The organism is Polaribacter sp. PL03 (genome assembly GCF_033875165.1).
GTDB lineage: Bacteria > Bacteroidota > Bacteroidia > Flavobacteriales > Flavobacteriaceae > Polaribacter.
On the sequence record NZ_JAWZSV010000004.1, the window covers coordinates 403,700 to 519,042 of the forward strand.

Genomic DNA, 115,343 nt, shown 5'->3' on the forward strand with positions numbered 1-115,343 from the left:
GCTTTTAATTCAGAAGAATTTGCAGCATCTAAAATCAATTTTAAATCTTTCGATAGACTTTTTATAGAAAAATTTAATGATGATTATAGAAATTCAGCAAGAGATAATGCAGAAGTGTACGATTTAGTTTTGGCTTTTAAAGAAAAGGCAGATTATAATCCTAAGAATTTCTTATCGCCAATGAAAAAGCAAATTTACGAGTTGGTAAAATCGACACCAATAGAAAATAGTGCAAATGTTGCGCAAATAATTGGTAGAGCTTTGGTTTATGATCCATCATTAAAAAATGATGAAGATTTAATGAAGTTTAAAGACGCAACAAGCAACGATTTAAAGAAGGAATTAAAGCAAAAAATTTCTTTAAAATTAGATGCAAAAACAAATATAGATATTACATTTTTATCTAGAAACTTGGCAACTTTAAGAGAAGTAAAAACAAAAGAAGAGTTGGTTCTTCTAACAAAAGCAGTTAGAATTTCTGCAATTGGGCAAGCAGAAGTAATGAAAGCGATGAAACCTCATATGTCTGAAACAGAATTACAAGGAATTCATGAATTTGTGTACAAAAAATACGGCGCAGAATACGAAGGATATCCCTCTATAGTTGGTGCAGGAAACAACGGTTGTATTTTACATTACATAGAAAATAGTAAAACTAAAGTTGGTAACGAATTAGTTTTAATGGATTTAGGAGCAGAATACAGAGGTTATACAGCAGATGTAACACGTACAATACCTGCAAATGGTAAGTTTTCTAAAGAACAAAAAGCAATTTATAATCTTGTTTTTAAAGGACAAGAAGAAGGCATTAAAGGGTATTTAATTGGTGAAAGTATGGGGAAACCAAATCTAATTGCTAGAAAAATTGCTAATGAAGGTTTGTTTAAATTAGGAATTATTAAATCGGTAGACGAAAAACATCCTTATTTTCCTCACGGAACCTCACATCATATTGGTTTAGATGTTCACGATCCAGGAAATTATGGTAATTTTGAAGAAAATATGGTAGTTACTATGGAACCAGGAATTTATATTCCAGAAGGTAGTAATTGTGATAAGAAATGGTGGGGAATAGGAGTTAGAATAGAAGACGATATTTTAGTTACAAAAAACGGACCCGTAAATTTATCTGCAGAAGCACCAAGAACAGTTGAAGAAATAGAAAAAATGATGGCAAAGAAATCTGTTTTAAACGATTTTGTATTGCCAGATTTAGATAAATAAATGAACAAAACAGCAATAATTTTAGGAGCTACAGGTGTAACAGGTAATTTACTTTTAGAGAAGTTAATTGCAGATACTACCTATAGTAAAGTTATACTTTTTTCTAGAAGTTCTGTAAATAATTCGTCTAGTAAAATAGAAGAACATTTAGTAGATTTATTAGAATTGTCTAATTACAAAGATGCTTTTATTGCCGACGAGGTTTTTTGTTGCATTGGTACAACAGCTTCCAAAACAAAAGACAAAGCACTTTACAAATCTATAGATTATGGTATTCCTGTAAATGCTGCAAAATTAGCCAAACAAAACAACATTAATACCTTTATAGTAATGTCTTCTATGGGTGCAGATGCTTCTAGTACTGTATTTTATAATAGAACAAAAGGCGAAATGGAACGTGATGTTTTAAAACAGAAAATTACCAATACTTTTATTTTAAGACCTTCTTTAATAGGAGGAGAAAGAAAAGAATTTAGATTAGGAGAAAAAATAGGAAAAGGAATCATGACAATTTTAAACCCTTTATTAATAGGAGGTTTAAGAAAATATAGAATGATTCATCCAGAAAAAATAGCAAGTTGCATGCAAGCACTTGCAAAAGAACATTATAATGAAGTTCTTATTAATTCAGATAAGATTTTAAGCATCGTAAACACCAAAAAATAATGACAGAAAAGCAACCCAACAACCCAATGCATGGAATAAAATTAGCTACTATTTTAGAGGAGCTTTTTAAAGAATATGGTTGGGAAGATTTAGGAGATCGTTTAAATATTAATGCGTTTAAAAATAACCCAACTTATAAATCTAGTTTAAAGTTTTTAAGAACAACACCATGGGCAAGAGAAAAAGTAGAAAGACTGTATGAAAAAACAATGCTAAAATAGTTTTTAGAAGCTATTTCCTGCTTTTCACTATATCTTTTTGTGAAAAACAAAAAGGATGTCGTTTCAATCAGGGCTAAATTTATTTGCTAGCCTTGGTTTGTAACTATTTTTATTTTGTAATTTAAGAAGAAATTATCTCAAGAACCAACTCTTTGGTTAATGGTTTTCCGTTTGCAATTTTCTTTATATTATCAAACGTAAAAACAAAATTGCAGCCAGTTTTATAAGCAGAACAACCATATGCTGTTTTTCCTTTTAAAACAGTTCCTTGTTTACATTTAGGGCAGGATATTTTATCTGAACTCTTGTCATTAGAATTTACAACTGCCGTTTTTTTAGCTTCTAATTTTAATCTAAAATTTTCATCAAATCTTATTAAGCCTTCAACAGAACCTGCATCTGTTTTAAAGCCCTTTAAGTTTGTTGTACAACCTTTATCAATCAATCGTATTAATTGATTCTCAGAAACTTTCTTTCCGTAGATTTCAAACGGAATTTTTAAATCACAATTGTTTTTATACTCAGAACATCCAAAAGCAGAAGAGCCTTTTAATATGGTTCCTTTTTTACATTTCGGACAGGTTTTTCCTAAAACATCTTTTTTAGTTGTAACTTTTTTAACCTTTTGTTTTACAGTATTTTCTGTAGCTTTCTCACTTTCAGAAGAAATTCTTTTTTTAGAGGTATTAGAACGAACTTCATAGACCAATTCGTCTACCATTTTTTTCATGTTCTTAATAAAAGTTGCTGCGTTAAATTCTCCTCTCTCAATTTCTTTTAAACGTTTTTCCCAACGTCCTGTTAACTCCGCAGACTTTAGCAACTCGTTATCAATAATATTAATTAAATCAATTCCGGTTTGTGTTGGTAAAACTAATTTCTTTTTACGCTCAATATATTTTCTTCGGAACAAAGTTTCGATAATACTTGCTCTAGTAGAAGGTCTTCCAATTCCGTTTTCTTTCATTAACTCACGTAAATTATCATCATCTACTTGCTTTCCTGCAGTTTCCATAGCACGTAATAAACTTGCTTCTGTAAAATTTCTTGGTGGTTTGGTTTCCTTTTCTAAAAACGAAGGTTCATGTGTGCCTTTTTCTCCTTTTACAAAAGAAGGCAACGTTATTTGTTCGTTTAATTCCTTTTTAATCTTGCTTTCTTCTGTTTCAAAAGCAACGCGCCAACCTTTGGTTAGAATTTCTTTACCGGTTGTTTTAAAAGGTACATCCGCAGCTTTACCAATTACTGAAGTATTAGAAACGTCAGAATCTGGATAAAAAACACCAATAAATCTACGTGTAATAATATCGTATACCTGTTGCTGATTGTATTGTAAATTTCCTTGAATTCCGGTAGGAATAATAGCGTGGTGATCTGTTACTTTTTTATCATCAAAAACACGTTTCGATTTCTTTATTTTACTACCTAAAAGCGGTTGTGTAAGTGCACTGTAATTTGTTAATTTAGATAATATTCCTGCAATTTTAGGATACACATCATTAGGTAAGAAAGTTGTATCAACTCTAGGATACGTAACTACTTTCATCTCATATAATTTCTGAACCATTTTTAATGTTTCATCCGCAGAAAAACCAAATTTATTATTACAGTATACTTGTAAGCCTGTTAAATCAAATAATTTAGGTGCATATTCTTTCCCTTTCTTTTTGGTAACAGAAACAATTTCAAAGTCAGATTCTTTAACTTTATTAGCTAAAACTTGTCCGTCTTCTTGTTTTAAAAAACGTCCATCTTCATAATTAAAAAGGGTGTTTCTATATGTTGTTTGAAGCTCCCAATAGGGTTGAGGTTTAAAGTTTTCAATTTCCACAAAACGATTTACCAACATTGCCAGCGTAGGAGTTTGCACTCTACCAACGGATAAAACTTGCTTGTAACCGCCAAATTTTACGGTGTATAATCGTGTTGCATTTAAGCCTAAAAGCCAATCTCCAATAGCTCTAGAAAATCCTGCATAATAGAGATTGTCATATTTTTCTGCAGGCTTTAAATTTTTAAAACCTTCTTTAATTGCTTCTTCTGTTAAAGAAGAAATCCATAAACGCTGAACTTCTCCTTTATAACCAGCCTGATTAATTACCCAACGCTGAATTAATTCTCCTTCTGTACCAGCATCCCCACAATTGATAACAACAGTTGCTTTGTCGAACAAAGATTTTACAATATTAAATTGTTTTCTAATTCCTGCATCTCCTGTAACTTTGGTATCAAAACGTTCTGGAAGCATTGGTAAATTATTCAAATCCCAACTTTTCCAATGCGGTTTGTAATCTTTAGGTTCTAAAAGTGTGCACAAATGGCCAAAAGTATATGTTACCGCATAACCGTTTCCTTCGTAGTAACCATCACGCTTTGTGTTGGCTCCTAGAATACTAGCTATTTCTCTTGCTACAGATGGCTTTTCGGCAATACAGACTTTCATTGATTATTTTTGTGAGGTCGAAAGTAAGAAAATAATTGATGAATTATTATTAGAATGTATCTATTCTTTTTTTAGTTATTAATTTTCCATCTCTTTCTGTCTCTGAAATTATAGTTGTCAAACTTGAAAGTCCAATTTTTCCTGATTTTTGATCTTGAATTTTTTTCAATGCTTTATGTATTGTTTTAATATTTACCATTGGAAAATAGTGACCTTTAATATCATAGAAATCAATTTGTTTAAATTCATCGAAGGAAATTATTCCGTCTTCTTCTAAACTTTCAATTTCATAAATTAATGTGTCCAAAGACATTGGACTTGGATTTCTTCTAACTTTTTTATTATCCATTTTTTAAATTTAATTTATTAAGCTGTTTTTTAGCATCTTCCCAAGAGACTTTTTTCTTTTTATTTGATTCATTAACTTCTTGTTGTATCTCATTTTTTTGAGAATCTGTTAAGTCATCCCAAGTATCATTTTTTTCTATTTTATTGCTCATTTTATAAATATAAGAAATTATTATTTTACTTCATCAAAGCCAATTGAATTCGTTTTCTAACCACATCAACTTCAAGTACTTTTACAGTAATTTGCTGTTGTAAAGTAACAATGGCATTTACATCTTTTACAAAAGTATCAGACAGATTAGAAACGTGAATTAATCCACTTTCTTTAATACCAATATCTACAAAACAACCAAAATTTGTAATATTATTTACAATTCCTGGTAATATTTGTCCGATTCTTAAATCTGAAATTGTTTTAATCGTTGCATCAAAAGAAAATACCTTCGCTTTTGCTCTTGGATCTACACCTGGTTTTTCTAATTCATTAATAATATCTTGTAGCGTTGGTAAACCAATCGTTTCAGTTATATAGTTTTTTAGTTGAATCTTTTTAATCAACTCTTTATCACCAATAAATTGAGACACCTTTTTGTTATTATCTTTCGCAATTTTATCTACCAAACCATAACTTTCTGGGTGAACACCAGAATCGTCTAGCGGATTTTCCCCATTTTTAATTCTTAAAAAACCAGCAGCTTGTTCGTACGCTTTTCCACCTAAACGAGGCACTTTTTTAATAGCAGTTCTAGAAGCGAAAGAACCATTTTCGTTTCTGTAATTCACGATATTTTCTGCCAATTTTGGTCCAATTCCAGAAACGTAACTTAATAAAGATTCACTTGCTGTATTAATATTTACACCAATAGTATTTACACAACTTTCTACCGTAATGTCTAAAGATTTTTTCAACTTCGTTTGATCAACATCGTGCTGGTATTGGCCAACTCCAATCGATTTAGCATCGATCTTTACCAATTCTGCTAAAGGATCTTGCAAACGTCTTCCAATAGAAACAGAGCCACGAACGGTAACATCAAAATTTGGAAATTCATCTCTTGCAATTTTAGATGCCGAATAAATAGACGCGCCAGCTTCACTTACTACAAAAATAGCAACAGGATTTTTAAAATCTATTTTTTTAATTAGTTGTTCTGTTTCTCTAGAAGCAGTTCCGTTTCCAATGGCAATGGCTTCAATTTTATGAGTTTCTACTAAAGAGCTAATTTTTTTAATAGCTTCTATAGATTGATTTTGTGGTGCATGCGGAAAAATAGTGTCATTATGTTCTAAATCTCCTTGTTCATTTAAGCAAACAATTTTACAACCAGATCTAAAGCCAGGATCTACTGCTAGAATTCTTTTTTCGCCCAAAGGAGCTCCTAAAAGTAACTGTTTTAGGTTTTTAGAAAATACGTTAATTGCATCTTCATCTGCTTTGTCTTTCGCAATTGACAATCTTTCATTTGATAAAGAAGGATATAATAAGCGTTTAAAAGCGTCTTTTATAGCAAGTTCTATTTGTTCTGAACATTCATTTTTAGAATTGATAATTCGGTTTTCTATTCTCTCAAGTATTCTTTCTGAATCAATTTCTATTTTAACACGAATAAAACCTTCACTTTCTGCTCTTAAAATGGCTAATAATCTGTGAGAAGGAATTCTACTTAAAGACTCGCTCCAATCAAAATAATCTTTAAATTTTTGTGCTTTCTCTTCATCAATTTTACTCTTTATAACTTTCGATGAAATTGTAGCATGTTTTTCTAATTCTCGTCTAATTGAACCACGAATATCGGTACGTTCATTTATCCATTCTGCTATAATAAAACGAGCGCCTTCTAACGCATTTTCAATAGTATCAACTTCGTTGGATGTGTATTTAGAAGCTGTATGTTCTAAATTGTTTACTCGCTGACTCATCATCATTTTTGCCAAGGGTTCTAGACCTTGTAAGCGTGCAGTTTCTGCTTTGGTTTTACGCTTCTTTTTATAAGGTAAATACAAGTCTTCCAAGGCAATTAAATCTTTAGTAGATTTAATCTTTAGAGTTAAATCATCAGTTAAAACACCTTGTTCTTCTAATGCTTTTAGAATGGCTGTTTTACGTTTTTCTAACGCTTCAAAAAGCTCTTTAAACTTTACAATATCTCCAATTTGAACTTCATCTAAATTACCTGTCATTTCCTTTCTATATCTAGATATAAAAGGAATTGTAGCATCTTCATTTAACAATGAGATGGTGTTTTCTACAGATTTAGAAGAAAGTTGTGTTTGCTGAATTATATATTGAAGTAACTGCATTTTTTTATTTGAATTTTATCTAAAAAAAGAAACCTCATAAAAATGAATTTATGAGGTTGCTAATATACTTTTTAAATTGAGTTTATTAAGAAATTACTTTCTCAAAAGCCAATCTTTTTGCGTTATAATTGGTGTAGATAATTCCGCAATATTTATAGCCAAGTTTTTTTAGTAAAGATTGCATTCCTATGTTTTCTTCATGCGTATCAATCTTTAAACTTTGTACTTTATTTTCTAATAATTGTAAATGAAATTCATGAAACATAAAAGTAGCCAACCCAAATTTTCTAAACTCTTTTTTAATGGCCATTCGATGGATTACTCCGTAATTTTTTGTTTCTTCAACCAACCAATTTCCATCAATAACTTTGTAGGTTGGTTCTGGGTTTGTGGTAAACATAGAAGTTGCAATAATTTTGTTGTCATTATTTACAACAACATAACTTTCATTTTTTAGAATATCATTTTTTACTTGTGCTGTGTTTGGATATCCGTTTTGCCATTGATCTATATTTTGAGAAGCCAAATAAGCTTTAGCGTCTTCAATAATAATCATTATCTCTGCAATATCTTCAATTTTAGAAAGTTGGAGTTTCATCAGTATCTAAAATTATATCATTTTAAAATCTAGCAATAATTCTCCGTTTACAGAACATTGTAATTGATCTCCTTTAAAAATTTCTCCTTTTCCTAAGGCAGGTGTTCCTGTAAAAATTAAATCTCCGGGTTGTAAAGTCATGTATTTTGATATAAAAACAATAATATCAGCAAAATCATTAATCATATAAGCTGTATTACTTTTTTGTTTTTCTTCTCCGTTAATTTTTAATTCGAAATCTATATCTGCTAAATTATAATTAGCAACTGGTTTAAAACTAGAAATTGGTGCAGCACCATCAAAACCTTTTGCAAAATCCCAAGGATGTTTGGTTTCTCTAGCGTCTTTTAAAAGATCTGTAGCCGTATAATCAATACCAACAGCAATTTCAGAAATATAAGAGTTTGCTTCTTCTTTAGAAATATTTTTTCCTTCTTTCCCTATTTTAACAACCAATTCTATTTCGTAAATTAATTCGTTTGTAATGCTACTTGGGTATTCCACATCACAATTAACAGCTAAACTGCTTTCTGGTTTTGAGAAAATAAACTTTTTACCTTTCTTTTTTTCTTCAATATCTTTTAAATCTGTAACGTAGTTACTACCTATTCCTAAAATTTTCATTTGTGTTGTTTTTAGTAAAATTAATTAAAAAATCCACTAAAAAAAGAAAAATAGTTTTCATTTTTAGTGGATTATATATTTTTTAAAATTTTAGTTACAATGTAACTTTTTCTTTTTTAGTTTTCTTTTTTTCTGTAAAATCTACAACTACTTGGTTGTGCAAAATATCTTGTATGGTTTGTCTTTTTCTAATTAAGTAATCTTTTCCTTTATGTACCATAACTTCTGCAGGAATATAACGTGAGTTATAGTTAGAGGCCATAGAGAAACAATATGCACCAGCATTGTGGAAGCATAAAACATCTTCTTCAGAAATTTCTGCAATTCTTCTGTTTGAAGCAAATGTATCTGTTTCACAAATATAACCTACCACAGAGTAATAGCGATCTCTACCTGTTGGATTTGAAATGTTTGTAATGTGATGATAAGAATCATACATCATTGGTCTTACTAAATGATTAAAACCAGAATCTACATGTGCAAAAACGGTAGAAGTTGTTTGTTTTACAACATTTACTTTTGCTAGAAAAGAACCTGCTTCAGAAACCAAGAATTTTCCTGGTTCGAACATTAATGTAATGTCTTTACCATATTCTACACAAAATTCATTAAATCTTTCTGATAATTGCAAACCTAATTGCTCTATATCTGTAGAAATATCTCCTTCTTTATAAGGAACTTTAAAACCACTACCAAAATCGATAAAATCGATGTTTTCGAATTGTTTAGCAACATCAAATAAAATGTCTGATGCACGTAAAAAAGTATCGATATCTAAAATATCTGAACCTGTGTGCATGTGAATTCCGTTAATATTCATTCCTGTATTTTCAACTACACGTTTAATATGTGGTACTTGGTGAATTGAAATTCCGAATTTAGAATCGATATGACCAACAGAAATTTTAGAATTTCCACCCGCCATAATATGTGGATTGATACGCACGCAAACAGGAATATTTGGGTGTTTTTGTCCGAATTGTTCTAAAATAGAAAGATTATCAATATTAATTTGAACACCCAATTTAGCAACTTCTTCAATTTCATCTAAAGAAACTCCGTTTGGTGTATAAATAATGTCGTGAGGCTCGATACCTGTAGTTAAACACAATTGTACTTCTTGATAAGAAACGGTGTCTAAACCAGAACCTAAATCTTTAAAGAACTTTAATATATTAATATTAGAAAGTGCTTTTACCGCATAATTTAACTTTAAACTTTTAACGCTACTAAAAGCATTTGTTAATCTGTTGTATTGCGATTCGATTTTATCTGTATCGTAAACATATAAAGGACTTCCGTATTTATTTGCTAACGCTGTAAGTTGTGAGTTTTCCACTTTATTTCTATTTATTTATGCGTCAAAAGTAATACAATTGTTCAGTAAATAATCAATTGTTTAAAAATATAACATATTGTTTTATTTTGTGATTTTTATACAAAAAAACGATTCTAGTTTTAACTTTTAATTATCTTTTTTATATTAGTAGCATTAAGAAGAAATCTATTAAAAAGTGATCTTAAAAACGCTTAAAAAAGTAGTTAAAATAATGTTGATAACTAATTAACGCAGCTATTTCATTTTAGCTGGTTTAATGTTATTTTAGCAAGGCTTCAAACCTAACAACAGTAAGACATTTCATGAGTCAAGAAACAAAATATACAGAAGATAATATCAGGTCTTTAGACTGGAAAGAGCATATAAGAATGCGTCCAGGAATGTACATTGGTAAATTGGGAGATGGATCTTCTGCAGATGATGGAATTTACATTCTTGTAAAAGAAGTTTTAGACAACTCTATTGACGAATACGTTATGGGAGCTGGTAAGAATATCGAAATTTCTATTCATGGAAACAAGGTAACTGTTAGAGATTACGGACGTGGAATCCCTTTAGGGAAAGTAGTTGACGTTGTTTCTAAAATGAATACTGGTGGAAAATACGACTCTAAAGCATTTAAAAAATCTGTTGGTTTAAACGGTGTTGGTACAAAGGCAGTAAACGCACTTTCATCTTTTTTTAGGGTAGAATCTTCGCGTGATGGTAAATCTGCATCTGCAGAATTTAGTCAAGGAAACCTAGAAAATGAAGATTTTTTAGAAGAAACTTCACGTAGAAAAGGAACAAAGGTTTCGTTTGTACCAGATGAAGAAATCTTTAAGAAGTACAAGTTTAGAAATGAGTATGTAGCAAAAATGTTAAAGAATTATGTGTATTTAAACCCAGGTTTAACCATAATTTTTAACGGAGAAAAGTTCTTTTCAGAAAACGGGTTGAAAGATTTATTGGAAGATAACAACAATAAAGAAGATATGTTGTACCCAATAATTCATTTAAAAGGAGATGATATAGAAGTTGCTATTACACACAGTAAAACGCAATATTCAGAAGAATACCATTCTTTTGTAAATGGGCAACATACAACACAAGGAGGTACACACCAAGCTGCATTTAGAGAAGCAATTGTAAAAACTATTAGAGAGTTTTACGGTAAGAATTTTGAAGCTTCAGATATTAGAAAATCTATTATTTCTGCCATTGCTATAAAAGTAATGGAACCAATTTTTGAAAGTCAGACTAAAACCAAGTTAGGGTCTACAGATATGGGAGGAAACTTACCAACTGTAAGAACTTATATAAATGATTTTCTAAAAACGAAATTAGATAATTACTTGCATAAAAACGCAGAGGTAGCAGACAAGCTACAGCGTAAGATAATGCAAGCAGAAAAAGAACGTAAAGAACTTTCTGGTATTAGAAAGTTAGCAAAAGATAGAGCAAAAAAATCTAGTCTACACAATAAGAAATTACGCGATTGTAGAATTCATTTGGGTGATATTAAAAAGGAAAACTATTTAGAAACTACGTTGTTTATTACAGAGGGAGATTCTGCATCTGGTTCTATTACAAAATCTAGAAACGTAAATACACAAGCCGTTTTTAGTTTAAAAGGAAAACCATTAAACTCTTACGGTTTAAGTAAGAAAATTGTGTACGAAAATGAGGAATTTAATTTATTACAAGCCGCTTTAAATATAGAAGATGGTTTAGAAGAATTAAGATATAACAACATTGTAATTGCAACTGATGCCGATGTAGATGGTATGCATATTCGTTTGTTGTTAATTACATTTTTTCTGCAGTTTTTTCCAGAATTGATAAAAGAAGGACATTTATATATTTTAGAAACGCCTTTATTTAGGGTTAGAAATAAGAAACAAACATTTTATTGTTATTCACAAGAAGAAAAACAAGAAGCTATTGGTAAACTAAGGGGAAAACCAGAGATTACTCGATTTAAAGGTTTGGGTGAGATTTCGCCAAATGAATTTGTTCATTTTATTGGAGATGATATTCGTTTAGATCCTGTAATGTTAGACAAAGAAATGTCTATAGAGCAAATGTTAGAATTCTATATGGGAAAAAATACACCAGATAGACAGAAATTTATTATCGAGAATTTAAAGGTTGAGTTAGATGACATCGAAGAAGAAATATAATATTAAATTAATTAAGAACATTTTTACTGGGTTATTTGTTTTGCTATTATTGTTTTGGCTGTTTCAAATAGATTGGAATAATGTAGCAAGTAAGACTAATTCTGGAGCTTTCTTTGGAGTTTTATCTGCTGTTTTATTTATTATTTCGATGCAAATTAAAAATAAAGAACCTAAGAACGATAATTAATATAGCTGGCAAGTAGTTTTGCGTTAGGGATTGAAGTGGCATCCTTTTTTGAATCCGATTTTTATCGAGAGAAAAAAAGATATAACGTAAAGCCCGACCTTTGGTAACGCCCAATATAAGAAACCTATTACAGTGTTTTTATTAGATGATATAAATTAATAGGTAAACGATTAAACTGTTAACGTTTAAAAATGAGTGAAGAAATAAACGACAACGAGCACGAAGAAGAATTAACAAACCTTAATGAGGAGTTGGGTTCTGAGTATGAGGCAGATTCTGCCCAAGAAGAAACCATTACCAAGGTTACAGGAATGTACAAAGAGTGGTTTTTAGATTATGCTTCGTATGTAATTTTAGAAAGAGCGGTACCATCGTTAGAAGATGGTTTAAAACCTGTGCAGCGTAGAATAATGCATTCTATGAAAGATTTAGACGATGGGCGTTACAATAAAGTAGCAAATATTGTTGGTCATACCATGCAATATCACCCTCATGGAGATGCTTCTATTGCAGATGCAATGGTGCAAATTGGGCAGAAAGAATTACTTATTGACATGCAGGGAAACTGGGGTAATATTCTTACCGGAGATAGAGCTGCAGCATCTAGATATATTGAAGCTCGTTTATCTAAGTTTGCCTTAGACGTGGTTTTTAATCCGAAAACTACAGACTGGAAAATGTCTTATGATGGTAGAAGGAAAGAACCAATAGATTTGCCTGTAAAATTTCCATTGTTACTAGCACAAGGAGCAGAAGGAATTGCAGTTGGTTTGTCAACAAAAATATTACCTCATAATTTTATAGAATTAATAGATGCTTCTATAAAATATTTAAAAGGAAGAAGCTTTAGAATTTTACCAGATTTTATAACAGGTGGAATTGCAGATTTTACCAATTATAATGATGGGAAAAGAGGAGGGAAAGTACGTGTTCGAGCAAAAATTCATCAGTTAGATAAAAAGACTTTAGTTATCGATGAAATTCCTTTTGCAACTACTACAACTTCTTTAATTGATAGTATTATAAAAGCAAATGAAAAAGGAAAGATTAAGATAAAAAAGATTGAAGATAATACAGCTGCAAATGTAGAAATATTGGTGCATTTACCACCAAATGTTTCGCCAGATAAAACAATTGATGCACTGTATGCTTTTACAAATTGTGAGAATTCTATATCACCCTTATCTTGTACAATAGAAAATAATAAACCAGTTTTTGTAGGTGTTTCTGAGATGTTGAAACATTCTACAGACTTAACAGTAGACTTATTAAAGAAAGAATTAGAAATTCAATTAAATGAGTTAGAAGAACAATGGCATTTTTCATCTTTAGAAAGAATTTTTATAGAGAATAGAATTTATCGAGATATTGAAGAGGAAGAAACATGGGAAGGAGTAATTGAAGCAATTGATAAAGGTTTACAACCGCATATAAAACATTTAAAACGTGCTATAACAGAAGAAGATATTACGCGTTTAACAGAAATTAGAATTAAGAAAATATCTAAATTCGATATTGACAAAGCCAAACAGTTTATAGAAGGCTTAGAAGATAAAATAGCAGTAGTAAAAGATCATTTAGCAAAATTAATTGAGTATGCTATCGATTATTTTAAACGTTTAAAAGAAACGTATGGTAAAGGAAAAGAACGTAAAACAGAAATAAGAATTTTTGATGACATTGTTGCCTCTAAGGTGGCAATGAATAACGCAAAACTGTATGTAAATAGAGAAGAAGGTTTTATTGGTACGTCTTTAAAAAGAGATGAGTTTGTTACCGATTGTTCTGATATAGATGATGTAATTATCTTTAGAAAAGATGGGCATATGATGGTAACAAAAGTAGATTCTAAAACTTTTGTAGGAAAAGACATTATTTACATTGCTATCTTTAAGAAAAAAGATAAAAGAACGGTTTACAACTTTATGTATAGAGATGGTGCAAAAGGTGCTTCTTATATGAAACGTTTTAATGTAACGTCTGTTACTAGAGATAAAGAGTACGATTTAGCAAACGGAAATAAAGGTTCTATTGTGCATTATTTTAGTGCCAACCTTAATGGAGAGGCAGAAGTTGTAACCATAAACTTACGCTCTGTAGGTAGTGTGAAGAAGCTGAAATGGGATATTGATTTTGCAGACTTAGCTGTAAAAGGTAGAGCCGTAAGAGGAAATACAATTACAAAATATACTATTAAAAGTGTCGATTTTAAATCTGAAGGAGTTTCTACATTAAAACCTAGAAAAATTTGGTTTGATGATACTGTTCTGCGTTTAAATGTTGATGAAAGAGGAGAATTACTAGGAGAATTTAGAGCAGAAGATAAACTTTTAATCATTACACAAAGTGGAAAAGCTAAAGCTGTAAAACCTAATTTAGCAATGCATTTTGAAGACGATATGATTGTTCTAGAAAAATGGAAACCCAATAAACCAATTTCGGCTATTTATTTTGATGGTGAAAAAGAACGTTATTATATAAAAAGATTCTTAATTGAAACAACAGATAAAGAGGAAGTTTTTATCTCTGAACATGCTAAATCTCAATTAGAAATTGTTGCTACAGATTATAGACCTGTTGCAGATATTCAATACTCTAAACGTAGTTTAGAAAATGAGGAAGTTAATTTCGAAGAATTTATTTCTATAAAAGGTATAAAAGCACAAGGAAACCAATTAACTGTAGAGAAGATAAAACAAGTTAGTTTATTAGAATCGTTACCTTTTGAAGAAGAGGTAGAAGAGGTTCTTGAAGAAGAAGAAACTGCAGTAGAAGAAGTTGTTGAAGAAAAATTGCCAATTGAAGTACCAGAAATTGTAACAAATAAACCTATTTTAGAAGAACTTTCTGCAGATGATAAAGCTAAAATTGCTTTGCAAAAATCTATCGCTCGAAAGAAAGCAGAACAGAAGAAAATTGATGATGAAAACCAGACGAAGTTGTTTTAATGGATAATTGTGTTTAATTTGATAGAGAACATTAATGAAACAAAGTAAGTCTTCTAAAACTTGGAATTTTTATAAAAAAAATAGCTGGAAATTAGGAGTTTTAATTTTATCAATTGTTATTTTTTATTTTGTTATTCATAAAATTGAATTAAAAATAAATTCCATTGAAACTTATGGGAAAATATATGAAAAAAAACGAATTGTAAGTGGAATGAGGGTTGGGCCTCTATATAAGTATAAATTTTGGTTTATATACGAGGGGAAAAAACATTTTGGAGAATCAATAAAAACTCTTGAAGGAGAAAATAATATTGGAAAAGTATTTAAAGTAATAGTTTCAATGAACGAGCCTGAAAACTATGAAATTCTTTTTGATCAAGAATTTGTCGAAAAATATATTGTAGACAAAAACGGAAATAAAAAAACTCTTTATTTTTTTAAAAAAAACTAAACACAACAACGTGTATAAATAATTAATAATTTAGTACTTAACCAAATGCAGTTGCATTTTTATTTACTTTGATTTTCCGTTTTAAAATCCTCACGCACAAAAACGCAACTTTCAATATACAAAAACGTTTTAAGCAATAGAAAAGTTTTAGAAAAAAGAAAAAAGAAAAAAGCCAAATATTAAAACTTATAATAGCTGTAATTTGTGAGGATATTTATATTACAGAGTTACTTTTTTTGGTAATCGTGTAGAATTTAACTAGGCTTTAATATAATTTTATGAAACGCAAACACATCTATTTACTTCTAACAATTCTAGGAATATGTTATACTTGGTATTACAATATTCAGTGGTTTCAAACTGTAGAAAATCCTACATTTTTAAATTTCATGAAGGATGCACAAGTAAATTTTGCAGGTAAATCTTTTGGAGCAGATTTAACCGTTGTTGTTTTAACTTTTTTTATATTTATGATTCCTGAATCACTTCGTTTAAAAATAAAATATTGGTGGGTTTTACTTCCATTAACTTTTATAATTGCGATTGCATTTACATTTCCACTTTTTCTTTATATGAGAGAAAATGCAATAGAAAAGTTAAAATTATCTTCATAAATAAAATTGACTTAATAGTAATAATTGTAATAGAATCTACCATTCTATATTACCAAATCTTTAACCAATTAAATTATAACATTTTAGGGTAACCAATTTAGAAATAGGTGTTTGTTAATTCGTTTAATTTTGGGTGAATTTCTAAGCTTCAGAAAGAAGGTATATGAGGTTTGTTTATTAGAAGAACAACACCTAAAAAAAATCTGCAAAGGTTGATTATTGTATGTGCTGGAGGTATTATTGGTATGTAAAGAGATTCATTTTTAATTGAATAAAAAGATATTAATGTTCCTGTTTTAGATACTGTAAACATTTACCCAACTGCTGCTTTTAACTTTGTCTCTTAGTTATTAGATATATCTTTTTGTTAACTTTACATTATGTTATTTTTATTAAATTCGTGTTTTTAGTGTGTAATACTTGTTAAATACATAATTATGATAAAAATAACATATTTTTAAGATAGATTTCATGTGTTTTTGTTATATATTTAACAGTAGATAACAAGTGTTTATTAGTAACAAAAATGTTGAAACTGCTTCTAAAGCTGTACCAAATTCTGTAGATGCTTCCATCTTTTTAAAACGAAAATGGTTTTATTGGTTTTGGAGCAACACATGCCTTAGTTGGTATTATGAAAGAAGTTACGATTGGGGTAGATTAAGTAAAAAGCTGTATTGTGAGTGATAAGCATTTGAGATTAGTTACAAGTGAAGTTATTTTGATTGTAGACTTACAGAGAATCTTTTACTAGTGCTTTAAATTTAAAAGTATTGGTGAAATACGATGATTTTAAGGCGAATAGTTGAAGTTTATTAACAGGAAAATTGACAATTTTAAAAGAATTATTATGTAAAAGACAAAGAGTATATTAAAGAATATTAGCAGCAATAACAATTATTTGTTCTTATATAAAATGAGTAATTCTGTTAATTAATAGTTTGTTCTTTTTTTAGAGAAAAATACTTAACTAGTTCTGTTTTGGTATTTAGAGCAAATTATTTATTTTATGTTAAAGGAAAGAAAAAGAAAAAGAAAAAAAAATAATTATTCTAAAGTAAACAAACCATATGTTTTTTCTTAGATTTATTATAGAATGTTTTATAAACCCTCATCTATGAAACTTAAATTGCTATTTATAGTTCTGTTTTATACAGGATTTATATTTTCACAATCAGAAGTTTACTATTTTAAAGATTCTAATAGTAATTTAACTTATAAGAGTATTCAGAAACAAGAATTTATACCCTTAGAAAAGGAAATTTTAGAGAAACGATCTAATGCTACCTTTTGGTTTAAAGTTCCTTCAAATGAAGTAGATTCAACCTATATTTTTCGAATAAATAGCATTAGAGCTCAAAATGCTAAAGCTTATCAAAATTTAAAAGAAGTTAATAAATTAGAACACGAGAGATATGTTTCGTTTAAATTTTCTAGAAAAGCGCCTCTCTATGTAAAAGTTAGTTCTAATTATAGTTCTTATTTTAATATTCAATTAAATAATGAAGATGCTTTTTTGTACCAAGAAAAAATACAGCTTATTATTAATGGTTTTTATTACGGTGTTGCTTTTTTAGTTATCTTTTTTAGTTTTTTTTATTACTACTTCTTTAAAGATAGGGCCTTTGTGTATTATTCACTATTACTTGCAAGTGCAACACTTAGTTTTGTGATATCAGATGGTATGTTCGATTTTTTTAATGTTGATGGTAAAAACATCGAGTTACTGATTTTAATTAACTATGCTTTTTTAGCCATTAGTTCATCTAAGTTTGCAAGCAGTTTTCTATTACTAAAGAATTATTTTCCAAAAACTAAAAAGGCTGCAGATATTGTTGTTATAAATATTATTCTGTTAGTTGTTTCATTTTTGGTATTTAGAAACAATGAGTTATATATTATATTAAATATTTTAACTTTTTCACTTTTACTCATTTATTGGTTTCTTGGAGTTTTACTTTTTAAAAAGAATATTCATACAAAACTATTCACCTTTGGTTATGTTATTTTATTATTTAGTGGAATAGATTTTTTCGTTCTAAAAAACTTTGGTGTTTCTTTATTTGAAACAAACCCAATCAATATAAAAATTGGTGGTTTTATACAGATTATTACACTTGCATTTGCTGTTTTGTTTAGAGAGAAAAACTTAAGAAAGTATAATTTTCACATGAAGAATGAAATTATAAAATTTTCTCAAGAGATAAGGCAACTTACTACAACAGAAAAAGAATTACCTGTAATAGATAGTATTGCAAATTTAAGTATTAGAGAAAGAGAGGTCTTTAATTTAGTTGTGTCTGGAAAATCGAATAAAGAAATAGCAAATGAGGTAAATATTTCTGTTAATACAGTTAAATTTCATGTGAAGAATATTTACGGTAAATTAAATATAAAAAGTAGAAAAGAAGCATTAACTATAGAAAAGACACTAAAAGACTAGGTTTTTTATACAGAACTACTCTAAAACTACCCATAAACCACCCTATAGATTTGGTGTATAAGTTCTTATTTCAACTACATTTGAGGTATTGATATATCCCCCAATTTTTTAGACATGAAGCCTTCAATATTTGTATTGAAGGCTTCATTTGTTTTACTCCATTTTCTCAAAGAAGGTAAAATTATAATTAGGTAATAGAGTAGGGTTTGTAATTTTAATAATATCCTTTAAGACTAAGTCTGGTCTTGTACCTGCTAATTCATAATAAATAACTCCGCCAGTTTTTCCTTTCTTAGTTGTTGGTGTGTAAATTTTATCATTTTTAAAAGCAGAAAATTCAGCGTATAAATTATTACTTTCTAGCAATTGTTCTTTCGTTGAAAAATAACCAGGAGCAATCCAGAATTCTGCATCTTTTCCTTTGTCAAAAACGCTTTCAAAACTTAAAGACAAACTTCCTTTTCCTTCGGAATTTTTCCATAAATAATTCAAATTAGCGTCATTTAAAAATTGAGCTACAAAACTTTCTCCTGCAGGTAAATTCCAAATATCTTTACTCATTATTGCACCAGACAAAACAGTTGGTTTTTTAGTCGATTTTAATGCGATTGCTTTAGCGTTTAAATAATTAGCTTCAATTACTTTAAAAATACTATCTGCTTGTTTTTCTTTATCAAATAAAACACCAAAAAATTTAATCCATTCTGCTCTACCTAAAGGAGTTTCTTCTAGCCAGTCTCCATTATAAATTACATTAATACCAGCTTTTTTAATAGTTGTTAGCGATTTATCTGCAGAAGAAACACTGTAGCCAACTACTAATTCTGGTTCTAGATCTAATAAAACCTCTGTATTTAAAGAATTTTCTCTACCAATTTCTCTAATTTTTCCTGCATCGATTAAAACTCTTGTCTTTTCTGAAGATACATATTTAGAATATGGAAAGCCAACAATAGAACTTTCTTCATTTAAGAGTTCTACCATAGGAATGTGAGTTGTAGAGGTAACAACAATTTTTTTAACAGGAACTTTAATAATTTCGTTTTTAGAAGATTTTTTTAGAGATGTATTCTTTAAAATTTCGAATTCAAAAATATCTTTAGAATTTTTGTAAGCAGATTTAATTACTATTTTTTTTACACCATTATCGTTAATAATGTCAAAGCCTTTTGCGTATTTAATAGTACTTTCTATCTGTGTTTTTTCAGTAACCTTTATAGCTTCCTTTTTACAAGAAGTAATCAATAAAAAAACGAAACATGTAAATTGATAAATAGATAAATTCTTCATAAAATAAATTTTGAACAAGATTACAAAACTATTCTGTAATATCAATTTTTAAACTACATTTGCTGCGATTTTGGTTTTGATGTAGAATCATTTTACATCAAATTAAAAGGGAATCTAGTTAAAATCTAGAACTGTTCCCGCAACTGTAAGCTATAAAGCTTGTAACTACTCTTTTACCACTGGCAATTTTTTGTTGGGAAGGTTTGTTACAAGACGCAAGTCAGGAGACCTGCCATTATTAATAACAATTAAAAAACTTTCGGGATAAAAGTTTATGTACTAATCTTTTTTTGTACACAAAATTTACCTGATTTATTGTAAATCAAATTTATTAAAAATGAAAAAACAATTTATTATTGTTGGTGTATTGGCATGTAGTTTTGTCAGCACAAATCTTTTTGCGCAAAAAAATGCAAATCAAAAAGAAAATGTAGAAACATTAAAAGAAGTTGTAGTTACTGCAACAAAATTTAATTTAAAAAAGGAAAATACTGGTAAGGTGATTCATGTAATTACTCAGCTAGAATTACAACAAAATGCTGGTAAAACAGTTATTGAAATCTTAAACACTGTTGCAGGTATAGACATTAAAGGTGTTAATGCAAATCCTACAGAACCAAGAAGTATTAACGTTAGAGGAGGTAGAAGTAGGCAAGTTTTAGTTTTAATAGATGGTGTTCCAGTAACAGATCAATCTGCAATAAACCAAGAATTCGATTTACGTTTATTATCTGTAAGTCAAATCGAAAGTATAGAAGTTTTAAAAGGTGCTTCTTCAACTTTATATGGTTCTGGTGCAGCAACTGCTGTAATTAGTATTACATTAAAAAAAGCCTCTGAAGACAAGATTTCTGGTTCTTTTGAAACGAGTGTTGGTACAAATAATACTGCAAATTCTTCTGAAGGTAGTTTGTCTGATACTAACCAAAATGTAACTTTAAATGGTACTTTAGGAAAACTTAACTTTTTAGGTTCTTTTAGTTTAACTGGTGTAGATGGTATGTCTTCTGCAAAAAGTAAAACAAATGCAGCTTTTGATAATGATGCTTTTTATTCTAAAAATGGATTATTAAAATTAGGATACAAAGTAAATGACAAGTTAAATATTGAAACATTTTTAAATTATGATGAATTTAATTATGATTTTGATGCAGGTGCATTTTCTGATAATGACCTAAATACTGGAAGTCAAGAGCAATTTAGAATTGGTTTTAAACCAACTTATACCTATAATAAAGGACAAGTTTATTTATTAGCTTCTGCAAATGTTGTAGAAAGAGATTTAAAACAATTTAATTCTTTTTCTGGTACTTTAGATACTTATGAGTTTGTAGGTAGAAGTGTAAATGTAGATTTGGTAAATAAGTATGAATTTTCTAATCAACTTCAATTAATTACTGGTGTAAATTATCAAATACATAGTAATAATACTGTAACACCTTTTGGAGGTATAGAAAAAGGAATCGCTAACTTTAATACGGTAGACCCATATGCAAGTTTTGTTTATGTTTCTAATTATGGTTTAAGTGTGAATGTTGGTGGACGTTTAAATATTCATAATGTTTATGGTAACCACTTTGTTTATGATGGTAACTTAGCATATTCAGTTTTAAAAAATGAAGATGTTTCTGTAAAATTATTAACATCTTACAGTACAGCGTTTATTGCACCAAGTTTATATCAATTATATGATGGTTTTTCAGGAAATATTGATTTAAATCCAGAATCTAATGAAACTTTTGAAGCTGGTTTTGATTTAGATTATAAAGATTGGGTTCAGTTTGAAGCTGTTTATTTTAATAGAAAAGAAACTGATGCAATTATTTATGATAATTCTACTTTTAAATATGGTAATGGTTCTTCTGATGCAAACGGATTTGAAGTTAGCACTAAAATAATACCAACATCATTTTTAACTGTTAATGCTTCTTTTACTTATGTAGATAGAGATCAAACAGAAGATTTTAATGATTACATCCCAGAAAACAAATTTGTAGCAGGTTTAGATATTACTCCTTTTGACAATGCATTTTTTAATTTTACTTACAGAAATGTAGGTGAAAGAACAATTTTTGATAGATATGGTTCTTTTGGAACAGCTGGAGAAGATGTTGTTTTAGAAAACTACCAAGTATTAGATTTTATGACGAATTATAAAGTATTGGGAGATACAGTAACCTTTTTTGCTACTGTAACTAATATTTTAAATGAAGATTATGATGATGTACTTGGATACTCTACAAGAGGCAGAAACTATAAAGTAGGGGTAAGATTACAATTTTAATAAGGGAGGAAAGCTTAAAGAAAGAAAAAGGCGAAAACTCCGTTTGTAGAATATTCTACAAACGGAGTTTTTTATTACAACAAACTTCTTACTTCGCTTTTAATAAAATCTATAGCAACCTCAGTTGGTGGCACAGATTTAGTATATTCCATTAATACATTTTCACGCAATTCGTTTGCAGATTTAGCTGTTTTAGCTTCTTGCTTTAACTTGTTTGTTACAGCATTTTTTGCAGCGTAAATAGCAGTCCAAGTATCTTCTGAAATATAAATTTGTTGCACTAAATTATGCTCAAATTCTTGATCTATATTTGCTATTAGTAATTGTATGTAATCATTTGTATTTGTAGATATCGGCGGAATTCTCATTAGCATTTTAACAGGGTTTATTCTGTCGCAAAACAACAATAAACGTTCGCAAGCTTGTAATTTAATAGGTAAAGCTTCTTTTCTTTTTAGCGCTAACAATTCTAATTTTTTTTCAGAATTTTTATTATTTATAAAACCATTAAACATATAATAGGCAACTAAGCCAGTTACTGCTGCAGGTAATATATAAGCGATACTTTCTAATATTTTATCTTCCATAAATTAAATAACGTGTAATAAATACGAATATAAGATTCCTATAATAATTGCCAAACCAAAACTTAACAAAGTGCCAATTAAAATATATTCAGTTAGTTTTCTGTCTTTAGAAGATGTTAAATCTCCAAATCTAAATACAGATTTAGCTGCAAGAAGAAAGCCAATTGCTTCCCAATGATTTGTAATTACAAAAATGAACACAAAAAGACGTTCTAAGATACCAATGTAGCGGCCAGCTTTAGCTAAAGAATCATCATTTTCTTTTTTACTTTCAGGATTCCATTGTGCTATAAAAACTTTTATAATAATAGCAGAAACATTAGTTATCATTACAATTGCAATTAAAAAGAGTAGTGTTTTACTTGTAAATAATTCTGCTACAGAAAAATTAAAATCAGTATAAATAAAAGTAGTAAAAGCTAAGGCTAATATGTGTAGCAATTGGTCTAATAAAAACCAATTTCTCTTTGTCTTTTTCTTTTGAAAATAAATTTTAGAAACATCAAAAATAAAATGAGAAATAATAATAATTATAAAACCTAGCCAATATTCTTGTAAATTAAACTGAAGAAAAAGTAACAATAAAAAAGCATGAATACCTAAGTGAATATATAGTTTAGGTGATTTAATTTTCTTTTCCTCTTTGTTTTTTACACCTTTTTCAGATTGAAAAACAAAATCACCTAAAATATGTGCTAATAATAATTTTAAAAATAATAACATTTTATTCGCTTATTTCTTGGTTAATTATTTTTCTAAAGCGTCTTTCTAGTTTCATTATAGGTTCTAGGCCAGCGCGTTTTTGTCTTTCGCTAACGCGACCTTGTGTAATTCCTAAAATTACTCCAATTTCCTTTTGTGTAGCGTCTTTTTTTTCTAAAGATATTTTAAAAACTTCGGCAGAATTTACAGACCAAGAATCTATAGTTAATAAAGCTAAATCGAATGCAATGTTTATTTCTTCATCAATGTTTTTCCATGGAGTTTTTATGGCTAAATTCTGTTTTTTTAAATAATTATCAAAAGCAAAACCAGAGTTTATAAAAGCTTCTCCGTTAGATTCTGTAATCTTAGAAGTATTGTATTCTTTTTTACCAATTCCAATTCCAATTCTAACATCAATATTTAAAATATATTTTAATTGAGCTTTAATTTTTAGGGCAGCATAAAAAGCTTTTTCAGCATCTTCTACTTCTAATTGAAAGCTATCTCCTCTATAAATTTGCCAGTTTTTAGGAGATTCGCCAAAAGTTTTTAAGATTTCTTTTAAAGATTCTAGCCAAGAATTGTTGTTATTCTTTCTAGAATTGATAATATCTCCAGTTAAAATACTTGTCATTGGTTCTTGTAATTTTATCAAAGATAGTATTTTTTTCTATTAAAAAGCCGTTTTTATCTGCTCTGTAGCAGATATATGTAATTATCTGTCTATAGGCAGATATTTTGGTTTATCTGTTTTTAAATGTATATTTTAATAATATTTTGTCTTATAATGGTTTTATACAATTCTTTGCAGCATTTAATTTTAATGCAAAATTTAATGGTAATAAGTTGTGAATAAAAAATAGCATTCTTCCTTTAAAAAAAGGAATAGTTTGGTTAAATTGACGCTTTAAATACTTCAAAAATATATCTCTTGAATAGTTACTTAGATTCTTTAAACGAAGCTCAAAAAGAAGCCGTTTTACAAAAAGATGGCCCAATGATTATTATTGCTGGTGCTGGTTCTGGTAAAACACGTGTTTTAACCTACAGAATTGCTCATTTAATGAAGCAAGGTGTAGACTCTTTTAATATTTTATCGCTTACGTTCACAAACAAAGCTGCCAAAGAAATGAAGGCAAGAATTGCTTCTGTTGTTGGACAAAGTGAAGCAAAAAATCTTTGGATGGGAACCTTTCACTCGGTTTTTGCACGTATTTTACGTTCAGAAGCAGATAAATTAGGTTTTCCTACAAATTTTACAATTTACGATTCGCAAGACTCTGTTCGTTTAATAAGTTCTATTATTAAAGAAATGGGCTTAGATAGAGAGCGTTATAAACCAAAACAGATTTTAGGTAGAATTTCTTCGTTTAAAAATAGCTTAATTACCGTTAAAGCATACTTTAATAATTCAGATTTACAAGAAGCAGATTTACATGCAAGTAGACCTAAGGTTGGAGACATTTATAGAGTTTATGTAGACAGGTGTTTTAAAGCTGGTGCAATGGATTTTGATGATTTGTTGTTAAGAACTAATGAGTTATTAGCACGTTTTCCAGAGACTTTAGCAAAATACCAAGATCGTTTTAGATATATAATGGTAGATGAGTATCAAGATACAAATCACTCGCAATATATTATTGTAAGAGCTTTGGCAGATAAATTTGGTAATATTTGTGTTGTTGGAGACGATTCTCAGAGTATTTATAGTTTTAGGGGAGCAAATATTCAGAATATATTAAATTTTCAGAAAGATTACCCAGATGTAAAAACCTTTAAATTAGAACAGAATTATAGATCTACAAGTAATATTGTAAATGCGGCAAATTCTGTGATAGAAAAAAACAAAACAAAGTTAGATAAAGAAGTTTGGACTTCTAATGATGCTGGAGATGCTATAAACGTAATGCGAACTATTTCTGATGGAGAAGAAGGGCGCTTTGTAGCACAATCTATTTGGGAGAATCAGATGAATCATCAATTAACTTCAGATAGTTTTTGTGTTTTATACAGAACAAATTCACAATCTAGAGCTATTGAAGATGCGTTGCGTAAAAAAGGATTAGATTATAAAATTTATGGAGGAATTTCTTTTTATCAAAGAAAAGAAATTAAAGATATTTTGTCTTATTTAAGAATTTTAATTAACCCAAATGATGAAGAAGCATTAAAAAGAATTATTAATTATCCTGCTAGAGGTATTGGTGCTACAACTATAGATAAGTTAACAATAGCTGCAAATCATTATAAAAAATCTATTTTCGATATTATAAAGTATATCGATAAAATCGATTTAAAAATAAATGCTGGCACAAAAAATAAGCTTCGTAATTTTATGAACATGATGCAAAGTTTGCAAATAGAATCGCAAACTAAAAATGCATTTGAAATTGCAGAAATTGTTGTAAAAAAGGCACAATTAATAAAAGATTTAGAAAAAGATGGAACACCAGAAGCTGTAAGTAAAGTAGAAAATGTTCAAGAACTTTTAAACGGAATTAAAGATTTTATTACAGATAAGATTGAAGAAGGTAATGATGCTTCTTTAACTACATTCTTAGAAGACGTTGCTTTAGCTACAGATTTCGATTCAGAAAAAAATGATGACAAACCAACGGTTTCTTTAATGACCATTCACCAATCTAAAGGATTAGAATATGGATATGTTTATGTTGTTGGTTTAGAAGAAAATTTATTTCCTTCAGCCATGAGTATGAATACAAGAAGTGAATTAGAGGAAGAACGTAGGTTGTTTTATGTAGCGTTAACAAGAGCAGAGAAAGTAGCATATTTAACATATGCTCAAACACGTTATAGATGGGGTAAATTAGTAGATGCAGAACCTAGTAGGTTTCTAGAAGAAATAGACGATCAGTATTTATTTTATATCACTCCAAAAACCAATAACCCAATAATAAATAACTTTTTAGATAAGAGTATTTTTGATGATGCGCCGAAAGGAATTCGTTTTCAAAAACCAATTCAGCGTAAAAAAATGGAACGTGAGGTTTCTAAAAAGAAAGAGATTATTATTCCTAAAAATCTAAAAAAGATTTCGCAAGTTTCGCCAAAAATAGATCTTTTTGCAGGTGATATTATTACAGGAAATATTGTAGAACACAATAGATTTGGTACAGGAACCGTTTTAGGTATAGAAGGTAAAGGACCAGATAAAAAAGCAGAAATTCAATTTGCAACTGCAGGAAAAAAGAAATTATTGCTGCAATTTGCTAAATTAAAAGTGATTGGTTAAAAATCATTTAAAAAACTAAAAATAAATTGTTATTTTGCAACGTTAAATAACTACAATAGAATAGCATATAATTCTTGAGCTTATCGAGAGTGCTTCAAAAATAAATAAATGACATTCGATTTAGAATATAATTCAGAAAGACCGTTAATGATAATACCAGAATACGGCAGACATATACAGAAATTAGTAGACCATTGTTTAGCTTTAGAAACTAAAGAAGAGCGTGATAAGATGGCGAAAGCTATTGTAGATGTTATGGGGAATTTACAACCTCATTTACGCGACGTTCCAGACTTTAAGCACAAACTTTGGGATCAATTATATATAATGGCAGATTTTAAATTAGATGTAGAATCGCCTTATCCACAACCAGTAAAAGAAGAATTACAAGAAAAACCACAAGGTTTAGCATATCCAAAATCTGCGTCTAGATATCGTTATTATGGTAACAATATTCAAACAATGATAGATATTGCTTTAAGTTGGGAAGATGGTGACAAGAAAGAAGCATTGGTTTTTACCATTGCAAATCACATGAAAAAATGTTATTTAAATTGGAATAAAGATACAGTAGATGATGCTGTAATTTTTAAACATTTATTCGATTTATCTGACGGGAAATTAGATTTAAGAGAAACAGAAGAGGCACTTTCTGAAAGTAAGAATTTATTGAGAAAAAGAAGTTCTCAAGGACAAAATAATTCTAAAACTACTTACAAGAAACCACAACACAGCAATCAACATAAAAATAGAAAAAGATAAGAGTCTATGGCATCATTTAAAATTGAAGGCGGTCATAAATTAAACGGAACCATTACTCCGCAAGGAGCAAAAAACGAAGTTTTACAAATACTTTGTGCAGTTCTATTAACTCCAGAAAGAGTTGTAGTGAATAATGTTCCAGATATTATTGATGTAAATAAATTAATTTTTATTCTAGGAGAATTAGGTGTAAAAGTTGAAAAATTAAGCAGAAATTCATATGCTTTTCAAGCAGATGAAATTAATTTAGAGTATTTAGAATCAGAAGATTTTAAAAGAGACGGTAGTTCTTTAAGAGGTTCTATTATGATTGTTGGTCCGCTTTTAGCAAGATTTGGAAAAGGATATATACCAAGACCAGGAGGAGATAAGATAGGGAGAAGACGATTAGATACGCATTTTGAAGGTTTTATACGATTAGGCGCAAAATTCCGTTATAATAAAGAAGAACATTTTTACGGGGTAGAAGCAGAAGAGCTTCACGGAGTAGAAATGTTGTTAGATGAAGCTTCTGTAACAGGAACAGCAAATATTTTAATGGCAGCTGTTTTAGCAACAGGAACCACAAAAATATACAACGCAGCTTGTGAACCTTATATTCAACAATTAAGTAAAATGTTGAATTCTATGGGCGCAAAAATCTCTGGAGTTGGTTCTAACTTACTAATTATAGAAGGAGTAGATTCTTTAGGAGGATGTGAACACACCGTTTTACCAGATATGATAGAGATTGGTTCTTGGATTGGTGTTGCGGTAATGACACGATCTGAATTAACCATAAAAAATGTTAGTTGGGAGAATCTAGGACAAATACCAAATGTATTTCGTAAATTAGGTATTCAATTAGAGAAAAGAGGAGATGATATTTACATCCCAGAACAAGAGTCTTATGAAATTCAGAATTATATAGATGGTTCTGTTCTAACGGTTGCAGATGCACCTTGGCCTGGTTTTACACCAGACTTATTAAGTATTGTTTTAGTAATAGCTACGCAAGCAAAAGGAACTGTTTTAATACATCAGAAAATGTTTGAAAGTAGGTTGTTCTTTGTAGATAAATTGATTGATATGGGGGCAAAAGTTATTTTGTGTGATCCTCATAGAGCTACTGTAATTGGTATGAATTTTGAAAGCTCATTAAAAGCAACAAAAATGACATCGCCAGATATTAGAGCAGGAATCTCTTTATTAATAGCTGCATTATCAGCAAAAGGAACATCAATTATCAATAATATAGAACAAATTGATAGAGGTTACGAAAACATTGAAGCTCGTTTAAAATCTATTGGAGCTAAAATAGAAAGAATTGAAAACTAAGAAAAAGGTTTACTATTAAGAGTTAAAAAATTGCAGATGAAGAAGAAGGTTTAATAATTTATTTAACCTTTTATATTATGATACGAAATTTAAGAAATGAAGAGTGGAAAGAAATTAAGTTTGATGAAAAAATTTCTGTAAAAGAGGTTTTTTTAATCTCTAATTATGGAAGAATAATTGATGATTCGAAAGAAGATAAAGTCTTAAAAAAGCAATCTTTTATTAACGGATATGAAACTATTTCTCTTAAACAAGAGGTTAATAAAAAATCTACAAGTAGATATATACATAAGTTAGTGGCTCAACATTTTTTAGAAAAAGAAAATGAAGAGCAAATCTATGTTCTACATGTAAATTATGATAAAAAAGATAATAGTTTAGAAAACTTAATTTGGGCAACCAAAAGAGAAAAAGAACTACATCAATTTAAAAACCCGGTATTTATAGAGTCTCGAAAAAATATTAAATACAATTCTAAATTAACAGAAGGAAAAGTAAAAATAATAAAAAAACAGCTTAGAAATAATAGGACAAGAATAACAATGATTGCCAAACGGTTTGGTGTCTCAGATATGCAAATTCATAGAATTAAATCTGGCGAAAACTGGAGCAAAGTTGAAATATAATGAAACAAAAAATAGTGTCAATCTGACACTATTTTTTTGTTGGCAACATTTTTGCCAATTAATGTTAGACAATTTAACGATTACAAAGAGATGAGTAAGAAAGATAATATAAAAGAAGAAGAAATAAAGAACGAGCAAGAAACGGTTCAAGTTGAAGAAAATCAAGAAGTTGAAGCGGAAGTTGTGGTAGAAGAACCAACAACAGAAGAATTGCTTCAAGCAGAAAAAGATAAGTTTTTACGTTTGTTTGCTGAGTTCGAAAACTATAAAAAAAGAACAAGTAGAGAAAGAGTAGAGTTGTTTAAAACAGCAGGACAAGAATTAATGACATCTTTACTGCCAATTATTGACGATTTCGAACGAGCGCTGACACACATTGAAGATGATAAAGAAGCTGAAGAATTAAGAAAAGGAGTTTTGTTAATTTATCAAAAATTCTACAACACTTTAGAGTTAAAAGGGTTGTCTAAGGTAGAAACAAATGCTGGTGATACTTTCGATGCAGAAATTCATGAAGCAATTACACAAATTCCTGCACCTTCAGAAGATTTAAAAGGTAAGGTTATAGATTGTGTAGAAAAAGGATACAAATTAGGGGATAAAATTATTCGTTATCCAAAAGTTGTAATCGGACAGTAAATTAGTAATACAGTATACAGTTGCAGTTCTCAGTAATTTACTGACTGCAAACTGATGACTGAGAACTGCAAACTAAATAAAATGGCAAAACAAGATTTTTACGAAATATTAGGCCTATCAAAATCTGCTACTCAAGCAGAAATTAAGAAAGGTTATAGAAAAATGGCTATTAAATATCATCCAGATAAAAACCCTGATGATACAGCTGCTGAAGAAAACTTTAAAAAAGCTGCAGAAGCTTATGAAATTTTAAGCGACGAAAACAAAAAAGCACGTTATGACCAATATGGTCATGCTGGTTTTGATGGTCCTCAAGGCGGCGGCGGCGGTTTTGGCGGCGGCGGAATGGATATGGATGACATATTTAGTCAGTTTGGTGATATTTTTGGCGGCGGAGGCGGTGGCTTTGGTGGCTTTGGCGGTGGTGGTGGCCAGCGACAAGCAAGAGTTAAAGGAAGCAATATGCGTATTCGTGTAAAACTTACTTTAGAAGAAATTGCCAAAGGTGTTGAGAAGAAAGTAAAAGTTAGAAGAAAAGTACAAGCAGATGGTGTTACGTATAAGACCTGTACTACTTGTAATGGTTCGGGGCAACAAATGCGTGTTACCAATACAATTTTAGGTAGAATGCAAACAGCTACTACTTGTGGTACTTGTTCTGGAGCAGGAGAAATTATTAATAGTAAACCAGCTGGTGCAGATGCACAAGGTTTAATTACTAATGAAGAAACTGTTTCTATAAATATTCCTGCAGGAGTTACAGAAGGTGTTCAATTAAAAGTAGGTGGAAAGGGTAATGAAGCTCCAGGTAAGAATTCAATTGCTGGAGATTTATTAGTTCTAATAGAGGAGATAGCACATGAAACTTTAAAAAGAGAAGGAACTAATATACATTATGATTTGTATATTAATTTTTCTGAGGCTGTTTTAGGAACTAGTAAAGAAGTTGATACGGTTACAGGAAAGGTTAAAATTAAAATTGATGCAGGTACACAATCTGGTAAAATTTTAAGATTAAAAGGTAAAGGTTTACCTAGTATAGAAAGATATGGTACAGGAGATTTCTTAATTCATATTAATGTGTGGACACCACAAGAATTAAATAAAGAACAAAAACAGTTTTTTGAGAAAATGTCTGATAGTGAAAACTTCACACCAGCTCCGAATAAATCGGATAAATCATTTTTTGAGAAGGTAAAAGACATGTTTTCGTAGACATATGTTAAAAAAGAAGGTGTAAAATTGAATATTATATAAAAAAAGTATTTTTGTACAAGATTTAATATATATTTGCAGTGTTGTTGATTTATCAGCAACACTTTTTCTTTTTCATAGCAATTTTTCCCACTCAATTTATTGAGTGGGTTTTTTTATAAAAAGAAATTGTAGCTTTACAAAATATTAAAAAATAAGCAGGCTTATCTTATCGTCTCATTTATTTGAGTAGGAAAGTCCGGACACCATAGAGTATCATAGCGGATAACATCCGTCCAGCGAGAGCTGAGGACAAGTGCAACAGAAAGCAAGTACAGTTCGGCTGTAGTGAAACCAGGTAAACTCTATGAGGTGCAATGCCATGTAAATTAGAGCTTGAGAGCTACTCGCTCGATTCTAAAGGGTAGGCAGATTGATTCTAAGAGCAATTTTAGAACTAGATAAATGATAAGAACCTTTTTAAAGGTACAGGATTCGGCTTATTAGCCTGCTTTTTTAATATTTTTATGAAATCTTCAAAATTATTTAGTAAAAGCCTCTTTTTACTGATTTAAATTCAGTGTTTGTCGAAATAACTTTTTTTTATTCAGAAATTTGCGCAATCTATTATTTATCTTTTAATTTTAAGATAAAAAATGTAAGTTTGTCATACTAAAATAACAAAAACTTACAGAGTATTGCTTTTAACTTTTTTACGGTTAAAAGAGATATATTAACTAAAGATTTCTTTCATGAGTATGTATAAAGACTACCTTAAGCAGATAGAAGAACGAAAAGATCAGGGACTTCATCCACAGCCAATTGATGGCGCTGAATTATTAAGCGAAATCATTGCACAAATTAAAGATTTAGATAATGAGTATAGAGAAGATTCTCTAAACTTTTTTATCTACAATGTTTTACCAGGAACAACAAGTGCTGCTGGAGTGAAAGCTAAATTTTTAAAAGAGATCATTTTAGGTGAATCAAAAGTAAAAGAAATTACAATTTCTTCTGCATTTGAGCAATTATCTCACATGAAAGGAGGTCCTTCTGTAAAGGCTTTATTAGATATCGCTTTAGGTAACGATAATGCTTTAGCACAAGAAGCTGCTAAAGTTTTAAAAACTCAAGTTTTTCTTTATGAAGCAGATACGGCTCGTTTAGAAGAGGCTTTTAATAAGGGGAATAAAATCGCTATAGATATTATTAAAAGTTATGCAAATGCAGAATTCTTTACAAAATTACCAGAAATTGATGAAGAAGTTGAAGTTGTAACTTATGTTGCAGGTGTTGGTGATATTTCTACGGATTTATTATCTCCAGGTGGTGATGCACACTCAAGATCAGATCGTGAATTACATGGTCAATGTATGTTTGAGCATAATAAAGTGATGCAAAATGAATTGCTAGCTTTAAAAAAGGCTCATCCAGATAAACGTGTAATGCTAATTGCTGAAAAAGGAACAATGGGAGTTGGTTCTTCTAGAATGTCTGGTGTAAACAACGTGGCATTATGGACAGGTGTTCCTTTTAGTAAATATGTACCATTTATTAATTTTGCACCAGTAATTGCAGGTACTAATGGTATTGCTCCAATTTTTTTAACAACAGTTGGTGTAACAGGAGGTATTGGTTTAGACCTTAAAAACTGGGTTCAACAAAAAGATGCTGAAGGAAATACAATTAGAGATGAATCTGGAGATCCAATATTAAAAGAAACATATTCTGTTGCAACAGGAACAGTACTTACTATTAATACAAAAGAGAAAAAACTATACAACGAAAAAACAGAGTTAAAAGATGTTTCTGCAGCATTTACGCCACAAAAGATGGAGTTTATGAAAGCAGGAGGTTCTTATGCTGTTGTGTTTGGTAAAAAACTACAAACGTTTGCTGCTAAAACTTTAGGAATTGAAGCTCCTCAAGTATATGCTACTTCAAAAGAAATAACTATTGAAGGACAAGGGTTAACAGCTGTAGAAAAAATATTTAATAAAAATGCAGTAGGAACTTCAGGAGCAATTTTACATGCAGGTTCTTACGTTCGTGCAGAAGTAAATATTGTAGGTTCTCAAGATACTACAGGTTTAATGACTTCTCAAGAATTAGAGATGATGGCCGCTACAGTTATTTCTCCAATTGTCGATGGAGCATACCAATCTGGTTGTCATACAGCTTCAGTTTGGGATGATAAATCGAAAGCAAACATCCCAAGATTAATGAGTTTTATGAACGACTTTGGTTTAATTACGGGTCGTGATCCTAAAGGGAAATATTTTCCAATGACAGATGTTATTCATAAAGTATTAAATGATCTTACAGTAGGAGATTGGGACATCATTATTGGTGGAGATTCTCACACACGTATGTCTAAAGGTGTTGCTTTTGGTGCAGATTCAGGAACCGTTGCCTTAGCATTAGCTACAGGTGAGGCTTCTATGCCAATTCCAGAATCAGTTAAAGTAACTTTTAAAGGGCAAATGAAATCTTATATGGATTTCCGTGATGTAGTACACGCTACGCAATCTCAAATGTTAAAGCAATTTGGTGGTGAAAACGTATTTCAAGGTCGTGTTATCGAAGTACACATTGGAACACTTACTGCAGATGAAGCATTTACATTTACAGATTGGACTGCAGAAATGAAAGCAAAAGCTTCAATCTGTATTTCTGAAGATGATACATTAGTTGAATCTTTAGAGATTGCCAAAGGTCGTATCCAAATCATGATTGATAAAGGAATGGACAATGCAGGTAAAGTTCTTAAAGGTTTAGTAGACAAAGCAGAAAATAGAATTGTAGAGCTTAAAACAGGTATTAAACCATCTTTAAGACCAGATGCAAACGCTAAATATCATGCAGAAGTTGTTATCGATTTAGATGAAATCGCAGAACCAATGATTGCAGATCCAGATGTAAATAATGACGATGTTTCTAAACGTTATACACATGATAACATTAGACCATTATCTTACTATGGCGGAACTAAAAAAGTAGATTTAGGATTCGTAGGATCTTGTATGGTTCACAAAGGAGATATGAAAATATTAGCTCAAATGTTAAAGAATGTTGAAGCTCAATATGGTAAAGTAGAGTTTAAAGCACCTTTAGTAGTTGCTCCTCCAACTTACAATATTGTAGATGAGTTAAAAGCAGAAGGAGATTGGGATGTTTTAGTAAAATATTCTGGTTTCGAATTTGATGATAGCGCACCTAAAGGAGTAGCACGTACAGGATACGAAAACATGTTGTACTTAGAGCGTCCAGGTTGTAACTTATGTATGGGTAACCAAGAAAAAGCAGCACCAGGAGATACAGTAATGGCAACATCTACACGATTATTTCAAGGAAGAGTTGTAAAAGATTCTGGAGAGAAAAAAGGAGAATCTTTATTATCTTCTACACCAGTAGTTGTATTGTCTACAATTTTAGGTAGAACACCAACTATGGCAGAATACGAAGCAGCTGTAGACGGTATTGTTTTAACTAAGTTTAAGCCATCTACAAAACAATTAGTAAGATAATTAAAGCTTATAAATTATATACAAAAAGCCTGAGTTTTTAACTCAGGCTTTTTTTTGCTCTAATAGATTAATATTAATAGACTTCATAGGTTTTTATGGTTTAATATTCGCCTTTGATAATAATCTATTTAATTTTTTTTGGAGGTTCCCACGTCAAAAAAGACGTGGTCGGGCTTTTCGTTACAATCTTTTTGTTCATACTTCTCAAAAAGGATTTTCACTTCAATCCCTAACCCAAGCTCTTCGCATTTTTAAATAATTGCTAATTACTAGCAACTATTTTCTATCAAAATTATCTATTTCACTATCAGTATTAAATCTTTTCAAAGTAGCATTCAATTATAAAACTAGTAGATATTTTTGTACCTTAGTGTACTAATAAATAATAACTAAATTATATATAAATCTTATGGCATTTGATATTAATATGATTAAAAAAGTGTATTCTAACGTTGTAGAACGTGTAGATGCAGCTCGCGAACTTACAGGAAAACCTTTAACTTTAGCAGAAAAAATACTGTATTCTCATTTATGGGACCAAACGTCTAACAAAGCATTTGTAAGAGGTAAAGACTATGTAGATTTTGCACCAGATAGAATTGCATTACAAGATGCAACTGCACAAATGGCATTATTGCAATTTATGCAAGCTGGTAAAACTAAAGTAGCAGTTCCTACAACTACGCATTGCGATCATTTAATTCAAGCCAAAAACGGAGCAAGTTCAGATTTACAATCTGCCCTAAACACAAGTAATGAAGTTTTTAATTTCTTAGAGTCTGTATCTAATAAATACGGATTAGGTTTTTGGAAACCAGGAGCAGGAATTATTCACCAAGTAGTTTTAGAAAATTATGCATTTCCAGGAGGAATGATGATTGGTACAGATTCTCACACAGTAAATGCTGGTGGTTTAGGTATGGTTGCTATTGGTGTTGGTGGTGCAGATGCTGTAGATGTTATGGCAGGTATGGCTTGGGAATTAAAGTTTCCTAAATTAATAGGTGTTAAGTTAACCGGTAAATTATCTGGTTGGACAGCACCAAAAGATGTTATTTTAAAAGTAGCAGGTATCGTTTCTGCAAAAGGTGGTACAGGTGCAATTGTAGAATACTTTGGGGAAGGAGCAACCTCTATGTCTTGTACTGGTAAAGGTACTATTTGTAATATGGGAGCAGAAATAGGAGCAACAACTTCTACTTTTGGTTATGATGCATCTATGGAACGTTATTTACGTGCCACAGACAGAAGTGATGTTGCAGATGCAGCTAATGAAGTAAAAGAGTATTTAACAGGTGATGCTGAAGTATACGCAAACCCGGAACAATATTTTGACCAAGTTATAGAAATTGATTTATCTAAATTAGGACCTTTATTAAACGGACCTTTTACACCAGATTTATCTACAGAAGTGGGTGCAGACATGACAAAAGCAGCTAATGCTAACGATTGGCCTTTAAAAGTTGAATGGGGATTAATAGGTTCTTGTACAAACTCTTCTTATGAAGATTTATCAAGAGCTTCTTCAATTGCGCAACAAGCAATTGATAAAGGATTAAAAATGAAATCTGAATTAGGAATTAATCCTGGTTCTGAAAAAGTAAGATATACTGCAGATAGAGATGGTATTATTGGGATCTTTGAAAAATTAGATGCTAAGATATTCACAAATGCTTGTGGACCGTGTATTGGTCAATGGGCGCGTTATGAAGATCCTAAAAATGCACCTAAGAATTCTATAATTCATTCTTTTAACAGAAACTTTGCAAAGCGTGCAGATGGTAACCCAAATACACATGCTTTCGTAGCATCACCAGAATTAGTTGCTGCAATTGCAATTGCAGGTCGTTTAGATTTTAATCCAATTACAGATAAATTAATCAACGAAAACGGTGAAGAAGTAATGTTAGATGAACCAACTGGTTGGGAATTACCTCCAAAAGGTTTTGAAGTAAAAGACGATGGTTTTTTAGCACCAGAAGAAGATGGAAGTCATGTAGAAATTGCCGTAAAAGAAGATTCAGAAAGATTACAATTATTAGAACCTTTTACACCGTTAGGAAATGATTTAACGGGTGTAAAATTATTAATAAAAGCTTTTGGTAAATGTACAACAGATCATATTTCTATGGCAGGACCATGGTTGCGTTACAGAGGGCATTTAGATAATATTTCTAACAACTGTTTAATTGGAGCTGTAAATGCGTATGGTAAAAAAACAAACTTTGTTAAGAATCAATTAACAGGAGAGTTTGGTGGTGTACCAGATACTGCAAGAGCTTATAAAGCTGCAGGAATTAAATCTATTGTTGTTGGAGATCACAATTACGGTGAAGGTTCTTCTAGAGAACATGCCGCTATGGAACCAAGACATTTGGGTGTTGCTGCTGTTTTAGTAAAATCCTTTGCTAGAATTCATGAAACAAACTTAAAGAAACAAGGTATGTTAGGTTTAACATTTAATAATGAAGCAGATTACGATTTAATTCAGGAAGATGATACGTTTAATTTCTTAGATTTAAATGAATTTGCACCAGATAAACCTTTAACTATAGAAGTTGTTCATGCAGATGGATCTAAAGATATCGTTATTACAAATCATACCTATAACCAAGGGCAGATTGAATGGTATAATGAAGGTTCTGCATTAAATTTAATTAAAAAAGAAAACGCTTAATATTTTAGTGTTTAAATATACAACTCTCGATGAAATTCGAGAGTTTTTTTGTTATTGTAAGAAGTATGAATACACAAGAATTTAATCAATTTTTAAAAGAAATTTCAATAGCGCCATTAGCTGTTATTGATACAACAATTCCATTAGATAAATATTTACCAATAGATATTTCTGAAAAGAACACAGATTTACAAAACTTTGATGTTTCTTCCTCTAATGAATGGGAGAAATACATTCATTTATATTTAAAAAAGAACAATAAAGAGGTTGCTTTTGGAGGTTATTTAGAAAAAAGAAATCTCTATGATAGAAGTACTTATTTTAAAAATTTATCAGAAAATGAAAAAAGAAATATTCACTTAGGTATAGATTTATGGTGTGATAAAAACACAAAAGTATTAGCTGTCTTAGATGGAGAAATACATAGTTTTAATTTTAATGAAAATTATGGAGATTATGGACCAACAATAATCTTAAAGCATATAATTAATGAGGAAACATTTTACAGTTTATATGGCCATTTATCTTTAAAGTCAATTGAAAATATTAAAATTGGAGATTCGATTTTGCAAGGTAATATTATCGGTCTTTTAGGTGATAATTCAGTAAACGGAGATTATGCTCCTCATTTACACTTTCAAATTATTAGAAATATAGAACAAAATTTTGGAGATTATCCAGGAGTTTCATCCAAAGAAAATATAGCATTTTATAAGAATAATTGTCCAGATCCTAATTTATTATTAAAAATATAGCTTTAATATTGGTTTTTTTGTAAGCTATTGCTATGTTTTTAGACTTTATAAAAGCTAATATAAAGTGCAATCTTATGAAAAATCTTTGGTTCTTTGATCATGTTAACTTATTCAATCTTCTTTGTCCTCATAAATTCAAAGATTATAAAGAGTGTCACACTTTCGATTTGTATAAAAAAAGTGATTACATTTATTTTACTGAAGATGCAGCTAATAAAGTTTTCTTAATTGAAAAAGGAAAAGTTAAAATTGGCTATTATACAGAGGAAGGGGAAGAGGTTGTAAATGCAATTTTAGCAAAAGGAGAATTATTTGGAGAAAAAGCAATTTTAGGAGAAGAAAAAAGAAATGAATTTGCCCAATCTATAGATGCTAAAACATCTATTTGCCCAATAGGTGTAGATACAATGCACGATTTAATGCGAGATAATAAAACCTTTAGCCTTAAAATTTATAAGTTTTTAGGAATAAGATTTAAGAAATTAGAAAGAAGATTACAATTAATTTTATTTAAAGATACAAGAACTCGTTTTTTAGAATTTACAAAAGAACTATGTGAAGAATATGGTTACGATTGTGAAAAAACAGGAGATAAGGTAATTGTACACCCTTATACACAAAAAGATATTGCTTCTTTAATTGGTACTTCTAGATCTAACCTAAATGTACTAATGAATGAATTAAAGGAGGAAAATATAATTAACTTTAATAGAAAAGAATTAAGAATTTTAGAAAATATTGCATAAGTGTTCGCTAGCGAACATTTAAAGATTTATAAAGAACATAGCTTTGTCATCAACATTAACAATAAATATTTAATAAGATGAAAAAAGTTTTAAATTTAGCAATGGTTTTCGCCTTGACTGCATTTTTTGTAGCATGTAGCGATACAGAAAACGAAGTAACAACAGGTAATTTAACTGTAGATTTAACAGGTTTAGAAGAATTAGGTTCAGACTTTGTTTATGAAGGTTGGTTAATTGTAAATGGTAGCCCAGTTAGTACAGGTACTTTTACAAGTGTTACTTTTCCGCAAACATATACAGTAGATATTAGTAATTTACAAACAGCAACCAAGTTTGTATTATCTATTGAACCAGCAGTAGATTCAGATCCATTACCTGCAGCAACTAAAATTTTAGCAGGAGATTTTTCAGGAAATTCAGCAAGTGTAAATTCAGATAATATTGTTGTAGATGCAAGTGGAGCTATTAAAACTTTAGATGCTTCTTGGGGAAAATATATTTTAGCAACACCAACAGATGCAGATACTACAAATGAAGCTAGCGGAGTTTGGTTTTTAGATAACACTAATTCACCAGCAGTTGCCGGTTTAGGTTTACCTACATTAACTGCAGGATGGAAATATGAAGGTTGGGTAGTTTTAGGAGGAACACCAGTAAGTACTGGTACATTTACTTCTGCTGAAGGAGCAGATGATAATGCTGCAACTTCGCCTTTTAAAGGAACAACAGGAAATGGTCCTGGTTACCCTGGTGAAGATTATTTAATGGGTTCTGCTGCAGGAGTTGATTTTCCTACAGATTTAAAAGGAGCTACAATAGTAATTTCTGTAGAGCCAAGTCCAGATAATAGTGCTGCACCGTTTACTTTAAAACCATTAGCACATATGGTTCCTGCAGACGCAATGAATCACACTGTAATTAATATGGGTGCAGGTCCATTAGCAACTTTATCTGGTACAGTAACTAGATAACTGAAATAAGATAAATCTACTATTTAATTTTGTTAATGGTTGATTAAATCGAAGGGTAATTCATTTTATATGAATTACCCTTTTCAGTTTTAAAGACATAAAAAATGCCCAAATAAAGTTTAACTTTAAAAGGGCACCAACTAACCAACCAGTTGTATTATTTTATATTAATTTTTAGTGGCATTTTATAAACTTCACCTTTTTTAACTCCTTTTATTGTAATTATTTTATAGTTTAATTTTCTTTTTATGAAAGAATTTAATTCAGAAACTTCAGATTTTACAGATAATACTACAATTTCATTTCTATTATTTACAATAAATGAAACTTCTGCAATAGTTGTTTTGTTAAATTTTAATGGAATATTTTCACCTATAAGAGCAGAAATTTCTGTTCTTAAGGTTTTTGCTTTTTTAGGTTTAGTGTCTGTTGCCGAAACAGAAAATACAGTTGATAAACTAATTGCGATTACTGCGATAATTGTTTTTAAATTCTTCATAATAGATGTGTTTTAGATTAATGTTATATGATAAAGACGGTACTAATTCAAAAACGTTTCAGCAATTATGTAGTTTAAGATTTAATTAACGTTATTTAACGAAAATTAAGAAAATAGGAGTTTTTTATAAGTTTAGAGAAATGAAGATTTAAAAACATTTAAATTAAGTGTTTTTAAGTATTTGATATACAGGTGTTAGTTTGTGTTTTACTCTTCTAAGACCTGATGAATACTATTAAGTATAATTTTGCAACCTTTCTTTAATTCATCGTCTGAGATAGTAAGTGGAGGTGTAATTCTCATTGCTCGACCTTCAAATAATAAAAAGAATAGTATCAATCCGTTTTCTAAACACTTTAAAATAATACTTGTAGCAAGTTCTGGTGTTTCTACAATTGCAGTTAACATTAAGCCTCTTCCTCTTATTTCTTTTATTGAAGAATGCTGTAAATGTTTTCTAATAATTTGTTCTTTACGCAAACTCTCTGCTAATAAATCTTCTTTTAAAATTTCTGTTACAGTAGCATTTGCTGCTGCTGCAATTACAGGGTTTCCTGCAAATGTAGAAATATGGCCTAATTTAGGATTGTCTTTTAATAACCCCATCTTTTCTAAAGAAGAAATAAATGCACCAATTGGCATTCCACCGCCTAAACCTTTACCCGTAATTATAATATCTGGTGTTACGTTATAGTTTTCGAATCCCCAGAAAGTACCAGTTCTTCCAATTCCTGTTTGAATTTCATCTAAAATTAAAAGAGCACCAACTGCTTCACATTTCTTTTTTACTTTTGATAAAAATCCGTTTATTGGTTCTATAAAACCAGCACCACCTTGTATGGTTTCTAAAATAACGGCAGCAGTTTTAGTTGTAATTTTATCTAAATCATCTTCATTATTAAAGGCTATAAATTTTGTACCAGGAATTAACGGTCTAAACGCTTGGTTTTGTCTTTCTACACCAGAAACACTCATTGCACCCATTGTATTGCCATGGTAAGAATTTTTAGCAGCAATAATTTCTGCTCTATTTGTAACTCTTTTAGCTAATTTTAAAGCACCTTCTGTTGCTTCTGTACCAGAATTTGTTATGTAAACCGAATCTAATTTTTTAGGAGAATTTTCTGCCAAAAGCTTGCATAAGTCTACTTGTGGTTTTTGAATAAACTCACCATAAACCATAACATGCGCATAAGAATCTAATTGTTTTTTTATTGCTTTTGTAACTTTTGGGTGGTTGTGACCTAAACTATTAGCAGAAACACCAGCAACAAAATCTAGATATTTTTTGCCAGAAGTATTAAAAATATAGCTTCCTTTTGCATGTGAAACTTCTATTGCAAGTGGGTGAGGAGAAGTTTGTGCTTGGTATTTAAAGAAGTCCTCTTTCATTTATTTGTTCTTAGCAGTAGTTTCTTTAGTACCTTTTTTAGGATCATTTATTAGTAAAGGTTTTACTAAATCTTTATCGCTTTTTGTAGGTTTTTTTTCTTCCTTACCTTTTTTAAAAATATCTTCTTGTGTTTTAGGTTGTTCACTTTCTCGCCAAATAAAACCTTGTAATTTTTTAGAATCTTCTGGAAATGTAGAAGGCGGATAGGTTTTACCTTCCGAGGCTTTTAAATACTTTATGGCAATAATTTGTCCGTTTTCTAAGGTAAATTCAATATTACTAGAAATTTCTTTTGTAATAGTTTCTATAATACCTGTTTCTTCGTTTCTATTATAATAAACAGACTCTGCATTTCCTTTTACTAAAAGTAAATGGAGCTTATTTTCTTTAAATTTACCAAACATATTTCTACCTTTTATTTGGTTGTATTCATTTATAGACAAAGAATCTTTAGAAACAATAAATGCATTGTTTAATACTTTTAAAGAGTCTAATTTTTCTGTTTCTACATTAGAAATTAAATGAATTGTATCACCAGTAATTTGATTACCATCAGACCATAAAACCGGATCTCTAAACATTTTTGTAATTCCACTTTGCTGATCTGTATAAATAGAATCGCATTTACCTTGTAAATCAGATTTAAAAATCTTTACATTATGGTAAGTTCTAACAATTCGTTTTTCAGGTATACCTGTAACAAGTAACGTATCTCCATGAATAAATGTAGAATCTTTGTCTACAATAGAAATTGCAACGGCTCTTTTAATTATAAAAAGGGAATCCTTTTCTTCAAAAATTTCTGCATAATTACCTCTAGTTACAAAATTCTTTACTGTGTCTATAACTTGAATATTGTTGGTCGCAGATGCAAATCCTTTTCTTTTATCATAATACAAACTATCTCCTTCTATTGTTCTTTCTTTTAAAAATAGCTTAGCATTTTTTACAAAATAAGAAATATCGGTTTTTGTATCATAAAAACCACGTTCAGAATAAATTCTGTTTTCGTTTTGTGTATTTGTTATTGTTGAAGGCCCATATAAATAGGTTAAGCCAGAGTTTGTGTAATAATCTAAATGATTAGATTCTAAGTTATGTTCTGGGTTTACAACAGTAACTTTGGTAGTTGCCGTAAATTTCTTCGTTTCTAAATAATAATTTCCATTTTTACTATTTAAAGTATTTGTTTGGTCTTTTATTGTAGCAAAACTTTGATAATATAATTTCTGATTTAACCTATCAAACTGAAGAGTATCTGTAGTTAAAGTCATTTCAGGATCTTTTAAAATTACATTTCCCCAAGACAATGCTTGTTTAGAATTAGCATCATAATCTAAATAATCGCTAGTTTGTGTAATTGTATCTCCTTGTTTTATAACTACGTTTTGTAGTGCTTTAAAAAAGTTTTCTTTTTGATAAAACAAAGCTTGTTTACAAGTAAGAACCGCGCCTTCGTGTGTCATTTTAACATTACCTAACAAAACAGTTGCTCCAGGATATTTTACCTCATCAACATATTGCTGTTCTGCAGTGTAAATCATTTTTTTAGATTGAGAAAAACCTAAAAAACTGAATAAAAGAAATATAAATATTAATGTTTTTTTCAAAAGTTACTGTTTTGTACAAAAATACTGAAAAGAATGTTGATGATTACTAAAGAAAAGTGAAATTTAATAGAATTATTCTTTCTTTTTAAGATACTTTTTATCGCTAATATGAAAATTATATCTTGTAATTTTGTGAAAAATAAAAATAATGAATTCTTTTTTTGATTTATCTGTAGAAGACATGAAATCTTACGGCTATAAGATTGTAGATTTAATTGTTAGCCATTATGACGAAGTAGAAAGTAAAAAACCTGTTTCTAGCGCAACTAGGTTAGAAATGGACGATATTTTTTTACAAGAAGCTCCTGAAAAAGGAATGCCAGCCGATAAAGTTTTAGACTTTGTAATGGATAATGTTATTCCTAATAGTAACATCTTAAGTCACCCAAAAGCATTTTCGTTTGTTCCTGGACCAAGTAATTTTATTAGCACAATGGCAGATTCTTTAGCAACCGGATTCAATATTTTTTCTGGTGGTTGGATTGTATCTCCTGCAGCTGCAGAGTTAGAAATTGTTACATTAAATTGGTTGTTAAAAATGTTTAACTTTCCTGTTACAAAAGGTGGAGGAATCTTTACAAGTGGTGGTTCTATGGCTAATTTAACAGCTTTAGCAACAGCCAGAAAAGTAAAATGTGGAGACGATTTTTCGAATGCAGTTATCTATTTATCTGATCAAGCACATTCTTCTAATATAAAAGCAATTAGAGTTTTAGGCTTTAAAAAAGAACAAGTAAAAATAATACCAACAGATATAGAATTTAAGTTTAGTATAAATAAGCTTAAAAATGAAATAGCAAAGGATAAATTAGAAGGTAAAAAACCTTTTTGTATTATAGCTTCTGCTGGTACAACAAATACAGGAACTGTAGACCCGTTAGATACATTAGCAGATATTTGTGAGAAAGAAAATCTTTGGTTTCATATAGATGGAGCTTATGGTGCAGCTGCTATTTTATCTAAAAAAGGAAGTAAAATTTTGCAAGGAATAGAACGCGCAGATTCTCTAACTGTAGACCCTCATAAATGGTTTTTTCAACCTTATGAAATTGGTTGTTTACTAGTAAAAGATGCATCTTGGTTAAGTAATACTTTTAGTGAAAAGCCAGAGTATTTAAGAGATATCGAAGGAAATGAATCTGAAATTAATTTTTACGATTATGGTATTCAATTAACAAGAAGATTTAGAGCTTTAAAATTTTATATGTCTATAAAAACATATGGTTTAGAAACCTTTAAAAAAGCCATTACATATAATATAGATTTAGCAGATAAAACAGAAGATTTACTTAGAGAAAGTAAAAATTGGGAAATAGTTTCACCTGCAACTTTGGCAATTATTAACTTTAGATACAATCCTTTAGGTTTAAATTTAACAGAAAAAGAAGTTGATACATTAAACCAAGAAATTTCATCTAGAGTTGTTGCTTCAAAAGAAGCACTTTTAGTTACTACTGTTTTACAAAACCAAATTGTTATTAGAATGTGTTTAATAAACCCTAAAACTACTTTAGATCATATTAAAGAAACTTTAAGTCAGTGTGACGTTTTTGCTAGAGAAGTTCTTTCTGATTGGAAGAAATAAGCTTACAATTCTTAACAAATATTCCTAAAAGTGCCATTGGAATTAATGCACTAACAAGTACTAAAAATTGGTAATAATTATCGAATATAGATAGTTGTTGCCAATTACAAAAACCTTTATATAAAATTATAATTTCTGAAGTAATAAAACCTATTAGGTATATTCTTATCCAGAATTTAGAGAGTTTTAGTAAGTTGAAATAACTTAAGAAAACAAACAAAGATAAACTTACCAATCCTAAAAAGGTAAGGTGTAAATAACCAATTACAAAATCTACAATTTGCGATATTAGTATAGCAAAGTAAGGAATTGAACTCATAAATTGTAATGCTATTTTAAATATAAAAAGTAGGTATACAAATTTAAGTATCATAAAAAGTAAAGGTGTTATTTTTTGTGATATTTGAGTTTTAATACTATTAATTATTTGGTGAAAACTAAACAAAGCTAAAAGTTGTAAAAGGCTTCCTATAATAGCAAAAATATAAATATATGCAGGTGGTTTTATCCAAAGAAAGGATAAGAATAAAGTGAATATAGAGCTAAAAACCATCAACTTATAAAAGGTAGAAATTACTTTTCTATTAACTTGAATTTTAGCTGTTTCTATGAAATGTAAGAATATTCCTAATAGACAGAAAATAAACCAACCATTGTATTGAAAATGTAAATAAAAATAAATGGCATTTTTATACCAATGAGAACTGTTACCTAAAGTTGTTATTATAATTCCTAAAGCCCAAGGACCAATGCTAGAAAATACCATAAAAACAAGAGATGTATTTATAAACTTGTAGGTGTAACTATTTTTTAGGCAAGTTGTGTTTTTTCTAAATAGTGCATAAAACCAATAAGTACAGATTAGAAAAAGGCTTGAAAAAATTATAGAAAATAAAGCGTAACCTGTTATAGGAAAACTCACCAACATTCCTATTATTGTAATTTGAGTACTCCAAAATATCACAGTATTCTTTTTTACAGTTTCTTTCTTTATAAAAAGATAAAATATTAAAGAAGTTAAAGCAACGTACACCCAACCTAACAGTGCTATATGCGAATGTGTATGTACAAGGTGTTTATATGTTGCGTCTACATTAACAACAGGAAAAAGACGTAAAATTATACCTAAACTCGCAGCTATTAAAAAATAGAAAAAACTAATTAGAATTTGTTTTTTTATAGATGGCATCTTATTATTTTATTTAAAATAGTACTTTTTCTCATTTTTTTTACGTGCAGATTAAGAATCTAAGTAAGTGACATATAGTTAATTTGGTTTTTATTTTTTTAGTAAAATGTTATAACTAATTATATGTAAAAATAAAGAGAAAATAACACCTTTTATGATAATTGTCATATCTCTTTTATCAAAACTACAATAAATTTGTATTAATAAAAGACTCTTTAGTCCTTTATTAAAAAAAAGATCGAATAACTTAAAATTAAAAAAATGAAACTTTTAAAAACAGTGTGTTTATTAATTTTTACAAGCTTACTGCTAACAAGTTGTAAAAGTGAAGAGAAAAAAGAATTAGCAATTGTAGATACTTCAAACATTTATATAAAAGGAACCATGGATGCAGAGTTAACCTCACCGCCATTTGTGCCAGCTCCTGTAGGAGATAGAACAGCTAAAAAGTTGTTGGTAAACATGGAAATTCTAGAAAAAGAAGGAACCATGACAGATGGTGTACAATATGTGTATTGGACATTTGGTGGTTCTGTTCCTGGTAGTTTTATAAGAACTAGAGTAGGAGATTTGGTAGAGTTTACGTTATCTAACCACCCAGATAATAAATTACCTCATAACATAGATATGCATGCTGTAACTGGTCCTGGAGGTGGAGCAACATCTTCTTTTGTAGCACCTGGTCATAAGAAAACGTTCTCTTTTAAAGCATTAAACCCAGGTTTGTACGTGTATCATTGCGCTACTGCACCTGTAGGAATGCATATTGCAAACGGAATGTATGGTTTAATTTTAGTAGAACCAGCAGGAGGTTTGCCTAAAGTAGACAAAGAATATTACATTATGCAAGGAGATTTTTATACCAAAGGAGCTACTGATGAAAAAGGGTTACAACCTTTTGATATGACAAAAGCTATAAAAGAAGATGCGGATTATGTTGTTTTTAATGGTAAAGTTGGTTCTCTAACTGGGGATAATGCAATTACTGCTAATGTGGGAGAAACGGTTCGTTTATTTGTTGGTAACGGTGGTCCTAACTTAACGTCTTCTTTTCATGTTATTGGCGAAATTTTCGATAAGGTACATGTAGAAGGTGGAGATTTAATAAATACAAATGTACAAACAACGTCAATTCCTTCTGGTGGCGCAGCAATTGTAGAATTTAAAGTAGAAGTTCCTGGAACATTTATTTTAGTAGATCACGCAATTTTTAGAGCTTTTAATAAAGGTGCTTTGGGTATGTTAAAAGTTTCTGGCGAAGAAAATAAAAAATTATATTCTGGTGTAAAACAAGAAGGAATTTATCATCCAGAAGGTGGAACAATTCAAACAATGCCAGTTAGTAATAAGAAAGAGGTTGCTATTAGTACATCAGAAAAATCTTTAGCCAAAAAAATAGCAGATGGTAAACAAGTGTATATGACAACTTGTTTTGCTTGTCATCAAGCAGAAGGACAAGGAATTCCGAATGCATTTCCTCCTTTAGCTAAATCAGATTACCTAAATGCAGATGTTAAAAGAGCTGTTGGAATAGTTCTAAACGGTAAAACAGGAGAAATTACTGTAAATGGTAAAAAATATAATAGTGTAATGACAAGACAAACGCTTACAGAAGTAGAAGTAGCAGATGTGCTTACGTATGTTTATAATTCTTGGGGAAATAACAAAACCAATGTTTCTGTAAACACTGTAAAAGAAGTGAAAAGCAGTCATTAATAATATCAATTTAAATACTATGAAAACTATTTTAAGATTGACAATTTGTTTATTCCTCCTTAATGCAACCTATACAAGTTGTCAATCTAAAATGGTACCAATTAAAGGAGGAGAATATATTCCTTTATACGGTAGAGATTCTTTAAAAGTTAAAATAGATAATTTTTTAATGGATGTATATCCGGTTACAAATAAAGAATATGTAGCTTTTATAAAGAAATACCCAAAATGGCAAAAAAGTAAAGTGATAAAATTATTTGCTGATGGAAGCTATTTACGAGCATGGAAATCGGATACTATTTTAAACGAAAATCAGAAGCAAAATTCTCCAATTACACAAGTATCTTGGTTTGCAGCTAAAGAGTATTGCGAATGTCAAGGTAAAAGATTACCAACAGTAGATGAGTGGGAATATGTAGCTATGGCAAATAAAAACATACCTGATGCTAGAAAATTAAAAGAGTACAATGCATTTATTTTAGCTTGGTATGAAAAGCCAAAATCATTTAATCAAACTATTGGTTCTACTTTTAAAAATTACTGGAATGTGTATGATTTACATGGCTTGGTTTGGGAATGGACTTCAGATTTTAATTCGGTGTTAATTTCTGGAGAATCTAGAAAAGATGTAGATACAGATAATAACCTGTTTTGTGGAAGTGCAGCTATAAATGCTACAGATTTAATGAATTATGCTGCATTTATGCGATATGCAATTAGAGGAAGTTTAAAAGCAAAATACACCATGAAAAACCTAGGTTTTAGATGTGTGAAAGATATTAAATAATAGAAAAATGAAAACATTTAAATACATATTATTGTTGGTTGTAACTGTTACATTATTAACTTCTTGTGATAAAAAAACAGTAAAAGAAAGTAGTAAAGTAACCTATCAATGTCCCATGAAATGTGAAGGCGATAAAGTATATTCAGCAGCAGGTGTTTGTCCTGTTTGTGAAATGAAATTAAGACCAACATCAAAAAAAACAGCAAAGATATTGTCTAGTTTTATTTCTGAAGAATCGATTTTTAACTTAACATCTAAATGGAATACCCAAGATGGTAAAGAGATTGAGTTAAAACAACTAAAAGGGAAAACCCTAGTAATGGTGATGATTTATACCACTTGTAAAGCTGCTTGCCCAAGGTTAACAGCAGATATGAGAAATATAGAAGAGAAGATTCCTGCAGATTTAAAAAATGAGGTGCAGTTTGTTTTGGTAAGTATAGATCCAGAAAATGACACTCCTACAAAGTTAAAAGAGTTTGCTAAAGAGAATTTTATAGACAACCAACATTGGACTTTATTACAAGGAACCGAAACTGGTGTTAGAGAGTTTGCAAATGTTTTAGCAGTTAAATACAAGCAAATTTCACCTTTAGATTTTTCTCATTCGAATATTATAAGTGTTTTTAATCCTGAAGGAGAATTAGTGCATCAACAAGAAGGTTTAGGGGTTGATAATAATGAAACAATTACAAAGATTATAGAAACAGTTAAAATACATTAAAATGAACATTACAAAAGAAAATACAGTAGCAGAAGTGGTTACTTATAATATAAAGACTGCAGATGTATTTAAAAAATACGGAATAGATTTTTGTTGTGGAGGAGGAATATCAATAGAAAAAGCGTGTAAAAAAAACAATGTTTCTTTTGAAGAAATGGAAAAAGAACTATTAGATATTAATAACCCAACTTCTAATACCTATAATTATGATGGTTGGAAACTAGAATTTTTAGTAAATCATATAGAAAATGTTCATCATGTTTACGTTAAAGAAAGTAGTCCTATCATATTACAATATGCAGCAAAAGTAGCTAAAGTTCATGGGCATCATTATAAAGAAGTTCTAGAAATTAATAAACTATTTACCGAAGTTGCAAATGAATTAGCAGCGCATCTTAAAAAAGAAGAAAACGTCTTATTTCCTTTTATTAAGCAATTAGTAAAAGCAGAGAGAGAAGGTGTAAAAGTAAATCAACCTCATTTTGGTACTGTAAACAACCCAATTGCAATGATGGAAGAGGAGCATGAAAATGCCGGTGATATTCTAAAGGAAATTAAAAAACTTTCTAATAATTATACACCACCAGAAGGCGCTTGTAATACGTTTAAAGCATTGTATGCTAAATTAGACGAGTTTGAACAAGATTTACATCAACACATCCATTTAGAGAACAATATTTTGTTTCCGAAAGCCATTATTTTAGAACAAAAAAACAAGGAATAAATTAATGTAATATTTCTCTAATATTTTTAAAGATGAGTACTATACTAATGTAGTACTCATCTTTTTTTTTAAATTTAAATAAGTGCTTTTATAGAGCTATATTCTTATTTTTTAATGACAATCGTCATGTTTTTAAGTAGTAAATAAACATAAATTGCAAGCTTAATTAAAATTAGTTAAACAATGAAAAACGCACATTCATTTCACATTCCTGTTATGGGAATTGGTTTTACAATAGACTCTCCTTTAAAAGTGGCACAATTTGGTATTGATTCTGTTATTTCTTTAGTGGATGATATTTTAGTAGAAAAAATGCGAAAAATTTACAGTGAAAAGTTTGAAATTCCTTATCAAGAAATATCAGATAAAGTAGATGATTTTAGAGCAAAGAGAATTACTTCATACTTAAATTTGTTGCATGATCAAACAGAAGAAAAATTTAATCAATTAAAAAATATAACATCAAAAAAAAGTAAGGCTTTAAAAGAGTATATGCATATGTTACCTGAATATTCTTCTTTAAAAAAGGAGTTTACAAAGCTAACAGAAGAAGGAGTAGATTTTTCTAAGATGAAAGATTGGGTTCATAAAAACTTAACAATGGGTAGTATCGATGTAAATATTATGACCAAGGTTGATAAAGGAAATTACCGCAATAAAGAATTATTACCTATAGAATATAATGATGCTCATGCAGCGTTAAGAGGTTTTTCTGAAAGTAAATTGTCTTCATCTTTAGTACTTTCTGCAGGTATGAATCCTAGATTGTATTCTTATATTAGTAATTTTTCTGACTTTTTTCCTGATGAAAAAGGATACATTAAAAAGAAGATTATTTTAAAAGTGAGTGATTATAGATCTGCTTTTATTCAAGGAAAATTTTTAGCCAAAAAAGGATTATGGGTTTCTGAGTATAGAGTAGAATCTGGGTTAAATTGTGGCGGACACGCTTTTGCTACGGATGGTTTTCTTTTAGGTCCGGTTTTAAAGGAATTTAAAGAACATAAAGAAACATTAATAAGTGAAACACAAGCATTATTAATGAATGCTTTAAAAGAAGCTAACAAAGTTTTACCAACCAATAATTTAAAATTAAAAATAACTACGCAAGGTGGCGTTGGTACAGATGAAGAGCATTCTTTTTTAATGAAAGAGTATCAATTAGATTCTGTAGGATGGGGAAGTCCGTTTTTATTGGTTCCGGAAGCAACAAGTGTTGATGATAAAACGATGGAAAAATTAGCACAAGCAAAGGAAGCTGATTTGTACTTAAGTAATACATCGCCATTAGGTGTTCCTTTTAATACACTAAAAGGAAATACAAAAGATTTAGAAAAACAACAATTTATAGATAAGGATAGACCGGGAAGTTCTTGTCCTAATAAATTTATCGCATTAAATCATGAATTTAAAGATTCTGGTTTGTGTACTGCTTCTAGAGAATATCAACATTTAAAAATAAAGGAATTAGATTCTCTAGAGTTACCTTTAGATGAAAAAAAGAAAAAACACAATCAGATCATAGAGAAATCTTGTATTTGTGTTGGTTTAAGTACTTCTACTTTAATTTTAAATAAAATGAGTACAAAGAAAACAGGAGTAGGGGTTTCTGTTTGTCCGGGACCTAATATGGCATATTATGATAAAGTAATTAGTCTTCGTGGAATTACAGATCATATTTATGGTAGAAAAAATATGATGACAAGAACCGATAGACCTAACATATTTGTTAAAGAATTATCGCTTTATATTACACATTTACAAGAAAAAGTAGCAGATGTAAAAATGAATATTGATAAAAAACAATTACGTTCTTTGTTAAAATTTAAAAAGAATTTAGAAGCCGGAATTGAGTATTATAGCGACTTGTTTTTAAACAAGAAAGCTTCTTTTGTTAATCAAAAAGAGACACTTTTAAACGCTCTTAAATTAGAGCAACAAAAACTAATATTAATTAGTGATGAAATAGAAAAAATGTAATAAATTAATTATTACGCATAAAAAAAAGCATCTTTCAAAATAATGAAAGATGCTTTTTTAATTTATATAAGATTACTAATTATCTAGTAATAGTTTGTAATCTATCCGGACCAACAGAAACAACAGATACAGGAACTCCAGTTTCTTTTTCAATAAAAGCAACATAGTCTAGTAAATTCTGTGGTAATTGATCTGCAGAAGTCATTTTTGTTAAATCTTCATCCCAACCTTTAAATTCAGAATAATTTACAGAAACATTTTCTGGTTCAATGTTGTAAGGTAGGTGAGAAATTTCTTCACCTTTATAGTTATAAGAAGTACATATTTTTAAGGTATCAAAACCAGATAAAACATCACCTTTCATCATCATTAATTGAGTAACACCATTTACATCTACAGCGTATTTTAAGGCTACTAAATCTAACCAACCACAACGTCTTGCTCTACCTGTAGTTGCACCAAATTCATGACCAATTCTAGCCATATCTTCACCATCTTTATCAAATAATTCGGTAGGAAAAGGACCAGAACCAACACGTGTTGTGTATGCTTTAAAGATTCCAAAAACTTCTCCTATTCTATTAGGTGCAACACCTAAACCTGTACAAGCACCTGCTGCTGTAGTATTAGATGAAGTTACAAAAGGATAAGTACCAAAATCAATATCTAATAAAGAACCTTGCGCTCCTTCAGCTAAAATTGTTTTTTTATCTTTTATCGCTTGGTTTAAAAACTCTTCACTATCAATAAATGCTAACGTTCTTAATTTATCGATTCCTCTAATAAATTCTGCTTCTAATTCTTTTAAATCATATTCTACTTGAACATCAAAGAATTCTAACATTTTAATATGTTTTGCTGTTAAAGCATCATATTTTTCTTTCCAGTTTTCTAATTCTAAATCTCCAACTCTCATTCCGTTTCTACCGGTTTTGTCCATATAAGTTGGGCCAATTCCTTTTAATGTAGAACCAATTTTAGCTTTTCCTTTAGAAGTTTCTGAAGCTGCATCTAATAATCTATGTGTTGGTAAGATTAAATGTGCTTTTCTAGAAATTAATAATTTAGAAGTATAATCTATTTTATGCTTGTCTAAATTTTCTAATTCTTTTTTAAAGATTACTGGGTCTATTACAACTCCATTACCAACTACGTTTAAAGCAGTTTTATGAAAAATTCCAGAAGGAATAGTATGTAAGACATGTTTGTGCCCATCAAAAATTAAAGTATGTCCAGCATTTGGGCCACCTTGAAAACGTGCAATGATATCATAGTTTTTTGTAAGTACGTCTACAATTTTACCTTTTCCTTCATCTCCCCATTGCAATCCTAGTAATAAATCTACAGCCATTATAGTTGTGTTAATTGTTGTTTGTGTTGTATTGTTAATTAAGATTTGTTCTTTTTTGTTCCGTAAAAATATAAAGAATGATTTTTAATGTCAATATCAAAAATATCTTCTATCGTTTTTTTGATAATTTGAATTCTAGGATCACAGAACTCTTTTACTTCACCAGAATCGGTAAAAATTACGTGATCATGGTTTTTATCGAAGTAACTTTTCTCATAACGAGCCATAGATTGCCCATCAAATTGATGTTTTCTTACCAAACCACAATTTAACAAAATTTCTATAGTGTTGTAAAGTGTAGCTCTACTAACTCTATAATTCTTGTTTTTCATCTTAATATAGAGAGACTCTATATCAAAATGTTCATCAGCATCATAAATTTCTTGTAGAATAGCATAACGCTCAGGTGTTTTCCTGTGCTTATTCTCTTCTAAATATGCTGTAAATACTTTTTTAACTACTTCTTGATTTTCAAGAGAATTACTCATTATCTTAAAATTTTACGAAATACAAATTTACAGTTATTTCTGAATAAATCCTCGCTTTTTGAATAGGATGTTTACAAAGTATTAACACGGTCTACTTTTTTAACGCCTTCTACTTTTTGAATGCTTTTGATTAACTTGTTTAATTGCCCACTGTTTTTAACACTTAAGCTTATTTTTCCATCGAAAATACCTTCATTTCCTGCAATATTTATACTGTTAATAAATACTCCCATATTGCTAGAAATAATTTTTGTAAGGTCGTTTATAATTCCTCTATTATCTACACCACTAATATGTAAAAACACTTTAAAGTCTTGCTGTGTAGAGTCTATCCATTTTGCTTGCATAATTCTATATGCATAGTTAGATTGTAAAGAGATTGCATTTGGGCAGTTCTTTTTATGAATTTTTATTCCTTCATTAATAGTTATAAAGCCAAAAACATTATCTCCCGGAATAGGATTACAGCATTTAGATAATTTATAATCTAACTTTTCTTCCTCTTTACCAAAAACTAAAGCATCGTATTTGCTTGTTACCTCTTCAGATTCTACAATGTTATTAGTAGAAGGTGTTCTTCTTAGCTTTGTTTTAAAGAAGTTTAAAAAAGTACTATTTCTTTGAGCAACATATGCTTTTAGATTTGTATTATCGATAGCACCATTTCCAATTCTAAAAAATAAATCGAAGCTTGTTTTAATTTTGAAGAATATAACAAGTTCATTAATTGTCTTTTCGTTAAAAGGGATTTTTAAATGGCGTAATTTTCTGGTTAAGATAGCTTTTCCTTCTTCTGCAATTTTCTTTTCTTCGTCTTTTAAAGCTGCCCTTATCTTCGTTTTTGCTCTTGCAGTAATAACAAAATCTAACCATCTTGCATTTGGCTTATTAGTAGATGTTGTAATTACTTCAATTTGATCTCCACTTTTTAAAGTATGACTTAAAGGAACCAGTTTACCGTTTACTTTTGCACCTCTACATTTTAAACCTACATCTGTATGTACTGTAAATGCAAAATCTAAAGCAGATGCATCTTTTGGCAACGATTTTAATTCACCTTTTGGTGTAAAAACATAAATTTCTTTAGAGTATAAATTCAATTTAAATTCTTCTACAAAATCTACAGCATTTAAACTTTGGTTTTCTAAAGACTCTTTTAATTTGTTCAACCAAGTTTCTAAGCCACTCTCATTAGCATCTCCTTGTTTGTATTTAAAATGAGCAGCATATCCTTTTTCTGCAATTTCATTCATTCTACTAGATCGAATTTGAACTTCAACCCACTGTGCATCTGGCCCAACTACAGTAATATGTAATGCTTCGTAACCAGTTGTTTTTGGTTGTGAAATCCAATCTCTTAATCTTGTAGGGTTTGGTTTAAAATAATCTGTTACAATTGTGTAAATTTTCCAAGCATCAAATTTATCATCATCTGAAGTAGGAGAGTAGATAATTCGAATTGCATACTTATCATACACTTCTTCGAAAGTAACATTTTGCTTTCTCATTTTTCTACGTATAGAATAAATGGATTTGAAACGTCCTTTTATTTCATAAGTAAAATTCTCTTTATCGAGTCCTTTCTTTAAAGTATCTGCAAAGGTTTCTAAATATCTTTTTTGTTCTTCTTTACTCTCTTTTATTTTAGTTACAATGTCTGTATAAACTTCTGGCTCGGTATATTTTAAACCTAAATCTTCTAACTCAGTTTTAATATTATATAAACCTAATCTATGTGCTAAAGGAGCATAGATATATAAGGTTTCTGAAGCTATTTTTACTTGTTTGTGAGCAGGCATTGCATCCATAGTTTGCATATTGTGCAATCTGTCTGCAATTTTTATTAAAATTACTCTAACATCATCATTTAATGTTAATAGCATTTTTCTAAAGTTTTCTGCTTGTATAGAAGCGTCTTGCTCTTTATTAAGACGAGAAATTTTTGTAAGTCCGTTTACTATTCTAGCAATTGTTTCTCCAAACAATTGCTCCATATCATCTAAAGTATATTCTGTGTCCTCTACAACATCGTGTAGTAAAGCTGCAGCAATAGAAGTTGCGCCTAAACCAATTTCCATTGCAACAATTTTTGCAACAGCAATTGGATGAAAAATATAAGGTTCCCCAGTTTTTCTGCGTTGTTCAGAATGTGCATCTACAGCAATTTCAAAGGCTTTCCTTATTAATTTTTTATCATCATCAGATAAAATTTCATAAGTACCTTTTAGCAAATCTTTGTATCTATTTGCAATTTCTTTATTTTCTTCTTCTATGGTTGCTGTGTATTGCATAAGTTATTTTGAAGATTTGTGTCTAAATATCTAAAGTGAATTTAGGAATAAGAATTTTAACAAACAAACATTTAAGAACCTAAATTTTTTACTCTTTGCAACAAAGTTGGATGAGAATAATGCATAAAAACATACGCAGGATGAGGCGTTAAATTGCTTAAACTATTTTTAGATAATTTTTTAAGTGAGCTTATTAATGGTTTAGAAGCAAAAGTTTCTTTGGCAAAATTATCTGCTTGATATTCAAATTTTCGAGACATATAATTCATAAATAAACCTGTTATTTCAGATATTGGCGAATATAAAATACCAAAGGCAATTAAACCAATATGAAAGCTTGGTGTAGAAACACCTAAAGCTTCCGATAATAGCGGAGAATTTATAAAAAGAGATAAAATAAATAAAGTTAAGCCTGTTAATAGGAGAGAAGAGGCTAAATTAAATAGAATGTGTTTTCTTTTATAATGCCCAACTTCATGTGCTAAAACAGCTACTATTTCGTTGGTATTTAGATTATTAATTAACGTATCGAAAAGTGTAATTCTTTTTTGAGAACCAAAACCAGAAAAATATGCATTTGCTTTTGTAGATCGTTTAGAGCCATCGATAACAAAAATATTATTTAATTTAAAGCCAACAGAAGAGGCATATTTTTCGATAGCAAATTTTAATTCTCCATCTTCTAACGGAGTTTGTTTATTAAATAACGGTACAATTAGTTTGGCGTAAAACATATTTATAAATAGAGAGAAGATTGCAACTAAAAACCAAGCATAAATCCAGAAATTCTCTCCTGTTTTTTCATAAAATAAAATTATAATTGCTAAAATTGCGCCACCTATAAAAATAGACATCAACCAGCCTTTTAGTTTATCTAACCAAAAGATTTTTATTGTAGATTTATTAAAACCAAATTTTTCTTCGATTACAAATGTCTTGTAATAAGAAAATGGTGTTGTTAATATATCTGAACCTAACATAATTATTCCGAAGAAAATAAGAGCCACAAAAATTGAATTATCAGTAAAACTTCTTGCGAAATTATCTACATATTTAAAACCATTAGCAAAAAAGAAAACAAGGGTTAATATAATTGAAAAGGTAGCTGTAAAATTAGAAAATTTCTCATTTGTCTTTTTGTATTCTTGAGATTTCTTATACTCTAACTCATTATAAACATCTGCTAATTCTGCAGGAATTTTATCATTAAAGTGTTTTGCATTTAAAGAGTCTAAAATTTTATCAATAATAAAACTGATAATTAAAATGGATATTAGTAGGTAAAATAGCGTTGAAGAATTCATTTTTTTACTTTAAATTTTTACGCAATAAGCTATTTCAGTTTATTGCTATTTATAGTTTGAATGCGTTATTATAATAGCTAAAATAACGCTGTTTTAAACTGTTGTTTTGCGATTGTCTTATTTTATTATCTACACCAATTTCTTTTACTATGTATGTAATTATTGGCTACTTATTGTAATTAAAATGAGTTTCGAAACTGTTTTCTTGTATTTCTAATGTAAGACATAAAAACTTTTTCATCTTCTAAAGCTTATGTTAGGTTTGCAGTTTATTTAAAAGTAAGTTGTTTAAAAACAAATTTTTAAATTGAATAACTTGTATTCGTTTTCTTAGAACTAAAATTATAAATAATAGGTGTTATTTATGTTCTTAAATTTTAAATGGATTTATGTGAAATGAAAAGGTTATTTACTTTTTTTTCTAGCATACATTGCAGCTCCAATAATACCAGCGTTATTTTTAAAGGCGGCAACTTGTATTGGTACTTCTGTAGTTAAATGTCTTTTAAAATCGTCATATTTCTTACTAATGCCGCCTCCTAAGACAATTAAACTTGGTGTAAAAACAAGTTTAATGTATTCTAATAAAGAATCGAATCTTAATGCCCATTCTTCTAATGTTAAATTCTCTTTTTTTCTTACGGAATCTGCTGTGTAAAACTCAATAATTTCACCATTTGTATGTAGCATTTTACCAATTTCTAAATTAGGTACTAACTTTCCGTTATAGAATAAGCCAGAACCAATTCCTGTACCAATAGTAACTACAATTACAACTCCTTTTTCTTTTTTGGCAGCACCCAAAGTAACTTCGGCTAAACCAGCTAAATCGGCATCATTACTTACATAAAAAGGAAGTTTGCATGTTTTCTTAAAAAGTTTATCAACTTTTACATTTAGCCATTCTTCACTTAAATTACCGGTATGAATACATTTACCATCTACAATTGTTGTAGGAAAGCTACAACCAACTGCTTTTTTCCAATTGAAATGAGCAACCATTTCACTAACTACTTTAGCTACAGCTTCTGGTGTTGCTGGTTTAGGTGTAGCAATTCTAAATCTTTCAGTTAATAATTCGCCTGTTTTTGTATTTACAATTGCGCCTTTAATACCAGAACCACCAATATCTATTCCTAAAATCTTCATACTTTAAATTTTAAAATCTCGTTGTCTTTTTGCTTCAAATAAAACAATTGCAGCAGCAACAGAAACATTCATCGAATCTATTTTTCCTTGCATTGGTATGTTTATATTTTGTGTTGCTTTATCTCTAAAAACAGCAGTTAAACCAGTTGCTTCTGTACCAACAACAATTGCAGAACCTTCTGTATAAATTTCTTTGTGATATTCGTTTGAATTTTGCAAAGTAGTAGCAAAAATTTTGATATTATTTTGTTGAAGAAAAGCAATAATTTCTTCTGAAGTACCTGTTGCAATTTGATTTGTAAAAACACAACCTACACTAGAACGTATAATATTAGAGTTATATAAATCGCTTTTTGGGTTTGCAATAAATACAGCATCTACGTTTGCTGCATCTGCAGTTCTTAGAAGAGCACCAATATTTCCTGGTTTTTCAATACCTTCTGCAATTAATAGTAACGGATTCTTATTTTTAAATTTTATATCTTCTAAAGAAAAACTTTTTGCTTTTGTAACAGCTATAATACCTTCTGTAGAAGCTCTGTATGCTAATTTTTGATATACTTCTTTAGAAATTATAATTCTATTTATATTTTCATTAAATAAATGTAAAACTTCTTGTTCAGAAATTAATCCATCAAAATATAAGATTGTGTCAAATTTATAATCTGCAGCAATTGCTAAAGATATTTCTCTTTTTCCTTCAATAATAAAAAGTCCAGTTTTTTTACGTTCGCGAGATTTCTCTTGTAGTTTTAAGAGGTCTTTTATGTAAGAGTTGTGAATGCTTGTAATTTCTTTCATTACCACAAATATACCTAATTATAGGTATTGTAAGAATGTTGAATTAAAACAATATTTGTAACTGTAATAAAATGCTTTTTTTTTATTTAAATTCTATTGCTAAGAAAAAGGAGATTTTAATATTGTTAACTGTTTTTAATGAAAAAGGCTCGCAAATTGCGAGCCTTTTTTGATATTATAAAAATAAATAAATAAATTATTTTGTTTTGTATTTATTAGAATAACGTTTCCAAAGTTTTGTTTGGTGTGTTTCTAAACTAATTTTTCTACCTTGAACAAAAGCATTTGTTAATATGTTACTGCGCATTTCTAAAGCATCACCTTCAGAAATAAATAAAGTAGCATCTTTACCAACTTCTAAAGAACCTGTAAAAGAATCGATACCTAATATCTTAGCAGTATTTAAAGTAATTAACTGCAAAGCAATTTCTTTATCTAAACCGAAAGCTGCAAAAGTACCAGCATAAAAAGGAAGGTTTCTTGTATTCATACGTTCCATTTGCCCTTCCATACCTATACTAACTAAAACACCTTTATCTATTAATGTTTTTGCTATTGTGTAGGTAGAATCATACGAGTCATCTTCGTTATTAGGGTTTCTGTGTGGTCTTTCTAATATTACACCAACATTATTTTTTACTAATAAATCTGCTACTTTATCTGCGTGTTCTCCATGAACAATAGCCAGTTTATTAATACCTAATTCTTTTGCAATTGTTATTGCATCTGTAATTTCTTTTTGTCCGTTTACGTGAATAAAAAGTTTTTTAGATCCATTAAATAAACCTGCTGTTGCTTGGTAAGGTAAATGTGTTTTTGTTTTATTACTTGCTAAATAATTTTTAGCATTCATAAAATAAGATTTAATATCATTTATTTTACCAGCATATTTAGTGTCTGGTTTTAAAGCAGGATCTTCTCCTAACCACCATCTACCAGAAGTAAAACTAGACGGCCAATTCATATGAATACCATCATCTGTTTTAATAGCAGCATCTTCCCAGTTCCAAGCATCTAATTGTACAATAGAAGAAGTACCAGATAAAGTTCCTCCTCTAGGAGTTACTTGTGCCATTAAAACACCATTTGGTCTCATAGATTCTACAACTTTACTTTCTGCGTTGTAAGCTATTAAACTTCTAATATGCGGGTTCATAAGACCAATCTCATCCTCATCATTACTTGCTTTTACAGCATCTATTTCTACAAGGCCTAACGTAGCATTTGCAGCAATAATACCAGGGTAAACATGTTTTCCTTTAGCATTTATTACCGTTCCTTGTCTTGCAATTTTCATCATTGCACTACCTACAAAAGTAATTTTACCATCATTAAACATAATTAATGAGTTTTCAATTACTTTACCAGTACCCAAATGCGCTGTTGCACCTTCAATAGAAAATGCTGTAGTTTGTTTATCTGCGGGTGTTTGTTGTGCTAAAATATTTCCTACTAAGAAGAAAAATAGCAAACTATATATTATTTTTTTCATCTTTTTTTAGTTTTTAAGTTCTTCTAAAGTATCACAGTGAAAATTTCTATCTCCTCTTTTCATTGGAGCTTTCGTTTTTCCACCGTTCATTTTATCATTTAACATCATGCTAATTAATTTACTTTTTTCTAGTTTAATTGCTTCACGTTTTTTAAGATCTTCAGCTCTATCAAAGTAAATACTACCGTCTACAATTGTTTTTTCTGCTTTTGCATAAATAGACATTGGGTGATGGCTCCATAAAACAACATCAGCATCTTTTCCTTCTTTAATACTACCAACTTTATCATCTATATGTAATAATTTTGCAGGATTAATAGTTACTGTTTTCCAAGCATCTAATTCAGACATACCACCATATTTAATGGTTTTTGCAGCTTCTTGATTTAAACGTCTAGACATTTCTCTATCATCAGAATTTATTGCAACAGTTACACCAGCATTATGCATAATTGCAGCATTGTATGGTATTGCATCATTTACTTCATATTTATAAGCCCACCAATCTGAAAAAGTAGAACCACCAACACCGTGTTCTGCCATTTTATCTGCAAGTTTATAACCTTCTAAAATATGTGTAAATGTGTTAATCTTAAAGTTGAATTTCTCTGCAACTTTCATTAACATATTAATTTCTGATTGTACATAAGAATGACAAGAAATAAAACGTTCTCCGTTTAAAATTTCAACTAAAGTTTCCATTTCATCATCTCTTCTGTATGGGTTTCCACTTTTCTTTAAAACTTCATATTCTTTTGCTCTTGTAAAATAGTCTGTAAACATTTGTTCAACACCCATTCTTGTTTGAGGAAAACGAGTTCCGTTTCTGCTTCTAGATTGTTTTACATTTTCACCTAAAGCAAATTTTATAAACTTTGGCGAATTGTCATAAATCATATCTGCTGCGTTTTCTCCCCATTTTAATTTGATAATTGCAGAACGACCACCAATTGGGTTTGCAGAACCATGTAATATTTGTGAAGAAGTTGTTCCACCAGAAAGATTTCTGTAAATATTAATGTCATTAGGATCTATTACATCTTCCATAGTTACTTCAGCAGAAGAGTTTTGTGCACCTTCATTAACAGCAGAAGCTGCAATATGAGAATGTTCATCTACAATACCAGCAGTTAAATGTTTTCCTGTACCATCTATTTCTTTTGCATTTCTTGCTTTTATATTTTTACTAATTTTAGCTATTTTTCCGTCTTTTAAAAGTACATCTGTATTTTCTAAAATACCAGCATCTTCACTTGTCCAAACAGTTACGTTTTTAATTAAAATAGTTTCAGTTTCTGGTACTTTATAGTTTCCAAAACCAAGATTAGGATAACTTACAGGAAACACAACAATTGCATCTTCTTTCTTTTTCTTGCTATCTTTCTTCTTACTGTCTTTTTTTACTTTTTTACTAGCAGACCAGTCAGTTTCGTTTCCTTTAGTATCATAAGCAGTTCCTTGCATTACACTAGCAGCGTTTATAATTTTACCCATCATTCTTGTGTAACCACTATCTTCATTTAAAGTGATAGAAACCCAATCATCTTTAAAAGAAAATTTAGATTTCACTTTTTTATCACCCATCTTAATAGCTGCAGTTTGTTTTGCACCTTTTCCAGAAATAGTTAAATCGTAGTTTTTACCATTTACATATAACATGTAATTTCCTGTAATGTCTTTAATAGTCATATCATTTACTACATTTTTATCTCCTTGAACCCAGTTTTCATAAATGGTAGTTTTAGCATCAAATACATCTCCAGAAGTAATAATAAAGTTAGCATAACTACCTGTATTTAGGTTTCCTATTGAAGAGTTACCAATAATAGTTGCAGGAATTGTAGTTAAAGAAGCCAATGCTTTTTTAGCATCGAAACCATATTTTATGGCTTTCTGTAAATTTTTATGAAAAGATTTTACAGATTTTAAAGAACGTGTAGTAATTGCAAAATTAATTCCGTTATCAGATAATACCTTTAAATTAGAAGGTTCCTGATTCCATTTACGCATATCTCTTAAAGAAATTTGTTGTGCTAATAAAGGGTTAGAAACATCAAAAGCATTGCTAAAGTTAATAGGAATAATAAAGTTTGCATTTGTAGCTTTAATGTCGCTAATTCTTTCAAACTCATCACCAGAACCAACTATTGTGTATTGAATTCCAAATTCATCACCAACCTTATCTGCTCTTAAAGCATCTAATAAATTACCAGTCTCAAAAATTTGAACTAAGTTTTTATTGTTGTTTAAAGCCTCTAAAGCTAAATCTTTATTCTTCATGTTTCCGTTAGCGTACCATGAAGCATCATTGTACATCTGACGTAATAAAGCCATTGCACCCATTCTAGAACTAGGATATGCCTGACTAGAAACTGAGCTTTTAGAAAACGATAAATATTGTGCAGATTTAGTTTCTAAAATTCTGTAAGCATCAGAAGAATTAGGGTTTAGAGCAATTAACAACCCGTTTCCACGAACAATACCATCTTTCATGTGCGTATTCACAACACCAAAACCTGCATTTATAAGATCTGTTGCTTTTTTAGAATCAAAAGAAAAATCTTTTATAGGATTAACATCTGGTCTAATGTGATCATTCCAATAATAACCCTCGCGAGAAGCTTCATATTGTGTTGTTCCTCTAAAACTACTAGAAGATCTTTTAGGTTTACTAATTCCAAAATCTGAATATAAATCGATAAAAGAAGGATAAATAGATTTTCCGGTAAGATCTACTGTTTTTGCGCCTTTAGGAATTTTAACAGATTTACCTATTTGTATTACTTTACCATTTTCAATTAGTAAAGTTCCTTTTTTAATCACCTTTTCTGGTGTCACATAAATTGTTGCATTGGTAAGTGCAACTAATGTGTTGTCTGTAATTTTTACTCCTGCATCTGTTGGAAAATAATCTTGCGAGTGCAAAGAAATTGTCAACAAAAACGAGAATAATAAGAGTAATTTTCTCATAAGTTTGATTTGGTTATTTGAATTAATTGCTATAAATTTAATTAGAAGCAATTTGTAAATTGTTAAAAGAGGTTATTTTAACAAAATTTTAAGAATTCAAAACTTTTTCTGAAGTTTCAAAGTAAGTAATTAATAGGTCTACAACGTAATTATAAGATTTAATTCCTTTGTCTTGTTTATTTGCTTTTAAATATGCGTTGTAGCCTTTCTTTACAATAGGTTCAAACGGATTTTTATATTGTTGCCAAAACAAATAAGTATCATTAAAATCCTTACCAATTCCTTTATGTACAGTTTGCCAAAGTTCTTTAGATATTTTTAAATTTCTTTTTCGAAGTTCAGAAATACAATACCCAAAAGCCATTCTATAACTCGCATATTTAAAATAAATATCATCATTATAATTAGCAGCTAAAAAACCAACAAAATTGGCTTCATTTTCTGCAGCAAACCCAATTTGATGCGCCATTTCATGACAAACAGTTGTTGGATACCCTGTTTTTGTAATTCTGTCATTTACTTGTGCTTCGCCAGTTAACGGGTTTAAATAACCGGCAGTTCCGTTATAACTTTGCAACAAACTCATCAAAGAACTTTTTACAGATTTGTGTTGATATTCTAATTGCGGAAAATCTTTCGCTAAATTGTGATAACCAGAAACAGCCATTTTATACATTTCCTTTTGAGTATAAGGATTATTAACTTTTAATGTATCGCTTTTTGTGATTTTAAATTGATAATAATTTAGTTTTTCTATAACCTGTTTTGTAACTTTTTGAAGCTCTATTGTTGTGTATTCTTTTTGTTGATACTTTAAGTTTTTAGCTAATGGCTCTCTATAATAATTTAAGCCCCAGAAAAGATAAAAACAAAAATAGATTGTTGATAAAATTGCTGTAAAATGAATAATCTTCGGAATAAAACTTTTAAATCTTGTTTTTATCAATCTAAAAATAAAACGAAGAAAAATAAATAGAAGAAAAGCAATTAATAAATCGCCAAAAGAAAAAGGAAGCCAACCTAAAATAATTCTTAAAAAGGAAGCGATATAAGGGTATATTCCGTTAGAATAATAACGTTCTATAAAAGCAGGATTCTTAGCTGCTAATTGTACTAATAAAACCTGAATTGGAAGAAAAATAGTTAGAAAAAGATGTCTTTTATTTATTTTCATTTGTGTAAAAATAAGAATTCAAAATAGAAGTTGACTGGTTATTAACAAGATAATAACAATTTAGTTTACAATAAATGTTTACAAATTTAAGTTCAATTTTAGAAAAATCTAACAAAGTAAAAAAGTACATTTGTAGTCATGGAAAAAACGAAGGCAGTCGCAGAAAAAAAGTCGGATAGAAGTAGACTTATTAGTCTTGAGAAAGGGAAAATTCCACCACAGGCAGTAGAACTAGAAGAAGCTGTTTTAGGTGCAATGATGATTGACAAAAAGGGAATTGATGATGTTATAGATGTCTTAAGTTCAGACGCTTTTTATGATCAAAAGCACCAAGATGTGTATGCCGCAATTTATGAGTTATTTCAAAACTCTGAACCAATTGATTTATTAACTGTATCGAATCTTCTTAAAAAGAACGGAAAGTTAGAATTTGTTGGTGGAGATTTATTTCTTATTCGTTTAACTCAAAAAGTAGCTTCTTCTGCGCACATTGAGTTCCATGCTAGAATTATCCTTCAAAAATTTATTCAACGTAAATTAATATCAATTTCGAGTGAAATTATAGAAAATGCGTATGATGAAAGTACAGATGTTTTCGAATTATTAGATGATGCTGAAGCAAAACTTTTTGAAGTAACACAAGGCAATTTAAAAAAGAGTTCTGAAGCTGCAGGTTCACTTGTAAAACAAGCATTAGCTAAAATACAAGAAATAGGTAACTCGGAAGGAATGTCTGGTTTAGAAACCGGTTTTACCAAATTAGATGCTTTAACCTCTGGTTGGCAACCGTCCGATTTAGTTATTATTGCTGCACGTCCTGGTATGGGAAAAACAGCATTTGTAATTTCGATGGCAAAAAATATGGCAATTGATTTTGGTCATGGTGTTGCCGTTTTTTCTTTAGAGATGTCTTCTGTACAGTTAATTACGCGTATGATTTCTTCGGAAACAGGTTTGACTTCAGAAAAATTAAGAAAAGGAAATTTAGAGCCTCATGAATGGGAACAATTAAATGTAAAAGTTAAGAAATTATCTGATGCACCTATTTTTATTGATGATACACCATCTCTTTCTGTATTCGATTTAAGAGCAAAAGCAAGACGATTAGTATCACAACATAATGTTAAGATTATTGTAATAGATTATTTACAATTAATGACTGCTGGTGGTAAGGCAGGAGGAAATAGAGAACAAGAAATCTCTATGATTTCTCGAAACCTAAAAGCATTAGCAAAAGAATTAGAAGTGCCGGTAATTGCACTTTCTCAATTATCGAGAGCTGTAGAAACGCGTGGAGGAAGTAAAAGACCTTTACTGTCTGATTTACGTGAATCTGGTGCAATTGAGCAAGATGCAGATATTGTATCATTTATTTTCCGTCCAGAATATTACGGAATGACAGAGTGGGATGATGATGAACATACACCATGTGAAGGACAAGGAGAATTTATTGTTGCAAAACATAGAAATGGTGGTTTAGATAATATTCGTTTAAAGTTTACAGGGCATTTAGCAAAATTCTCTGATTTAGAAGAAGGTTTTAGTTCAGAGTTTCAATCTTCTATGAATGCAGATTTCCCAGAAGATCCTTTTGCAGGTGAAAGTGGTATTGACCCAAAAGATGCTTTTGGTGATGCAGATGTACCTTTTTAAGTATTAAAGAATTTATAAATTTATAGAAATACACAATTGCTTCACAGTAATTGTGTATTTTAGTTTTTGGTATGAAAAAAATCTTATTAATATTCACATTTCTATTCATTTCAAACTCAGTTTGGGCATCTTTTATTTATGTACCAATGAGTAGTGATAATCAGAAAAACCATTTAAAAGCATACGGAATTGTATATTTCTCTTTAGAAGCAGGTTTAAAATCGAAGTGGTTATTAAATTATGATGGAGGTGCATTCTTAATTGAAAACAACAAAATTGTAGAGAACGAATGTAAAATTCGAGGCGTTTCATATCAGATAATTTCAGATGCGAAATCTCAATTAATATTAGAAGAAATTGCAGCACCATCTTCTAATAAAGATGCAGTAACTTTAGAAAAAGCACCAAAAATAGCGGTTTACTCTCCTAAAGATAAAATGCCTTGGGACGATGCGGTTACTATGGTTTTAACGTATGCAGAAATTCCTTTCGATGTTATTTATGATAAAGAAGTTTTAGAAGATAAGTTATTTATTTATGAATGGTTGCATTTACATCATGAAGATTTTACAGGGCAATATGGTCGTTTTTACGGCTCCTTTAGAGCAGCTCCATGGTATATAGAAGGCAAACAAAGAGCAGAAAAATTAGCCATAGAACTAGGTTACAATAAAGTTTCACAAGAAAAATTAGTGGTAGCTAAAAAGATTAGAGATTATGTTGTTGGTGGTGGTTTTATGTTTGCTATGTGTTCTGCTACAGATAGTTTTGATATTGCACTTTCCGCAGAAGGTGTAGATATAGCAGAAGCAATGTTTGATGGAGATGGTACAACACCAAATTATCAATCTCAAATAAATTTTAATAAAACGTTTGCTTTTAAAAATTATCAGTTAATTAAGAATCCTACAACGTATGAGTTTTCATCAATAGATATGACTAGAAAACGAAAAATACCTAAAACATCAGATTATTTTTCTTTGGTAGAGTTTTCTGCAAAGTGGGATCCAATACCTACAATGCTAACGCAAAATCATACTACTTTAGTAAAAGGTTTTATGGGACAAACTACCTCTTTTGATAGAAATACAATTAAGAGTAATGTGTTAGTTTTGGGCGAAAATAAAGTAAATAGAGAAGCTCGATATATTCATGGAACAAAAGGTAAAGGAATGTTTACCTTTTATGGAGGTCATGATCCGGAAGATTACACACACAGAGTTGGCGATCCAAAAACGGAGTTAGATTTACATCCAACTTCACCAGGTTATCGTTTAATTTTAAATAATGTATTGTTTCCTGCAGCTAAGAAAAAGAAACAAAAAACTTAAACTTACTTTCTATTATTTAATTCTTTAATATAAAACGAAGGCTTTAGTCCTGTTTTTTTATAAAAAGCATTTGAAAAGGACTCAGCTGTATTAAAACCTACCTCTTTTGCCAGTGCTTTAATAGAATATTTTCTAACAAGTTCATCCTTGCCTAAGAGCTCTAAGCAATAGTTTATTCTTAAATCTTTTATATAAACAGTATAGCTTTTTCCTTTATCAAAATTTATTATTTTAGATAAATAGTTAGAATTTGTTTTTAAATTAGCAGCAAGTTCTTTTAAACTTAAACTAGAATCTGTAAATTTATGGTTCTTTTCAAATTTAGTTAAACCAACAAGAACATTCTCTATAATCTCTTTAGAAATATTTAAGGTGTCTTTTTCTTTTATTTCTGCTATAGATTCTTTAACCTCGCTTTGTGTTCTAATAAATTTTTTAAAACGATCTTTAAGTATTTTCTTTTTTCTAATCTGAAAAAATAATAAAGACAATATTAAGATTGAAATACCCAAAAAAACATAGGTTGATTTTTTAGAATTATTGAGGTTTCCTTTTAACTGATTGATGATTTTTTCTTTTTCAGCATTTAATTTAGGAATATCATATTCATTTTTAAATGTTATAGCAAGGTTCTTTTCTCTTGTATTTAAAATACTATCTACCTTTATTAACTTTTCTATATAAATTAATTGATTTTTTAAATCTTTTTTTTCTTTGTAATATTTTATTAAAAATTGATAACTGCTTTTTTGAGTATGATGGGTTATATTTGTTTTTTGATATAAGGAGTCGATCAAATAATTAAAATGAAAGGCTTCGTCTACATTATTTAATTTAATATAAGACCTGGCAATATAATTATAGGCATGAGATAAAGTTGCGTAATTCTCGTCAGTTATAATATAAGGTAAAGATTTTTTAATGTTCTTTATGGTTAATGTGTATTTCTCTTCTTTAAAAGCTAATTTTCCTTGTCCTAGTAGAGAAATACCTATTAAAATATTATTTTTTGTTTTTTTTGCAAAAAATAATGCTTTGTTATTATATATATGGCTGGAGTCAATTTTGTTTAGTTTTAGGTATGTATTAGATGTGTTATACAACAAACTAAAATAATTATTATCTTCTATTTTGTCTTGATTTTTATTGTAGTAATCAATGCATTCTAGAAATATTTTTTTTGATACATTATAATTATGGCTTTCTTCTTTAAGAATACCTATTTTATGTTTTACAATATACTTTAAACTATCATTATTATCTAAATACCTTAAAGCTAAAATATAATTTTTTAGAGCTTCATTATTTTTTTTATTAAAGATATAATATGTTCCTTTATCAAAATATGCGTAACCAGGGAATAGTTTATTTGGTTTTTTTCTTGTAGTCTCTATTAATTTATCTAAATAATTAAGATAAATAGTTTCGTCATTTAATATTTCATTTAAGTAATAATAACCATCAATTAAAGATATTGTATCTTTTTTTAGATTCGCTTTAACTAGAATTAGATCAACATATTTTCTGGCTTTAATAGTATCTATATTTTTATACTCGTAATATTTATCTGTAAGATGATTAAAAGAAGAATCTAGTAATACAGCGTTTTTGTTTTGAGAATTAATGGGTAGATAAAACAACAACAATATAAGATATATGGTCGATTTATGAATCATAGAAGCTTTTTTTTGAAAGCAAAAGTAGAATATTAATTTATGTTTCTTGTATGTTTTGTAAGTATTGTAAGGAGAATGTGTGTTTTTTAATAGTCGAAATTCGCGAATTTCGACTATTAACGTTTGTTTAGTTAGTAACAGATACGTTTCTTTGAACAAGAAAAGGAGTGTTGTAGCTTTAATAAAATGTATTGTATACATTATGGGATTATTACTATGAAAAAGTATCCGTTGCACACTCTTTTTTCAATTTATATTTTTCTATTATTTTAAAGATAAATCCATTCACTTTCGTATTTTTGTTCACATAAATTAAAATAACAAAATGCCAACAACACAACAATTACAAGATTTTACACAACAAGTTCGTAGAGATATTTTAAGAATGGTGCACAAAGTAAATTCTGGTCACCCAGGAGGATCTTTAGGATGTGCAGAATTTATTACTTGTTTATACCAAGAAGTAATGGAGTATTCTACAGATTTTACAATGGATGGAAAGAATGAAGATTTATTTTTCCTTTCAAATGGGCATATTTCTCCGGTATTTTATAGTGTTTTGGCGCATAGTGGATTTTTTCCAGTAGAAGAATTATCTACTTTTAGATTGTTAAACTCTCGTTTACAAGGACACCCAACAACTCACGAAGGTTTACCAGGTATTAGAATAGCATCTGGTTCTTTAGGGCAAGGAATGTCTAATGGGATTGGTGCAGCACAAGCTAAAAAATTAAATGGAGATGATAAAATAGTATATACTTTACATGGTGATGGTGAATTGCAAGAAGGTCAAAACTGGGAAGCAATTATGTACGCATCAGCAAAAAAAGTTGATAATATTATTTGTACTATCGATTTAAATGAAAAACAAATTGATGGAACTACTGATGAAGTTTTAGCAATGGGAAGCATAAGAGCAAAATTTGAAGCTTTTGATTGGGATGTTATTGATGTTGAAAAAGGAAATGATATTGATGCAATATTAGCAGGTTTATCAGAAGCAAAATCATTAACAGGAAAAGGAAAACCAGTTTGTATTTTATTACATACAGAAATGGGGAATGGTGTAGATTTTATGATGCATACTCATGCTTGGCATGGTAAAGCACCTAATGATGATCAATTAGAAAATGCATTAGCTCAAAATCCTGCAACTTTAGGAGACTACTAAAAGTAGAATTAAAAATACATTATTTAAGAGTTTTTCATACATTATGGAAAACTCTTTTTTTATGCTTTTATTTAGAATTAAAATGTAAGAATACCGCTATCTTTACAACCAAAGAGAGAACGTTTATTAGTCTTTAAATAATTTAATATTTCAGTAATTATATGAAAATAGGTATTGTTTGTTATCCAACATTTGGTGGAAGTGGAGTAGTAGCTACAGAGTTAGGAATGGCTTTGGCAAATAAAGGTCATGAAGTACATTTTATTACGTACAATCAACCTGTACGCTTAGATTTTTTATCTCATAACTTACATTTTCACCAAGTAGTTATAGAAGAATATCCTCTTTTTGAATATCAACCTTACGAATTAGCTTTGTCTAGTAAAATGGTAGAAGTTGTTCGTAAACACGATTTAGAAGTATTACATGTACATTATGCAATACCACATGCATATGCAGCATATATGGCTAAACAAATGTTAAAAGAAAAAGGTTTAGATGTAAAAGTGGTAACAACATTACATGGTACAGATATAACTTTAGTTGGAAGTCACCCAACATATAAAACAGCAGTAGAATTTAGTATTAATAATTCTGATGTAGTAACTTCTGTTTCAAATAATTTAAAGGAAACAACTAATAAATTATTTAATATTACTAAAGATATTAAAGTTATTTACAACTTTATTGATGTTGAAAAATATGATAATGCACACAAAGAAGAATGTAAACGAATTGCTTTAGCACAGCCAAACGAAAGAATTTTTACACATGTAAGTAATTTTAGACCTGTAAAAAGAGTGGAAGATGTAGTTCGTGTTTTTGGAGAAGTTAGAAAAAAAATAGCTGCAAAATTACTAATGATTGGTGAAGGACCAGAAAGAGCAAAAGCAGAAAAACTTGTAAAAGAATTAAAACTAACAGAAGACGTTTTCTTTTTAGGAAATAGCACAGAAGTCGCTAAAATATTGTGTTATACAGATGTGTTTTTACTACCTTCTCAAACAGAAAGCTTTGGTTTGGCAGCATTAGAAGCAATGGCAGCAGGAACTGCAGTAATTTCTACAAATACAGGTGGTTTGCCAGAAGTTAATATTCATGGAGAAACTGGTTTTTTAAGTGATTTAGGAGATATTAAAGACATGGCAAAAAACGCGTTGTCAATAGTAAAAGATGATGCAACTTTAGAAAGGTTTAAGCAAAATGCTAGAAAACATACAAAACAATTCTCTTTAGAGAGTATACTTCCTGTTTATGAAGAAATTTATAAATCCTGTTATAAAAGTAAATAGTAATAAAAAAAGCTCAAACATTATGTTTGAGCTTTTTTATTACTTAATATTTTAGTTATTTTATTTACCAAAAAGACCACCTAATAAACCACCAAGTCCACCAGATTTTTTATCTCCTCCTAATACCATTCCAGCAACATCATCAATTACACTTCCATCACCATCTGCATCTAATATTTTCTCTAAGAAACTCTGGTCGTTATCAGCAGAATTACCACCTAATAAACCTCCTAAAAGACCTGTTAAATCTCCAGAATTACTAATATTTTGTTCTTTTTTCTGTTTAGATAAAACACCCATTAAAATTGGTGCTGCAACTTTTAAAATATTTGCTACCGAACCAGCATCTAAACCAGATTTTTGACTAATAACTTGTTCTACTCCTTGTTGTTTTCCTCCTAAAATATGACCTAAAATTCCAGCTCCATCTTGTTTTACAGTCTCATCAACTCCGCCACCAAATAAACCACCAAGGTTGTCTAAAATACTACCATCATGTTTACCAGATAATGCACTCATTAAGCCTTCTGCACCTTCAGGAGTAGAAGCATTTCTTTCCATTGCTTTCATTAATACTGGTAAAGCCATAGTTAAAACACTACTTGTTTTACTTGAATCATTCCCTGTAGAACCTGCTACACCAGAAATAATTTGTTTTCCTAAATCACTACCTAATAAGTCTAAAATACCTGCCATTTTTATGTTTTTAATAATTTATATGAATCTTTTCTATAAATATGACACAATATACAAATAAAGTCACCTAAATTTTTATTTTTTTTTTATCTTGTCAAAATTGTAATAATTAAATAAATAAATGAAGAAACTAGCATTACATTGGAAAATTTTAATAGGAATGGTACTTGGTATTGTTTTTGGTTTTATAATGAATACTATTGATGGCGGAAAAGGCTTTGTAACAGATTGGATAAAGCCATTTGGAACCATATTTATAAATCTTTTAAAATTAATTGCAGTACCATTAATTTTAGCCTCATTAATTAAAGGAATATCAGATTTAAAAGATATTTCTAAAATTAAAAAAATGGGTTTAAGAACCATCTCTATATATATAGGTACAACTTTAATTGCAATTATTATTGGTTTAGCAATAGTCAATATAGTAAAGCCAGGTGAAGGAATGTCTGCTGAAACTATTGATAAAATTAAATCTAAATATGAAACATCTTCTGGTGTTACAGATAAATTAGCAAAAGCAACTGCGCAAAATGATGCAGGACCATTACAAGCAGTTATAGATATTTTTCCAAGTAATATTTTTCAATCATTTGCAAATGCAAGTATGTTGCAAATTATCTTTTTTGCAATGTTTGTAGGTATTTCTTTGTTATTAATTCCAGAGAAAAAAGCAAAACCATTAGTAGATTTCTTTGATTCATTAAATGAAATGGTAATGAAAATGGTAGATTTAATTATGCTTTTTGCACCTTATGCCGTTTTTGCATTGCTATCAAACGTAATAATAGCTTTTGATGATACAGAAATTCTTTTAAAACTATTAGTATATGCCGTTTGTGTAGTTGGAGGTTTAATTTTAATGATTGGTTTCTATCTAATCTTAATTAGTGTTTATACAAAAAAATCACCATTATGGTTTTTAAAACAAATAAGTCCAGCACAATTATTAGCATTCTCTACAAGTTCTAGTGCGGCAACATTGCCAGTAACTATGGAAAGAGTAGAAGAGCATTTAGGCGTAGACAAAGAGGTTTCTGGTTTTGTTTTACCTGTTGGTGCAACTATAAATATGGATGGGACAAGTCTGTATCAAGCAATTGCAGCTGTATTTATTATGCAAGTAATTTGGCCAGAAGGCTTAACGTTTTCTAATCAATTAGTAATTGTTTTAACAGCATTATTAGCTTCTATTGGTTCTGCAGCAGTACCAAGTGCAGGTATGGTTATGTTAGTAATTGTATTAGAATCTATTGGTTTTCCAGAAGAATTATTACCAATAGGGTTGGCATTAATTTTTGCAGTAGATAGACCTTTAGATATGATGAGAACTACTGTAAATGTTACAGGTGATGCAACTGTTTCTATGATTGTTGCTAAATCTTTGGGGAAATTAAAAGACAACCCAAAAGCAAAAAACTGGGACGATAATTATGATGACGTTAAGTAAGATATATTAAGAGCATAAGTAATGTCTTTAAAAATAAACAAACCTTTAGTTTCTGTAGATTGGTTGTACAATCATCTAAATGATGACAACATTGTTGTTTTAGATTGTACCATACCAAAAGTAACTTCTAACACATTAATTATAGAAGAAAAGACACAAATTAAAGGAGCCGTTTTTTTTGATATAAAAAATAGTTTTTCTGATAAAAATGCAGCATTACCTAATACTGTTTTATCACCAGAAGAATTTGAAATTAAGGCACAAGAATTAGGTATTAACAAAGATACTGTTTTGGTCTGTTATGACGATTTAGGAATTTATTCCTCACCCAGAGTTTGGTGGATGTTTCAATTAATGGGTTTTAAAAATATAGTTGTTTTAAATGGAGGTTTTCCAGAATGGAAATTGAAAGGTTTTCCTATAGAAATACCAAAGATACATCAGCAAAAAAACGGAAATTTTAAAGTAAATTATAAGCCAGAAAAGTTAAAGTATACAAAAGACGTATTAATATCTATAGAAAATAAAAAGGTATTAATTGTTGATGCTCGTTCTAATGGCAGGTTTTTAGGAACAGCTCCTGAACCACGAAAAGATTTAAAAAGTGGCCACATTCCTAACGCTATAAGTTTGCCTTTTGAAGAGGTTTTGCTAAACGGAAAAATGAAAACAGAATCTGATTTAGTAAAGGTTTTTAGTAGTTTAAAAGATAAAAATGAAATAATTTTTACATGTGGTTCTGGTATTACAGCAGCAATTTTAGCATTAGGAGCAGCAATTTTAAATATTAAAAATGTTGCAGTTTATGATGGATCTTGGACAGAATGGGGAAGTACAGATAATTTACCAATAGCACTATAAATTATGAATTTAGATTGGACTAAAAAAGAGTTTGAAGCTTATGTACTTTTATATGCTGCACATTGCAATCATGTAGAAGATATTGCAGAACAAAAGTATATTCGTACCAAAGTTGATGAAAAAACATTTCATAGAATTCACACAGAAGTTGTTGTAGATTCAGATGAAGATAATTTAAACAAAATTCAATATTTCGTTTCAGAGAATCATTTTACTGAAGATGAAAAAGAAACTTTGTTAAGAGATGTTAAGCAAGTTTTTTTTGCTGATGGTACTGTAGATATTATAGAAAAGAAAGCGTATTCAATTTTAAAAAAAATGATTGGTTAAAATAATAAGAACTTATAATTACTATTAAAAAAAAACTCAAGTTAAACACTTGAGTTTTTTTAGCTGTTTTTTTAAATTATTTCTACTGTACTAACACCGTTACTTTTCTTCGTAATTTGAATTTGAGTAGGAATGCGTTCTTTTAAGTTTTCTACATGAGATATAATTCCAATCATTTTACCTTGAGATTGTAAGGTTTCTAGAGTAGAAATTACGGTTTCTAAGGTATTACTGTCTAAAGTACCAAAACCTTCATCTATAAATAGAGAATCTATTTTTACATTTTTACTTGCTAAGTCAGACAATCCTAATGCCAATGCTAAACTAATAATAAACTTTTCTCCACCACTAGAAGTATCTACCAATCTTGCCTGATCGGTTTGATAATGGTCTATCAAATTAAAATTAAGTTCTTCTTTTGGCTTATACGATTCTTCCATTTTTAAAGAATATCGCTTGTTTAATTTATACAGATGCACATTGGCAAGGTCTAATAAATGCCTTAATGTTAAACGCTGTACATAGACATTAAAAGCATCTTTAGAATTTCCTGTAATTTTGAAGAGCTCTTTCCAAACTTTACAAATTTCTGCTTGTGCATCTATTTTTTTATAGACTTCTGTATTACGGTCTCTTATTTCTTTGTCTTTTTTAAATGCCTGAAATATTTTTCCTTTTTCAGTTAAAAAACCATCTTTTTTTGTTTTTAAAGAATCTAAATTTTGTTTGCTTTCTATTTCAGAAGTTTCAAAGGTTTTAGACTTATTTAAGTCTTCTTTTGCTTTTATATTTTCTTCTTTTAAAGTTTTTATTTTGAGTTCATTCTCTCTTATACGCTCTTTATTGGTTGTGAATTTTGCTTTCTCTTCAGCAGACAATAAAGCAGATTCAATGGCTTGTTTCGAATTGAAATTACTGTCTTTTAATTGTAATTCTAAAGAAGCTTTTAGAGTATTTAATAAATTAGTTAACTCTCTTTGAGATTTATTATTTTCTAGCTTTAAAGCCTCTTGTCTATTTTTTGCATCTAGTAATTTTTGCAAACCAATTTTACTCAATTTCGCTTTGTCATTAAGTTTATTTCTTAATGCTTGTAAACTATTTCTTTTACTTTCTACAGTAATATCAATTGGTAAAATTGCAATTCGTTGGGTTTTTAGTTGCTCATATTTTATTCCAGAATCACTAATGGTTTTACTAGATTCAGTTTGTTTTTTAGAAAAGGTTTCTAATTGTTTTTTATCATTGTCTAGCTTTGTGTCTATTACTTTAATTTCTGCCCCTAAAGTGTCTAAATTCTTCTGTGTTTTATTAAAAGTTGAAATTTTTTCTTCAATTTTTTTAATAAAACTATTGGTGTTTTCGGTAGATGGTACTTGATAAGTAAATCTAGATAGTTTTGTTTTTAAATCAGTTTCTAAATCTGTACAAACTTTAGAGACTTTGTCTATTGTTTTTTCACTTTGGTCAATATCTACTTTGGCATTTTTGTTTTTTTCTACAAGAGTAGCCACTGTTGTTTTTAAGGTTTGAACCTCTTGTTTTTCGACTTCAATATTTTTTGATAATTTATCTTTATCAACTTGTAATTGTTGTGCAACCGTTACATTGCTATTTAAGTCTTTAAGTTGTGTAATTATGGTATTTAACTCAATATTAATTTTAGAGATATTATTTAATTCACAAGAAATATTTAGCTGTTTTACGTTGGTTTCAATTACATTTAACTCAGAAATAAGTGTATTTAATTGCTTTGTTAAACTATCTATATTTGTGTTTAGTTGAACCTCGTTTTTATCTAAAGCAGTTTTAGAATTGATTAATAATTGTAGTTTTTCTTTTCTATTATGAAGTTCTAATTCAGATTTGGAAATATTAATTTCTGTTACATGTTCCGTAAACGGATGTTCTTTAGAACCACATAAACCACAAGGTTCTCCGGTAATTAAGTACTGACGATCAGTTTCATATTTGGCAACGCTTTTTTCTAAATCTAAAATTTTAGAAGCATCTGTAACCGCTTTTTCTTGAATTTCAATATCCTTTTTTAAGCCTGCTATTTGTTTTCTTATTACTTCTAAATCTAAGGTGTAAGATTTTTTGTTTTCTAATAAAGTTGCCTTTGTATCTGCAGCTTTTTTATGTTGATCTGCAAACGCTTTAAATTGTTTCCAGTTAGATTCAGCAATAAGAAGTTTGTCTTTTTTAGCTAATAAATTAGTTAAATTATTTTTTTCGATAGCTAAGTTAATCGTTTCAATTTCTTTATCAATCTTGGTAACATCAGCTACTCTTTTTAGAAGTAGTTCATTGTTTATTTTTAAGATTTCTGTAGTATTAGAAATTGCAGCTTTTTTTTCTTTTACAGATAAAACACTCGCATTTAGTATTTCTTTATGGCCTTTTAAGGTGGTTAAACCGGTAGTCCAATCAGAGATTTCTAATGTAACTTCTTTTAAAAACTTATTTTCAGAAATAAAAATTTCATCAACTTTAATCTTTGATGTTGTTTCACCTAAATCTTTATTTAATTTATGTTGATTAACTTTTAAAGCTTCAATTTGAAGATTTAATTCTGTAAGTTTTTTTGATTCATTCTGTTTGGTTTCTTTTTCACTTTCTAATTCGCTATCTATTTTTGTAACGACATCGAATTTAGTTGACCAAGCAGAAAATTCTTTTTCAGAAAGTACTATTTCTGCATCTTCATTCTTTGTAATAGTTTCTAAATTTACAATTTGAGGCTTTAGTGTGGTTAGCTCTTTTTCAATTGTTTTTAATTGATTTTCTTTAGCAATAGTCTCTTTTTCTGTTCTGTTTAAATTCTGAGTTATTTCTTTAAAAGGTTCCGCTTTTTCATTTAAAGCTAATAAATCTAATTCAGGTTTATGTTTCTCTATAAAAACATCTAAAGTTTTAGTGTTTTGTTCTAGAGTATCTGATTTAACGACCAATTCTCGATATTGAACATACCAATTTACAATTACTTGGGTTGTTGTTAAATCTTTTTCAGTTTTAATAATTTCTGTATCTAAAAATTTATCTTGTTGTTTTAATTCAACTTTAGCGTCTTCGGTTAAAACATCATCTGCATTAATTTTAGATTCAATTTCTTTTAAGGTATTTTCTTCTTTTGATTTTCTGTCTAAAATTCCTTGTCCAATTTTTTTATAAATCTGCTCACCCGTAATTTGTTCTAACAATTTTCCTTTTTCAGGACCTTTTGCTGTTAAAAACGAAGCAAATTCACCTTGCGCTAACATTACAGATCTTAAAAATTGATTGTAATCTAATTGAGTAACAGCAACTATTTCTGTAATTAAATTCCGCTTTTGAGTAGCTAAAATGGCATCTGTAGTTAAGTTTTTTAAACTAACTTCCTCTTTAGGATTTTTATATGCTTTCCCGTTTTTATCAGCAATTCTAATTCCCCAAAAAGCCTCATATATGTTATTATCATTTTTAAAAGTAACTCTACTAAAAGCATCATATGCACCATGACTTACAACATCTAGCAATGTACCTTTAGATCCGTTAAAACGTGGTACATTATGATATAAAGCAATAGTTATAGCATCTAAAATTGTTGTTTTTCCTGCACCAGTAGAACCTGTAATTGCATATAAACCAACATCTTTAAATTGTTCATTATCAAAATCGATAACAATAGGAATATCCGATTTTAAGGAGTTTATGTTTTGTAATTCTATCTTTAAAATTTTCATAGAGAAGCTGCCTTATTGGTTTTTAACGGATTGTAAAACTTCATTAAAAGCATCCCAAACTTCGGGTCTTTTTTCTAAATCATAATCCATTTCTTTACATTTTAATTTAAAAACTTCTGTTGGCAATAATTCTTTAATCGATTTTGTGTTTTCTAACAACTCTTCAATTCCTTTAATTTTACGCTGATTTTTCAATCCTATTTTTAATATTTCAAAAGGATATTGTGCTGCTTCAGATTTTAAATCGTCTGTATTTACGGTATTGTCTTCCTTTAAAGCAATTTCTACCCAAGGTTTTAAATTATACGGATTAGAAGTAATACTAGGAAAAGCGTCTATACATTCTTGCAAGTTACCGGTAAGCTTATAAAATTCCCTAAAATTAGGAATTATGTCGTCTTTTATTTCAGTAATTTTATTGTTCTCTACGGATAAAATAATTACTTTTTTATCATAATTAATTTCACTAAAGCTTAAAACATTTGGTGAACCAGAATAACGGACTTTCTCGTTTCCACCAATTATTTGCGGTCTGTGTAAATGACCTAAAGCAATATAATCGAAATAAGTTGGAAAATCTTCTGCGCCAATATGCCCTAAAGTTCCTACATAAATATTTTGTTCACTATCAGAAATCGTTCCTCCAGTTGCAAACAAATGTCCCATAGCAATAACAGGTGCGCTGCTAGTGTTTATTTGTTTACATTGTGCTGCGGCAGATGCATAATGGTTAATTAATGCCGTTTTGTATTTATCTGTTAACTCATCAAAAGTTTCACCGGCAACGGCACGTCTAATATCGCCATCGCGTAAATATGGCACCGCTGCAATAATTACTTTTTGGTTATTAATACCAATTTCGAAAACCTCATCTTCTATATTTTCGGTTGCTTTACCAACTACTTTTATAGACAAAGCATCTAAGATATGTTTTGGTGCATTTAAAGTTCCAGGAGAATCATGGTTTCCGCCGGTAATAATAATAGATTTACAAGTAGTTCCATTTAGTTTCACCAAAAAACTGTAATACATTTCTAAGCTTTGGTTAGACGGTGAACCGGTGTCAAAAATATCACCAGAAATTAAAAGCACATCAATTTTTTGTTCTATGATATAGGTTTCAATCCAATTTAAAAATAAAGATTGTTCTTCAAACTGAGATTGTTCGTGCAATCTATGCCCTAAATGCCAATCGGCGGTGTGCAATATTTTCATTTTCTTTTCTCTTTTTAACTTATAAAGTTTACAATACAAGTTATCAACCATTTTTTTAATCAAAAATAATAGTAGTTATTCTATATGAAACCTTAAAAGCTAAATTAACTTTTTTGGATTAAAAAAGTAGTAATCAAAAACACCTTTTTGTAATTATTTTAATACGTAATTACTAAGATACTAGGTAGGTTTGTATGTAAAGAAGCCCAAGTAATTAACTTGGGCTTATTCATTTTTTTTTATAAGTTTTTAAATTATTGCTATATTTCTTTGTAGTAAATAAAGAAGAAGTTAAATTATTCTTTGGCTCCATTGCTTTTAGCAATATCAATCCAATGTTCTGCTATTCCTTTAGTGTCTGCTCCTAAGCCTCTAGATAAATGCAATGCAACACCCATAATTAATATAGAAGCTTCATGAAGTTCTTGGTGTGTTTGTATGTTTTCAAATTCTTTTTGAGCTTTTAATTGTAGTAAATTATTATGTTTTTGTGCAAAAGAAGTAGGATTTTCAACTTCATCTTTTATTTCAGGAACCATTAAACTGTCTACCCAATCCTTACCAATTCTATGCGCTAAATTTTCTGGAAGTTCGTTACCCATTTCTCTCCAAGTAGCTAATGTTTTAGTATCACCAGAAGCAGCCAAACCAGAATCTAACAATAACTCAAAAGCTATGTCAGCTATATTTTGCATCATAATTAAATATTCATCTTGTGCTTTTTCAAACGGATTAGCTCCTTGACCTTTTAAATATTCACCAACACTAAGTTTTGGTAATTCTAAAACTTCTGCGCAGTCTGTTAAACAAGGAAACTGTTTTCCTTCATAAATATAATGTGCTTTGTCGAATTGTATTTGTCTACCTAACGGGTATAAACGACATGCCAATGGACGACCTTGATGTACGCTACAACCAACATTATCTATATATTGACTGCAAGCTTTTTGTCCTTTTTTATCTTCTTTACCGTTAAAAGTTAATCGAATACCACCAAAATCTGTGTACAAATCTCTAAATTCTCTAGGCGTAACTTTTTTCTCTTTACTGAAGCTAAATAATTCCCAAGGATTTAGCATTACAGCTTTACCAAAACAACAAGTTCCGGCTCTAGAGCAGGTAAGTGGTAGTATACTGTTAGCGCTTAGTTTAGTAGTTTGCATTCTATGTTTTATTGTTAATATTTTTATTGAAATAAATCTAAAAAAAATCTCTAAAATAAAGAGTATTATAGAACTGTAAAGATATTATTTTAGACTTAATTAAAGGTGTTTAAAAACCTCCTTTAAATGAAACTGCAATTTACTTAAAACAAAAGAGTTGTCTCGTGCTTGTTGCTTTTCTATTATAAGTTCTTGTTTTAGACTTGCAAAATCTGCAACAAAACCAATAATTATTAAGAATATTTATAGTAAGAACACTTAATTTTTGATATTAATTAATATTAAAAGAACAATTAGTTAAGCTATATTTTTTTGTAAAAGTTGATAATATTCATAATTTTAATACTAAGAAATATGACTTATTTTTACAAATTTGTCATAAGCTCTAATTGAAACTGACAAAGTTGCGTATAACAATTTGCGAGCTAATATTATTTTCAAAAAAAAGAAAAGTTTCTTATTTGCTGTTATAAGAGCGATACAGCTTAGTTTCTAAGGATTATAAATGTTTAATTTAAACATCACATATCTTTAAAATAGAGGTTTTTATTTTTTGGCTTGGTTTTGGCGGTTGTAAAAGTGTAAGTTTAAATTAAAATATTTTTTGCGTAAGAATTATGTAAAAACTGTTTTTTTCAAATTAAATAAATATAGTATGAGTCAAGTAAAAGAAAACAATACAGTAAAAGTACATTATACAGGTAAATTATCTAACGGACAAATTTTTGATACATCTGAAGGAAAAGAGCCAGTAGAATTTACTTTAGGAGAAGGAAGATTAATACCTGGTTTCGAAAAAGGTTTAATGGATATGAAGGTAAGTGAAAAGAAAACAATTACTATTGTTAAAGAAGAAGCTTATGGAGAAGTTAACAACGATTTAATTCAAGAAGTTAAGAAAACTGAACTTCCACAAGATATGGAGCCAAAAGTAGGTATGGGACTTGTTTCTAAATCTCCAGAAGGTCAGGAAATTAACTTAATGGTTGTAGAAGTAAAAGATGAAAGTATTGTTATAGATGGTAACCATCCTTTAGCAGGTAAAGATCTTATTTTTGATCTTGAAGTTGTTGAAATTACAAAATAAAATAAGTTACTTATTTTTTATAAAAAGAAGCCTTATGTTATTTACATAAGGCTTTTTTCTTTTAATTATTAATTACTTTAAGACGATTGTTTATTTTTTTAGACCAGCTATCTGCTAATTGAATTTCTCCGCTTAATTGTGTGTTCTCTTCACAATAGAATTCAAAATTTATATCAGGTTTATTTTTATCCTTTGCAATAAAATTAAGCATCACTTTTTCAATTATACTTTCGTTTCCATTTCCGTTTTTAAAAGTTTTTATATCCTTAAAAACGCTACAGTTTTTAACCTCATTTAGATTTACAAATTTTAAAATGTTTTCTTCTTTTTTTTGTTTAAAAAAGAAAATAAAATCTAAATTTTTGTCTTCAGAAATTATAAAATCGCCACAAAATTCATGGTTATTAATTTCACAATTATTTTCATTAGCTATTCCTGCTAAATTAGCTAGCATTTGTTTTTCTTTCTTTTTTCTATTTTGTCTCATTAATAAAAACGGAACAATGCAGATAGCTGAAATTACAGCTATTACTATAGTATTACCTAAATTCATTTTTAGTTTTTTGGATATTATATTTTACCTTACAAGTATTGTAAAGTCTTTAAAAATAACGAAGTCATATGTTAAATTATAGACTACTAAAAAATGTTACCAAAAGTAATGAAAAGGGAAAATAAGGTCTTTTTTCCGATGAAGAATCAGAAAATTTATAGAGGTATTTGTGTATTGAGAAAACCGCGTTAAAAATAAATTTTCAGTAGTTTTTAATATTCCCCAAAACTCATTAAAAGAATTTTTAAACCCTTGTGTTGGTAAATTATTGTAATTATTTACCGAACTTTCTGGTTGTATCGCTTCAGAAAAAATATCTACAGAAATTGCTGTAAAAACTTTTTCTTTTGATATAGAAGTATCTTCACTAAAATTAGAATAATTAAGAGCTGCATTTACAGAACCAATTGCAGCGCAATAGATAGCTGTTAAAATAAATACACTTAATATTCTAATTTGTTTTTTCACGCAGCAAAGGTAAGTAAGAAGTTTATTATTAAATAAATAAACTTTTAAAATATTACGATTACGTAGTCGTTTTTAGATGATTTTTTTTAGTTCTTTAAATTCGTGAATAACAGCATCTGCATGTTCTAATGTTTGTCCTTCAGAAAGTTTATTTGCAAAGCCAAAAACAAAGATACTAGCATCATTTGCAGCTTTAATTCCGTTATCAGAATCTTCAATTACAATACAGTTTTCTTTAGGTGTTTTTCCTAAAATTGCTGCTTTGTTAAAAATTTCTGGATGTGGTTTAGATTCTTTTAAATCTGCTCCACTAATTTTTGCATCAAAATATGTGTTTAGATTAAATCTGTTAAAAACTCTGTCTATGTTTATCATAGCAGAAGAAGAAGCTAAAATTAAGGTAATGCCTTTGTTATAAAAGTATTTAATAATTTCTTCTACACCTTCTACCAAATGTAAATTTGGGTCATTTTCAAAGAAATTTACATAACGTTCTCTTTTGTGTAAAACTAAATCTTCAGGATTATTGTCTAACTTAAAATAAGCTACTAATCTCTGAAAAGCGTTAATTGTAGAAGAACCTGTAAACGATTTATATAATTCTTCTGTAACATTAATATTTAAAGAATTAAAGGTTTCGTAATACGCTTTTTTATGAATTTCTTCAGAATCTATAATAACGCCATCCATATCAAAAATAACGCACTTAATTTCTTTTTCTAATTTCATTTTCTAATTTTTTAATCTAAAAATTTTGCTTTTAACTCTTTTGTAGGTATCATACAATTATCTTTTTTTCCAAACCATTTATAGCGGTTTTTAGCTATATAATCATAAATATGGTTTCTAAAATCTTCAGGAAAAACCCATAAGAGTTTTGTTAGTAGCCAAAGTCCTCCAAAATTATTCATAATTTTTAAAGCTGCGGTAGATTTAATGTCATAAGAAAGACCAGGCTCGTAAAGTATAATAGAGTCTGTTTTATTAATATCTATATTTAAATAAGTTAAAATTTCTTTTCCTGCCACAGATTGAATTGCGGCAAACAAGAAGGTGTTTTTTTTATCATATTTAATTGTTTTTGTAACTGCATCATTGCATAAATTACAAATACCATCAAACAAAATTACTTTCTTATTTTTAGGAATATCAATCATTTAAAAACTTCAAAATTTTATGAATTTCAAAGATACTTTAAGTTTTTTAAATTTTCTTGTAACATAATTTATTTTGAAGCGTCTTATGTTTGTATTTGAATTGTTATGCAATAAATACTTTTTATATTAAAATAACCAACCAATGATTAAAATTGAAGGATTACACAAATCTTACCCAATAGGAAAAGATTCTTTACACGTTTTAAAAGGAATAGATTTACATATAAAAGAAGGCGAATTCGTTTCTATTATGGGTTCTTCTGGTTCTGGGAAATCTACTCTATTAAATATTGTTGGTTTATTAGATGTGCATGATGAAGGTAACTACTTTCTAAATGGCCAACTAATAAAAGATATGAATGAAAAGAAAGCCGCTATTTTAAGAAATAAGTTTTTAGGCTTTATTTTTCAATCTTTTAATTTAATCTCATACAAAACAGCTTTAGAAAATGTTGCATTGCCACTATACTATAAAGGTATGGCAAGAAAAGAACGTTTAAAAGTTGCTTTAGATTATTTAGAAAAAGTAGGTTTAAAAGATTGGGCAAACCATTTACCAAATGAACTTTCTGGTGGACAAAAACAACGTGTTGCAATTGCAAGAGCTTTGGTAACAAAACCAAAGGTTGTTTTAGCAGATGAACCAACAGGAGCATTAGATTCTACTACAACAGATTCTGTAATGGATTTGTTAAAAGATATTAATGACGAAGGAATGACTGTTTTTGTAATTACCCATGAAGAGGAAGTTGCAGAACAGACAAAAAGAATTGTACGTTTAAAAGACGGTGTTATTATTAGTGATGAATATACGAAAGCCTCAAAAGCAATATAAATATGTTTGATTTAGATCGTTGGAGAGAAATTTTTCAGAGTATTAATAAAAACAGGTTACGTTCTGTAATGTCTGGTTTTACAGTAGCTTTTGCAATTTTACTTTTCACATTATTATTTGGTATTTCAAATGGCCTTGGTAATTTTTTTAAAGGTGCTTTTGCAGATGACGCCCAAAATTCTATGTTTGTTAGAGTTTGGAAAACCTCTAAACCTTTTAAAGGTTTACAAACAGGTAGAAGAGTTCAACTTAAAAATAAGGACTATAATTACATTGCAGATGAATATGAAGATAAAATTCAATATAAATCTTCAAGAATTTATAAGAATTTTTCTATTAAGTATAAAAATGAAGCAAGTACATACAGTGTAATGGCTGTAAATCCAGATCATCAATTTTTAGAAAAAACGATTATAGATGATGGTAGATATTTAAATGAAAGAGATTTAAAAGAAAAATCTAAAGTAATTGTTATTGGTAGACTAATTAAGAAAGATTTATTTGGAGAAAGACCTGCTTTAGAAAGAAGAGTAAACGTAAACGGAAGTTCTTTTTTAGTAATTGGTGTGTTTTCTGATGATGGTGGAGATAATGAAGAAAGAAAAGCATTTATTCCTTTAACTACGTCACAAGGAATGTATGGTAATAATGATTATATAAGTCAGATAGCTTTAGGCTATAATCCAAAATTAAGTACAGATGATGCCATTGCTTTTGGAAATAAAATAGAACGAGATTTACGTAAAAAGCTAAGCATTCACCCAGATGACCAAAGTGCACTTTCTGTAAGAAATATGGCAGAAGCAAATCAATTTGTAAATACCGTAAGTTTAGCATTATTATTTATCATCATATTTATAGGTTCTGGAACTTTAGTGGCAGGTATTATTGGTATTTCTAATATTATGATTTTTGTAATTAAAGAAAGAACTAAAGAGTTCGGAATTAGAAAAGCTTTAGGCGCAAAACCATCATCCATTGTTGGAATGGTTGTGCAAGAATCTGTTTTAATCACTACAATTGCAGGCTATGCAGGTTTAAGTTTAGGAACATATATCTTAAGTCTAATTGGTAATAGTTTAGAAGAAAAATACTTTATTAAAGATCCAAGTGTAAGTTCAGAATTAGTAATTGGAGCAACTGTTGTTTTAATTATTTCTGGACTAATTGCAGGCTATGTTCCAGCAAAAAGAGCAGCAAATATTAAACCAATAGAAGCCTTAAGAGCAGATTAATTATGAAATTTTTATTCGATTCAGATACTTGGCAAGAAATTTACGGAAGCATCCGTAAGAATAAAGTGAGAACTTCAATTACTATTATTGGTGTTCTATGGGGAATTTTCTTGTTAGTTGTTTTATTAGGGGCTGCAAGAGGATTAGAAAATAGTTTTAATAAACTGTTTGGTAATTTTGCAACAAATAGTGTTTTTGTTTGGACACAATCTACAGATACACCTTTTAAAGGTTTTCAAGAAGGTAGAAGGTTTACATTAACAATGAATGATATTGATGTATTAAATTCTGAATATTCTAAAGAGATTAAATTATTAGCACCAAGAAATCAAACCAATAATTTAATTATTAAAGATTTTAAATCTGGTGATTTTAGAGTAAGTGGAGATTATCCGATTTTAGATCAAATTCAGAAAAAACAATTATTATATGGTCGTTTTTTAAATGAAAATGATATTTTATCAATTGCAAAAGTAACCGTAATATCAGAAGATATGTACAAGCAATTGTTTGATAAAGATGAGTTTCCTATTGGGCAATATATTAAGATAAATAGTATTAGTTATAAAGTTATAGGTGTTTACAAACCATCAAATACAGTAAATTTTGACGGAGATTGTGCTTATATTCCTTTTACTACTTTTAGAAAAGTATACAATACTGCAAATAAAGTAGATTGGATGATGATTACTGCCAATCAGGGTACAAATATTGAGCAAATGGAAAAGGATATTTTGCTTACTTTAAAAGGCCTTCATAAAGTACATCCAGATGATGAAAGAGCTTTTGGGAGTGTAAACTTAGGAAAAGAAATAGGAAAAATTACAGGTTTTTTAGTAGGAATGCAATTTTTAACTTGGTTTGTAGGTATTGCAACCTTAATTGCAGGGGTTTTTGCTATTGGTAATATTCTATTAATTACAGTAAAAGAACGTACAAAAGAAATAGGAATTAGAAGAGCTTTAGGAGCAACACCAAAAAGTATTCGTCAACAAATTATATTAGAATCAGTTTTTTTAACAACAATTGCTGGTATGTTAGGTATTATTTTTGGAAGTCTAATATTATTTTTAATAGACGCAGCAATTGGTCAAGGAGATGATGCTGTTTTAATAAACCCAACAGTAAACATACCAATTATATTGATCGCATTTGTTACATTAATAGTGTTAGGAACCTTAATAGGATTAATTCCTGCACACATGGCAACAGTAGTAAAACCAATAGAAGCATTAAGAGAAGAATAAAATAAATTAACAAGAAATCATGAGTAAGAGATCAAAAATTATTTTAATAGTTATTGTAGTGTGTTTTATTGCAGCACTTGTTTGGTTCGGTAAAAAGAACAAAAAGAGTATTGTAGAATATGAAACAGAAACACCTTTTAGAACAACCATTATTAAAAAAACTGTTGCAACAGGTAAGGTAATTCCTTTAGAGGAAATTGAAATTAAGCCTCAAATAACAGGAATTATAGATAAAGTGATGTTGTTAGAGGGTTCTAAAGTTAAAAAAGGAGACTTAATTGCAGTTGTAAGAGTTGTACCTAACGAGCAATCTTTAATTAGTGCAAGAGGTAGAGTGGATAATGCTAAATTAAGAGTTAATAATGCTTTAATTTCTTACAAAAGAAGTAAAAGTTTATTCGACAAAGGCGTAATTGCTAGAGCAGAATATGAAGGTGTAGAGTTATCTTACAACCAAGCAAAACAAGACTTAAAGAATGCCCAAAATGATTATTTAATCATTAAAAGAGGTTCTGCAGGTTCTGGTGGGGCAGCAAATACAAATATTATTGCACAAATGTCTGGTACAATTTTAGAAATCCCTGTAAAAGAAGGAGATCAAGTAATTCAATCGAACAATTTTAATGCAGGTACTACCATTGCATCTATTGCAGATATGAGTAAAATGATTTTTGAAGGAAAGGTAGACGAATCTGAAGTTGGTAAACTTATAAAAGGTACAGATATAGAAGTTTCTATTGGTGCTATCGAAGGGCAGAAGTTTCCTGCAAAATTAAACTTTATAGCTCCTAAAGGAACTGAAGAAGGTGGTGCTGTACAATTTAAAATTAAAGCAGATGTTTCTTTAGATAATAAATTCTTTATTAGAGCGGGTTATAGTGCAAATGCAGATATCGTTTTAGTAAAAAAAGATAGTGTTTTATCTATAAAAGAAGGTTTATTAAAGTTTGATAAAAAAACAGAAGAGCCTTATGTTGAAGTAAAAATAGCTGATGGTACGTTTGAAAAAAGAACGGTTAAGTTAGGTACTTCTGATGGTGTAAATGTTGAAGTATTAGATGGAGTTACTAAAGATGATGAAATTAAAATTTGGAACAAAGCTTCTAAAGACGAAAAGAAAAAGGTAAACTAATTATTAAAATTAGCTAAATTTTAAAAAGAGGAACTTATTTATATAAGTTCCTCTTTTTTTGTTTTATAAACTTGTTTTTTTAAAACCACCAAACTAAAAAGAATTTCTCAATTTCTCCGTTTTGTTTTTTTAACCAACAAAGTGGTGAAAACTCTCTTTCTAAAATAGCTGTAGTTTCTTGTTTAAATTCATTAAAAGAAGACCAATTTACCTTTTCATGTGGTAAAACCAACCAATCTTTCTTAGTAGGAATATAGAATTTAGATTCAGAAAATTGTTCTAATTCCTTTAGATTACTATAAAAACCTACAATACAATTATTATTTATTTTAGATAACTGAATATCTTTTTTTAATAACGGAACAAATAACTGGGCTTTAAAATAGACTTGTTGCTCAATTTTTTCTGATGATAATTGAATCTCTTTTAAATACGCTTCACATTCTGTAGCGTAGAGAAGTGGTAATTGTTTTTCTTTAAGCTTAGTTAATTTTTCTACTAAAGAATCTTTTCTATTTGGTCCAATAAAATGATCTATTTCTGAATTCCCAACAGAATCATCATACAAATAGAATTTATATATAATTTCTAAATGAATTGGTATACCTTCTTTTAGAATGATACAATCTAATTCGCCAAGTGTAATTTTTTCTTTCTGAATTTGTATGTTTTCAGAAATAATTTTTATAGATGAATGTTGCGCTAATTCAAATGAAACAAAACGTTCTATGTATTTTCCTAAGCGCAATTTCTCATTAATATTACTATTAAATTTTGATGATTTAAGTGGTATGTTAAAATGTTGTAAGTCGAAAATAGCATTGCCATTCCACAAACAAGAAGTTTGCAAAAAGCCATCATATCTTTTCTGAATATCTTTTGTTTTTTGATGCATTTGAAAATCGAAGTTACAAATCTATTTTGTAAATTTAACTTTTAAAACATCAATAAAATGCAATTTCAAAAATCTACATTTAAATACCTTGAAGAGCTTCAGAAAAACAATAATAGAGATTGGTTTGCAGACCATAAAGAAACGTATTTAAAAGAGCAGCAAAGTGCAAAAGATGTATTTGCAGCTATAAATTTTAACTTGCAAAAGCATGATGAAATAGAGAAATCTAAAATGATGCGTATTTATAGAGATGTTCGTTTTTCTAAAGATAAAACACCTTATAAAGCTCATTTTGCAAATTCTTTTTCTAGGTTGGGTAAAGAATTAAGAGGTGGTTATTTTTTAAGAATTAGACCAGGAGAATCTTTTTTAGCCGGCGGCTTTTGGGAACCTAGTAAAGATGATTTATTAAGGTTAAGAAAAGAAATAGAGTTAGATGCTTCTGAAATTAAAGATATTTTAAAGGATAAAAATTATAAAAAGTATTTTGGTGGTAAATTTGAAAGTTTTTCTGAGTTAAAAACTGCTCCAAGAGGTTTCGATAAAGAACACCCAGATGTAGATTTATTACGTAAGAAAGGATTTATTGCTACTAGAAATTTTACTGATGCAGAAGTATTAGCGCCAAACTTTGTAGAGGAAGTAGATAAAAGTTTTAAAGCACTTCGTCCGTTTTTTAATTTGTTTAGCGATATTTTAACAACTAATTTAAACGGAGAATCTATCGTTTAATAGTTTTATAGTATTCGTTTATAGGTTTTTAAAGGGGATTCTAGAATTGTAAATTGGGTTTGCAAAGTTTGCGTTAGGGATTGAAACGGCATCCTTTTAAACTGTTTTTCGAAACTTCGAAAAATTGTTTAAAAGATATAGTGTAAAGCCCGCCCTTTTTAGGGAACGCACAAAAAAAAATCTAATTCAGGTTTTTATTTACTTCTCGTTTTAGAACTACAACTGTTATTATTGTAGATAAAATGTCTGCAATAGGAAAAGACCACCAAACGCCATTTACACCAAAATAAATTGGTAGAAAATAGGCTAACGGAATTAAGAAAATTCCTTGTTTTAAAAGAGTTAAGAACAACGCAGGCATTGCTTTTCCTGCTGCTTGAAAATAGGCAGAACCAACTAATTGCATGGTTACAACTGGTGTAACTAAAAATACAATTAACATGGCATTTGGCGTTTTTTCTAAAAGCGTTGCGTCGTTTGTAAAAATCCAAATAATTTCTTCTTTAAAAGTAGCAACCGCTATAAAAATAAAGGTTCCTATGATAGAGCCAAAATAGATAGATTTTTTAATGGTTTCTTTAACTCTACTGTTTTTTCCTGCGCCAATATTAAAACCAGCAACGGGTAAAAATCCTTGCGAAACGCCTAGAATAGGAGAGAAGGCAAACATCATTACTCTGTTTATAATTCCGAAAACGGCAATAGATATTTCGCCACCATATGTAAAAAGAGAGTAATTTAAAACAATCATTAAAACACTAATTGCACCTTGTCTAACTACAGAAACACCACCTAATTGTGTAATTTCTTTAACAATATTAAAGTCTAGTTTAAAGTTTTTGGGTATAATTTTTAGTTCGCTTTTAGAAGATAAAAAGAAATATAAAATATATAAACCACAACTTGCATAGGCAATTGAAGTTGCTAAACCTGCGCCCCACATGCCCCAATTAAAATACTTAATAAATAAAATATCTAATAAAACATTTAAAACCGCAGGAACCATCATTGCATACATTGCAAATTTGGGTTTTCCTTCTGCTCTAATTGTTGGGTTTCCCATCATAGCAAAAGCTAAAAATGGTACTCCATAAATAATTACGCCAAAATATTCTGATGCAATTGGTAAAATATCTCCTTTAGCGCCAAATAGATTAAGAATTGGAACACTATAAATATTACCAAGAATTACAAATAAAATAGCTAAAATAACAGTTAAACAAATCTGATTTCCGAATGTTAAAAACGCTTTTTTAGAATCATTTGCACCTAAAGCTCTAGATATTATAGAGCTACCTCCAATACCAATTCCCATTCCTATAGAAGAAATTAAAAAAGCAATTGGTAAAACAACGGTTATTGCTGCAATGGCTAAAACACCAATCCATTGTCCTACAAAAATGGTGTCTACAATCATGTTTAAAGACATTACAAGAATTCCTATTGTTGCAGGAACTGCTTGTTTAAGAAGTAATTTACTTATTTTTTCTGTACCTAATTCGTTTGCTAGTTTGTTCATAGAAGTACCACAAAGAACGTAAATATTAAGTAAAAAGGTAGTAGATAAATTGTTATAGAATTATTAAAATTTATAAATTTGTACAAAATTGAATAATGAAGGATATTTTTGAATTAAAATTAATAGTAACATCAGAAAATATAGACGATTTAAACCATGTAAATAATGTGGTTTATGTAGAGTGGATGGATAAGGTTGCTTTTGAACATTGGGCTTTTTTAACAAAAAATAATCCTCTGCCAGAATATATTTGGGTAGTTGTAAAACACGAAATAGAGTATCTAAAACAGGCTGTTTTAGGAGATGTAATTACTGTTAGAACTTGGGTTGGTGAAACTAAAGGCTTTAAATCTGAACGTTTAATGGAGTTTTATAAGAACAATTTATTACTAGTAAAAGCAAAAACTGTTTGGGGAATGTTAGACGCTAAAACTTATAAACCATCTAGAATTAGAGAAAATGTTTTAAAAGTATTACAACCTATTAAATAAAAGTATCTTTGCACAAAATTTAGAGACAAAATGGCTTCTTTTTCAGACTTAGGAATAAAATCATCATACATACAATCGATTAAAGAATTAGGTATTTCAGAACCTTCAGAAATTCAGGAGAAAGGAATTCCTATTTTATTGCAATCTAAAACAGATTTTATTGGGTTGGCACAAACAGGTACAGGTAAAACTGCTGCTTTTGGTTTGCCTATCTTACATAATATAGATACAACATCTAACAATATACAGGCGTTAATTTTATCGCCAACTAGAGAATTAGTACAACAAATTAAAAAACAGTTGTTCAAATTTACGAAGTATAACGAAGAGAAAATTTTTGTTGAAGCTGTTTTTGGTGGAGAAAAAATAGATAGACAAATAGGAAATCTAAAAAGAACAACACATGTTGTTGTAGCAACACCAGGAAGATTAATAGATTTAATAGAACGTGGAGATATAGATATTAGTCATGTAAACACTGTTGTTTTAGATGAAGCTGATGAGATGTTGAGCATGGGCTTTAAACAAGATTTAAATAGAATCTTAAAGTTTACTGTAAAAAACGATAGAAATACTTGGTTGTTTTCTGCAACTATGCCAGAAGAAATTAAGAAGATTGTTAAAACGTATATGGATGCTAATGCGCCAAGAATTGAAATTAATCCTGATTCTTTGGTAAATGAAAATATTAGACATCAATTTGTAAAAACCACTATTAAAGAAAAAGCAGGTAAAATTATCTCTTTTCTAGAAAAAAGAGGTGCACAACGTGGTATTATCTTTTGTAGAACAAAAGCCGGAGCGCAAAATTTAGCAGATTTATTAATTGAAGAAGGTTTTTCTACTGCTGCTTTAGAAGGAGATATGCAACAGAAAGAACGTGATAAAGTTATGCGTGCTTTTAAAAATGAAAACTTACAATATTTAGTTTCTACAGATGTTTCTGCTCGTGGAATAGATGTTAGAGATTTAGAATTTGTAATTCACCACCAATTACCAGAACAACTAGATTACTATACACACAGAAGTGGTAGAACTGCTAGAGCTGGTAAAACAGGAATTTCTATTGCATTTGTTTTGCCTTATGAAATTGAAAGAATTCATGAAATTCAAAGAGATCTTAATATAAAATTTACAGAAGTAGACGTGTAATGAAGTTAATTTACATTATAGATATTCTAGGTACTTTCGCTTTTGCGATAAGTGGTGCCTTGGTGGCTTTAGATAAAAAGTTCGATATATTTGGTGTTATAATTATTGCTTTTGTTACTGCAGTTGGTGGCGGAATGTTACGTGATGTTTTAATTAATGCACACCCTATAAATTGGATTGCTGATCTAAACTATTTATATGTTATTCTTACAGCTGTAATTTTTACTTTTCTTTTTAAAAGTAAAATTGCACATTTAAGTAAGACAATGTTTATGTTTGATACCATTGGTATTAGTGTGTTTACTTTATTGGGGTTAAAAAAAGGACTTTTTTTTGATTTACACCCAATTATAGCATTAATTATGGGCATGATTTCTGCCGTTTTTGGAGGAGTTTTACGTGATGTTTTAACAAATAAAATTCCTTTAATTTTCGAAAAAGAAATTTATGCTTCAGCTTGTTTAGCTGGTGGAATTATATATTTAATTTTGAATTACTTTAACGTAAATGAAAACACTAAGTTTGTTATTTCTGCGGCAGTTATTGTTTTAATTAGAGCCATTTCTGTAAGATTTCACTTAGAGCTTCCAAAAATACAAAGCGATTTATTTACAAAATCTAAAAAATAATTATATTGGTTTTTGATACAATTACAGACTTTAAAAAAGTAGTTGGTAACGGTATACCAATAGGAAATTGGTATACCGTTACGCAAGAAATGATTACCGATTTTGCGAATGCTACATTAGATAAACAATGGATTCATGTAGATGAAGCTAGAGCTGCTAAGGATTCTCCTTTTAATAGCACCATTGCACATGGTTTTATGTCTGTTTCTATGATTTCTAAATTATTAGAAGACGTTTTTACTATTAAAAGTTTAAAGATGGGGTTAAATTATGGGTTAAATAATGTTCGTTTTCCTAATCCTGTTCCAGTAAATAGTGAATTAAGAATGATCTCTAAAGTTATTGCTGTTGAGGCTTTAGCTAATAATGGTATAAAGGCAACTTTTTCTTGTACTATAGAAATTAAAGGACAAGAAAAACCTGCTTGTGTTGCTGAGTTTCTAGCGGCTTTTTACGAATAATATTAAATTAAACTAGCTTATAGTATTAATTTTTTCTTATTGATTTTACTATCCTAAAATGCCATCTTGTTTACATTTTTTTGAATACTACACTAAGAAAATGCAAGCAATAATTATTAGAATTGACATTATATACATTTCTAATTCTACATCTAATAAAATGTATACTTGTTGTATTGTTGCACAGATTGCAGAAATAACAAGAAAGTAATAAGCAATCTTTTTTCTCATTAAAAGTAAAATAGAACCTAGTAAGCCACCAAATACAGCTAAAGCATATATAGCAGTTAACCAAGAAGGTTGTTCTATTAGCATTTCTGCTTTTTGTTCTGCTGGTAAATCTGTAACCATTTCTTCAGTTACAAAAGCATAAAATAAATAAGAACTTACTCCCATTAAATTCCATAGAAGAGCAATAATACTAATTACCCAAAATGAAGTTGCTGTTTTTGTAGAATTATTTGTCATAATAAATGGTTTAATTATTAGATAATTTAAGTGTAGTGAAAAAAGTTGTGAAAGTATAAAATGTAAAGTATATTTGTCTTTATAGAAAATTAACTTGTCTAATTGTAAAATATAATCTATGTCTAAACAAACGATATGTGAAAAAGAAAGAAGAAATTTAAAAAAAATGAATAAATTTCAATTGAAACATAAATATAAAAAATTAGGTCTTTATATTACCATTGTAAGTTTTGTAGCTATGATTCTCTTGCTATTTTTGGATGAATCAATATGGATAAAACCGGTATTTCAAGGTGTTATATTGATTGGGTTATTGGTGATGTCTTTATCAAAGGAAAAAATAGAAGATGAATATGTGGATAGTTTAAGATCTCAATCTTACAGAGTAGCTTTTATTTCGGTAGTTTTATACTCTGTAATTCAACCAATTGCTATTTTTATAGTAGGATTTATTTTCAAACAAGGAAAAGTCTTTGAAAGTTTTAATTATTTTCAGGTTTTATATTTTATGTTGTTAGTACAATTACTAATTTTTTGGGTGCTAAAAAGAGCAGATAAATAAGATGAAGAACACTTTAAAAGTACAACGTGCAATATTAGATATAACACAAGATGATTTGGCTAAAAAAATTGGTGTTTCTAGGCAAACTATTAACTCTATTGAAAAAAATAGATATGTGCCATCTACTGTTTTGGCTTTAAAATTATCTGCAGTTTTTAATATTTCTGTAAATGATTTTTTTAAACTAGAAGAAGATGATTAGCTTATAAAATCTAACCATCTTCTTTAAAATAAGTATCTCTTAATTTTAATTAATAGAAATAACGGCTTCTTTAAATAAGCTTGCTTTAGCTTTGAAGAAACTGTTTTCTAAAGTAATTGCTTTAAGTTTAGAGTCTATGTATTTTTCTTCTCTATAATTAACTAAGAACAAAGAACTTTCACCTAAGAAGAATTTACGCTCTTCTGCTTTTAATAAAACGTCATAATCTCTAACTATTTTAAAAGTAAAATCATTTTGTAAAATGTAAGAGTTTAATTCTTGCTGAATTGCATTTATTTTATTTCTAATAATCACTTTTGCAGCATTATTTTCTAACCTAGTATCTTGTAGTTTAATTTTTGCTAATTTTAAATCTCCACGCTCTTTTCTTACAAATATTGGCATGCTAAAATTAATACCTGCCTTGTAGTTATTTGTATTAAAAGAATTTATTTGATCTCCGTTAGCAGAAATAAAATTATACTGAACATCTATTTTAGGTAATAAATTATTTATTTTTAAACGTTTTTCTACATCCAAACTTTTAATTTTAAAACCTAATGCTTTTATTTTCGGGTGATTTTCAATGTCAAAATTTTCGTTATTAAAAAGCGCAATATTAAACGTTTTATCGATAGAGTTAAATGTATTAATATCTGGTACTATATGTTCTTTTAATTCAATAGGTGTGTTTTCATTCAACCACAAAAAATTAGATAATTCTAAAGAAGATTTTATTAGTTTAATGTTTCCTTTTTCTAAATTTAACTTTCTGGTATTTAACGTTATTTGTGCTTCTAGAGTGTCTATTGCTGGTTTTTCACCTTCTTCAAAAGCTCTTTTTGTTGCATTAAAACGCACTTTAGCATTGTTTAAAAAAGAAGCATAAACTAATTTTTCATTATATGTTTTTAACCAATTAAAATAGGACAAAGAAGCATTGTAAAGTACTTTATTTACAAATATTTGCTGTTCTTCTTTTGCTTGATTTAAAAAGAATTTTGCTTGTTTTAAAGAAGCCATTCTTTTGTTATTTAGCAATCCTTTAGCTAAAGAAACAGAGATGCCAGCGCTATATAAACCATCTAAAGGAACATTGTTTTCTGGGTTTAAGAAAACACCATCATTTTGTTCGAAGTTAGCTTTAAACTCTACACCGTACCAAGTAGGTATTTTAAAAGCACCGTTTAGTTTGTTGTAATATTCTTTTTCTTTGAAAAGTTTTTTATCAAAATCTACCTCAATTTTTGGATCAAAAGCGCCTCTTGCCTTTAATAATTTTGCTTCACTTGTGTTAATAACAAGGTTTGCTTGTTTTACAATTGGATGATAGTTTTTTACATAGCCTAAAAACTCAGACAAAGTCATAATATTATTTACTTTTTCTTGTGCGAACTGCTGAGAAAAAATTAATAATAAGCAAATAATTAGATATTTTTTCATGCGACTATTTTTTTGCGTCAGATTTTCCTTTTTTACTTCCTTCTGGTTGATAGTAGTTAGGAGGGAAGCTATTTAACTGTCTCCATAATTCGAACCAAATTGGCACATCTTCTAAAAGTGCAATTGTTCTTGCACCAGAACCAACTCTAATTGCAGTTGGCCAAGTATTGTCTTTTTCATCTGCAGCTAATAAAACTCTGTATTTTCCATTATCGCTAATAAAATTCTCTATGGCAACTACCCTTGCTCCATAAGTTCCGTAAGAAGCATTTGGCCAACCAGAAAACACAATTGCAGGCCAACCATCAAATTGAACACGTACTTTCTCTCCAATATGTAATAATGGTAAATCTATAGGTCTTACATACGTTTCTACAGCTAAATCATATTTTTCTGGCATTATACCAACTAAAGATTCTCCTTCTTTAAAAGTACCTCCAATTCCGCCTTTTAAAGCTTTATTTATATAACCATTTTGCGGAGAAGTAACATATAAAAGTCCGTTTCTAATTTTATAATTACTATTGCTGTTTTCTAATTTAGAAACTTGAGCTTCTGCATCAAAACCACTAGATTGTGCCGTATACATATCGCTTTGTGCTTTAGAAATTTTATCTGTATAAGTTGCACCAATTCTAGTTAATTCTAATTTTGCATTTAGAATCTCATTTTTACTAGCTAATAATTTATTTTCTTGTGCAATTAATTTAGACTGTGTTTCTTGAAGTTTTAAACGTTTTTGTTCTACATCAACTACAGCTTTTAAACCTTCTTTTTGAAGTATTTCTGTTCTAGTAAATTGTTTTTCTGCAATTTTTAAATTTGTTTTAGCAGCTTCGAAACTAATACTATCGCTTTGTACTTTTAATTTAGATTGAAGTAATTTGTTTTTAGCTTGTGCTATTTTTAAGCCACGTTCTTCCTTTAAAGCTACTATTTGTCTTTGTAAAGCTTGTACTTTTCCTTGGTATGCATTTACAGAAGAAGATTTTGCACTAATTTGATCATTTGTTCTTTCTATTAAACGACTATCGAAATAATCACTTTTTACTTCAGAAATTCTAAGAATTGTGTCTCCTTTTTTTACGTAATCTCCTTCTTTAACAAACCATTGCTCTATTCTACCAGGAATTTGAGACTGAATTGTTTGTGGCCTTTGATCTGGTGTTAATGTGGTAACTAATCCTTGGCTTGTAATGTTCTGTGTCCATGGTAAAAACAAAATTATAAAACCCAAAAGAGCAAAAACGAATAAGAATTTATTTAATGATTTATAGTAATTTTTATTAAAAATATATTTACCAGATTCAAAATTTTTTAAATCTACTTTTTTATTTAATTGATTGTTAGAAATATTTAACATAGCTCTTAATTTATAGATTTAATTTGTCCTTTTTCTAAAGTTATTACTTGGTTGCATTGCGTTCTCCAGCTTTTCTTACTACTTACAACTATTAATGCCCAAGGTCTTTTAGAATCTGTTAAATAGTTAATAATTGTTACTGTTTCATCAAAGTTAAATTGATCTAACGGATCTTCTAAAATCATTACTTTAGGCTGTTTTATAATTGCTCTAGCTAAAATTAATTTCTTAGCAATTGTAAAAGACATTTGTCTTCCTTCAGGATATAAAATTGTTTCTAAACCATTAGGTTGTTCTTTTAAGAATTGTGTTAATCCAACAATTTCTAGTGCTTCATAAATAATAGAATCTTTTATAGCTTTATTACCAAAAACTAAGTTGTTTTTTATACTTCCTTCAAAAGGGGTTTCATCTGAAAGAGACAACCCTAATTGAGATCTATAATGATTTAAATGCAAACTACTTAAAGATAGATTGTTTATGTAAATATGACCAGAAGTGGGTTCTATTACACCAGAAATTAAACGTAATAATGTAGATTTCCCAGCACCACTTTCTCCAACAACCAAAATTCTACTTTCTGGTTTTAATGTTAAAGAGATATTTTTAAGTATGTGTTTCTCTTTATTTTCTACCCCAAAAGATACATCTTCTAATTCAACAGTTAAACCATCTTTAAAAAGAGGACTTTCTCCTTCTTGGTGTTCTAATTCTTTATCTACAACTTGTCCTATTTTTTCTATAGAAGTTAACACGTCGTAGAAAGACTCTAAACCAATAATTAATTTTTCTACAGATTGTATAACAAGTAAAATAATTATTTCTGCAGCAACAAATTGTCCAATATTCATTTCTTGATTTAAAACCAAAGCACCACCAATTAATAATAAACTGGCTGTAACAATTACTTTAAATCCTATCATTTGGCTAAACTGTAAAATCAGTATTTTAAAGTGATTTTCTCTAGCTTCTAAATATTTATTTACTAGATAGTCATTTTTCTCTAGTGCTAAACTTGTGTTTCCAGATAATTTAAAACTAACAACTGTTCTTGCTACTTCTTGAATCCAATGGGCAACTTTATATTTTATTTTAGATTCTACCAAACTAGTTTCTAACCCTTTTTGAGCAGTAAATTTAAATACGATATAAATTAGTAGCAATAATAGTATTCCAAAAACAATAAAAAATGGATGGTAAAACGATAACAATATCAACGCAAATACAATTTGTAATAATGCCGTTGGTACATCAATTAAAATTTTAGATAATCCTTTTTGAATTGTTAACGTATCAAAAAATCGATTTGCTAATTCTGGTGGATAAGAGTTGCGTAGTTCGTTCATTTTAATCTTAGGAAATCGATAACTCAATTCAAAAGAAGCTCTTACAAAAATTCGTTGCTGAATAGTTTCTATTATTCGCAGCTGCATTAGCTGTAAAGCTCCTGAAAAAACGACACCAATAGTTACTACAATTACTAAAACAACCCAAGAAGTAGATATTTGTGCTCCTTGTATTAAATTAATTATTGCTTGTATTCCTAATGGTAGAGACAAGGCTACAACACCACCAAAAATTGCGTAATAGAATATCTGAAAAATATCTTTTTTTTCTAATCTTAAAAGACCTACAAAGCGTTCCCAAGGTGTTAATTGTTTATTTTCCATAATTATTTTAAGCTATTTTCTATAAGTTGAATAAAGAAGTTTGTTGGTGTTTTTCCGTTTTTACAATTGGTAATAGAAGGGAAGTGTTCATTTAAAAAATGCTGATGTAAACTACCTTCTAAAACAGTACTTGCTAAACTTAATGCAAATTCATAATCTGGTTTTGTAGCCAAAATCATTTCTTCTAAGCGAGTAATTAATCTTTTATAAATTTCGAAATAACCCTCTTTGTTTTCTGTATCTACTTCTTTAGTTAAGAAAGATTTAGAGCTTTCGTTAATAATTATTTTGAAAAGTATTACTTCGTTAATATGCGAAAAATTACTATCTATTTCTACTGTTTTTGTAACTACTTCTATTGCCTTTTCTAATTTTAACTTTATATCTGCAATACTAAACGTTTCGATTACTAATTGGTATTCTAACCAAGCCCAATACCACGAAGATAAGTATAATAGAAGTTTGTGTTTACTTACAAAATAGCGGTAAATAGAGCTTTCATTAGATCCAATTTTAGTTCCTAACTTTTTAAAAGTAAAATTATCAAAACCAATTTCATCTATTAATAAAATACTGTTTTCTATAATTCTTTTCCCTAAATCTGAGGTTTCAGGATCTTTTAGAAAAATCTTGTCTGGTACAGTAATTTTTAAAACGGATAATAAATTTTTCATATAAATTGATTTACTTATTGCAAATATAATAGTAATGCTATTAATAAAAAACAACTTACTATTGTTTTTGTTTATTTTAACATTCAAAAATAAATAGAAAGCATAAAAAAAGCCTTTCGTGTATACGAAAGGCTCAACATTAACATCAAACATTCAACCAAAAATGTTTACTATTATTTTTAGTAATTTTATTCTTTATGTAAAAATACAGCAGAAGCAGAAGCTAAAGTTGCATTGTAAAAAGGTGTTAAGTTTCCTCCAGAATTAATATTATTAAAAGCTAAAATTCTACCGCCACCGTTACCAGCTTCTGCAATAAATACAGTTTTAGAATCACTATCATAAGCAACATCTACTGGGTTACCTAACAAAGTGCTAGCACCAGATACTCTTGTTTGCTCAGAAAGTGCTAAAGTAGTACCGTTCGCAGTTGCGTTAAACTTAGAAGTAAATCCTTCAATAATTTGAAATCCACCATCATCTTGTCCGTTAGAAGCATCACCAATATCTGTTAAAACCATAATATCTGAAGCCGCATCATAAGTTAAACCATGTGTTCTAACAATACCTTCTATAGCAATTGTTTTAGAAGCTGAAACAGCAGCAGATGTAGCATTGTTTAAGAAGTTTGTGTAAACAGCTAACTCATTTGTAGTATCTGCAATTGCATATAAATCATTTCCTTTAAAAACGATACCCCAAAGTTTTATGTCTGTAGTAATTGTATTCCTTAAAGTAAAGGTATTTCCGTTTTTAGCGTAGATAAATAAACGACCGTCTTTAGTTGTTGCGTCTCCATCTGCATCTGCATTGTCTGCAACTACATAAAAATTACCATTTACGGCTAATTCTCTTGGGCTCGTCATATCTAACGATCCTGTTACACCAATATTTGCATTTACAGAAGTACTATTAATGTTAATACCTGTATAACCTTCTAAACCAAATGTAGTTCTAGATGCTTGTACTACTAAATCTTCAGAACCATCATAATAAATTCCGTCTGCTTTTACAGTTGCAGTTGTTAAGGTGTTATTTGTAATATTACTCATGTCAGTAACATTATACATGTTTACATTACCATCTGAATTATTAGAAGTAAATAAAATTTTTGTTTCAGACGATAGGTTTAAATCAATGTTGTTGTCTGAACATGAAGTTAAACTTATTGCTGTAGCACATACAATTGCTAATGTTTTAATAGATCTCATACTTTTTATTTTTAGTTTTCAGAGATACTTACGAGATATTAATATGTTTGGTTTTGTAAAAAGTGTTTTATTTTAAAAAATAAACTAGTATTTATAATTTATTATTTATTACTGAATAATTTGTATATTTGCACTCTAAGACAGAATACACTTCGATTAAACCACAAGTTAACTTTAATTTGATTTTGAATTTATCAGTTTAGTATTTTATCTTTTCAGAAATAACAATTTAAAACCAGTAGTATTTTAATGGCAAAATCGCAGCAGACATTTAGTAAAAGTGAAAAAGAGAAGAAACGTTTAAAGAAACGTCAAGACAAGCAAAAGAAAATGGACGCAAGAAAAGCGGACAAAGATGAAAATGGATCAACAGGAATCCAATTTGCTTATGTAGATCATAATGGTAATTTAACAGATACACCACCAGATCCAGAATTAAAAGTAGAATATGAATTAGAAGATATTCAAATTTCTGTAACTAAAAAAGAAGATCTACCAGAAGAAGATCCAGTTAGAAAAGGTAAAGTTTCCTTTTTTGATTCTTCTAAAGGATTTGGTTTCATTATAGATATGGAAAATAACGAGAAATATTTTACTCACGTAAGTGGTTTAATAGATGAAATTGCAGAAAACGACAAAGTTTCTTTCGAATTAGAAAGAGGTATGCGTGGTATGAATGCAGTTAAAGTTAAGAAAGTATAGTTTCTTATTCAATAAAATATTAAAAAGTCTTTTCAGTAAAATGAAAAGACTTTTTTTTTATGACTTTTTTTCAATCGTTTTAGTAATTACAAGTTAAAAAAATAATGGAATTATTAAATTTGAATTTACTTTGTATCAATTAATCGAAATTAAAATAATACATGAATTTTATCCATTCTAAATTATTACTTACAATTTTATTTATTGTGAGTTTTATAAATTTATCAGCACAAATAACAGGTAAAGTAGTAGATAACGAAGATAATTATCCTTTAGAATATGCAAGTGTTGCAATCTATGAAAAAGCTAATAATAAATTAATTATTGGTACTGTAACAAATAAAGAGGGTAATTTTATTATTACAGATATAAACCCGGGCACTTATTATTTAGAAGCTTCATTTATAGGATATAAAGTAAATAAAGTAGGTTCGATTATTATCAGTAAAAAAGGAGAAAAGAAAAATTATGGTATCTTAAAATTAGTTTTAGGTTCTGGAAATCTACTAAACGAAGTTGTTATAAAATCTGAAAAACAAGCGGTTTCTCATAAAATAGATAGACAAATTTTTGATACTAAAAAATACCAAAGTACTGTTGGTGGAAATGCTGTAGATGTTGTAAAAAATTTACCTTCTATAACAGTAGATGGTTTAGGTGAAATTAGTGTAAGAGGAAGTAAAGGGTTTACTGTATTAATTAATGGTAAACCTACGCAAGGAGATGCAAGTACTATTTTAGCGCAATTACCAGCAAATGCTCTAGAAAGTGTAGAATTAATTACTGCGCCTTCTGCAAAATATGATCCTGAAGGAAAAGGAGGTATTTTAAATATTATAACTAAAAAAGGAGCTATTAACGGAACTTTTGCGCAAGTAAATGTTAGAGGTGGCTTTCCTTCAATAGAAGATTATGATACTAAAGTAGCTGCAAAAAGATACGGTATTGATGCTACTGTAAATAAGAGAACAGATAATTGGAATCTTTCTCTTGGTGCAAGTTACCAAAGAAATGACAAAGCAGGTAGAAGAGAAGGTGAGATGTTTATTGTAAATACTCCAGAAAATAAAACAACCTTTTTACCTTCGGATGGTGAGCGTAGTTTTGATGAAGTAACTTATAACGGACGTTTTAATGTTGATTATACACCAAATGAATCTGATACCTATTCTTTAGGTTTTTTAGCAGGAAAACGAACAAAAGAAAGATTAGCAGATATTGTATATTACGATAATAATGCTGTTTCTCCAATTGGTAGTGATAATCGTTTATATACTTTTAAATATTACAACCATAATTTAAGAGTTAGAAAAGGAGATTTTGCATTAGCTAGTTTCGATTACGGACACAAGTTTGCTAATGCATCTAAAATTTCTACTTCACTTTTATATGAATATACTTTTTTAGGAGGACCAACTGAAAATGATAATTTAGGGCAACCAGATAATACAATTGTGTATCAGAAAGAATTTAATACAAACGATAATCCTTTACATGGTAAGCGTTTTAATTTAGATTATCTATTTAGACCTTTTGCTTTTGGTACGATAGAAACCGGTTATCAATACAGAGACTTAGATCATACAGGTGAATTTATTTATGAGAGAGATGGTGCTTTGGTGCCAGATTTTTCTAGTGATATTAGTTTAAAAAGAAAAATTCATTCTGGTTATTTACAGCTTACAGGTGCTAAAAGTAAATGGAATTATGCAGCAGGACTTCGTTTAGAATCTATGAACAGAGTTTATAAAGAAGCCTTAAGAAGTGAAGCTGAAGAAAACGTATATAATTACGATTTTGTTAAACTGTTTCCTTCTGCCTCTATTCAATATAAAATAGATGATAAAACTAATATAAAAACGGCTTACAGCAAAAGAGTAGAAAGAACTACAACGCTTAAAATGAATAGTTTTGCAGAACGAGAACATTCTGAAGTTTTTGAACAAGGAGATAATACATTATTACCAGAATTTATAGACATGGTAGAATTAGGAATTACCAAAAAACTAAAAGGAGGTAATTCTATATATGCAACCGCCTATTACAGACATGTAAAAAATGTAATAAACCGTGTAAATACATTGGCTTATGAAGTTAATGGCGCAGTAATAGACAGTGTAATTAATAGGGTTTATTCTAACGTTGGTAAGAGTAATTCTATAGGTTTAGAAATTGGTGCAAATATAAAACCTACTAAAAATTGGTCTAATTTTATAGGTGTAAATATTTATAATTACGCTATTGATGGTGTTTTAAACTTTAAACACAGAGATGGTATTGAAAGAGATTATAACATTAATACAAATGCAACTATTTATTCTTTTAACTTAAATTCTACTTATAGTTTTTGGGAAAATGCTTCTTTACAATTTACCTTTAATTATTTATCAGATAGAAATACAGCAATGGGAGAAGATTCTCGTTTTTATTCACCAAACTTAACATTTAGAAAAACATTTTTAGATAATAAATTAACTGCAACTTTGCAATGGCAAAACATAGATATGGGCTTGTTAAATACAAACGAACAGAGAATTTCAACATCTAGAGCAAATCAGTTTTATACGAGTACAAACTATGTATATGAGGTAGATATGGTTTCTTTAAATCTTTCTTATACATTTAATACCACTAAAAATAAATCAAAATTTATTGATAGTGAATTTGGTAAGAAAGAGTTTTAGATTCAATAACATAAACATAAAAAAGACCTTTTAATTTTAAAATTAAAAGGTCTTTTTTATGTTTATGTTATTCTTTAAAACTGAAGTAATCTTATTTATTATAAAACTCCATACTTTCAATAATTAATTCTTCTGGTACTTTACAGTCAATTTTGTGATCTTCATAATCGTTTAAAAGCACAAAGTTTACTTGTCCGTTTACGTTTTTCTTATCATGTTTTAATAAGTCCATAATTGCAGCAAAATCTTCTTTTAGAAGAATAGTTCTATTATAGATAGATAAGATAACGTCTTTTACTTCTCTTACTTTTTCTGATGGGAAGCCCAATAATTTAGAAGACATAAAACTTTCGCAAACCATTCCAATAGCAATTGCTTCGCCATGTGTTAAGTTTTCTTTGTCTTCAGATTCTAGATAAAAAGACTCTATAGCATGTCCTAAAGTATGTCCAAAATTTAAAATTTTACGTAAATTTTGTTCTTTAGGATCTTGTAGAACAACTTCGTTTTTTATTTCAATAGATCTAAAAATTAAATCATTAACATTTAAACCTTTATTATTTTTTATTTCGTTAAATAATTTGGTGTCATAAGTAATACCGTATTTAATAATTTCTGCAGTACCAGATTTAATTTCTCTTTCAGAAACTGTAGTTAAATATTCGGTATCAACAATTACCATTTCCGGGTTTGCAAATAAACCAATTTGGTTTTTTAATACACCTAAATCAACTCCGGTTTTTCCACCAACAGAAGCATCTACCATAGATAATAAAGTAGTTGGTATATTTACAAAATCTATTCCACGTTTAAAGCAAGAAGCTACAAAACCACCTAAATCTGTAATAACACCACCACCTAAAGTAATTACTAAACTTTTTCTATCACCACCTAATTCTGTAATTGCATTCCAAACTCCAATACAAGTTTCTAAGTTCTTATTTATTTCTCCAGAATCAATTTCTATTACTTCAATTCTCTTATCTGTTTCTAAATTCGGTATAAATTTAGGATAACAAAGGTCAAAAGTATTCTCATCTACTAAAATGAAGATGGTAGAATAGTTGTTTGTAGAAATTAAATTAGATAACTCTTTATATCCTTTGTCTTGAAAATGAACAGGATAACTAACTGCTTTTATAGAATTCATTGGTAAATTATTAAGTGTGCAAATTAAAAATAAAATATTCAAATATTACTATTCTATCATTATATTTGTTTTTACTAAAATGATATTGAATGAAACTTTTTGACGATACTTCTGTAGCTTTTTCCTTAAAAACTGATTCGCAGCTAGAAAGAGCTTATTTTTTGTTTAGAATGATACAAAGCCAACCAATGGTAAGAATTGGTAGCGCTGTTACTAATTTTGCCTTAAAGGCACATTTGCCAATAGAAGGTTTAATTAGGTCTACAGTTTTCGATCATTTTTGTGGTGGTGTAACAGAAGAAGACTGTATGCCAATTATAGACAATATGTATAACAATGGTAATGTGCATAGCGTTTTAGATTATTCTGTAGAAGGGCAAGATAAAGAAGTAAGTTTCGATGGTGCTTTAGAAAAAATACTAAAGATTGTTAATTTCTGTGAAGAAAAGAAATCGATTCCGTTTGCTGTTTTTAAACCAACAGGCTTTGGTCGTTTTGCACTATATGATAAAATTTCTGAAGGAAAAGAATTATCTAAAGATGAAACAGAAGAATGGGCTAGAGTTGTAGCTCGTTATCATAAAGTATGTAAAGTAGCGGTAGAAAAAAATGTTCCTTTATTAATTGATGCTGAAGAAAGTTGGATGCAAAAAGCTGCAGATGACTTAATCGAAGAGTTAATGGAAACGTACAACAAAGACAAGGCAATTGTTTTTAATACGTTGCAGATGTATAGACACGATAGGTTCGATTATTTAAAAGAATTACATTTAAAAGCGAAGCAAAAAAACTTTTATATTGGTTTAAAAGTTGTTCGTGGTGCTTATATGGAAAAAGAAAGAGCAAGAGCAGAAGCAAAAGGATATCCATCTCCAATTTGTGAAAACAAAGAAGCAACAGATATCAATTACGACAAAGCAATTGAGTATATGATGGAACATCCTAAAATGGCTTTATTTGCGGGGACACATAATGAAGATAGTTCTTATTTAGTGATGGATTTAGCTAAAAAATACAACATTAAAGAAAATGATGAAAGACTTTGGTTTGGACAGTTATTTGGTATGAGTGATCATATAAGTTATAATTTAGCAAATAAAAATTATAATGTAGCAAAATACCTTCCTTTTGGCCCTGTAAGAGATGTTATGCCTTATTTAATAAGAAGAGCAGAAGAAAATACTTCGGTTTCAGGACAAACTAGTAGAGAGTTAAATTTATTAAAAACAGAACGAAAACGTAGAAAACTATAATGCAAACAAGAGATGAATTAAAACAATTGCTTTATAGAAATAAGTTAAGATTGCATCAAGAATTGTTGCAAAGTAAAGAAGCAATGCATCTTATTAGAAAATCTACACATTCGCAATTAACAGAAGAAGAGAAACAAAAAATTAAAATTCAATTGCTAGATATTTGTAAAGCAATACCAGCATTTACAGTTTTTATGTTACCAGGAGGTGCGTTATTATTACCGCTTTTAATTAAACTAATTCCAGATATTTTACCATCTGCATTTAGAAATGACTTACCAAACGATAAAAAATAAGGACTTAAAATTCTTTTAAATTAAAGTGCTTAAAACTTTATTTATCAAAAAATAATACAATACATTTGTAGGGTAAACTTTAGGAGTAGCTATTAAATTAGTTTGAGAAAAATCCTTAGAACCTGATTTGGTTAATACCAACGTAGGAAAAAGTTGCTTAGATTTAGTTGTACACAACTACCTCTCTACGGTTTACAGTAAATATTTAAAAAATATGATTACTATAAAAGTAAACCAAGAGAAACATCAATTTTCAGAAATTTTAGCGGTTGAACAATTAATTCGTTTTTTAGAAATAAAAACGAACGGAATTGCTGTTGCTATAAACGGTAGTGTCGTTAAAAAAAACGATTGGTCTTTACGGTTACTTCAAAATAGTGATGAAGTTTTAATTATTAAATCCACTCAAGGAGGTTAGTAATTAGACTATTAAAAAACAAACTATTTAATTGATCTAACTAAAATTTATGAAGAGCAAAGACACCGCACCAAAGCAAGACGGAATTACAAGACATCCGTTTCCTAATTCTACAAAAGTGTATGTATCAGGTAAAATTCACCCACAAATTAAAGTGGCAATGCGAGAAATTGCATTAAGTGATACTACAGATTCATTAACAAAAAAGAAAACACCAAACGAACCTGTAACGGTGTATGATACCTCTGGACCTTATACAGACCCAAACAAAGAAATTAATATTCATGCCGGGATAGAAAGAATTCGTGAACAATGGATTTTAGACCGAAAAAACGTAGAACAATTAGATGGCTTTTCTTCGGAATATTGCAACGAGCGTTTAAACGACAAAAGTTTAGATCACATGCGTTTTGCCTTACTAAAGAAGCCATTGCGTGCTAAAAAAGGACAAAACGTTACCCAATTGCATTATGCAAAACAAGGTATGATTACGCCAGAAATGGAATACATCGCTATTCGAGAAAACCAAAGAATCGATGAAATGACAGAGATTAGAAAGCAGCACAAAGGCGAACACTTTGGTGCTTCTATTCCAGATAAAATTACGCCAGAATTTGTGCGAAGTGAAGTAGCAAGAGGACGTGCTGTAATTCCTTCAAACATCAACCATCCAGAAGCAGAACCTATGATTTTAGGTAGAAACTTCTTAGTAAAAATTAACGCAAACATTGGTAATTCTGCTGTAACATCTTCTATAGAAGAAGAAGTAGAAAAAGCTGTTTGGGCGTGTCGTTGGGGTGCAGATAATATTATGGATTTATCTACCGGAGAAAATATTCACGAAACCAGAGAATGGATTGTTCGTAATTCTCCAGTGCCAATTGGTACGGTGCCAATTTACCAAGCTTTAGAAAAAGTAAACGGAGTTGCAGAAGATTTAACTTGGGAGATTTTTAAAGATACTTTAATAGAACAAGCAGAGCAAGGAGTCGATTATTTTACCATTCACGCAGGTGTTTTGTTGCGTTACGTACCAATGACTGCAAAACGTGTTACAGGTATTGTGTCTCGTGGTGGTTCTATTATGGCAAAATGGTGTTTAGCGCATCATAAAGAGAGTTTTTTATACACACATTTCGAAGATATTTGTGAGATTTTAAAACAATACGATGTTGCTTTTTCATTAGGAGATGGTTTGCGTCCGGGGTCTGTGGCTGATGCTAATGATGAAGCTCAGTTTGCTGAATTAGAAACTTTGGGCGAGTTAACTCAGATTGCTCGTAAGCACGAAGTTCAGTGTTTTATAGAAGGTCCAGGTCACGTGCCAATGCACATGATTAAAGAAAATATGGAGAAGCAAATTGATGTTTGCGACGAAGCTCCTTTTTATACATTAGGTCCTTTAACCACAGACATTGCCCCAGGTTACGATCATATTACATCAGGAATCGGAGCCGCTATGATTGGTTGGTTTGGTTGCGCTATGTTGTGTTATGTAACGCCAAAAGAGCACTTAGGTTTACCAAATAAAGAAGACGTTCGTGTGGGAGTTGTAACCTACAAATTGGCTGCCCATGCTGCCGATTTAGCAAAAGGACACCCAGGTTCTCAGCACCGAGATAACGCCTTAAGTATGGCGCGTTTTGAGTTCCGTTGGAATGATCAATTCAATTTAGGACTCGATCCTGAGCGTGCTCTAGAATATCACGATGAAACCTTGCCTGCCGATGGCGCAAAGGTGGCGCATTTCTGTTCTATGTGCGGACCAAAATTCTGTTCTATGAAAATTTCTCAAGAAGTGAGAGACTTTGCAGCCGAAAACGACATTGTAGATAATGAAGTGATTGCAAAAGGAATGCAAGAAAAATCGAAAGAATTTAAAGAAAAAGGATCAGAAGTGTATTTGTAAAATAATAAGGAAGTTCCCACGCTAAAAAAAGCGTGGGCGGGCTTTCCGTTATATCTTTTGCCGAAAAAGCAAAAGGATGCCACTTCAATCCCTAACTCAAAAAAATATAGTACCATGATAATTCTTATTGCTCCAGAAAACGATATTCCAAATGAAATAGAAGTCCTAAACCAATTATTTAGAGAAGGTTTAATGGTATATCATTTTAGAAAACCAGATAAAAATTACCAAGAACACGTTGCGTATTTAAATCAGATAGAAAAAGAATTTCATAATAGAATTGTAGTGCATTATCATCATGAGTTGATTAACGAGTTCAACTTAAAAGGAATTCATTTTCAAGAACAAAAAAGAATAGATTGTATCGATAATCCGAGTGAATATTTTAAAAACTTAAACATGTATGGTAAAACAATTAGCTCTTCTTTTCATGAACCAAAAGTTTTAAAAGATTGTTATTTCGAATTCGATTACCATTTATTAAGTCCTGTTTTTTCTTCAATTTCTAAAAAAGGATATGAAGGCAAAGGTTTTGATGTGAATCATATTAATAAAACCATTATTGGAATGGGCGGAATTAATACAGATACCATAGCACAAACCATACAATTAGGTTTTAAAGGAATTGGAGTTTTAGGAGGCGTTTGGAATGCCGAAAATCCGGTAGAAAGTTTTATCAATATAAAAGGTGCTTATCAAGCATGTACAGCAAATTAATACGATTATCATGTTAATTTGAGGTATCAGATAAAAAAATATCAAACGGAAATAATGACGTGCAGTTTTGTCATTTCGACCAAAGGGAGAAATTACATAATATTGCTCAATTTTACGTTCTTCTCTTTATGAGACTTCTCTCAAAAGGTCGAAGTGACAGGTTTGTGGAGTTTTTTTGTAATTTGAAATAATAATAAAACTAGTTGATTTGTAATTTCTTGTAGGAAAACGTCAATGGTAGCTAAGTTGAGAACAACGTAAGTTAAGAGTCATTTAGATTGAAGAGAGGGAAAGGTTATTAAGTATAAGATTGCCACGTCCTTCGTCCTCGCAATGACAGCTAATAAGAATAGAAGTTTGTTTTTATGATTAAAATGTATTGAGAATAAATAAGTCTGTTGCAAATAATAATTAACCACAAAAATGAGAACACCTGTCAGTTCGAGTGTTTTTATAAAGTGGTAACGGAATAAAAAAGTATTGAGAACACGTTTTAAGGTACTATTTTTTTACGCATACCAATTAACTACAAAAATGAGAACACCTGTCAGTTCGAGTGTTTTTATGAAGTGGTAACGGAATAAAAAAGTATTGAGAACACATTTTGAGGTACTATTTTTTACGCATACTACTAAATATAACAAAGAGAACACCTGTCAGTTCGAGTGTTTTTATAAAGTGGTAACGGAATAAAAATGTATCGAGAACACGTTTTGAGGTACTAAGTTGTTTTGCGTTAAGGATTGAGCGGTTTGTTTGAGCTCTTTTTGTGAATTTTTCTTTCACAAAAAAGCGAGTAGCGAAAGCCTGACCTAAAAGGGAACGCCATAATTAAAGGTATAACAGAAGGAATTATTTAACTCATATTTTAACCACAATAAAGAGAACACCTGTCAGTTCTAGTGTTTTTATGAAGTGATAAGGGAGTAAAAATGTATCGAGAATACATTTATAAGTAATAATTTTTTTACGCATATTAATTAACCACAAAAATGAGAACACCTGTCAGTTCGAGTGTTTTTATGAGGTGGTAACGAAATAAAAAAGTATCGAGAACACATTTGCAATAAACGCATCTATTTTAAGAACTAAAACGAATTAAAAATTTGAGTCAAAAAAATTACATATTAACCATTGCTGGTTTAGATCCATCAAGTGGAGCTGGAATTACATCAGATATTAAAACATTTGAAGTGTATAATCTATACGGATTATCGGTGTGTACTGCTGTTACGGTTCAGAATGATATTGAATTTACAGATTGTATTTGGATCAAGAAAAAAGTAATATTAAGTCAGGTACAACAACTTTTTAAACGCTTCTCTATTCCTGTTGTAAAAATTGGAATCATTAAATCTTGGAAAGTTTTGTTAGAAGTAATTCTTATTTTAAAAAAGTTAAATCCGGATATTAAAATAGTTTTAGATCCTATTTTAAAAGCAAGTGCAGGTTTTACATTTCATACGATACAAGATTTAGAGACTTTTGAAAAAGTATTACAAAATTGCGATTTTATCACGCCAAATTATGATGAAATAAAAGCATTGTTTCCTGATAAAAGCATAGAAGAAACGATTGAATTTATCGCAGAAAGAACAAATATCTACTTAAAAGGCGGACATAGAACGGATAAAAAAGGTTGGGATGAAGTGTATTATAGTAAAATAGTAAAACTGAATATTCCTCCAATCACCATAAAACCCATTTATGAAAAACACGGAAGTGGTTGTGTTTTATCATCCGCTTTAGCGGCAAATTTAGTAAAAGAGATTCCTTTAGAAGACGCTTGTAGAAATACAAAATTGTATACAGAACAGTTTTTAAGTTCTAACGAATCTTTATTAGGAACGCATAATTATCAAAACGAATGATTAGTAAATTACAATATATATCACAAGGTGAAACACCAGAGGCACATTTAGAAAATCTACGGAAAGCGTGTGTTGCTGGAGCAGATTGGGTACAGTTGCGTTTAAAAAAATATGATATTGAAACCATTTTAGAAACGGCTAAAAAAGCAAGAGAAATAACAAATAGTTTTAATGCAAAACTAATTATAAACGATCATTATAAAATTGCAAAAGCTATAAAAGCAGACGGAGTTCATTTAGGTAAAAGTGATGAATGTCCGTTAGTAGTTCGTACGTATTTAGGTAAAATTTTTATAATTGGAGGGACTGCAAATACAGCTGAAGACTGCAAGAGTTTATTGCTTAAGAAAGTAGATTATATTGGTTTGGGACCTTATCAATTTACAGAAACAAAAAAGAATTTAAGTCAGGTTTTGGGAGTTAAAGGATATCAAAAAATATTAGAAGAACTACAAACCGAAACTCCAATTATTGCAATAGGCGGAATTACATTAAAAGATGTTTCTGCAATAATAAACACAGGAATTTACGGAGTTGCAGTTTCTGGAGAAATAACAAAAGAAGTTAGCAGTATTGCTGATTTTCAAGAAATTTTAAATTGAGAAAGAGAGATGTCAACTAGAGCAAGGGTTTATAGGTTAGTAGCTTTATAAAAAGAACTAGGTTTCAACTTTGCTCGACGTAATGTCGAATCAAAAAAAACATAAAATGAGTCAGAAATTAAAAATAGCAGACAAAGAATTTACCTCTCGATTATTTACAGGAACAGGGAAATTTAGTTCATCTCAGTTAATGAAAGAAGCATTATTGGCTTCCGAAAGTGAGTTGATAACCGTGGCTTTAAAAAGAGTAGATGTGGCTAATGAGGAAGATGATATTTTATCTCATTTAAATCATAATCGTATTAATTTATTGCCCAATACTTCTGGAGTTAGAACTGCTAAAGAAGCTGTTTTTGCTGCCGAATTATCTAGAGAAGCTTTAGAAACCAATTGGGTAAAATTAGAAATTCACCCAGATCCAAGATATTTATTGCCAGATCCAATAGAAACTTTGAAGGCGGCAGAAGAATTGGTGAAATTAGGTTTTGTGGTGATGCCTTATATTCATGCAGACCCAGTTTTGTGTAAGCGTTTAGAAGAGGTTGGGGTGCAATGTGTAATGCCTTTAGGTGCGCCAATTGGTAGTAATAAAGGTTTAAAAACGGTCGATTTTTTAGAAATTATTATCGAGCAATCTAACGTACCGGTAATTGTAGATGCGGGTATTGGCGCGCCGTCTCACGCAGCGTATGCAATGGAATTAGGCGCAGATGCTGTTTTGGTAAATACAGCGATTGCCGTTTCTCAGAACCCTGTTGCGATGGCAAAAGCATTTAAAATGGCAGTGGAAGCAGGTAGAATGGCGTACGAAGCAAAATTAGCTCCGAGAAGTGAAATGGCGATTGCAAGTAGTCCGTTAACTA

The 115,343-nt window shown here is 29.4% G+C and carries 98 protein-coding genes, 1 other RNA gene and 2 riboswitches (2 of these 101 running past the window's edge); of the genes, 57 read left to right on the forward strand and 42 right to left on the reverse strand.

Annotation, left to right across the window (positions count from 1 at the left end; translation table 11 throughout):
• The 3 genes in view from SHK09_RS10540 to SHK09_RS10550 are tightly spaced (each overlapping or abutting the next) and all read left to right on the forward strand, a layout consistent with a single transcriptional unit that may run on beyond the window.
• On the forward strand, nucleotides 1-1,224 hold the 3' portion of the coding sequence (locus SHK09_RS10540; protein WP_319810738.1) for an aminopeptidase P N-terminal domain-containing protein. Its footprint begins 405 nt before the window's first position; only the last 1,224 of its 1,629 coding nucleotides appear in the window; its start codon lies off the left edge, out of view; the stop codon is at nucleotides 1,222-1,224.
• The gene (locus SHK09_RS10545; RefSeq protein WP_319810739.1) at nucleotides 1,225-1,890 is read left to right on the forward strand and encodes an NAD(P)H-binding protein; all 666 of its coding nucleotides are present in this window, start codon (nucleotides 1,225-1,227) and stop codon (nucleotides 1,888-1,890) included.
• Nucleotides 1,890-2,111 (forward strand): VF530 family protein, encoded by a 222-nt coding sequence (locus SHK09_RS10550; protein ID WP_319810740.1) that lies wholly within the window; start codon nucleotides 1,890-1,892, stop codon nucleotides 2,109-2,111. Before SHK09_RS10545 ends, SHK09_RS10550 begins: the two co-directional genes overlap by 1 nt.
• 121 nt (nucleotides 2,112-2,232) lie before the next feature.
• Here the strand turns inward: SHK09_RS10550 and SHK09_RS10555 are convergent, their stop codons facing one another.
• From SHK09_RS10555 to lysA, 7 genes are all read right to left on the reverse strand, one after another.
• Entirely contained in the window at nucleotides 2,233-4,554 is a 2,322-nt protein-coding gene (locus SHK09_RS10555) for a DNA topoisomerase 3 (protein ID WP_319810741.1), read from the reverse strand.
• A 49-nt stretch (nucleotides 4,555-4,603) separates the two neighbouring features.
• Complete coding sequence (locus tag SHK09_RS10560; RefSeq protein ID WP_319810742.1) at nucleotides 4,604-4,903, reverse strand: hypothetical protein; 300 nt, start codon at nucleotides 4,901-4,903, stop codon at nucleotides 4,604-4,606.
• Nucleotides 4,896-5,054: a hypothetical protein gene (locus tag SHK09_RS10565; protein WP_319810743.1), complete on the reverse strand. Its 159-nt coding sequence runs from the start codon at nucleotides 5,052-5,054 to the stop codon at nucleotides 4,896-4,898. The genes SHK09_RS10560 and SHK09_RS10565 overlap by 8 nt, the downstream gene beginning before the upstream one ends.
• Nucleotides 5,055-5,079: 25 nt before the next feature.
• Nucleotides 5,080-7,203 (reverse strand): Tex family protein, encoded by a 2,124-nt coding sequence (locus tag SHK09_RS10570; RefSeq protein WP_319810744.1) that lies wholly within the window; start codon nucleotides 7,201-7,203, stop codon nucleotides 5,080-5,082.
• An 85-nt stretch (nucleotides 7,204-7,288) separates the two neighbouring features.
• On the reverse strand, nucleotides 7,289-7,801 hold the full coding sequence (locus SHK09_RS10575) for a GNAT family N-acetyltransferase (RefSeq protein ID WP_319810745.1): 513 nt from the start codon (nucleotides 7,799-7,801) through the stop codon (nucleotides 7,289-7,291).
• A 12-nt stretch (nucleotides 7,802-7,813) separates the two neighbouring features.
• Entirely contained in the window at nucleotides 7,814-8,425 is a 612-nt protein-coding gene (locus SHK09_RS10580; protein ID WP_319810746.1) for a fumarylacetoacetate hydrolase family protein, read from the reverse strand.
• Between the two features lie 94 nt (nucleotides 8,426-8,519).
• Nucleotides 8,520-9,764 carry a diaminopimelate decarboxylase gene (lysA, locus tag SHK09_RS10585; protein ID WP_319810747.1) on the reverse strand — a complete coding sequence of 415 codons (1,245 nt, stop codon included), beginning with the start codon at nucleotides 9,762-9,764 and terminating at the stop codon, nucleotides 8,520-8,522.
• 302 nt (nucleotides 9,765-10,066) lie between these two features.
• Between lysA and SHK09_RS10590 the strand changes: the two genes are divergently transcribed.
• The 6 genes from SHK09_RS10590 (at nucleotide 10,067) to SHK09_RS10615 (ending at nucleotide 18,569) form a co-directional block, all read left to right on the forward strand.
• The gene (locus tag SHK09_RS10590) at nucleotides 10,067-11,926 is read left to right on the forward strand and encodes a DNA topoisomerase IV subunit B (protein ID WP_319810748.1); all 1,860 of its coding nucleotides are present in this window, start codon (nucleotides 10,067-10,069) and stop codon (nucleotides 11,924-11,926) included.
• Nucleotides 11,904-12,113, forward strand: a complete 210-nt coding sequence (locus tag SHK09_RS10595; protein WP_319810749.1) for a hypothetical protein — start codon at nucleotides 11,904-11,906, stop codon at nucleotides 12,111-12,113. Before SHK09_RS10590 ends, SHK09_RS10595 begins: the two co-directional genes overlap by 23 nt.
• Before the next feature lie 191 nt (nucleotides 12,114-12,304).
• The gene (locus SHK09_RS10600) at nucleotides 12,305-15,061 is read left to right on the forward strand and encodes a DNA gyrase/topoisomerase IV subunit A (RefSeq protein ID WP_319810750.1); all 2,757 of its coding nucleotides are present in this window, start codon (nucleotides 12,305-12,307) and stop codon (nucleotides 15,059-15,061) included.
• A gap of 34 nt (nucleotides 15,062-15,095) precedes the next feature.
• On the forward strand, nucleotides 15,096-15,512 hold the full coding sequence (locus SHK09_RS10605; RefSeq protein ID WP_319810751.1) for a hypothetical protein: 417 nt from the start codon (nucleotides 15,096-15,098) through the stop codon (nucleotides 15,510-15,512).
• Between the two features lie 278 nt (nucleotides 15,513-15,790).
• A complete protein-coding gene (locus SHK09_RS10610) occupies nucleotides 15,791-16,126 on the forward strand; it encodes a DUF2834 domain-containing protein (RefSeq protein ID WP_319810752.1) in 336 nt (111 codons plus the stop codon).
• Between the two features lie 1,117 nt (nucleotides 16,127-17,243).
• Nucleotides 17,244-18,569, forward strand: a complete 1,326-nt coding sequence (locus SHK09_RS10615) for a LuxR C-terminal-related transcriptional regulator (RefSeq protein ID WP_319810753.1) — start codon at nucleotides 17,244-17,246, stop codon at nucleotides 18,567-18,569.
• 153 nt (nucleotides 18,570-18,722) lie between these two features.
• Here SHK09_RS10615 and SHK09_RS10620 read toward each other — a convergent pair whose 3' ends face one another.
• Complete coding sequence (locus tag SHK09_RS10620) at nucleotides 18,723-19,859, reverse strand: ABC transporter substrate-binding protein (RefSeq protein ID WP_319810754.1); 1,137 nt, start codon at nucleotides 19,857-19,859, stop codon at nucleotides 18,723-18,725.
• A gap of 54 nt (nucleotides 19,860-19,913) precedes the next feature.
• Nucleotides 19,914-20,111: riboswitch (cobalamin riboswitch) on the forward strand.
• Between the two features lie 85 nt (nucleotides 20,112-20,196).
• On the opposite strand from SHK09_RS10620, the gene SHK09_RS10625 reads away from it, so the two are divergent.
• Entirely contained in the window at nucleotides 20,197-22,143 is a 1,947-nt protein-coding gene (locus SHK09_RS10625; protein ID WP_319810755.1) for a TonB-dependent receptor plug domain-containing protein, read from the forward strand.
• Nucleotides 22,144-22,217: 74 nt separating this feature from the next.
• Here SHK09_RS10625 and SHK09_RS10630 read toward each other — a convergent pair whose 3' ends face one another.
• Genes SHK09_RS10630 through SHK09_RS10640 form a run of 3 tightly spaced genes read right to left on the reverse strand, consistent with a single transcriptional unit; the run spans nucleotide 22,218 to nucleotide 24,090 of the window.
• Nucleotides 22,218-22,730: a hypothetical protein gene (locus tag SHK09_RS10630; protein ID WP_319810756.1), complete on the reverse strand. Its 513-nt coding sequence runs from the start codon at nucleotides 22,728-22,730 to the stop codon at nucleotides 22,218-22,220.
• Nucleotides 22,731-22,733: 3 nt separating this feature from the next.
• The gene (locus SHK09_RS10635) at nucleotides 22,734-23,453 is read right to left on the reverse strand and encodes a DUF3307 domain-containing protein (protein WP_319810757.1); all 720 of its coding nucleotides are present in this window, start codon (nucleotides 23,451-23,453) and stop codon (nucleotides 22,734-22,736) included.
• A gap of 1 nt (nucleotide 23,454) precedes the next feature.
• Nucleotides 23,455-24,090: a sigma factor-like helix-turn-helix DNA-binding protein gene (locus SHK09_RS10640; RefSeq protein ID WP_319810758.1), complete on the reverse strand. Its 636-nt coding sequence runs from the start codon at nucleotides 24,088-24,090 to the stop codon at nucleotides 23,455-23,457.
• Between the two features lie 276 nt (nucleotides 24,091-24,366).
• Here SHK09_RS10640 and SHK09_RS10645 point away from each other — a divergent pair, with 276 nt between their 5' ends.
• The 12 genes from SHK09_RS10645 to SHK09_RS10700 all read left to right on the forward strand — a co-directional run bounded on the left by SHK09_RS10645 (nucleotide 24,367) and on the right by SHK09_RS10700 (nucleotide 39,902).
• Complete coding sequence (locus SHK09_RS10645) at nucleotides 24,367-26,688, forward strand: ATP-dependent helicase (protein ID WP_319810759.1); 2,322 nt, start codon at nucleotides 24,367-24,369, stop codon at nucleotides 26,686-26,688.
• Nucleotides 26,689-26,796: 108 nt separating this feature from the next.
• A complete protein-coding gene (locus SHK09_RS10650) occupies nucleotides 26,797-27,450 on the forward strand; it encodes a DUF4290 domain-containing protein (protein ID WP_319810760.1) in 654 nt (217 codons plus the stop codon).
• Nucleotides 27,451-27,456: 6 nt separating this feature from the next.
• Complete coding sequence (gene murA, locus SHK09_RS10655; protein WP_319810761.1) at nucleotides 27,457-28,767, forward strand: UDP-N-acetylglucosamine 1-carboxyvinyltransferase; 1,311 nt, start codon at nucleotides 27,457-27,459, stop codon at nucleotides 28,765-28,767.
• 77 nt (nucleotides 28,768-28,844) lie between these two features.
• Nucleotides 28,845-29,393 (forward strand): NUMOD4 domain-containing protein, encoded by a 549-nt coding sequence (locus SHK09_RS10660; RefSeq protein ID WP_319810762.1) that lies wholly within the window; start codon nucleotides 28,845-28,847, stop codon nucleotides 29,391-29,393.
• 90 nt (nucleotides 29,394-29,483) lie between these two features.
• The gene (locus SHK09_RS10665; RefSeq protein ID WP_319810878.1) at nucleotides 29,484-30,032 is read left to right on the forward strand and encodes a nucleotide exchange factor GrpE; all 549 of its coding nucleotides are present in this window, start codon (nucleotides 29,484-29,486) and stop codon (nucleotides 30,030-30,032) included.
• Between the two features lie 81 nt (nucleotides 30,033-30,113).
• A complete protein-coding gene (dnaJ, locus tag SHK09_RS10670; RefSeq protein ID WP_319810763.1) occupies nucleotides 30,114-31,247 on the forward strand; it encodes a molecular chaperone DnaJ in 1,134 nt (377 codons plus the stop codon).
• Nucleotides 31,248-31,441: 194 nt separating this feature from the next.
• An RNA gene (gene rnpB / locus SHK09_RS10675) (RNase P RNA component class A) lies at nucleotides 31,442-31,745 on the forward strand.
• Between the two features lie 233 nt (nucleotides 31,746-31,978).
• Nucleotides 31,979-34,753, forward strand: coding sequence for a bifunctional aconitate hydratase 2/2-methylisocitrate dehydratase (locus tag SHK09_RS10680; protein WP_319810764.1), 2,775 nt, complete (start codon nucleotides 31,979-31,981; stop codon nucleotides 34,751-34,753).
• A gap of 409 nt (nucleotides 34,754-35,162) precedes the next feature.
• Complete coding sequence (locus SHK09_RS10685) at nucleotides 35,163-37,430, forward strand: aconitate hydratase (protein WP_319810765.1); 2,268 nt, start codon at nucleotides 35,163-35,165, stop codon at nucleotides 37,428-37,430.
• 65 nt (nucleotides 37,431-37,495) lie between these two features.
• Nucleotides 37,496-38,185 carry a peptidoglycan DD-metalloendopeptidase family protein gene (locus SHK09_RS10690; protein ID WP_319810766.1) on the forward strand — a complete coding sequence of 230 codons (690 nt, stop codon included), beginning with the start codon at nucleotides 37,496-37,498 and terminating at the stop codon, nucleotides 38,183-38,185.
• 74 nt (nucleotides 38,186-38,259) lie between these two features.
• Nucleotides 38,260-38,931 (forward strand): Crp/Fnr family transcriptional regulator, encoded by a 672-nt coding sequence (locus tag SHK09_RS10695; protein ID WP_319810767.1) that lies wholly within the window; start codon nucleotides 38,260-38,262, stop codon nucleotides 38,929-38,931.
• A gap of 77 nt (nucleotides 38,932-39,008) precedes the next feature.
• Entirely contained in the window at nucleotides 39,009-39,902 is an 894-nt protein-coding gene (locus tag SHK09_RS10700; RefSeq protein WP_319810768.1) for an anti-sigma factor, read from the forward strand.
• A gap of 157 nt (nucleotides 39,903-40,059) precedes the next feature.
• On the opposite strand, the gene SHK09_RS10705 is transcribed toward SHK09_RS10700, so the two are convergent.
• The 3 genes from SHK09_RS10705 to SHK09_RS10715 all read right to left on the reverse strand — a co-directional run bounded on the left by SHK09_RS10705 (nucleotide 40,060) and on the right by SHK09_RS10715 (nucleotide 43,404).
• Nucleotides 40,060-40,401 (reverse strand): hypothetical protein, encoded by a 342-nt coding sequence (locus SHK09_RS10705; protein WP_319810769.1) that lies wholly within the window; start codon nucleotides 40,399-40,401, stop codon nucleotides 40,060-40,062.
• Between the two features lie 207 nt (nucleotides 40,402-40,608).
• Entirely contained in the window at nucleotides 40,609-41,793 is a 1,185-nt protein-coding gene (locus SHK09_RS10710) for an aspartate aminotransferase family protein (protein ID WP_319810770.1), read from the reverse strand.
• Complete coding sequence (locus SHK09_RS10715) at nucleotides 41,794-43,404, reverse strand: OstA-like protein (protein WP_319810771.1); 1,611 nt, start codon at nucleotides 43,402-43,404, stop codon at nucleotides 41,794-41,796. It abuts the gene before it with no gap.
• Between the two features lie 148 nt (nucleotides 43,405-43,552).
• Between SHK09_RS10715 and SHK09_RS10720 the strand changes: the two genes are divergently transcribed.
• Nucleotides 43,553-44,989, forward strand: coding sequence for an aspartate aminotransferase family protein (locus tag SHK09_RS10720; RefSeq protein ID WP_319810772.1), 1,437 nt, complete (start codon nucleotides 43,553-43,555; stop codon nucleotides 44,987-44,989).
• Here the strand turns inward: SHK09_RS10720 and SHK09_RS10725 are convergent.
• Nucleotides 44,958-46,178: a hypothetical protein gene (locus tag SHK09_RS10725; protein ID WP_319810773.1), complete on the reverse strand. Its 1,221-nt coding sequence runs from the start codon at nucleotides 46,176-46,178 to the stop codon at nucleotides 44,958-44,960. The genes SHK09_RS10720 and SHK09_RS10725 overlap by 32 nt on opposite strands.
• A gap of 261 nt (nucleotides 46,179-46,439) precedes the next feature.
• Between SHK09_RS10725 and nirK the strand changes: the two genes are divergently transcribed.
• The 5 genes from nirK to SHK09_RS10750 all read left to right on the forward strand — a co-directional run bounded on the left by nirK (nucleotide 46,440) and on the right by SHK09_RS10750 (nucleotide 52,109).
• Entirely contained in the window at nucleotides 46,440-47,894 is a 1,455-nt protein-coding gene (nirK, locus tag SHK09_RS10730) for a copper-containing nitrite reductase (protein ID WP_319810774.1), read from the forward strand.
• A gap of 19 nt (nucleotides 47,895-47,913) precedes the next feature.
• A complete protein-coding gene (locus tag SHK09_RS10735) occupies nucleotides 47,914-48,681 on the forward strand; it encodes a formylglycine-generating enzyme family protein (protein ID WP_319810775.1) in 768 nt (255 codons plus the stop codon).
• 7 nt (nucleotides 48,682-48,688) lie between these two features.
• Complete coding sequence (locus SHK09_RS10740; protein ID WP_319810776.1) at nucleotides 48,689-49,405, forward strand: SCO family protein; 717 nt, start codon at nucleotides 48,689-48,691, stop codon at nucleotides 49,403-49,405.
• A 1-nt stretch (nucleotide 49,406) separates the two neighbouring features.
• Nucleotides 49,407-50,129 carry an iron-sulfur cluster repair di-iron protein gene (gene ric, locus SHK09_RS10745; RefSeq protein ID WP_319810777.1) on the forward strand — a complete coding sequence of 241 codons (723 nt, stop codon included), beginning with the start codon at nucleotides 49,407-49,409 and terminating at the stop codon, nucleotides 50,127-50,129.
• A gap of 183 nt (nucleotides 50,130-50,312) precedes the next feature.
• Entirely contained in the window at nucleotides 50,313-52,109 is a 1,797-nt protein-coding gene (locus SHK09_RS10750; RefSeq protein ID WP_319810778.1) for a hypothetical protein, read from the forward strand.
• Between the two features lie 79 nt (nucleotides 52,110-52,188).
• Here the strand turns inward: SHK09_RS10750 and SHK09_RS10755 are convergent, their stop codons facing one another.
• From SHK09_RS10755 to SHK09_RS10795, 9 genes are all read right to left on the reverse strand, one after another.
• The gene (locus SHK09_RS10755) at nucleotides 52,189-53,460 is read right to left on the reverse strand and encodes an adenylosuccinate synthase (RefSeq protein WP_319810779.1); all 1,272 of its coding nucleotides are present in this window, start codon (nucleotides 53,458-53,460) and stop codon (nucleotides 52,189-52,191) included.
• Nucleotides 53,461-53,498: 38 nt separating this feature from the next.
• Complete coding sequence (locus SHK09_RS10760; protein WP_319810780.1) at nucleotides 53,499-53,948, reverse strand: transcriptional repressor; 450 nt, start codon at nucleotides 53,946-53,948, stop codon at nucleotides 53,499-53,501.
• Between the two features lie 71 nt (nucleotides 53,949-54,019).
• Nucleotides 54,020-56,239, reverse strand: a complete 2,220-nt coding sequence (locus tag SHK09_RS10765; RefSeq protein ID WP_319810781.1) for a RelA/SpoT family protein — start codon at nucleotides 56,237-56,239, stop codon at nucleotides 54,020-54,022.
• 71 nt (nucleotides 56,240-56,310) lie between these two features.
• The gene (locus SHK09_RS10770; protein WP_319810782.1) at nucleotides 56,311-57,543 is read right to left on the reverse strand and encodes a M48 family metallopeptidase; all 1,233 of its coding nucleotides are present in this window, start codon (nucleotides 57,541-57,543) and stop codon (nucleotides 56,311-56,313) included.
• A gap of 405 nt (nucleotides 57,544-57,948) precedes the next feature.
• Nucleotides 57,949-58,692, reverse strand: coding sequence for a polyphosphate--glucose phosphotransferase (gene ppgK, locus SHK09_RS10775; RefSeq protein WP_319810783.1), 744 nt, complete (start codon nucleotides 58,690-58,692; stop codon nucleotides 57,949-57,951).
• A 3-nt stretch (nucleotides 58,693-58,695) separates the two neighbouring features.
• A complete protein-coding gene (locus tag SHK09_RS10780) occupies nucleotides 58,696-59,493 on the reverse strand; it encodes an RNA methyltransferase (protein WP_319810784.1) in 798 nt (265 codons plus the stop codon).
• 196 nt (nucleotides 59,494-59,689) lie between these two features.
• Nucleotides 59,690-60,985 carry an amidohydrolase family protein gene (locus SHK09_RS10785; protein ID WP_319810785.1) on the reverse strand — a complete coding sequence of 432 codons (1,296 nt, stop codon included), beginning with the start codon at nucleotides 60,983-60,985 and terminating at the stop codon, nucleotides 59,690-59,692.
• 6 nt (nucleotides 60,986-60,991) lie between these two features.
• The gene (locus tag SHK09_RS10790; protein ID WP_319810786.1) at nucleotides 60,992-63,955 is read right to left on the reverse strand and encodes an amidohydrolase family protein; all 2,964 of its coding nucleotides are present in this window, start codon (nucleotides 63,953-63,955) and stop codon (nucleotides 60,992-60,994) included.
• Nucleotides 63,956-64,043: 88 nt separating this feature from the next.
• On the reverse strand, nucleotides 64,044-65,129 hold the full coding sequence (locus SHK09_RS10795; protein WP_319810787.1) for a DUF3810 domain-containing protein: 1,086 nt from the start codon (nucleotides 65,127-65,129) through the stop codon (nucleotides 64,044-64,046).
• A 138-nt stretch (nucleotides 65,130-65,267) separates the two neighbouring features.
• Between SHK09_RS10795 and dnaB the strand changes: the two genes are divergently transcribed.
• Both dnaB and SHK09_RS10805 read left to right on the forward strand, forming a co-directional pair.
• The gene (gene dnaB, locus SHK09_RS10800; RefSeq protein ID WP_319810788.1) at nucleotides 65,268-66,782 is read left to right on the forward strand and encodes a replicative DNA helicase; all 1,515 of its coding nucleotides are present in this window, start codon (nucleotides 65,268-65,270) and stop codon (nucleotides 66,780-66,782) included.
• A gap of 71 nt (nucleotides 66,783-66,853) precedes the next feature.
• Nucleotides 66,854-68,113 carry an asparagine synthetase B gene (locus SHK09_RS10805; RefSeq protein WP_319810789.1) on the forward strand — a complete coding sequence of 420 codons (1,260 nt, stop codon included), beginning with the start codon at nucleotides 66,854-66,856 and terminating at the stop codon, nucleotides 68,111-68,113.
• Nucleotides 68,114-68,115: 2 nt separating this feature from the next.
• Here SHK09_RS10805 and SHK09_RS10810 read toward each other — a convergent pair whose 3' ends face one another.
• Complete coding sequence (locus SHK09_RS10810; RefSeq protein ID WP_319810790.1) at nucleotides 68,116-69,789, reverse strand: AraC family transcriptional regulator; 1,674 nt, start codon at nucleotides 69,787-69,789, stop codon at nucleotides 68,116-68,118.
• A 325-nt stretch (nucleotides 69,790-70,114) separates the two neighbouring features.
• Here SHK09_RS10810 and SHK09_RS10815 point away from each other — a divergent pair, with 325 nt between their 5' ends.
• Complete coding sequence (locus SHK09_RS10815) at nucleotides 70,115-70,960, forward strand: transketolase (RefSeq protein WP_319810791.1); 846 nt, start codon at nucleotides 70,115-70,117, stop codon at nucleotides 70,958-70,960.
• Nucleotides 70,961-71,121: 161 nt separating this feature from the next.
• Nucleotides 71,122-72,252 carry an N-acetyl-alpha-D-glucosaminyl L-malate synthase BshA gene (bshA, locus tag SHK09_RS10820; RefSeq protein ID WP_319810792.1) on the forward strand — a complete coding sequence of 377 codons (1,131 nt, stop codon included), beginning with the start codon at nucleotides 71,122-71,124 and terminating at the stop codon, nucleotides 72,250-72,252.
• A 60-nt stretch (nucleotides 72,253-72,312) separates the two neighbouring features.
• Here bshA and SHK09_RS10825 read toward each other — a convergent pair whose 3' ends face one another.
• Nucleotides 72,313-72,948: a DUF937 domain-containing protein gene (locus tag SHK09_RS10825; RefSeq protein WP_319810793.1), complete on the reverse strand. Its 636-nt coding sequence runs from the start codon at nucleotides 72,946-72,948 to the stop codon at nucleotides 72,313-72,315.
• Between the two features lie 121 nt (nucleotides 72,949-73,069).
• On the opposite strand from SHK09_RS10825, the gene SHK09_RS10830 reads away from it, so the two are divergent.
• The 3 genes from SHK09_RS10830 to SHK09_RS10840 are packed head-to-tail and all read left to right on the forward strand — an operon-like array spanning nucleotide 73,070 to nucleotide 75,589.
• Nucleotides 73,070-74,398 carry a dicarboxylate/amino acid:cation symporter gene (locus tag SHK09_RS10830; RefSeq protein ID WP_319810794.1) on the forward strand — a complete coding sequence of 443 codons (1,329 nt, stop codon included), beginning with the start codon at nucleotides 73,070-73,072 and terminating at the stop codon, nucleotides 74,396-74,398.
• Between the two features lie 21 nt (nucleotides 74,399-74,419).
• Entirely contained in the window at nucleotides 74,420-75,259 is an 840-nt protein-coding gene (locus tag SHK09_RS10835) for a sulfurtransferase (protein WP_319810795.1), read from the forward strand.
• A gap of 3 nt (nucleotides 75,260-75,262) precedes the next feature.
• A complete protein-coding gene (locus SHK09_RS10840; RefSeq protein ID WP_319810796.1) occupies nucleotides 75,263-75,589 on the forward strand; it encodes a hypothetical protein in 327 nt (108 codons plus the stop codon).
• A 71-nt stretch (nucleotides 75,590-75,660) separates the two neighbouring features.
• Here SHK09_RS10840 and SHK09_RS10845 read toward each other — a convergent pair whose 3' ends face one another.
• The 3 genes from SHK09_RS10845 to SHK09_RS10855 form a co-directional block, all read right to left on the reverse strand.
• Complete coding sequence (locus SHK09_RS10845; protein ID WP_319810797.1) at nucleotides 75,661-79,314, reverse strand: AAA family ATPase; 3,654 nt, start codon at nucleotides 79,312-79,314, stop codon at nucleotides 75,661-75,663.
• 12 nt (nucleotides 79,315-79,326) lie between these two features.
• Nucleotides 79,327-80,529: an exonuclease subunit SbcD gene (gene sbcD, locus SHK09_RS10850; RefSeq protein ID WP_319810798.1), complete on the reverse strand. Its 1,203-nt coding sequence runs from the start codon at nucleotides 80,527-80,529 to the stop codon at nucleotides 79,327-79,329.
• Between the two features lie 296 nt (nucleotides 80,530-80,825).
• A complete protein-coding gene (locus tag SHK09_RS10855; RefSeq protein WP_319810799.1) occupies nucleotides 80,826-81,692 on the reverse strand; it encodes a YkgJ family cysteine cluster protein in 867 nt (288 codons plus the stop codon).
• Between the two features lie 655 nt (nucleotides 81,693-82,347).
• Between SHK09_RS10855 and SHK09_RS10860 the strand changes: the two genes are divergently transcribed.
• Nucleotides 82,348-82,779, forward strand: a complete 432-nt coding sequence (locus tag SHK09_RS10860) for a peptidylprolyl isomerase (protein ID WP_319810800.1) — start codon at nucleotides 82,348-82,350, stop codon at nucleotides 82,777-82,779.
• A 61-nt stretch (nucleotides 82,780-82,840) separates the two neighbouring features.
• Here the strand turns inward: SHK09_RS10860 and SHK09_RS10865 are convergent, their stop codons facing one another.
• The 4 genes from SHK09_RS10865 to SHK09_RS10880 all read right to left on the reverse strand — a co-directional run bounded on the left by SHK09_RS10865 (nucleotide 82,841) and on the right by SHK09_RS10880 (nucleotide 84,957).
• A complete protein-coding gene (locus SHK09_RS10865) occupies nucleotides 82,841-83,332 on the reverse strand; it encodes a hypothetical protein (RefSeq protein WP_319810801.1) in 492 nt (163 codons plus the stop codon).
• A gap of 96 nt (nucleotides 83,333-83,428) precedes the next feature.
• Entirely contained in the window at nucleotides 83,429-83,800 is a 372-nt protein-coding gene (locus SHK09_RS10870) for a hypothetical protein (protein ID WP_319810802.1), read from the reverse strand.
• A gap of 72 nt (nucleotides 83,801-83,872) precedes the next feature.
• Nucleotides 83,873-84,529, reverse strand: a complete 657-nt coding sequence (locus SHK09_RS10875; protein ID WP_319810803.1) for an HAD family phosphatase — start codon at nucleotides 84,527-84,529, stop codon at nucleotides 83,873-83,875.
• 11 nt (nucleotides 84,530-84,540) lie between these two features.
• On the reverse strand, nucleotides 84,541-84,957 hold the full coding sequence (locus SHK09_RS10880; RefSeq protein WP_319810804.1) for a thiol-disulfide oxidoreductase DCC family protein: 417 nt from the start codon (nucleotides 84,955-84,957) through the stop codon (nucleotides 84,541-84,543).
• Nucleotides 84,958-85,099: 142 nt separating this feature from the next.
• Here SHK09_RS10880 and SHK09_RS10885 point away from each other — a divergent pair, with 142 nt between their 5' ends.
• Genes SHK09_RS10885 through SHK09_RS10900 form a run of 4 tightly spaced genes read left to right on the forward strand, consistent with a single transcriptional unit; the run spans nucleotide 85,100 to nucleotide 89,406 of the window.
• Nucleotides 85,100-85,792 (forward strand): ABC transporter ATP-binding protein, encoded by a 693-nt coding sequence (locus SHK09_RS10885; RefSeq protein WP_319810805.1) that lies wholly within the window; start codon nucleotides 85,100-85,102, stop codon nucleotides 85,790-85,792.
• A 2-nt stretch (nucleotides 85,793-85,794) separates the two neighbouring features.
• Nucleotides 85,795-87,027 carry an ABC transporter permease gene (locus tag SHK09_RS10890; RefSeq protein WP_319810806.1) on the forward strand — a complete coding sequence of 411 codons (1,233 nt, stop codon included), beginning with the start codon at nucleotides 85,795-85,797 and terminating at the stop codon, nucleotides 87,025-87,027.
• A gap of 2 nt (nucleotides 87,028-87,029) precedes the next feature.
• Nucleotides 87,030-88,274, forward strand: coding sequence for an ABC transporter permease (locus SHK09_RS10895; RefSeq protein ID WP_319810807.1), 1,245 nt, complete (start codon nucleotides 87,030-87,032; stop codon nucleotides 88,272-88,274).
• A 19-nt stretch (nucleotides 88,275-88,293) separates the two neighbouring features.
• Nucleotides 88,294-89,406, forward strand: coding sequence for an efflux RND transporter periplasmic adaptor subunit (locus SHK09_RS10900; RefSeq protein WP_319810808.1), 1,113 nt, complete (start codon nucleotides 88,294-88,296; stop codon nucleotides 89,404-89,406).
• A gap of 79 nt (nucleotides 89,407-89,485) precedes the next feature.
• On the opposite strand, the gene SHK09_RS10905 is transcribed toward SHK09_RS10900, so the two are convergent.
• A complete protein-coding gene (locus SHK09_RS10905; protein WP_319810809.1) occupies nucleotides 89,486-90,301 on the reverse strand; it encodes a DUF1853 family protein in 816 nt (271 codons plus the stop codon).
• A 57-nt stretch (nucleotides 90,302-90,358) separates the two neighbouring features.
• On the opposite strand from SHK09_RS10905, the gene SHK09_RS10910 reads away from it, so the two are divergent.
• Nucleotides 90,359-91,033 (forward strand): DUF2461 domain-containing protein, encoded by a 675-nt coding sequence (locus SHK09_RS10910; protein WP_319810810.1) that lies wholly within the window; start codon nucleotides 90,359-90,361, stop codon nucleotides 91,031-91,033.
• A 181-nt stretch (nucleotides 91,034-91,214) separates the two neighbouring features.
• Here SHK09_RS10910 and SHK09_RS10915 read toward each other — a convergent pair whose 3' ends face one another.
• Nucleotides 91,215-92,552: an MATE family efflux transporter gene (locus SHK09_RS10915; protein WP_319810811.1), complete on the reverse strand. Its 1,338-nt coding sequence runs from the start codon at nucleotides 92,550-92,552 to the stop codon at nucleotides 91,215-91,217.
• 95 nt (nucleotides 92,553-92,647) lie between these two features.
• Between SHK09_RS10915 and SHK09_RS10920 the strand changes: the two genes are divergently transcribed.
• From SHK09_RS10920 to SHK09_RS10935, 4 genes are read left to right on the forward strand one after another with little or no spacing between them, the layout of a single operon-like run.
• Nucleotides 92,648-93,043, forward strand: coding sequence for a thioesterase family protein (locus tag SHK09_RS10920; protein ID WP_319810812.1), 396 nt, complete (start codon nucleotides 92,648-92,650; stop codon nucleotides 93,041-93,043).
• A gap of 30 nt (nucleotides 93,044-93,073) precedes the next feature.
• Nucleotides 93,074-94,195, forward strand: coding sequence for a DEAD/DEAH box helicase (locus tag SHK09_RS10925; protein ID WP_319810813.1), 1,122 nt, complete (start codon nucleotides 93,074-93,076; stop codon nucleotides 94,193-94,195).
• The gene (locus SHK09_RS10930) at nucleotides 94,195-94,824 is read left to right on the forward strand and encodes a trimeric intracellular cation channel family protein (protein ID WP_319810814.1); all 630 of its coding nucleotides are present in this window, start codon (nucleotides 94,195-94,197) and stop codon (nucleotides 94,822-94,824) included. Before SHK09_RS10925 ends, SHK09_RS10930 begins: the two co-directional genes overlap by 1 nt.
• Before the next feature lie 5 nt (nucleotides 94,825-94,829).
• A complete protein-coding gene (locus SHK09_RS10935) occupies nucleotides 94,830-95,285 on the forward strand; it encodes a MaoC family dehydratase (protein WP_319810815.1) in 456 nt (151 codons plus the stop codon).
• An 87-nt stretch (nucleotides 95,286-95,372) separates the two neighbouring features.
• On the opposite strand, the gene SHK09_RS10940 is transcribed toward SHK09_RS10935, so the two are convergent.
• Nucleotides 95,373-95,753 carry a hypothetical protein gene (locus tag SHK09_RS10940; protein WP_319810816.1) on the reverse strand — a complete coding sequence of 127 codons (381 nt, stop codon included), beginning with the start codon at nucleotides 95,751-95,753 and terminating at the stop codon, nucleotides 95,373-95,375.
• 118 nt (nucleotides 95,754-95,871) lie between these two features.
• On the opposite strand from SHK09_RS10940, the gene SHK09_RS10945 reads away from it, so the two are divergent.
• Nucleotides 95,872-96,315, forward strand: a complete 444-nt coding sequence (locus tag SHK09_RS10945; RefSeq protein WP_319810817.1) for a hypothetical protein — start codon at nucleotides 95,872-95,874, stop codon at nucleotides 96,313-96,315.
• A gap of 1 nt (nucleotide 96,316) precedes the next feature.
• Entirely contained in the window at nucleotides 96,317-96,517 is a 201-nt protein-coding gene (locus SHK09_RS10950) for a helix-turn-helix transcriptional regulator (protein WP_319810818.1), read from the forward strand.
• 45 nt (nucleotides 96,518-96,562) lie between these two features.
• Here the strand turns inward: SHK09_RS10950 and SHK09_RS10955 are convergent, their stop codons facing one another.
• The 5 genes from SHK09_RS10955 to SHK09_RS10975 all read right to left on the reverse strand — a co-directional run bounded on the left by SHK09_RS10955 (nucleotide 96,563) and on the right by SHK09_RS10975 (nucleotide 102,878).
• On the reverse strand, nucleotides 96,563-97,960 hold the full coding sequence (locus tag SHK09_RS10955; RefSeq protein WP_319810819.1) for a TolC family protein: 1,398 nt from the start codon (nucleotides 97,958-97,960) through the stop codon (nucleotides 96,563-96,565).
• A 4-nt stretch (nucleotides 97,961-97,964) separates the two neighbouring features.
• Nucleotides 97,965-99,323, reverse strand: coding sequence for an HlyD family secretion protein (locus SHK09_RS10960; protein WP_319810820.1), 1,359 nt, complete (start codon nucleotides 99,321-99,323; stop codon nucleotides 97,965-97,967).
• A 5-nt stretch (nucleotides 99,324-99,328) separates the two neighbouring features.
• Nucleotides 99,329-100,993 (reverse strand): peptidase domain-containing ABC transporter, encoded by a 1,665-nt coding sequence (locus tag SHK09_RS10965; RefSeq protein ID WP_319810821.1) that lies wholly within the window; start codon nucleotides 100,991-100,993, stop codon nucleotides 99,329-99,331.
• A gap of 2 nt (nucleotides 100,994-100,995) precedes the next feature.
• Nucleotides 100,996-101,667, reverse strand: coding sequence for a TetR/AcrR family transcriptional regulator (locus SHK09_RS10970; RefSeq protein WP_319810822.1), 672 nt, complete (start codon nucleotides 101,665-101,667; stop codon nucleotides 100,996-100,998).
• Between the two features lie 188 nt (nucleotides 101,668-101,855).
• Nucleotides 101,856-102,878, reverse strand: a complete 1,023-nt coding sequence (locus SHK09_RS10975; protein WP_319810823.1) for a hypothetical protein — start codon at nucleotides 102,876-102,878, stop codon at nucleotides 101,856-101,858.
• A 249-nt stretch (nucleotides 102,879-103,127) separates the two neighbouring features.
• Between SHK09_RS10975 and SHK09_RS10980 the strand changes: the two genes are divergently transcribed.
• Together SHK09_RS10980 and SHK09_RS10985 are read left to right on the forward strand one after the other, a co-directional pair.
• A complete protein-coding gene (locus SHK09_RS10980; RefSeq protein WP_319810824.1) occupies nucleotides 103,128-103,580 on the forward strand; it encodes a cold shock domain-containing protein in 453 nt (150 codons plus the stop codon).
• 161 nt (nucleotides 103,581-103,741) lie between these two features.
• Nucleotides 103,742-106,264 (forward strand): outer membrane beta-barrel protein, encoded by a 2,523-nt coding sequence (locus tag SHK09_RS10985; RefSeq protein WP_319810825.1) that lies wholly within the window; start codon nucleotides 103,742-103,744, stop codon nucleotides 106,262-106,264.
• A gap of 91 nt (nucleotides 106,265-106,355) precedes the next feature.
• On the opposite strand, the gene aroB is transcribed toward SHK09_RS10985, so the two are convergent.
• Nucleotides 106,356-107,414: a 3-dehydroquinate synthase gene (gene aroB / locus SHK09_RS10990; protein ID WP_319810826.1), complete on the reverse strand. Its 1,059-nt coding sequence runs from the start codon at nucleotides 107,412-107,414 to the stop codon at nucleotides 106,356-106,358.
• An 89-nt stretch (nucleotides 107,415-107,503) separates the two neighbouring features.
• On the opposite strand from aroB, the gene SHK09_RS10995 reads away from it, so the two are divergent.
• The 8 genes from SHK09_RS10995 to SHK09_RS11030 form a co-directional block, all read left to right on the forward strand.
• On the forward strand, nucleotides 107,504-108,667 hold the full coding sequence (locus SHK09_RS10995) for a proline dehydrogenase family protein (RefSeq protein WP_319810827.1): 1,164 nt from the start codon (nucleotides 107,504-107,506) through the stop codon (nucleotides 108,665-108,667).
• Nucleotides 108,667-108,963: an LETM1 domain-containing protein gene (locus SHK09_RS11000; RefSeq protein WP_319810828.1), complete on the forward strand. Its 297-nt coding sequence runs from the start codon at nucleotides 108,667-108,669 to the stop codon at nucleotides 108,961-108,963. The genes SHK09_RS10995 and SHK09_RS11000 overlap by 1 nt, the downstream gene beginning before the upstream one ends.
• A gap of 71 nt (nucleotides 108,964-109,034) precedes the next feature.
• Nucleotides 109,035-109,129: riboswitch (TPP riboswitch) on the forward strand.
• A gap of 48 nt (nucleotides 109,130-109,177) precedes the next feature.
• Complete coding sequence (gene thiS / locus SHK09_RS11005; RefSeq protein WP_319810829.1) at nucleotides 109,178-109,381, forward strand: sulfur carrier protein ThiS; 204 nt, start codon at nucleotides 109,178-109,180, stop codon at nucleotides 109,379-109,381.
• A gap of 49 nt (nucleotides 109,382-109,430) precedes the next feature.
• Nucleotides 109,431-111,290 carry a phosphomethylpyrimidine synthase ThiC gene (gene thiC, locus SHK09_RS11010; RefSeq protein ID WP_319810830.1) on the forward strand — a complete coding sequence of 620 codons (1,860 nt, stop codon included), beginning with the start codon at nucleotides 109,431-109,433 and terminating at the stop codon, nucleotides 111,288-111,290.
• Between the two features lie 114 nt (nucleotides 111,291-111,404).
• Nucleotides 111,405-112,007, forward strand: coding sequence for a thiamine phosphate synthase (locus SHK09_RS11015; protein ID WP_319810831.1), 603 nt, complete (start codon nucleotides 111,405-111,407; stop codon nucleotides 112,005-112,007).
• Between the two features lie 1,106 nt (nucleotides 112,008-113,113).
• Nucleotides 113,114-113,878, forward strand: coding sequence for a hydroxymethylpyrimidine/phosphomethylpyrimidine kinase (locus tag SHK09_RS11020; RefSeq protein WP_319810832.1), 765 nt, complete (start codon nucleotides 113,114-113,116; stop codon nucleotides 113,876-113,878).
• Nucleotides 113,875-114,480 carry a thiamine phosphate synthase gene (thiE, locus tag SHK09_RS11025; RefSeq protein ID WP_319810833.1) on the forward strand — a complete coding sequence of 202 codons (606 nt, stop codon included), beginning with the start codon at nucleotides 113,875-113,877 and terminating at the stop codon, nucleotides 114,478-114,480. Before SHK09_RS11020 ends, thiE begins: the two co-directional genes overlap by 4 nt.
• Before the next feature lie 106 nt (nucleotides 114,481-114,586).
• Nucleotides 114,587-115,343, forward strand: partial view of a thiazole synthase gene (locus tag SHK09_RS11030; RefSeq protein ID WP_319810834.1) — the 5' portion only. It continues 14 nt past the right edge of the window; the window shows 757 of its 771 coding nt (coding positions 1-757); it begins with the start codon at nucleotides 114,587-114,589; its stop codon lies off the right edge, out of view.

Bases quoted from the DNA above. Each gene is read 5' to 3' on its own strand.
- SHK09_RS10545 (WP_319810739.1), top strand. From the start codon at position 1,225: ATGAACAAAACAGCAATAATTTTAGGAGCTACAGGTGTAACAGGTAAT.
- SHK09_RS10550 (WP_319810740.1), top strand. From the start codon at position 1,890: ATGACAGAAAAGCAACCCAACAACCCAATGCATGGAATAAAATTAGCT.
- SHK09_RS10555 (WP_319810741.1), bottom strand. From the start codon at position 4,554: ATGAAAGTCTGTATTGCCGAAAAGCCATCTGTAGCAAGAGAAATAGCT.
- SHK09_RS10560 (WP_319810742.1), bottom strand. From the start codon at position 4,903: ATGGATAATAAAAAAGTTAGAAGAAATCCAAGTCCAATGTCTTTGGAC.
- SHK09_RS10565 (WP_319810743.1), bottom strand. From the start codon at position 5,054: ATGAGCAATAAAATAGAAAAAAATGATACTTGGGATGACTTAACAGAT.
- SHK09_RS10570 (WP_319810744.1), bottom strand. From the start codon at position 7,203: ATGCAGTTACTTCAATATATAATTCAGCAAACACAACTTTCTTCTAAA.
- SHK09_RS10575 (WP_319810745.1), bottom strand. From the start codon at position 7,801: ATGAAACTCCAACTTTCTAAAATTGAAGATATTGCAGAGATAATGATT.
- SHK09_RS10580 (WP_319810746.1), bottom strand. From the start codon at position 8,425: ATGAAAATTTTAGGAATAGGTAGTAACTACGTTACAGATTTAAAAGAT.
- SHK09_RS10590 (WP_319810748.1), top strand. From the start codon at position 10,067: ATGAGTCAAGAAACAAAATATACAGAAGATAATATCAGGTCTTTAGAC.
- SHK09_RS10595 (WP_319810749.1), top strand. From the start codon at position 11,904: ATGACATCGAAGAAGAAATATAATATTAAATTAATTAAGAACATTTTT.
- SHK09_RS10600 (WP_319810750.1), top strand. From the start codon at position 12,305: ATGAGTGAAGAAATAAACGACAACGAGCACGAAGAAGAATTAACAAAC.
- SHK09_RS10605 (WP_319810751.1), top strand. From the start codon at position 15,096: ATGAAACAAAGTAAGTCTTCTAAAACTTGGAATTTTTATAAAAAAAAT.
- SHK09_RS10610 (WP_319810752.1), top strand. From the start codon at position 15,791: ATGAAACGCAAACACATCTATTTACTTCTAACAATTCTAGGAATATGT.
- SHK09_RS10615 (WP_319810753.1), top strand. From the start codon at position 17,244: ATGAAACTTAAATTGCTATTTATAGTTCTGTTTTATACAGGATTTATA.
- SHK09_RS10620 (WP_319810754.1), bottom strand. From the start codon at position 19,859: ATGAAGAATTTATCTATTTATCAATTTACATGTTTCGTTTTTTTATTG.
- SHK09_RS10625 (WP_319810755.1), top strand. From the start codon at position 20,197: ATGAAAAAACAATTTATTATTGTTGGTGTATTGGCATGTAGTTTTGTC.
- SHK09_RS10630 (WP_319810756.1), bottom strand. From the start codon at position 22,730: ATGGAAGATAAAATATTAGAAAGTATCGCTTATATATTACCTGCAGCA.
- SHK09_RS10635 (WP_319810757.1), bottom strand. From the start codon at position 23,453: ATGTTATTATTTTTAAAATTATTATTAGCACATATTTTAGGTGATTTT.
- SHK09_RS10650 (WP_319810760.1), top strand. From the start codon at position 26,797: ATGACATTCGATTTAGAATATAATTCAGAAAGACCGTTAATGATAATA.
- murA (WP_319810761.1), top strand. From the start codon at position 27,457: ATGGCATCATTTAAAATTGAAGGCGGTCATAAATTAAACGGAACCATT.
- SHK09_RS10660 (WP_319810762.1), top strand. From the start codon at position 28,845: ATGATACGAAATTTAAGAAATGAAGAGTGGAAAGAAATTAAGTTTGAT.
- SHK09_RS10665 (WP_319810878.1), top strand. From the start codon at position 29,484: ATGAGTAAGAAAGATAATATAAAAGAAGAAGAAATAAAGAACGAGCAA.
- dnaJ (WP_319810763.1), top strand. From the start codon at position 30,114: ATGGCAAAACAAGATTTTTACGAAATATTAGGCCTATCAAAATCTGCT.
- SHK09_RS10680 (WP_319810764.1), top strand. From the start codon at position 31,979: ATGAGTATGTATAAAGACTACCTTAAGCAGATAGAAGAACGAAAAGAT.
- SHK09_RS10685 (WP_319810765.1), top strand. From the start codon at position 35,163: ATGGCATTTGATATTAATATGATTAAAAAAGTGTATTCTAACGTTGTA.
- SHK09_RS10690 (WP_319810766.1), top strand. From the start codon at position 37,496: ATGAATACACAAGAATTTAATCAATTTTTAAAAGAAATTTCAATAGCG.
- SHK09_RS10695 (WP_319810767.1), top strand. From the start codon at position 38,260: ATGAAAAATCTTTGGTTCTTTGATCATGTTAACTTATTCAATCTTCTT.
- SHK09_RS10700 (WP_319810768.1), top strand. From the start codon at position 39,009: ATGAAAAAAGTTTTAAATTTAGCAATGGTTTTCGCCTTGACTGCATTT.
- SHK09_RS10705 (WP_319810769.1), bottom strand. From the start codon at position 40,401: ATGAAGAATTTAAAAACAATTATCGCAGTAATCGCAATTAGTTTATCA.
- SHK09_RS10710 (WP_319810770.1), bottom strand. From the start codon at position 41,793: ATGAAAGAGGACTTCTTTAAATACCAAGCACAAACTTCTCCTCACCCA.
- SHK09_RS10720 (WP_319810772.1), top strand. From the start codon at position 43,553: ATGAATTCTTTTTTTGATTTATCTGTAGAAGACATGAAATCTTACGGC.
- SHK09_RS10725 (WP_319810773.1), bottom strand. From the start codon at position 46,178: ATGCCATCTATAAAAAAACAAATTCTAATTAGTTTTTTCTATTTTTTA.
- nirK (WP_319810774.1), top strand. From the start codon at position 46,440: ATGAAACTTTTAAAAACAGTGTGTTTATTAATTTTTACAAGCTTACTG.
- SHK09_RS10735 (WP_319810775.1), top strand. From the start codon at position 47,914: ATGAAAACTATTTTAAGATTGACAATTTGTTTATTCCTCCTTAATGCA.
- SHK09_RS10740 (WP_319810776.1), top strand. From the start codon at position 48,689: ATGAAAACATTTAAATACATATTATTGTTGGTTGTAACTGTTACATTA.
- ric (WP_319810777.1), top strand. From the start codon at position 49,407: ATGAACATTACAAAAGAAAATACAGTAGCAGAAGTGGTTACTTATAAT.
- SHK09_RS10750 (WP_319810778.1), top strand. From the start codon at position 50,313: ATGAAAAACGCACATTCATTTCACATTCCTGTTATGGGAATTGGTTTT.
- SHK09_RS10755 (WP_319810779.1), bottom strand. From the start codon at position 53,460: ATGGCTGTAGATTTATTACTAGGATTGCAATGGGGAGATGAAGGAAAA.
- SHK09_RS10760 (WP_319810780.1), bottom strand. From the start codon at position 53,948: ATGAGTAATTCTCTTGAAAATCAAGAAGTAGTTAAAAAAGTATTTACA.
- SHK09_RS10765 (WP_319810781.1), bottom strand. From the start codon at position 56,239: ATGCAATACACAGCAACCATAGAAGAAGAAAATAAAGAAATTGCAAAT.
- SHK09_RS10770 (WP_319810782.1), bottom strand. From the start codon at position 57,543: ATGAATTCTTCAACGCTATTTTACCTACTAATATCCATTTTAATTATC.
- ppgK (WP_319810783.1), bottom strand. From the start codon at position 58,692: ATGAAGATTTTAGGAATAGATATTGGTGGTTCTGGTATTAAAGGCGCA.
- SHK09_RS10780 (WP_319810784.1), bottom strand. From the start codon at position 59,493: ATGAAAGAAATTACAAGCATTCACAACTCTTACATAAAAGACCTCTTA.
- SHK09_RS10785 (WP_319810785.1), bottom strand. From the start codon at position 60,985: ATGAAAAAAATAATATATAGTTTGCTATTTTTCTTCTTAGTAGGAAAT.
- SHK09_RS10790 (WP_319810786.1), bottom strand. From the start codon at position 63,955: ATGAGAAAATTACTCTTATTATTCTCGTTTTTGTTGACAATTTCTTTG.
- SHK09_RS10795 (WP_319810787.1), bottom strand. From the start codon at position 65,129: ATGAAAATAAATAAAAGACATCTTTTTCTAACTATTTTTCTTCCAATT.
- dnaB (WP_319810788.1), top strand. From the start codon at position 65,268: ATGGAAAAAACGAAGGCAGTCGCAGAAAAAAAGTCGGATAGAAGTAGA.
- SHK09_RS10805 (WP_319810789.1), top strand. From the start codon at position 66,854: ATGAAAAAAATCTTATTAATATTCACATTTCTATTCATTTCAAACTCA.
- SHK09_RS10810 (WP_319810790.1), bottom strand. From the start codon at position 69,789: ATGATTCATAAATCGACCATATATCTTATATTGTTGTTGTTTTATCTA.
- SHK09_RS10815 (WP_319810791.1), top strand. From the start codon at position 70,115: ATGCCAACAACACAACAATTACAAGATTTTACACAACAAGTTCGTAGA.
- bshA (WP_319810792.1), top strand. From the start codon at position 71,122: ATGAAAATAGGTATTGTTTGTTATCCAACATTTGGTGGAAGTGGAGTA.
- SHK09_RS10825 (WP_319810793.1), bottom strand. From the start codon at position 72,948: ATGGCAGGTATTTTAGACTTATTAGGTAGTGATTTAGGAAAACAAATT.
- SHK09_RS10830 (WP_319810794.1), top strand. From the start codon at position 73,070: ATGAAGAAACTAGCATTACATTGGAAAATTTTAATAGGAATGGTACTT.
- SHK09_RS10835 (WP_319810795.1), top strand. From the start codon at position 74,420: ATGTCTTTAAAAATAAACAAACCTTTAGTTTCTGTAGATTGGTTGTAC.
- SHK09_RS10840 (WP_319810796.1), top strand. From the start codon at position 75,263: ATGAATTTAGATTGGACTAAAAAAGAGTTTGAAGCTTATGTACTTTTA.
- SHK09_RS10845 (WP_319810797.1), bottom strand. From the start codon at position 79,314: ATGAAAATTTTAAAGATAGAATTACAAAACATAAACTCCTTAAAATCG.
- sbcD (WP_319810798.1), bottom strand. From the start codon at position 80,529: ATGAAAATATTGCACACCGCCGATTGGCATTTAGGGCATAGATTGCAC.
- SHK09_RS10855 (WP_319810799.1), bottom strand. From the start codon at position 81,692: ATGCAAACTACTAAACTAAGCGCTAACAGTATACTACCACTTACCTGC.
- SHK09_RS10860 (WP_319810800.1), top strand. From the start codon at position 82,348: ATGAGTCAAGTAAAAGAAAACAATACAGTAAAAGTACATTATACAGGT.
- SHK09_RS10865 (WP_319810801.1), bottom strand. From the start codon at position 83,332: ATGAATTTAGGTAATACTATAGTAATAGCTGTAATTTCAGCTATCTGC.
- SHK09_RS10875 (WP_319810803.1), bottom strand. From the start codon at position 84,529: ATGAAATTAGAAAAAGAAATTAAGTGCGTTATTTTTGATATGGATGGC.
- SHK09_RS10880 (WP_319810804.1), bottom strand. From the start codon at position 84,957: ATGATTGATATTCCTAAAAATAAGAAAGTAATTTTGTTTGATGGTATT.
- SHK09_RS10885 (WP_319810805.1), top strand. From the start codon at position 85,100: ATGATTAAAATTGAAGGATTACACAAATCTTACCCAATAGGAAAAGAT.
- SHK09_RS10890 (WP_319810806.1), top strand. From the start codon at position 85,795: ATGTTTGATTTAGATCGTTGGAGAGAAATTTTTCAGAGTATTAATAAA.
- SHK09_RS10895 (WP_319810807.1), top strand. From the start codon at position 87,030: ATGAAATTTTTATTCGATTCAGATACTTGGCAAGAAATTTACGGAAGC.
- SHK09_RS10900 (WP_319810808.1), top strand. From the start codon at position 88,294: ATGAGTAAGAGATCAAAAATTATTTTAATAGTTATTGTAGTGTGTTTT.
- SHK09_RS10905 (WP_319810809.1), bottom strand. From the start codon at position 90,301: ATGCATCAAAAAACAAAAGATATTCAGAAAAGATATGATGGCTTTTTG.
- SHK09_RS10910 (WP_319810810.1), top strand. From the start codon at position 90,359: ATGCAATTTCAAAAATCTACATTTAAATACCTTGAAGAGCTTCAGAAA.
- SHK09_RS10915 (WP_319810811.1), bottom strand. From the start codon at position 92,552: ATGAACAAACTAGCAAACGAATTAGGTACAGAAAAAATAAGTAAATTA.
- SHK09_RS10920 (WP_319810812.1), top strand. From the start codon at position 92,648: ATGAAGGATATTTTTGAATTAAAATTAATAGTAACATCAGAAAATATA.
- SHK09_RS10925 (WP_319810813.1), top strand. From the start codon at position 93,074: ATGGCTTCTTTTTCAGACTTAGGAATAAAATCATCATACATACAATCG.
- SHK09_RS10930 (WP_319810814.1), top strand. From the start codon at position 94,195: ATGAAGTTAATTTACATTATAGATATTCTAGGTACTTTCGCTTTTGCG.
- SHK09_RS10940 (WP_319810816.1), bottom strand. From the start codon at position 95,753: ATGACAAATAATTCTACAAAAACAGCAACTTCATTTTGGGTAATTAGT.
- SHK09_RS10945 (WP_319810817.1), top strand. From the start codon at position 95,872: ATGTCTAAACAAACGATATGTGAAAAAGAAAGAAGAAATTTAAAAAAA.
- SHK09_RS10950 (WP_319810818.1), top strand. From the start codon at position 96,317: ATGAAGAACACTTTAAAAGTACAACGTGCAATATTAGATATAACACAA.
- SHK09_RS10955 (WP_319810819.1), bottom strand. From the start codon at position 97,960: ATGAAAAAATATCTAATTATTTGCTTATTATTAATTTTTTCTCAGCAG.
- SHK09_RS10960 (WP_319810820.1), bottom strand. From the start codon at position 99,323: ATGTTAAATATTTCTAACAATCAATTAAATAAAAAAGTAGATTTAAAA.
- SHK09_RS10965 (WP_319810821.1), bottom strand. From the start codon at position 100,993: ATGGAAAATAAACAATTAACACCTTGGGAACGCTTTGTAGGTCTTTTA.
- SHK09_RS10970 (WP_319810822.1), bottom strand. From the start codon at position 101,667: ATGAAAAATTTATTATCCGTTTTAAAAATTACTGTACCAGACAAGATT.
- SHK09_RS10975 (WP_319810823.1), bottom strand. From the start codon at position 102,878: ATGAGATCTATTAAAACATTAGCAATTGTATGTGCTACAGCAATAAGT.
- SHK09_RS10980 (WP_319810824.1), top strand. From the start codon at position 103,128: ATGGCAAAATCGCAGCAGACATTTAGTAAAAGTGAAAAAGAGAAGAAA.
- SHK09_RS10985 (WP_319810825.1), top strand. From the start codon at position 103,742: ATGAATTTTATCCATTCTAAATTATTACTTACAATTTTATTTATTGTG.
- aroB (WP_319810826.1), bottom strand. From the start codon at position 107,414: ATGAATTCTATAAAAGCAGTTAGTTATCCTGTTCATTTTCAAGACAAA.
- SHK09_RS10995 (WP_319810827.1), top strand. From the start codon at position 107,504: ATGAAACTTTTTGACGATACTTCTGTAGCTTTTTCCTTAAAAACTGAT.
- SHK09_RS11000 (WP_319810828.1), top strand. From the start codon at position 108,667: ATGCAAACAAGAGATGAATTAAAACAATTGCTTTATAGAAATAAGTTA.
- thiS (WP_319810829.1), top strand. From the start codon at position 109,178: ATGATTACTATAAAAGTAAACCAAGAGAAACATCAATTTTCAGAAATT.
- thiC (WP_319810830.1), top strand. From the start codon at position 109,431: ATGAAGAGCAAAGACACCGCACCAAAGCAAGACGGAATTACAAGACAT.
- SHK09_RS11015 (WP_319810831.1), top strand. From the start codon at position 111,405: ATGATAATTCTTATTGCTCCAGAAAACGATATTCCAAATGAAATAGAA.
- thiE (WP_319810833.1), top strand. From the start codon at position 113,875: ATGATTAGTAAATTACAATATATATCACAAGGTGAAACACCAGAGGCA.